Source organism: Aliiroseovarius sp. Z3 (assembly GCF_029105185.1).
Lineage (GTDB): Bacteria > Pseudomonadota > Alphaproteobacteria > Rhodobacterales > Rhodobacteraceae > Aliiroseovarius.
The window spans coordinates 1-114,257 of the sequence record NZ_JAFMZK010000001.1; the positions used below are offsets into that span (position 1 = coordinate 1).

The window sequence follows — 114,257 nt, forward strand, 5'->3', positions numbered from 1 at the left end:
AACCTACGACCAATTGATTAACAGTCAACTGCTCTACCGCTGAGCTACGCCGGAACACGAGGGGCGATATAGCAAGTGCGATTCAGGCCCGCAAGAGGAATTAGTGTTTTTTTCAACCGATCCTGCGAAAATCTGCATGCGCCTCAAGTTGCGGTTCTGCGACGACGATTTTGCGGGTCACGAGGTCGATCAAATGGGCGAACACATTGCGTTCCGCGGCGGGGATCAGGGCCGGGGGCGTGTCGGTGTAAATGGTGCGGGTCAGGGCCGAAACGGTGGTTGGGCGGCCATCGGCCAGCGTGGCCAGCAGGTCGGCTTCACGCGATTGGCGATGGGCGATCAACCACGCCATGCGGGCGGCGGGGTCGGTGATGGCGGCCCCATGGGCCGGGAAATAGATGCGATCCGCGCGCGCAGCGAGTTTTGCACAGGACGCCATGAAAGCCGTCAGATCTCCATCCGGCGGTGAGACCAATGAGCTGGCCCAACCCATCACGTGATCTCCTGTAAAAACAGCGCCCTGCCACGCAAAGCTCAGGTGGTTGGCAAAGTGGCCGGGTGTCCAAATGGCTTCGATGTCCAAGCCGCCAGCCCGGAGGATTTCGCCGTCGGAAATCCTGACGTCAGGGCGAAATCCTGCGTCAACGCCTTCGCCCCCGGATGACAGGCCGCGCGCGACCAAGTCCCGCATGACCTCGCTGCGCCCGGCTTGTGCGTCGCCATAGGCCATGATGGGGGCGCCGGTTGCTTCAGACAGTGGGCGCGCCAGTGGGGAATGGTCCAGGTGAGAATGGGTCACAAGAATCTGTGTGACCCGCTCGCCGCGCTGAAGACCGGAAAGCAGCGCGTCCATATGCACAGGGTCGGCGGGACCGGGATCAATCACCGCCACGTCGCCTTCGCCCAGAACAAATGTGTTCGTGCCCCAATAGGTCATCGGCGACGGGTTGGGCGCGATGATGCGACGAATGCCGGGTTCCAGCGGGGTCATTACCCCGGCGGGTGGGCGGTCTGACGGGTTGTTCCGGTTTGCCACGGGGCCTCCGTATGTCGCGAATCCTCGTCGACAGTAACCCCGCACTGTCGCCGCTTGGCAAGCAGGGCGCTGCGTCATAGGGTCTGGCCATGGTTCAACTGCCCAAGAACAGGTTTCTCGATTTCGGCTGGCTGAAGCAATTCATGCCGCGCGGGCTGTATGGGCGTGCGGCGATGATCCTGATCGTGCCGATCGTGACCTTGCAACTTGTCGTCTCGGTCGTGTTCATCCAGCGGCATTTCAACCGGATCACGGTGCAGATGACCAATGCCGTTGTGCTGGAGCTGGACTATCTGTTGTCCGAGGTGAACACGGCCGCAACACCGCGTGCGGCGCGTCAAAGCGTAGAGAGGGTGATCCAACCACTGGCGATGTGGATCGAACTTCCGGGCGCTCCGGTGGACACGGCGATCCGGCTGACGGACCTGACCGGGCCGAGGGTCGCGCGCACCTTGCATGCGGGGCTGCCAAATCTGACCGGGGTCGATCTGGCATCGGAACGCGCCGGGGTGATTGTTGGCGTCATCACCAATCACGGCCCGATTCGGGTGGGGTTTTCGCGGGATCGGGTGTCAGCGTCGAACCCGCACCAGTTGTTGGTATTGATGTTGGCGACCGGCATTCTGATGACGCTGATCGCCTATCTTTTCCTGCGCAACCAACTGCGACCGATCCGGCAGCTTGCCAAGGCGGCGGAAGCCTTCGGCAAGGGGCAGGTGGTGCCCTACAAACTGGCGGGGGCAACAGAAGTACGGTCGGCTGGCAAGGCATTTCTGGACATGCGATCACGTATCGAGCGGCAGATCGAACAGCGTACGTTGATGCTGTCGGGTGTCAGCCATGACCTTCGCACGCCTTTGACCCGGCTTCGGTTGGGGTTGGCAATGATCGACGATGACAGTCGCGATGATCTGGAGCGTGATGTCGAAGACATGGAACGTCTGGTGGACCGATTCCTGAGTTTCGCACGCTCGGACGCATTGGAGGACGACCCAGAACCGGTCGATCTGGCAAGCCTGACCCGACATCTGGCCGACAACGCCGCGCGGGCCGGTCAGAATGTCGTGCTGGGCGAAGTGGCCGATCCCGGCCCGTATCCCGTGCGCCGTGCCGCATTGGAACGGGCGTTGGAGAATCTGCTGGGCAATGCCACACGCTATGGTTCGCTGGTGCGCTTGTCGCTTGTGACGGGGCGCGGGGACTTGCGCTTCGTGGTCGAAGATGACGGGCCTGGTATCCCACCTGATGCGCGCGAAGAAGCCCTGAAACCCTTTGCCCGCTTGGACAAGGCCCGCAATCAGGACAAGGGATCAGGCGTCGGGTTGGGGTTGGCCATTGCCAGCGATATCGCTCGCGGCCATGGTGGCCACCTGCGGTTGGGCGACAGCGCCGATCTGGGCGGATTGAAGGTCGAGTTCGTATTGCCGCGATAGGCGGAGGATGGCGCTTTGGTGTTGGGCGCGGGGAACAGCCGCCTTTGATCTTGACGGCGGAGGTTTTAGGATCTCATCGGTGATCAGTTGGGGGAGGCCAATGATCAGAACGATCTTCTTTCTGGTGTTCCTTGGGCTGTCAGTCGCGTTTGGATACGTTTACTACGCGCAATATTTCAAATGGCGAGACTGTTTCAATGAACAGGGTCGGTGTTTCGATGCTGACGCGGGTGTCGTGTATCTGGAGCAATCGGGCGCGATCTGGCTGACGCTCGCCCTGCTGGCCTTGGGGGCTGCCCTGTATCAAGCCTGGAGGTTACGTGATGTAACCTGATCGCCGGGGCGGTCGTGGGGTCAACCTGGTCCGCTGGCGAGGTCGCGGGTCGAAACCTCTGCGAGGGTGTCCATTTTCTTTGCCAGCTTAACATCAAGATTGGTCACACCGTTGGCATCATGTGTCGCCAAGGTGACGTCGACAGTTTGATACACGTTGAGCCATTCCGGGTGATGGTTCCACTTTTCGCACCAAATCGCCACGCGGGACATCCAACCCCAAGCCTCTATAAAATTGGGGAAGATGTATATTTTTCGGATCGCATCACGGTCCGGGACCGCTTCCCACCCGGCTTCTGCTAAAGGGATGAGATGCTCCCGACGCTCTTCAGGTGTCAATTTGTCAGCCATTTCAGCTTACCTCCACGACAATGAGTATAACCTGCCGAACGGCCAACGGAAATCAGTGTCCGCCCCCACACTGGCATCACGCATGCGCAGCCGATCAACTTAGAATGCAGAGAAGCCGGATGCCGCCTGAACGTGCCATCAGGTGACGTGGTAGGCCCGGAGGGATTCGAACCCCCAACCAAAGCGTTATGAGCGCTCTGCTCTAACCGTTGAGCTACAGGCCCACTGTATCCTCCGGTGGCGCCCTTGCTAGCAAACTGGCGCGCGGCGTCAAGCGAGGCGTGGACTCTTTGCCCCCCTTAAGCTATCGCAAGCGCAGTTTTTTATGCAGGTCAATCGGGGGACCAGATGAGCGACGCATCAAAGGGCATCACCTATGCCGACGCAGGCGTGGATATTGACGCGGGCAACGCGCTGGTTGAACGGATCAAACCCGCCGCCAAGCGCACCAATCGTCCGGGCGTGATGGCCGGGCTGGGCGGCTTCGGCGCGCTGTTTGACCTGAAAGGCGCGGGGTTCAAAGACCCGGTTCTGGTATCGGCCACCGATGGTGTCGGCACCAAACTGCGCATCGCGATTGACACGGGCAATGTGGACACGATCGGCATCGACCTTGTGGCGATGTGCGTGAATGACTTGGTGTGTCAGGGCGCGGAACCTTTGTTCTTCCTTGATTATTTCGCGACCGGCCGGTTGGAAACCGACAAGGCCGCACGGATCATTGAAGGCATCGCGAAAGGTTGCGAACTGTCAGGCTGTGCCCTGATCGGTGGTGAAACGGCCGAGATGCCGGGCATGTATGATGATGGCGATTTCGATCTTGCCGGATTTTCGGTCGGCGCGATGGAGCGCGGTGAAGACCTGCCCAAGGGCGTCAAAGAGGGTGACGTGCTGCTGGGTCTGGCGTCCGACGGGGTGCATTCCAACGGCTATTCGCTGGTGCGCAAACTGGTTGAGGTTTCGGGGCTTGGTTGGGAGGCTGACTGCCCTTGGGATGCGCGGATCACATTGGGCGAGGCGCTTCTGGCGCCGACCCGTCTTTACGTGCGTCAGGTGCTGGAAGCCGTGCGGGCAGGGGGCGTTCATGCGCTGGCCCATATCACCGGCGGTGGCTTGACCGAAAACCTGCCACGGGTGCTGCCCGATGGGCTGGGCGCATTGGTCGATCTGGACGCGTGGGATCTGCCGCCGGTGTTCAAATGGCTGGCAGAGACCGGCGGGATGGATCAGGCCGAGCTGCTCAAGACGTTCAATTCCGGCCAAGGCATGGTGTTGGTTGTTGATGCGCCGCAAGCCGCGGCTCTGACCGAACGCCTGACAAATGCTGGCGAGCGTGTCACCCAATTGGGGCGCATCCAAGCAGGTCAGGGCGTCAGCTATCTTGGGTCGCTTCTGTGACAGGCGCAGGCGGGGCGCATAAGCGGGTCGCCATCCTGATTTCAGGCAGCGGCTCGAATATGGTGACGCTGGCAGACAGCATGACCGGCGACCACCCGGCGCGGCCTTGTCTTGTCCTGTCCAACGTGCCGACCGCAGGTGGGTTGGACAAAGCCCGCGCGCTTGGTATTCCCACCGCAATCGTGGACCACCACGACTTCAAGGGCGACCGTGCCGGGTTCGAAGCCGCGCTAAATGACGCCTTGGAACGGGCGCACCCGGATATCATCTGTCTGGCCGGGTTCATGCGCATTCTGACCGAAGGGTTCACCGCCAGATGGTCGGGGCGTTGTCTGAACATCCACCCGTCGCTTTTGCCGAAATACAAGGGGCTTCACACCCATCAGCGCGCAATTGATGCCGGTGACGAAGAGGCTGGCTGTTCGGTGCACGAGGTCACAGCGGAACTGGATGGCGGCCCGATCCTTGGGCAGGCGCGTGTTCCCATTGAAGCGGGTGACACCGCCGACAGTCTGGCCGCGCGGGTGTTGGTGCAGGAACACCTGCTTTATCCCGCTGTGCTGCGCCGTTTCGCATGTGAGGATCGCACACCGCTTTTCCTGCCCTGATATGCCTGTTTCGTCCAAGGCTTCCCTTTTTCATGGTTTCCCCTTAAACCCGTCAGAATGCCTGAAGGCCCACGGAAACGAGCAGAAAGACCCTGTATGATCACGATTACCACGACCGAGGCGCTGGCCGAGTTCTGCACCCGCGCCGCAACACATCCTTACGTCACGGTCGATACGGAGTTTTTACGCGAGCGCACCTATTATTCCAAACTCTGCCTTGTGCAACTGGCCGTGCCCGGCGACGCGGATGAAGACGCGGTGCTGGTGGATCCACTGGTCGAGGGGTTGTCGCTGGAGCCGCTCTATGACCTGTTTCGCGATGAGAATGTGGTCAAAGTCTTTCACGCCGCCCGGCAGGATCTGGAGATCTTTTTTGTCGAGGCTGGCGTCTTTCCGAAGCCCTTGTTCGACACGCAGGTGGCCGCGATGGTTTGCGGTTTCGGCGATCAGGCAGGATACGAGACGCTGGTGCGCAAGATTGCCCGCGCGCAGATGGACAAATCCAGCCGCTTTACCGACTGGTCACGCCGTCCGCTGACTGACGCGCAAAAGAAATATGCCATCGGGGACGTCACGCACCTGCGCCAGATTTACGAATTCCTGGCCGCCGAGTTGAAAAAAAGCGGTCGCGGTGCGTGGGTTGAGGAAGAACTTGCGATCCTGACCGATCCCGCGACCTATACAATCCACCCCGAAGACGCATGGATGCGTCTGAAAACACGCACGAACTCATCGCGCTTTCTGGGTGTCGCCAAGGAGCTTGCCCGGTTTCGCGAAGCCTATGCCCAGTCGCGCAACATCCCCCGCAACCGGGTGATGAAGGATGACGCGCTGCTTGAACTGGCGTCGACCAAACCCCGCAACATGCAGGATTTGGGCCGGTCGCGTCTGCTGCTGCGCGAGGCCCGAAAAGGTGAGATTGCCGAGGGTATCCTGCATGCCGTCACCGCCGGCGTTGAGATGGCGCAGGAAGACCTGCCCAAAGCGCCCGACAAATCCCGCGACAAGCTGCAAGTGAACCCGGCGCTGGCCGATCTTTTGCGTGTCTTGTTGAAGGCGCGTTGCGAACAGGAAAAGGTGGCGCAGAAGCTTATTGCGTCTGCATCTGATCTTGACGCCCTGGCGGCAGGAAAACGCGATGTGCAAGCCCTGCGCGGCTGGCGGGCCGAAGTGTTTGGAAATGATGCGCTGCGACTGTGCGAAGGCAAGTTGGCACTGGCCGCCAAAGGGCAACGGGTCGCGGTTTTCGAGGTTTGATAAAGGGCGCGGTCTGAACGGGCCGGGCCTAGCGACTGGACGATCTGCTGTTCCGTTCGCCCACCACGCGGATCGTGCGCACCCCTTGCAGCTTGGTGTTTGACACGAATTGCCCCACCAACACCTCTCGCTGTTTTGGGCGACCGGATATCGTGTGATAGGGCGGTTCACTGATGCGGAACATATAGGTCAGAACGCCGTCGACAGGGCGTTCGAAATTCTCGGGCACAAGTTGCGCATCCCAATAGCCTAGACGTGGCGGCAGGCCCTTGGCACGGATGATCGCACCACCGGTGCTGCGCAGCACTTGCACTTCCACAACCTCTGACACCAATCCGCGAAATTCCTGATCCTCAAGAAACCCGCCTTCCGGGATCACGGCCACCTCTTTGACGCCGTCCGACCGGAACCAGTTGAAAGGGTTCAGGTTCGATGTGCTGCCACACGCGGTCAGCCCCAGTGTCAGGCTGATCATCACGGCGGGCAGGGCAATACGGCGCAGGGTCATGGTCGCTCCTCTTCTTCTGACCAAAGGGTTAGCCCATGTGCAGGGTTTTGAAAAGAGAACACTGCGAACCCTGCGGGGGTCTGGACCTTTGGGGCAGATCGCCCTAACTGATGATCATCGAAGAAGAAGGACCAACCCGATGGCCAGCCCCGCTTTTGAAGAGATTGTCGAGGATTTTGCGTTTCTGGACGAATGGGAAGACCGTTATGCGATGGTCATCGACATGGGCAAGGCGCTGCCGCCGATGGAGGACGCGCTGAAAGTGCCGTCAACCAAGGTGGAAGGCTGTGCCAGCCAGGTTTGGCTGCACCCGGAGATCAATGGCAACACCTATCGCTTTCACGGTGATAGCGATGCGATGATCGTGAAGGGTTTGATCGCGGTTCTGGCGGCGCTTTACAATGATCTGCCGGTGTCCGAGGTCGGCAAGGTCGATGCCCCGGCAGAGTTGGCGCGGTTGGGGCTGAATGAACACCTGTCGTCGCAACGGTCCAACGGGCTGCGCGCGATGGTCAAGCGTATTCGGATGCAAGCCGCCGAGGCAGCCTGATTATCCAAAGGGCTTTAGGGCCGTGGCCAGATCGCCAAACCCGGTGAATTTTCGTTCGTATTTCAGCCCGATCCGATCGGCTGCTGCTTCGGCCATGCGATCAAGCTCTGGGTTGTCGGTCTGCGCCAGATAAATCAGCCGTGTGTAGTGGCCGAAATACATATCCCGTAACTCTGGATGTCGATCCAGCCCCAGCGGTTTGATGACGAAACTGTCAAACCCGCGTGCCAGAAAATCGGTCAGGTAGAAAACATCTATTTCATCTTCGGCGCGGGCGGCAAATGCATCATTGCCCTCGAAGAAGCTGTAACAATGTGGCCCCCGGATCATCTCGATCCCCATGTCGTCACAGATCGCGGCCAGTTCGCCACCCGTGCCGCAATCGGCATAGGCCAGGAAGATCTGGTCGAAATTCGCGCCGTGTTTCTCAACGGCGGCGCGGACGGCCGCCGGGATTTTCTCGGGTGTGTTGTGCAGGATCGCGGGCAAGCAGGTCAGGCTCATGTGGTCCCAACCGTTCAGGCGGATCAGGGCCAGAATTTCGTTTGCCAGCGCCCCACAGGCCAGAATGAGAACCTTGGCCGAGGCATCCGTCGGTGCCAACCCGCTGCGGGTGAGTTCTTCGTCGCTTGGTTTCATGACCCGTTCCGTCCCGATAATGCCCGGATCGCAATCGACGCCAGCATGACCAACGGCAGCAATGCCATGGCCACCTGACCATCCAGCTTGCCGGAAGCGGCGGCAAGGCTGCCGACGAAAATCGTCAGGCCGCCACACAGGATCACCAGCGCGATCAGGGAAAAGAACCGTAGTTTGCTCATGCCTTCCTATCTGGGGTCTGGCGTTGCAAAAGAAAAGGCCCCGCCACCGAGGCAGGGCCTTGTCTCAAATTCATCAGACGACCTCAGCCCGCGGCAAGCTGGTTGTGTTTGCGCAGCATATAGTCTTTTGCGGTTTCAACCGCCACAGCAGCGTCACGGCAATAGCTGTCTGCACCGATGGCCTTGCCGAATTCCTCGTTCAATGGGGCACCACCGACGAGGATCGTGTAGTCATCGCGGATGCCTTTTTCGACGAGGGTGTCGATCACGACTTTCATATAAGGCATTGTGGTGGTCAGCAGGGCAGACATGCCCAGAATGTCAGGCTCCTCGGTCTCCAGCGCTTCAAGATAACTTTCGACCGCGTTGTTGATGCCCAGATCGACAACTTCGAAGCCAGCGCCTTCCATCATCATCGACACAAGGTTCTTGCCGATGTCGTGGATGTCACCCTTCACGGTGCCAATCACCATCTTGCCCATGCGTGGCGCACCCGTGGCGATCAGAAGCGGTTTCAGAATGGCCATACCCGCCTTCATCGCGTTGGCCGCCAGAAGCACCTCGGGCACGAACAGAATGCCATCACGGAAGTCATGCCCCACGATGGTCATCCCTGCAACCAGTGCTTCGGTCAGGACTTTGTAGGGTTCCCAACCGCGCTCAAGCAGGATGTTGACGCCTTCGGTAATTTCTTCTGCAAGACCGTCATAAAGGTCGTCATGCATTTGCTGGACAAGCTCTTCGTCGTTCAGCTCGCTCAGGATGATATCGTCTTCTTGGTCGGACATGGCTGCCGTTCCCTAGCTAAAACTTATGGTCTTCAAATCCCACATGCGACGATTTCGCATGTTTGGTCTGAACCGATTGCGACATGGAGTGCCCTTTGACCGACCTAATGGCAAATGAATATTTCGCTATGAGATGGTGAATCTGCTTCATATGTTCCTGATTTGTTCTTATGGTGTGTCATGGTTTCAGAGGGTGACAACAAGATCAGGGCCGAAGCACGGCGCGGACGTGCAGCGAACAGCAACGACACCGGCAGGTTCGAGCCGTATCAGCGTGTCAGTGTGGATGACGGGTAGCAGCAAGAGCTGCCGCGCACCATCCAGACCCATGTTGCCATCGAAAACCCGCGCAGTGTGATCACGCGCAACAAATCGCCCGACATCAGTTTTGATCGGTCGATCAATCCGTATCGCGGTTGTGAACACGGGTGCATCTATTGTTTTGCCCGGCCAACCCACGCCTATTTGGGCTATTCTGCGGGACTGGATTTTGAAACGCGTCTGATCGCGCGTCCCAATGCACCACGGCGGCTTGAGCAGGAATTGTCGCGCCCGCGCTATGCGGTGGCACCGATTGCGATCGGCACCAATACCGACCCCTATCAACCAATCGAAGCGCAATATCGCGTCATGCACGGGGTGCTTGAGGTGCTGGCGCGGTTTCGCCATCCGGTCGCGATCGTCACCAAGGGCACGCTGATCGAACGGGATCTTGATCTGCTGTCCGAGATGGCGCAGGAGGGGCTGACCCATGTGGGCGTGTCTGTCACGACGTTGGATGCGGGACTGTCACGCAAGATGGAACCGCGCGTGCCCAGTCCGAAAAGGCGATTGCAGATAATCGAACGTCTGTCCGCCGCCGGGATTCCGGTGCGCGTCATGGTCGCGCCCGTCGTGCCCGGTCTGACGGATCACGAACTAGAAGCGATACTGAGCGCGGCGAGGGACGCGGGTGCCGGTGCGGCGAGCTATATTCTGCTGCGCCTTCCGGGCGAAGTCTCAGGACTGTTTCAGGATTGGCTGGCTGAACACGTGCCTGATCGGGCAGCGCGCGTCATGGGCCGGATGTGCGAGATGCGCGGCGGTGATGACTATGATGCGACGTTTGGCGCGCGAATGGTTGGGAAAGGCACGTTTTCCGACCTTCTGCGCCATCGGTTCAACATTGCCCGCAAGCGCCTTGGGCTGTCCAATGACTTGCCGAAATTGCGCTGTGATCTGTTTGCCGTGCCGCCCAAAACCGGGGATCAATTGTCGCTGTTTTGACGATGCAGCCTACCCAGTAAAGAAAAACGAGGGCAGTTTCACCCTCGTTTTCGTGGCGTTTCGGCCAAGTTTCTTAGCTGCGGCGGCGGCGCGAGCGGCGTTCGCGGCTGGGTCCGGCGTCATCCCCTGTGCCATCAGAGGCGGACGAAAACCCGCCAAGTGTCGATGCGATCTGTTCCAGCGTCGGGCGGCTGTCACTTCTTGGACGTGTCTCCAACGCCTCACGCATGGCGCGCAGGTGTTCTGGCGTGGTGCCACAGCACCCGCCAATGATTCTCGCACCGCAATCGCGGGCCAGAACAGCATAATCTGCCATCAGTTCCGGGGTGCCGTCATAGTGGATATGACCATCCACATATTTCGGAATGCCTGCGTTGCCCTTGGCGATAATCGGTCGCTCGCTGCCTTGCGCCGCAAAGCCCAGAACGGTGCGCAGCAGATCGGCGGCACCAACGCCACAGTTTGCCCCAAAGGCGAGGGGTGGTTTGCTGAGTGTCTCGACCATCTTCGCCAAATCAGCCGAGGTGATACCCATCATTGTGCGTCCGGCGGTGTCGAAGCTCATCGTGCCGCACCATGGCATGTCGGCCAGCTCGGCAGCGCGTGCAGCGGCTTTGTATTCTTCGGGCGCCGAGATCGTCTCGACCCAAAGCACATCGGCCCCGCCTTCTTTCAGACCTTCAGCCTGTTCGTGGAACATCTCGACCGCGCTGTCGAAGGTCAGGCTGCCCATCGGTTCCATGATGTCACCTGTCGGGCCAATGGATCCGGCAACGACCACTTTGCGACCCGACGCATCTGCGACCTCGCGCCCCAATTCAGCGGCTGCGCGGTTCAGCTCGCGAACACGATCCTGTGCATCATGCAGCTTCAGCCGCGAGGCGTTGCCGCCAAACGAGTTGGTCAGGAAAATGTCTGATCCGGCATCCACTGCGCCCTTGTAGAGCGCGCGAATATTGTCGGGTTTCTCGATATTCCACAGCTCGGGCGCATCGCCCGAGGTCAGCCCCATATTGAACAGGGTGGTTCCGGTTGCGCCATCGGCCATCAGCCAATCGCGTTCCATCATCAGTTGGGTCAGCAAGTCCGTCATTGGGCGGCTCCGGAGATAGAATATACGGTTGGGCTGCTACCTGCCACGGATTGCGTCCGGGCGCAAACCTATTGCAGTTGCCACGGTACATATGGATGAAGATTTTTGGCCAATCCGTCCTCGGTCGTCGTCGCAACAAGGGCATCCATATTGCCGTCAGGGTCAGAGTTGCTCGACCGCCCGCCGAAAACCTGTGTTTACCATCGGACCGGCGCGATGCAATGATATCCATATTGGGCAATGACAGATCATGCCCGCCCCAATGATCCCATGGGAAGGGGACAAATACACGAAGACGGCCTTAGCAGATCAACTGCGCGCCAATTCCGCACAGCCACCGCCATTCGAACCGGCATAAGAAAGGGCGCGACCTTGAGAGGCGCGCCCGCGATATTGCGACTGTGCTGGAAAGCGACGTTGATCAGGCTTCCGAGACCAACTCGGCTTTGGCAATGGCCAGAAGCTCGGCCCGTTTGGCACGGACTTCATCGGCGCTGACCGTGTTGAGATCGCCGGTGACCTTGCGCACCACATCTTCATACCCGGCTTCTTCAAGATCAGATTTGATCACTTCGCCGGCATAAGCCACTGCATCGTCGCCTGTCTTTCCCAGCTTCTCGGCCGCCCACAGGCCCAGTTTCTTGTTGGCGCGTGCTTCCGCCTTGAACTGCATTTCTTCATCATGGGCGAATTTGGCTTCGAAGGCGTTTTCGCGATCATCAAAGGTGGTCATGGCGTTCCCTTGTTCATGGTCTGGTGCCTTCGGCAGGCCGAATGGCGCTTGTCGCTACTGATATGCCAACGAGAAGCGGTTATCGCAACCCCGCTAGCGCTCTCAAATTCGGGAAATCGTGCCAGATCGGCGATATTCTTGCCCAGCGTCAGGCTTTCACGTATAGGGCGGGCATCACGGGGAGTCGCGCGGGCAGGGGGCCCGCCAAGGGCTGCATCCCGCACTGACCGACGGAGGTCTTATGGCACGGCGCAAGAAACTTTATGAAGGTAAGGCAAAGATCCTGTATGAAGGCACCGAGCCGGGCACAATCGTGCAATATTTCAAGGACGATGCGACCGCGTTTAATGCCGAAAAGAAAGACGTCATCGACGGGAAAGGTGTTCTGAACAACCGCCTGTCTGAATTCTTCATGAAGGGTTTGACGCAGCTGGGCATTCCCAACCACTTCATCAAGCGCCTTAACATGCGTGAACAGCTGGTGCGCGCCGCTGAAATCGTGCCGCTTGAGATCATCGTGCGCAACGTCGCCGCAGGGTCCATGGCCAAACGTCTGGGGATGGAAGAGGGCACGCCGCTGCCGCGCCCGATCGTCGAATTTTCCTATAAGGATGACAGTCTGGGCGATCCGTTGGTGCCCGAAGAATACATCGCTGCCTTTGGCTGGGCCAGCCAGCAGGAGATGGACGAGATCGTGTCGATGGCGCTGCGCGTAAACGACTATTTGTCGGGGGTCATGTATGGCGTCGGCATCAAGCTGGTTGATTTCAAGATCGAGATGGGCCGCGTTTACGAAGGCGATTTCCCGCGTCTGATCGTGGCCGATGAAATCAGCCCGGACAGCTGCCGCCTGTGGGACATCGAGACGGGTCAGAAGCTGGACAAGGACGTGTTCCGCCGCGACCTTGGCAACCTGACCGATGCCTATACCGAAGTGGCGCGTCGTCTGGGCGTCATGCCGTCGAACGTCACCCACACCCCCACCAAACCGACCCTGATCAACTGAGGATTTGCCCCGATGAAAGTACGTGTTGATGTGATGCTGAAAACCGGCGTTCTGGACCCGCAGGGCGAGGCCGTGCGCCACGCGCTTGGCAATCTGGGGTTCTCGGGCGTGGAACGTGTGCGCCAGGGCAAGGTGATCGAGCTTGATCTGGCCGATGGCACCTCGGATGAAGACATCAAGAAGATGTGCGAAAAGCTGTTGGCCAATACGGTCATCGAAAACTACGCCATTCAGGTGCTGTGATGAAGGCGGGCGTCATCGTATTTCCGGGTTCCAACTGCGACCGCGATCTGGCGGTGGCGTTTGAGCGGGCGGGCGCACAGGTCAAGATGATCTGGCACAAGGAAACCGAGCTTCCCACCGATCTGGACATCGTGGGCGTGCCCGGTGGGTTTTCCTTCGGGGATTACCTGCGTTGTGGTGCGATTGCCGCGCAATCACCCATCACCCGGTCGCTGATCAAGCATACCGAGCGGGGCGGTTATGCCATCGGGATCTGCAACGGCTTTCAGGTGCTGACCGAAACCGGCATTCTGCCGGGGGCGCTGATGCGCAACGCAAACCTGAAGTTCATCTGCAAACCCACTGACTTAAAAGTGGAAACTGTGAATTGCGATTTTATGGCCGGCTATGGGCAGGGGCAGGAAATTACCGTTCCGATCGCCCACCATGACGGCAACTATAACGTCACGGATGAAAAGCTGGCGCAGTTGCGCGGCGAGGACCGGATCGCGTTCACCTATGTGAACAATCCCAATGGCTCGACCGGGGATATCGCCGGGGTCATATCCAAGAACCGTCGTGTGCTTGGCATGATGCCCCACCCGGAGCGTTGCGTGGACGAAAACCACGGCGGCACGGACGGCGTGGCGATGTTCCGCTCGTTGGTGGACAGCGTCGTCGCTGCGTGATTGCGAAGCCGGTCTTGCGGTCTTATCTTTAAGCCATGGCCGTTTTTAAGAACCGTCCAGTGTCGCTCCCGCGTCCGGGGGTAAGTCTTCGCGCGCGCCTTGTGCTTGTCGCGTTGATTTCGCTTGCGGTCTTTGTGGTGTTCTTTTCCAATCGCCTGCTGACTGAACGATACACCGAAACCACACGCAACCGGGCCGAGCTTCGGGTGGCGTTGTATTCCGGGAACCTGCTTAGCGAATTGCAGCGAAACTCGGTCGTGCCGTTGTTGTTGTCGCGCGATCCGGCGCTGATCAACGCATTGAATTCCGCTGATTATTCGCAAAGCACCGCCCGGCTGATTTCTTATCGCGATGAAATCGAAGCCGCGTCGCTGATGCTTCTGGACAGTGACGGGCGCGCCGTGGCCGCCACAACGCGCGAGGCGCTTGGCTCGCAACACCGCACCAATCCGTATTTTGTCGAGGCGCTGAGAAGCTCGGAAACGGTGTTCACCACGGTGCAAACCGAAGCCGGATCATACGAGTTCTCGTATTCTCGCAAGATCGAGGACAATGATGGCGTAATTGGTGTGATCGTCGTGAACGTCGACCTGCGCAAGTTCGAAAGCAGCTGGTCCGGGATCTCGGACGCGGTGCTGGTCACTGACAGTGAAGGCAACGTGATTCTGGCCACGGAACCCCGTTGGCGCGGCAAGCCGGAAGGCGAGGCGCTGGCAACGGTATCCGCAACGGACGCGATCCGGCGCAGCGTGCGCGACGCGGCGGATTGGTCGGGCCTGCCCTCGGATGTCTTGTTTCTGGGCGAAGAGGTGATGCGCCATGAAAGCCGGGTGCCGTTTCAGGGGTGGCGGATCGCGTCCTTCACTTCTTACGCATCGGTGCGCGAGAAGGTGAACGCGGTTCTGGCGTTGGAAATCATGGCGTTTGCGATGGTTTTGTCGCTGCTGTTCTACCTGATCAGCCGCCGCGCCCAGTGGCGTTCGGTCCTGTTTGCGCAGGAATCGGCGGACCTGCGGCAGTTGAACCTTGCCCTTCAACGCGAGATCGCAGAACGCAAACGCGCCGAGGAGAACCTGCAAGTGGCCGAACAAACACTTGCGCAAAGCTCGAAATTAGCGGCCTTGGGTGAGATGTCGGCAGCGGTCAGCCATGAGTTGAACCAGCCCTTGGCGGCGATGAAGACCTATCTTGCGGGTGCAAAGCTGCTTTTGCAACGCAAGCGCCCGGATGAAGCCCTGTCCAGTTTCCAGCGGATTGACGATCTGATCGAGCGTATGGGGGCCATCACACGGCAGCTGAAAAGCTATGCGCGCAAGGGGGCCGACGCGTTCGAGCCGATGGATGTGCGCGAAAGTGTCTCGACGGCGTTGTCGATGATGGAACCCCAACTGAAAAGCCGCGAAGTGCGCATCACGCGCAATATTCCGCGCGAACCTGTTATGGTGATGGGAGATCGCTTGCGTCTTGAGCAAGTGTTGATCAATTTGCTGCGCAACGCGTTGGACGCAACAAAAACTGTTGATTTGCCGCAGGTTGATATCATCGTCAGCCAAGGCGATTATGTATTGATCACAGTGCGCGACAACGGAAACGGAGTGGAAGACCTGGATAACCTGTTCGAGCCTTTCTACACCACCAAGGCCCCCGGCGATGGGGTCGGGTTGGGCCTGGCGATTTCGTCGGGCATTGTCACCGATCTGGGCGGACGTCTAACGGCGCGCAACGGTCAGGATGGCGGGGCTGTGTTCGAGGTCGAGTTACCGGTTTTGGACGACAAGGATTTGGACGTGAAAGCCGCCGAGTAGGGGCTTCACGCGACTATGTATCAGGAGGCTGCGATGGCGCAGGCAATGAAAATCGCGATCGTCGATGACGAACAGGACATGCGGCAATCAATCTCGCAATGGTTGTCCTTGTCGGGGTTCGAAACGGAAACCTATCCTTCGGCCGAAGATGCCCTGAAGGTGATCGGTCAGGACTATCCGGGGGTCATCATTTCAGACATCAAGATGCCGGGGATCGACGGCATGGGGTTCTTGAAGAAGCTGATGAGCCTCGACAGCTCGCTGCCGGTCATCATGATCACGGGCCACGGCGACGTGCCCATGGCGGTTGAAGCAATGCGCGTTGGCGCGTTTGATTTCCTTGAAAAGCCGTTCAACCCGGATCAGTTGACCAATCTGGCCAAGAAGGCAACGCACAAACGCCGTCTGGCGATGGATGCGCGCGCCTTGCGTCGCGAGCTGTCGGATGGGTCGACCATCATGAAAAAGCTGATTGGTGCCTCACCGGTCATGTCGCGCCTGCGCGAGGATATTCTGGATATCGGTCAGTCCGAAGGTCATGTGCTGATCGAAGGCGAAACTGGCACGGGTAAGACACTTGTGGCTCATGCATTACATGCGGTCGGGGCCAAGGCGGGTAAGAAATTCGTCGTCGCCACCTGCGCCGGGCAGGAAGAAGACGAACTGACCCGCCGTCTGTTCGGCCCGATGGAGGAAGGCGGTGCCCAGCCACTGGTCGAGGAAGCCCGTGGCGGCACGCTGGTTCTGGAAGATATCGAGGCGCTGCCGATGGGGCTTCAGGCTCGTCTGCTGACGTGGATGAATGATCAGGGCACGCCTGCCGAAACCCGCGTCGTCGCGATCTGCAACCTGCAAGAGCAGGGCAAGACCTGCGAGGATTGCCTGCGCCCGGATCTGTTCTATCGCCTTGCCGCGATGAAGATCACCCTGCCGCCCCTGCGTCAGCGCGGCGAAGATATCCTGATGCTGTTCACCGGCTTTGCCGACCAGTTCGCCGACGAATACGGGTGCGCCGCCCCCACGGTCAGCGCGCAAGAGGCCGCCCAGCTTCTGCAAGCACCATGGCCCGGCAATATCCGTCAGCTGATCAACATCGCCGAACGCGCCGTGTTGCAGTCGCGGCGCGGCACCGGCACGATCTCTTCACTGCTGATGTCCGACCATGACGAGGTTCAGCCGGTCATGACGACCGAAGGCAAACCCTTGAAGGAATATGTGGAAGCGTTCGAACGAATGTTGATCGACAACACGATGCGTCGCCACAAAGGGTCGATCGTCGGGGTGATGGATGAACTGTGTTTGCCGCGCCGGACCCTGAACGAAAAAATGGCGAAATACGGGCTGCAACGGTCTGACTATCTTACCTAAATGATGGGTGCAGCGGTATTCATGCCGTCGCGCCGGACCTATCGCTTGATTGGTCTTGCGCAGTCGAATAGGCTTGGGTTGTTCACATGTTAAGCAACTGGAGTCTTCGATGAAAGCGCCGGAAAACAAGCTGAAACGCGCGCTGGCCGCTGGCGATATGCAGGTCGGTCTATGGCTGAACCTTGCCAGCGCGTCGGCGACAGAACTTGTTGGTGGCACCGGATATGATTGGGCGCTGATCGACGGCGAACATGCGCCCTATGACCCGACGCTTATTCAAACCCAATTGCGGGTGCTTGGGTCGTTCGAGATCTCGGCCATTGTGCGGGTGCCTGTTGGGGAAGACTGGATGATCAAGCAGGTGATGGATTTGGGGGCGCAAAGCCTTCTTGTGCCGATGGTCGACACCGGGAAGCAGGCCGCACGCATCGTGGCCGCTACCCGCTATGCGCCCGACGGGCGGCGCGGGATGGGGGCAGGGGTCGCACGGGCTGCCCGATATGGGCAGGTGGATGAATACCTGACAAACGCCAATGATGAGGTGTGCCTGATCGTGCAGGCCGAGACGCGCCTGGCTGTTGAAAACATTGACGAGATTGCAAACACGGATGGGGTCGATTGCGTCTTTATCGGACCGGCAGACCTGTCGGCTGATATGGGGCATCGCGGCAATCCCGGTCATCCTGAGGTGAAAGACGCGATTGCCCACACGGTTCGGCGCATCCGTGCGGCGGGCAAAGCGGCTGGCATTCTGCATTACGACCACGCCGATTTCGGGTATTACGCCGATCTTGGCGTGACCTTCCTTGGGGTGGGGTCGGAAGCCACGCTGTTGCGGATGGCGTTGGCTGAAAACCTGCGCGCCGCCCGTGCGGCGACCACGCGGTGACATCCGATAGTCTGGGCGGTTTACACCCTACGTAACGACCTGCGGCAATCAGGTACGATTGCAGGGCTTTTTTTGTGACGTCCCTCGGGTTAAATGGACCAAGTTGAGTTCAAGGATTCCCCGATGGCCAAAGCCCCGTATTTCCCGCCACCTCCGCCGCTCCCGCCGAAAACCCGGATGTTTCAACGGATGCCGCCCGCGGTGTTTACGCCGATCATGGGTGTGTTCGGGCTGGGGCTGGCTTGGCGGCGTGCGGCAGACATTCTATCCGCCCCCGCCGCAATCGGGGAGCTTCTGCTTGGCGCTGTCACCTTGCTGTATCTTTTCAGTCTCGCAGCTTATGCGATGAAGTTCATGCAGCGCGCCGAAACCTTTGCTGAAGATTTGCGCGTATTGCCGGGGCGGGCAGGACTGGCGGCCATGGTTTTGACCGGCTATCTGTTTTCCGCCACGGTCGAGCCGTTTTCGCTGGTACTGGCGGGCGCGATCCTTCTGTTGACCTTCGCGGTGCACGTGATGCTGGCCGTTCGGGTCATTCACATGCTGATCACTGGCCCGGCTGAAGCAAGGATTGTAACCCCGGTCTGGCACCTTCTTTTTGCCGGTTTCGTGCTGATCCCGCTGGCGGCCGTGCCGCTTGGCTGGATGGGTTTTGCCACCGCCGCTTTCTGGGGCGGGTTCTTTTCGGCCGCGATTATCTGGGGTGCCAGTGCCGCCCAGTTCCTGCGCACCCGCATTCCCGCACCCCTGCGCCCGCTTCTGGCGGTACATTTGGCGCCGGCCAGCGTGTTGGGAACCGGCGCTTACCTGTTGGGCGAGACACAAATGGCCATGGTGTTCAGCGTCATGGCCATCGTGATCCTGAGCGTGCTGCTTGGGCGCATCCGTTGGCTGTTGAAGGCGGGTTTCAGCCCGCTATGGGGGGCGTTTACCTTCCCCTTGGCCGCATTCTCCAGCCTGATGCAGCTTGGGGCCGTCGTCACGGGCAGTGACATCATGCGCATTGTCGCAGGCGCAAGCCTTGTGGCGGCAACGCTGATCATCCTGCCAATTGTCTATAGGGTCATCCAGATGTGGACCAAGGGCGATCTGGCGGTGAAAACCAACGCCTCTACGGCTTAGCTGTCAGGATCAAAGGGCGCCAGTGCTGCTTGTGCCTTCTTGGTCAGGCTGGCCCGGATCAGCGCATAAGACCGCTGAATGCGGTGGGTCAGCTCGTCCTGCCCGGCATCCAGCGGCAACAGCACCCATGACCGATGGAAATAGGGCGCTTTGGTGCCCACGCCAGCCTCGATCAGCATCGTGGCGGTTTCAATATCGGGCGTCTTGACCGACACGCCGTCGGTCACGGCCCCCATGGCCGCAAAGATCTTTCCGCCCACTTTCCAGATGTCATGCCCCGGCCCAAACGGTTCGGACCATTCCGCACCGGGCAGGGCCTTGCAGATCCCGTTCACATGCTCACGTGTCATGCGAAAACGATAACCCGCTTGGCAGGCGCGGGGAAGAGTGATAGCGTCGCGCACATGAAACGGAAAAGCATCATCATTATCTGCTGCATTCCCCACTGACATCGTCAGGCGGGCCGTTCTTCTATTCCATACATGTCAGGAACTTGGTAAGCCCGCCCGGGATAATTCTGTGGGATTACGTGTGCGCAGACTTGCGAGGGCAACATGACGGAAATCAAACTTTACAACACGATGGCGCGGGAGAAGCAGGTCTTCTCCCCGATCGACCCGAAAAACGTCCGCATGTATGTCTGTGGGCCGACAGTTTATGACCGCGCCCATCTGGGCAACGCGCGCCCTGTGGTGGTGTTTGACGTGCTCTATCGCCTGCTGCGCCATGTCTATGGGCCCGATCATGTGACCTATGTGCGCAACTTCACCGACGTGGATGACAAAATTAATGCCACCGCCTTGGCCCGCAAGGAAGCAGGCGCTGAGGGAACCTTGGAAGAGCTTGTCCACGAACGCTCGAACGAGACGATCGACTGGTATCTGAACGACATGCGCGCGCTGGGGGCGATGGACCCCAACGAAATGCCCCGCGCGACCGAGTTCATTCAGCCGATGATCGACATGATCGAGGATCTGATTGCCAAGGGCCATGCGTACCCGGATGGGGCGGGGCATGTTCTGTTCTCGGTCAAAAGCTATGACGACTACGGCCGGCTGTCGGGCCGCTCGGTCGATGACATGATCGCGGGCGCACGAGTCGAGGTTGCGGACAACAAACGTGACCCGATGGATTTCGTGCTGTGGAAGCCGTCCACCGATGATCTGCCGGGGTGGGACAGCCCTTGGGGGCGCGGTCGTCCGGGCTGGCACATCGAATGCTCGGCAATGAGCCACGACCTTCTGGGCGCGTCGTTCGACATTCACGGAGGCGGCAACGACCTGCAATTCCCGCACCATGAAAACGAGATCGCGCAGTCCTGCTGCGCGCATCCGGAAGGGCAATTCGCGCGCTATTGGCTGCATAACGAGATGTTGCAGGTCGAGGGCAAGAAGATGTCCAAGTCGCTGGGGAACTTTTTCACGGTGCATGATTTGTTGGAGCAGGGCGTGCCGGGCGAGGTGATCCGGTTTGTGTTCTTGGGCACGCATTATCGCAAGCCGATGGATTGGACCGAGAAGAAGCGGGCGGAGGCTGAGGCGACCCTGAGGAAGTGGCGTGTTTTGACTGACGGTGTCGAACCAGCATCCAGCCCGTCACCTGCGGTAGTGGCGGCTGTCGCAGATGACCTGAACACAGCAGGTGCGTTGGCAGAGTTGCATAAGTTGGCAAAGCAAAATGAGGGTTCTCTGTTGCTAGCCTCCGCGAAACTTCTAGGGATCATGTCAGATGAATTGGGGGGCTGGGATTGGAGAACTCAAGTGATTTATGGAACCACTCATTCTAGTGAAAGCAAGTTTGGATCTGGTTCTTTTCATCAGTTCAGCCTCAGCGAATTGGCTGACAAGCTCCACTCTACTCGCATGACCGCCATGGAAACCAAAGACTTCTCCGCCGTGGATGCGCTGAAGGCCGCACTTACCGAGGCAGGTGTTCAAATCCGCATGTCCAAAGAGGGCGTCGAGCTTGAACCCGGTGCGGGTTTCGACGCCTCGAAGCTGGAGGGCCTGTGATGCGCCGTCAGTTGAGTCAAGCAGAGGTTTGCCCTCGACCCGTGGGTGGGGGCGTCTTCGCCCCCGCCCTGGGGGGCGGGTCGGGGGCGAACCGGGCCGCAAGCGCCCCGGTGGGTGAAACGGCAACCGACGTTGGTCATGCCGTATGCGCGATGGCGAAGGGGACAAGCCAATGACCGAACGCCTCTATCTCTACGACACCACGCTCCGTGACGGCCAACAAACACAAGGTGTCCAGTTCTCACTGACAGAAAAGCAGCAAATTGCGACCGCGCTTGACGCGCTTGGCGTGGACTATATCGAAGGCGGTTGGCCCGGTGCGAACCCGACCGACAGCGATTTCTTCGCTGCTGCCCCCAAGACCCGCGCGCGTTTCACCGCCTTTGGGATGACCAAGCGGGCCGGGCGCTCGGCCGAAAACGACGACGTGCTGGCAGGGGTGATGAATGCGGGCACCCCGGCGGTCTGTCTGGTGGGCAAAAGCCATGACTTTCATGTCACCACTGCGCTGGGGATCGAACTGGACGAGAATGTGGAAAATATCCGCGCCTCGGTCGCGCATCTCGTCGCGCAGGGGCGCGAGGCGCTTTATGATGCGGAACATTTCTTTGACGGCTACAAGGCCAATCCCGACTATGCGCTGACCTGTGTAAAGGCAGCGTATGACGCAGGTGCGCGCTGGGTTGTGCTCTGCGACACCAATGGCGGCACGCTGCCGCATGAGGTGCACGAGATCACCAAAGCCGTCATCGCGGCGGGCATCCCCGGCAACCATCTGGGCATCCACACCCATGACGACACCGGAAACGCCGTCGCTTGTTCACTGGCCGCCGTCGATGCTGGCGCGCGTCAGGTGCAGGGCACGCTGAACGGGCTGGGGGAACGCTGTGGCAATGCCAACCTGACAACGCTGATCCCGATCCTTCTTTTGAAGGAGCCCTATGCCAGCCAATTTGAGACCACCATCCCTCGTAAGGCGCTGAAGGGGCTGACCCGGCTGTCACGCCAGTTGGATGACATTCTGAACCGGGTGCCCAACAAGGCGTCGCCGTTCGTCGGCTCATCGGCCTTTGCGCATAAGGCGGGGCTGCACGCGTCTGCGATCCTGAAAGACCCGACGACCTATGAGCATATCCCGCCAGAGACTGTCGGCAACACGCGTATCGTGCCCATGTCCAATCAGGCCGGGCAATCGAACCTGCGTGCGCGACTGGCCGAGGCCGGGATTGATGTGCCCAAGGGCGACCCCCGTCTGGGTGACATCCTGACCCGCGTGAAGGAGCGCGAGGATCAGGGCTATGCCTATGACAGCGCGCAAGCCTCGTTCGAGCTGGTCGCGCGTGACGTGCTGGGGCAGTTGCCACAGTTCTTCGAGGTCAAACGCTACAAGGTCACGGTCGAGCGGCGCAAGAACAAGCGCAATCAGACCGTCAGCCTGTCGGAAGCCATCGTGGTGGTGAAGATCGGAGATGAGAAAAAGCTGTCCGTATCCGAAAGCATGGATGAAACGGGCACGGATCGCGGTCCGGTGAACGCGTTGGCCAAGGCGCTGGCCAAAGACCTTGGCCCCTATCAGGACATCATCGACGACCTGCATCTGGTCGATTTCAAGGTGCGCATCACCCAGGGCGGGACCGAGGCACAGACCCGCGTCATCATCGACAGCGAAGATCGCGACGGCCACCGCTGGTCGACCGTTGGGGTCAGCCCCAACATCGTTGATGCCTCGTTCGAGGCGCTTTTGGACGCGATCACTTGGAAGCTGTTGCGCGACGGGGCCAAGCCGGCATGAGTGATGCCCCGCGCGACCCCATCGCCGCTTGCGCCGAGATGGTGCAGAAGGGCGACCCAGACCGGTTTCTGGCCACCATGACCGGTGAGGTGGACGAGCGTAAACGGCTGTTCCCGCTTTATGCGTTTAATCTGGAAATTGCCCGTGCGCCCTTCATGTCGCAAGAGCCCATGGTCGCGATGATCCGTCTGCAATTCTGGCGCGATGTGATCGAGGCGGCTGTAGACGGGCGCGAGGCCCCGAAACACGATGTCGCGACGCCCTTGTCGCAACTGGTGATCTGGGGCGATCTGCGCGCAGAACCCCTGTTGACGATGGTGGACGCCCGCGAAAGCGACGTGCAGGACGCACAGCGCCGCGCGGTTGATCAGATCCGGGCATACTTGCGGGGTACCTCGGGTGCGCTGATGCTGGCGGCGGGACAGGCGACTGGTCTGACCGACTTCGAAGGTGATCACGCGAAAGATCAGGCCCTGACCGATCTGGGCGAGGCGGCAGGCATCGCCAACTGGCTGATGTCCCAACCCGCCTTGCAGGCGGCGGGTCGGGGGCATGTCATGCCCGACACTGACACGATCCGCGTCTTGGCCCGGGCCGGGTTGAAGCTGTTTGACGATGCCCGTGGGGTGCTGGGCAGGGAGGGCAATGCCGCATTGCGCTGCGCGTGGCGGACCCGACCGATTTTGCGCCAGGTTGAGAAATCCCCAGGCGCGGTCGCCGACGGATCAGTGGGGCAATCGGAATTCGCCCGCCGCGGCACCTTGCTGTGGTGCAGCCTGTCGGGGAAGTGGTAGCGACGCATCCGCCAACCCTTCAAGCCCCAACTGATTGATCATCACAACGCTTGCCAAGAATCACCTCTTTGCGTCAGGTAGATGGGATTGCTTTGACGCGCTTGCCGGAGATGAAACGAATGGTCGAACCGACACTCAATTTCTCGCGCGATGAATATGCGGATCGTCTGGCCAAGACCCGCCGCGAAATGGCGCGGCGAAACGTTGATCTGCTGATTGTCACCGATCCGTCGAACATGAACTGGTTGACCGGCTATGACGGTTGGTCCTTCTATGTCCACCAATGTGTGGTTGTCACGATGGACGATGCGCCGATCTGGTTCGGGCGTGGGCAGGATGCGGCAGGGGCCTTGCGCACTTGTTACATGTCGCCGGAACACATCATCGGATATCCCGATCACTATGTGCAGTCGACCGAGCGCCACCCGATGGATTACCTGTCGGCGCGTCTGGTGGATCGCAAGCTGGACGGGGGTCGGATCGGTGTCGAGATGGACAATTACTGGTTTACGGCCGCTGCCTTTGCCGCGTTGCAAACCCATCTGCCCAACGCCCGGTTCACAGATGCCACCGCATTGGTGAATTGGCAGCGCGCGGTGAAGTCTGACGCCGAAATCGGCTACATGCGGCAAGCCGGTCAGATCGTCGGCAAGATGCACGAACGGATATTCGAGAAGGTCGAGCCGGGCCTGCGTAAATGTGATCTCGTGACCGAGATATATGATGCGGGCCTGCGCTATGACGATACGCTTGGGTATGGTGGCGATTATCCGGCCATTGTGCCTTTGCTTCCGTCAGGTGCCGATGCCGCAGCACCGCATCTGACCTGGGACGACCAGCCCATGAAAACCGGCGAGGGCACGTTTTTCGAGATCGCCGGTGTGGTGCACCGATATCACTGCCCACTGTCGCGCACTGTGTTTCTGGGCAAGCCGACGCAAACCTTTCTGGATGCGGAAAAGGCGGTTCTTGAGGGGATGGAAGCCGGGCTGGACAAGGCCTGCGCTGGCAATACCTGCGAAGATATCGCGCTGGCTTTCTTCGACGTTCTGAAGAGATACGGGATCGAGAAGGACAACCGCACGGGCTATCCTATCGGCCTGTCCTATCCGCCCGATTGGGGCGAGCGCACCATGTCGCTGCGCCCCGGGGACAAGACCGAGCTTCAAGAAAACATGACTTTCCACTTCATGACCGGGCTGTGGATGGAGGATTGGGGTTTCGAGATTACCGAAAGCATACGCATCGGTACGGACGGGCCGGAATGCCTGTCCCACGTGCCGCGAAAAATGTTTGTGAAAGACTGAGCCATGATCAGGAACCCGATTACGCCCACCATCCCGCTGGATCAGGACGGCGAACATCATGGCTTTCTAAGGCTACCCTACAGCCGCGATGACAGCGCCTGGGGGTCGATCATGATCCCGATCACCGTCATTCAGAACGGACCCGGTCCCACGGCCTTGCTGACCGGCGCCAATCATGGTGACGAATACGAAGGGCCGATCGCCCTGCAGGAACTGACCGTGACGCTGAAGGCCGAAGATGTGACTGGCCGGGTGATCATCGTGCCAGCGTTCAACTATCCTGCATTCCGGGCGGGCACCCGCACGTCGCCCATCGACAAGGGCAACATGAACCGGTCATTTCCCGGCCGCCCGGACGGCACGCCAACCCAGAAGATCGCGGATTATTTCCAAACCGTCTTGTTGCCGATGGTCGATATTGCGCTGGACTTCCACTCTGGCGGAAAGACGCTGGATTTCCTGCCCTTCGCCGCGGTTCATATCCTTGAAGACAAGGTGCTGGAAGCGGAATGCATGCGCGCGATGCGGGCTTTCAATGCGCCCTATTCGGTGCAGCTTCTCGAAATCGACAATGTTGGAATGTATGACACAGCGGTCGAAGATATGGGCAAGGTGCTGGTCACGACAGAACTGGGCGGGGGCGGCACATCAACCGCGCGGTCTAACGCCATAGCGAAGAAAGGTCTGCGCAACGTCCTGATCCATTGTGGCATCCTGCGCGGCGAGATGCAGATCGACGAGACCGTGAAGCTGACCATGCCCGACGATGATTGCTATCTGTTCAGCGAGGGCGACGGCATGTGCGAGGCGATGGTCGACTTGGGTGATCCGGTTCGAAAGGGCGATGTTGTGGCGCGCCGTTGGCCGCTGGATCGCACCGGCCAGTTGCCAGAAAGCTTTCACGCCCGCCGTGACGGCATTCTGATCAGTCGACACCATCCGGGTCTGATCAAATCGGGCGATTGCGTCGCCGTGATCGGTGTTACCGACAGCTGACAGGGCTGGATTTCACACTGGTCCTGCGATATCAAAAACCGATCCCAAGCAATAAAGGCATTGCGCGCTGCTGCTGGGGCTGAGCGGAGCTGACCCGCCCGACCCGATGCCGCAAGATGCCAAGGGTCCATGCGCAAAAGCTCCTCTTGTCTGTAAACCCGGCGGCGCGCCGCCTGAACGAACGAGGTGAGCCATGCTTCACAATGACCAACTTGACCAGTGGGATCGCGAAAACTTTTTCCATCCCTCAACCCATCTGGGCCAACATGCACGCGGCGAAAGCCCGAACCGTGTGATCCGCACCGCCTCGGGTGTGCATATCGAGGATCGGGACGGGAACAAGCTTCTGGATGCGTTTGCCGGGCTTTATTGCGTGAATGTTGGATATGGGCGACCAGAGATCGCAGACGCGATTGCAGATCAGGCGCGCGAACTGGCCTATTACCATTCCTATGTCGGGCATGGCACCGAGGCGTCGATCACCCTGTCCAAGATGATTTTGGACCGTGCGCCAGCAAATATGTCCAAGGTCTATTTTGGGTTGGGCGGGTCCGATGCGAACGAAACCAATGTGAAACTGCTATGGTACTACAACAACATTCTTGGGCGCCCTGAGAAGAAAAAGATCATTTCGCGTTGGCGCGGCTATCACGGGTCGGGATTGGTGACCGGGTCGCTGACGGGGTTGGAGTTGTTTCACAAGAAATTCGACCTGCCGTTGGCGCAGGTGATTCACACCGAGGCTCCATATTACTTCCGCCGTGCTGATCCCAACCAAAGCGAGGCCGCGTTCGTCGCCCATTGTGTGGCAGAGCTTGAGGCGTTGATCGAACGTGAAGGGGCCGATACCATCGCGGGTTTCATTGGTGAACCGGTTTTGGGCACAGGCGGCATTGTTCCGCCGCCAGAAGGCTATTGGGCGGCCATTCAGGCTGTTCTTGATAAGCACGACATCCTGTTGATCGCGGATGAGGTTGTCACCGGTTTTGGCCGGTTGGGCACCATGTTCGGATCGGATCACTACGGGTTGAAGCCGGACATCATCACGATTGCCAAGGGGCTGACGTCAGCCTATGCGCCGCTGTCGGGGTCAATCCTGTCTGACAAGGTCTGGAAGGTTCTGGAACAAGGGACGGATGAAAACGGACCAATCGGCCATGGCTGGACGTATTCCGCCCATCCCATCGGGGCGGCGGCGGGGGTTGCGAACCTGAAACTGCTTGATGACCTGGACCTGATCACAAATGCGGGCAAGGTCGGCGCGTATTTGCAGCAAGGGATGAGGGACGCCCTATCAGACCATCCTCATGTGGGCGATATTCGGGGCGAGGGGATGCTGTGCGCGGTTGAGTTTGTGAGTGACAAAGACAGTCGCATTTTCTTCGACGCTACGGACAAGATCGGCCCGCAGATATCGGCCAAACTGCTGGAACAAAGCAGCGTGATAGCCCGCGCGATGCCGCAAGGCGATATTCTGGGCTTTGCACCGCCGTTCTGCCTGACCCGCGACGAGGCCGACACGGTGGTCGCCGCGACCCATCGCGCGGTGACGTCTGTGCTGGGCTGACCGGCGGCCCTGTGGACACGACGCGATTGCTGGACGATCATATCGGCACAGGTCATGTGGCGGCATGGTCTGCCGGACCGACACGTCCCGCGAAACATCGTGGTCCTGATCGAGATGATCGACATCTTTTTAGTGGCAGGCCCCGCCGAGTTCGGGGATGATTGGCGCAGTGGCAAGGACAGTTTCGGACGATATGCATGGCAAAACCCCGCGTTTCAAAACCGCAACAGATCATCGGCTGGCGTGAGCATATCTCGCTGCCCGATTTCGGTATATTTGATCTGCCGGCCAAAGTGGATACGGGCGCGCGCACCACGGCGCTTCATGCCGTGGACCAAAGGGTGTTTGACCGCGACGGTGCCCGATGGGTCGAGTTCAAGGTTCCCTTGAAAAACCGCCGCACCACCCGTCAAATCTGTGCGCCCATTCTGGAAGAGCGTGACATCAAGAACACCGGCGGCGTGCCCGAACGACGTCTGGTCGTGCGCACGACATTGGTGATTGGAAAACGGCACTGGCTGATCGACGTTTCGCTGGCCAATCGCGCGAAGATGGAGTTTGATGTGATCCTTGGGCGCAGTGCCATTCGCAGGCACCGACTGCTTGTGGATCCCCGGCGGTCCTATCTGGCCGGATCGCCGATAGACGTGACTGCGGCCTCTTCCCGAAATCCGATACCTGAACCGATATCCGACCTGCAAAAAGGAGTTAAAGAATGAAAATCGCCATGCTGGCCCGCAATGCAGGTTTGTATTCCCACCAACGTCTGAAAGAGGCGGCCGAGGCACGGGGGCACGATCTGGATATCATCGACACGCTACGCTGTTACATGAACATCGCGTCGCGACGGCCAGAAGTGTATTACAACGGCGAAAAACTGGGCCACTATGATGCAGTCATCCCGCGGATCGGCGCGTCCGTGACCTTCTACGGCCTGGCCGTGCTGCGGCAGTTCGAGATGATGGGCGTTTATCCCCTGAACGAATCCGTGGCGATTGGTCGGTCGCGTGACAAGCTGAGGTCGATGCAGCTTCTGGCGCGCGACGGGATCGGGCTGCCGGTGACGACCTTTGCGCATGATCCCAAGCAGACCAACGAGGTTCTGAAACTGGCGGGCGGCGCGCCGCTGGTCGTGAAACTGCTTGAGGGCACGCAAGGCATCGGCGTGGTTCTGGCGGACACCGACCGTTCGGCCAAATCGGTGATCGAGGCGTTTCGTGGTGCCAAGGTGAACATCCTTGTGCAGGAATTCATCAAGGAAGCAGGCGGCACCGATATTCGCGCTCTGGTGGTTGGCGGTCGCGTGATTGCCGCGATGAAACGCACCGGGGCGTCCGATGATTTCCGGTCGAACCTGCATCGCGGCGGCAGCGCCGAGGCAATCAAGATATCGCCCGAGGAACGATCAACCGCCGTGCGGGCGGCAAAGTCGATGGGCCTGAATGTCTGCGGTGTCGACATGCTGCGCGCCAATCACGGTGCGGTGGTGATGGAGGTGAACTCCACCCCCGGTTTGGAAGGGGTCGAAAAGGCCACCGGCATCGACGTGGCGGGAAAGATCATCGAGTTTCTTGAAAAGGATATCAAACGCGGCTCAACCCGGACCAAGGGCAAAGGCTAGTGGCGCGGCGCGAACCGTTTCGTCTGGGCGGGGTTGATGTGGCAGCGGGCAGCCGCCAGACCATCGACCTTCCGGTCAGCGTTCTGTCCGACCACACGCCGGTTAGCATGTCAGCCCATGTGATCCATGGGCGCAAACCCGGACCCACAATCTTTGTCAGCGCCGGCATTCACGGGGACGAGGTGATCGGTGTCGAAATCGTTCGTCGCCTGCTGACGATCAAAAACCTGCAAACCTTGCGGGGCACGTTGATCTGCATCCCGATTGTCAATGCCCCCGGATTTCTGATCCGATCCCGGTATCTGCCGGATCGACGCGACCTGAATCGCAGCTTTCCGGGGTCAGATGCCGGGTCGCTGGCGTCACGGTTGGCAGATATCTTCCTGCGCAAGATTGTGTCGCGCTGTGACCTTGGCATTGATCTGCATTCGGCGGCGGCGCACCGCACCAATCTGCCACAGATTCGCATATCCCCCGACAAGCCCGAGACACGACGACTGGCCCGCCTGTTTGGCGCCCCGGTGGTGTTGCGCTCGCCTTTGCGCGAAGGGTCATTGCGGGCCGCCGCCGAGGACATTGGCGTCGATGTGTTGCTGTATGAGGCCGGCGAGGCTTTGCGATTTGACGAAATGTCGGTTCGCGCGGGTGTCATGGGCATTCTGCGAGTGCTTCTGGATCAAGGGATGATCAGCCGCCGGGGCGTCTCGAAATCCAAGGCTGATCCGGTGTTCTGCACTTCAAGCCGCTGGATACGGGCCGGGCAGGGCGGCTTGTTGCGCACCTATAAATCCGAAGGGGATACGGTCGATCAAGGAGATGTTCTGGCCGTCGTATCCGATCCTTTTGGCGAGGTGGAGGCCGATGTTGTCGCCACTTTGCCGGGCATCATCGTCGGACGCGCGGTGTTGCCCATCGTGAATGAAGGGGACGCCTTGTTTCACGTGGCCCGGGTCGAGAACAGCAAAGAGGCCGACGACAAGATGGCAACCATATCAACCCAGCTTGAGGATGATCCGCTGTTTGACGAGGATGAGATCATCTGACGCGTCGCGTCTTTCATCCCGTTTGATGCGTGTATCAGGTTGATAGCTGCGCGGCTTCTTTCGCCAGTTTGGTGATCCCCGCCCAATCGCCTGACGTCACAAGATCACCCGGGGCCACCCATGACCCGCCGACGCAAAGCGTGTTGGGCAGGGACAGATAATCCATCGCGTTTTTCAGACTGACGCCCCCTGTGGGGCAGAACCGGATCTGCGGCAGGGGCGAGGCGAGCGATTTCAGAAATGGTGCCCCTCCGGCGGCTTCGGCCGGAAAGAACTTTTGCACGGTATAGCCAAGTTCCAGCAGGCGCATTGCCTCGGACGCCGAAGACGCACCGGGTAGAAGCGGCAGGTCATTGGCTTCGCACGCGTCCAGCAGGCGGTCGGTTGCCCCGGGCGAGACACCAAAGGTCGCGCCAGCCTTCTTTGCGTTTTCCACGTCCTGCGATGTCAAAAGCGTGCCTGCGCCCACCGCACCACCTTCGACGCGCGCCATTTCGGCAATCACCTCCAGCGCGGCATCAGTGCGCAGGGTCACCTCCAGCGCGGGCAGTCCTCCGGCAACCAGAGCTTGTGCCAGCGGGGCGGCATGGGAAACCTGATCGACCACCAGAACCGGGACAACCGGGGCCAGGCGACAGATTTTCTCGGCGGCGGTGCTTGCCTCTTGCGGGGTCATCAATGTCTCCTTCAGGACAGGGTGCTGGCGCCTTCGGTCGCGGGGCGGGCCGCGCGACGGAAGGTTTCGAAAAGTTCACGGCCCATGCCGTCCGTGTTGGCGCTCAGGTCCACCTGAACGGCTGGTCGATCCATGGCGCCGTCGGTCAGAACCTCAAGTGTACCGCGGTCGGCGTCCAGACGGATGATGTCGCCATCGCGAATACGGGCGATCGGTCCACCATCCGCGGCTTCTGGCGCAACATGAATGGCGGCGGGGACTTTACCGGACGCGCCGGACATCCGCCCGTCCGTCACCAGCGCCACCTGTTGGCCGCGCTGCTGCAACACCGACAGGGTCGGGGTCAGCCCGTGCAGTTCGGGCATTCCGTTGGCACGCGGCCCCTGGAAGCGGACGACGACGATCATGTCGCCTTCAAGCTCCCCGGCTTTGAAAGCGGCTTTGACGCTGTCCTGATCGTGGAATACGCGGGCAGGGGCTTCGATGATGTGTCGGCTCGGATCGACCGCCGAGACCTTGATCACGCCTTGCCCCAGATTGCCCGACAATTGCACCAGCCCGCCGGTTTTCTGGAACGGGTCGGTTGCGGGGCGCAGGATTTTGTCGTTCAGGCTTTCGCGTGGGCCGGGTTCCCAGCGCACGCGGCTGCCGTCCAGCTTGGGTTCCTGCGTATAGGCTGTCAGGTCACCCATGATGGTCTTGGCGTCCGGGTGCAAAAGCCCGGCTTCCAACAGCTCTCCTATCATGTAGCCAAGTCCACCTGCGGCATGGAAATGGTTCACATCGGCCAATCCGTTTGGATAGACGCGCGCCATCAAGGGCACGATGGCCGAGATGTCGGCAAAATCTTCAAGCGTCAGGATGATCCCCGCAGCCCGCGCCATGGCGGGCAAGTGCAGCACAAGATTGGTCGAACCGCCAGTGGCCATCAGCCCCACCAGCCCGTTTACAAAGGCTTTCTCGTCCAGAATATGTCCGGCGGGGGTGAAGCCTGCGCTCCCATCCTTGGTGATGGCCAGCGCGCGGCGTGTGCCTTCGGCGGTCAATGCATCCCGCAGATCGGTATGCGGTGTGACAAAGGACGCACCCGGCAGGTGAAGCCCCATAAACTCCATCAACATCTGGTTGGTGTTGGCGGTGCCGTAAAAGGTGCAGGTGCCGGGGCCGTGATAGGCGGCCATCTCGGCGGCCATCAGCTCTTTGCGGCCCACTTCGCCGGTGGCAAACTGTGTGCGCACCTTGGCTTTCTCGTCGTTGGATAGGCCTGACGTCATCGGACCGGCAGGCAGGAACACAGCGGGGATATGCCCGAAACTGGCGGCGGCGATGACCAGACCGGGGACGATCTTGTCGCAGACGCCAAGGAAAAGTGCGGCGTCGAATGTGTTGTGGCTGAGTGCCACGGACGAGGCCAGCGCAATCACGTCGCGCGAAAACAGGCTCAGCTCCATCCCCGTTTCGCCCTGAGTAACGCCATCGCACATAGCGGGTACACCACCTGCCACCTGTGCGGTTGCCCCTTCGTCACGGGCGACCCGCTTGATCAGGTCGGGATAGGTTGCGAAGGGCGCGTGCGCGGACAGCATGTCATTATAGGCGGTGACGATCCCCAGATTGGGCGCGCGTCCCTCGGCCAGACGACCCTGATCGGGGCCGGCTCCGGCATAGGCATGCGCCTGTCCTGAACAGCTTAGATGCGCGCGGCGTGGCCCGTCCTCGGCCGCGCGGTTGATCTTGTCCAGATAAGTTTGGCGCGTGTCCTTGGATCGGGTGATGATCCGCTCGGTGACGTTCAGAAGATCGCTGTTCAGGGTCATGGCTGTGTTCCTGTTGCTCATCTTTGCAGTATGGCACAGATGGGTGGGTTCAGGGGCTTCTAACAGGAAATGATAGCGCTAACAACCTTAATCCCATGCGATTTGAAGCCCTGAGCGGCTTTCAGGCTTTCAAAGCGTTGGCGCAGGGGCTAGTCAGGGCAAAATATTGATGACAGGAAGTCCGATCCATGGCGCAGGCCACAGAAGGCGCAGGCCGCGCCACGATCCGATTGAAACCCAAGGCAAACGCCCGTGCGATCCGCCATGGGGCACCTTGGGTGTTTGACAACGAACTGGTGACGGATCGGCGTACCAAAAAGATCGAAGCAGGGGCGATTGCCCGGTTGGAAGACGCCGCGCGTGACCCGTTGGGCACGGTTGCTGTGAACCCAAATTCACGGATCATTGCCCGGATGCTCGACCGCGACCCGGAAGCCGTGATTGACCGCGCCTGGCTTGCCGCGCGGCTGACCGCGGCGCTGGCCCATCGCGAGACCCTGTTTGATGCCCCCTTCTATCGCCTGATCCATGCCGAAGCTGATGGATTTCCCGGTGTCATCATCGACCGGTTCGGTGACATTGCCGTGATCCAACCCAACGCCGCCTGGGCCGAGGTTCTGTTGGACGATCTGGCTGCCGCGCTGACCCAGGTCACGGGTGTAACAACGATCCTGAAGAATGCCTCGGGCCGGGCGCGGGCGCTGGAAGGGTTGGACGATCAGAACGCCGTTCTGCTGGGCCAGACGCCCGACGCCCCGGTGGCCGTGCCGATGAACGGGGCGACCTATATGGCCGATCTGACCGGCGGACAGAAAACCGGACTTTTCTTCGATCAGCGTCCCAACCACGCCTTTGCAGCAAGCCTGTCCAAGGGTGCGCGCGTGCTGGACGTGTTTTCCCATGTGGGCGGGTTTTCACTGGCCGCGCTTGCTGCCGGGGCGACACAAGCGGTTGCCGTCGATGGTTCGGCCCCCGCGCTGGCACTGGCCGAAGAAGGTGCGCGCCAGATGGGCGCCGAAGATCGGTTCACAACAGCGCATGGCGATGCCTTCGACATGCTGACCGCACTGGCCCAAGAAAACCAGACATTCGATGTCGTGATCTGCGACCCGCCCGCCTTTGCGCCCTCCAAAAAGGCACTGGAACCCGGCCTGCGTGCCTATGAACGGCTCGCACGTCTGGCCGCCCCCCTTGTTGCACCGGGGGGCTATCTGGGCCTCTGTTCATGCTCGCATGCGGCCACGATTGACAAGTTCCGCGCCGCGTCCATCCGGGGCATTGGGCGGGCAGGGCGCGACAGCCAGCTGATCCACACGGGCTTTGCAGGTGCCGACCACCCGATGCACCCGCAACTGGCCGAAAGCGGCTACCTCAAGGCGCTGTTCTTCCGTCTTTTGCCATGAAAGTGCTGATCGACGCCTGCGTTCTTTATCCAACCGTCATGCGCGAAATGGTGCTGGGCGCGGCGGGCGAGGATTGCTTCACCCCCCTTTGGTCGCCACGCATTCTGGAAGAATGGGCGCGCGCGGCTGCAAAGCTCGGCCCGGATCAGGACAGCGTTGCCCGCGCGGAGATTGCGATCTTGCGCGACCGTTGGCCGGAAGCCAGTGTTCTGCCCCGGGACGGGGACCTCAGACGCCTGTGGTTGCCGGATGAAAACGACATCCACGTACTGGCCGCCGCCATTGCGGGAAACGCGGATGTGCTTCTGACCATGAACAATGCCGATTTCCCCCGCCATACGCTGGCTGAAGAAGGTCTGCGGCGGGAAAGCCCCGACCCCTTTCTTTGTGCGTTTCTTGACAAGAACCCCGACGGGATGTGCCGCGTGGCCTCTCGTGTTCTGACCCAGGCGCAAACCCTGTCCGGCGAAGATTGGACGATCCGTCGGCTGATGAAAAAAGCGCGCCTGCCGCGATTGGGCAAGGCGCTCGAAACATATCTCTGATCAGGGTTTCTTCTGGCCTTAAATATCCTGGGGTGAATGCGCAACGCGCAGAGGGGCAACGCCCCTTACCCCCCTTACCGCACCCACTTTGCTTCGTTCTTTTCGATGGCGGCGATCCGCTCGGCAGTTTTTGGATGGCTCATCAACCACGCCGGCATCACCCCGGCGCGATTCTTTGTCAGGGCATCCAACTTGCCGAACAGGGATTTCTGGGGGTCTGCCCCGATCCCGGACTTGATCAACAACGCGGTGGCATAGGCGTCCGCTTCGTATTCATCGCCCCGGCTCAGTCCTGCCGCCACCAGCCGTGTCAGGATATTGGCGATATAGACGCCAATCCCCGGCAACAGGCGCGAGATCATCATCGCCAGCACAGTGCGCATGGCGTTCTGTCCTGCGAAATCAATCATACGTTTGCGAGAATGGCCCAAGGCCACGTGACCCAGTTCATGGGCGATCACGCTGGACAGTTCTTCGGCGCTTACCCGGCCTTGTCGATACTCATTATAGAACCCGCGCGTGATGAAAATGCGCCCGTCAGGGGCGGCCAACCCGTTCACTGGTTCAATTTCATAGATATGCACGGGGATGTCGGCGATATCCAAGGATGCCGCCATGCGATCTGTCAGTGCCTTTAGCGTCGGGTCCGCCAGCCGCGTCGATTGCGCGTCCAGTTCGCGGTGGGTGCGCCAGACCGAGAAATGATAAAGCAGCAGCCCATAGAGAACCGGCAACAGGATGGGGATCAGTTTCAGCATGTTGGAATATATGGGCGCTCGGGCTGCGGCTGGAAAGGGTCTATGGGCCGGTGGGCCCGGTTTTGTCGCGCTCGGCCCGGTCTTTTGCCCGCATGACCGCCCGGATCCAAAGCGCCATGACAACTGCGACAACCAGCGCCACAAGCAGGCCCGCAGCATTGCCCAGCAGGGACGCCAGACTTTCGATGCGCGCGGCGAAGTTGTATCCCAGACCGACGTAAAGCGTGACCCAGACCATTTCGCCAAGAATGTCCCAGATGGCGAAGCGCAGCCAGCCAAGGCCCGTGGCACCCGCCACGAAGTTCACCCAGGGGCCAAGCGGGGCGACCGCCCAAGTGGACAGGAACACCCCGACGCTGCCCCACCGGTCGACGAAAATCCGCGCCCGTGACAGGACGGCCTGTCTGGCTGGGCGCTGCGCAAGGTGATCAAGCACCGTGGCGCCGCCAAACCGTCCGATGGCGTATCCTGTCTGGTCGCCGATCACCGCGCCCAGGAAGGCCGCCAGCACGACGTTGGTCAGCGAAATGTCTCCGGTCACCGCAAAAGCCCCGCCAGCCAGCATCATGATCGATGTGGGAATAGGCAGCGCCAGACAGGACAGGAACGCCGAGGCAAAAACCACGATGGGACCATAAGCCGACAGCAGCGCAAAAACGGTCTCTGTGGTCATCACTGCGGCCCGTGCCTGTCTTTGTTGTCCGGTGCCGCGCGGTGGGCGGCAATGGCGGCCTCGATCTCGGCGATCAGCGCGTCAAGGGTGACACCGCGTGCTTCGGCAAGCCGCGCAAGATTGGGCGGGCCGTCCTCGGGCCTGTCGATCCGCAGTGCGTTCATCATCACATCGCGCGGAACGTCCCATGACATGGCGACATAGCGCGGGGTCATCCAGCCTTCGATCGGCTGGTCGATATGGGCCGGGTCGGTCCAGTAGATCCAACTGGTGGTGGTGCGGACCCCGAAAAAGACGCTCAGCCCCAAGGCGACGGCAAGGATGATTGTCGCGACCGGTGCCGCTGCCCACATACGTTTGAGAAGTGAAAGCACGATGGTTCCTTTTCCGGTTGGGGGTTGAACGTGCCGGATCTGGGCTTTCGTCGCTCAGCGTCCCAGTTCCTTCATCCCGCGCTCGATGCCTTCCAGAGTCATTGGCACCATACGGCCCTCGAAAATCTGGCTGATCATCTGCACTGACTGGGTATAGCGCCAATGATGTTCGGGCAGGGGATTGATCCACAGATTGTCGGGCCATTGTTCACGCGCGCGCTCCAGCCAAACCTGACCGGTTTCGTCGTTCCAATGCTCGTTGGCGCCACCGCGATAGGCGATCTCATAGGGGCTCATGGATGCGTCGCCGACGAAAATGCACTTGTAGTCAGACCCATAGGTGCGCAGCACCTCCCATGTGGGGATCTGATCGGTCCAGCGCCGCGCGTTATCCCGCCAAACACCTTCGTAAAGGCAGTTGTGGAAATAGTAGTACTCAAGATGCTTGAACTCGGTGCGCGCGGCCGAGAACAGCTCCTCGACCACCTTGATATGCGGGTCCATTGATCCGCCCACGTCAAGGAATAAAAGGACTTTCACCGCGTTGTGCCGCTCGGGGCGTGTTTTCACATCAAGATAACCGTGCTCCGCGGTGGCACGGATGGTGCCGTCCAGGTCCAGCTCCTCGTCCGCGCCGGTCCGCGCCCAGTTGCGCAGGCGTTTCAGGGCGACCTTGATGTTACGTGTGCCAAGCTCGACGGAATCGTCCAGATTGCGAAATTCGCGCTTGTCCCAGACCTTGACCGCGCGCTGATGGCGCGATCGATCCTGTCCGATCCGCACGCCTTCGGGATTATAGCCATAGGCCCCGAAGGGCGACGTGCCCGCGGTGCCGATCCACTTGTTGCCGCCCTGATGGCGCCCCTCTTGTTCCTTCAGACGCTCTTTCAGCGTGTCCATCAGCTTGTCGAACCCGCCCAAGGCCTCGATTTCGGCTTTTTCTTCGGGGGTCAGGAACTTTTCGGCCATTTTTTCAAGCCATTCCTGCGGAATATCGACGGCTTCCAGCATCTGCTCGGTGGAAATGGCTTCAAGCCCTTCGAACGTCATGGAAAACGCGCGGTCGAACTTGTCGAGGTTGCGCTCGTCCTTCACCATCGCCACGCGGGCCAGGTAATAGAACCCTTCGATGTCATAGGTCACAAGCCCGGCTTTCATCGCCTCCAGAAACGCCAGAAATTCGCGCAGAGAGACAGGAACTTTGCTGGCACGGAGGTTTTCAAAGAAGGGCAGGAACATCGCGCAGACCTAGCGACTGATGAAGATCGAGGTGAAAAGGGCGATCAGTGCAAACACAAGCGCGTGCACCGCCGCATATTGGGCGATGTCCAACCGGTTGCCACCGCGTTTGCGGGCGCGCAGAACCCCAACCAATGCCCCGAAAACCAGCGCCGCGATGACCAGCATGTGCCTTTACCCCTTGCGAAGGGGCCGTCAGGGCAGCCCCGGTTCGTTTAGCCGGGCGATATGGCAGCAATTTCGCTGAGCCGCGCGCCGACTTGCTCGTTCGAGCCGAAGCCATACCGTGCCCAGCCCAGACTGTCGAGCCTGACAAGCTGTGCTTCGCGTGTGCGTCCTGCAAGGTCAAGCGCCTCAGCCTTGATCATCATCAATGTGGCCAGCAAGGCGGCGTTTTCGGCTCGTTTTACGGGTGCGATATGGGTGTTCACGATGGCAATCGCCTCGTCAGTCTGTCCGGCCGACAGGGCATAGGCGGCCAGTTGCACCCCCATATGGGCAGCGTGCAGCGCGGTTTCCGGATTGGCGCGATAGATCGCCTCGGCCTCGCGGAAGGCGGCGAAGGCGTCCCTGCTGTTTTGGCGCATGTGCAGGCGACCGTAGGCAAACAGACTGAACGCCAGCCGCGTATCGCGCCAGCCCATTTTGCGCGCGATGGCGACGGCTGTGGTCGCGGCGGTACGTCGTCGGGTGGCTGACTGCCCCTTGCCCAGCGCCGTTTCGATCGCATCCTTCCACGCTTCGGGTGACCGACCGCCCATCCGGGGCGTTCCGAACCCGCCAGCCGGGTTCAAGCGTGACAGAATGGTGGGCAGTTGCGCAGCCACGTCGCCGCGGCTCATCCCGGACACCAGTTCAGGCGCGTAATAGGCGCGCAGGATCAACATATCGAACCCGGTCAGGACGGTGTGAAAATTGTCGTCGTTGAACACGCTGTCATGCAGCCGATACAGGTCGTTCACCGGCCCCAGCGCCTGTGCGACTTCCTCGTGCAGGCAGTCACGCAATTCTTGCGGGCTGACATCGCCGGGCAGGAAGACGGCCATCTGGGTGCGGGTGCGCAACTTTGTCCAGTCCAGCCGCGCTGTTCCGCGCGCTGCTTTGTAGTCCTGCCAGCTTGAGACGTTGGGCGCAACGAAACAGGCGGCATGTGGCACAAGGCGCTGCAATTGCCGCTTCGGAATGACCTCAAGCGTGATGGAGGCGGCGGTGTCGGTCGTGACCTGACGGATGTTGATCCCCGCTTCGATCCTGAGCCGGGCCAGCAGACGGGTAAGGTCCGCCATCATGTAGGGCGGCGCATCGCCCGAAACGCGCAGCGTCACCGGGCCTTCGAACCGGGTCAGAACGGGCAGGGGGCGTCCGCTTTCCAACTGGAAAGACAGGTCCAGGAAATCGCCCGCAATGACGCTGTTGGTGCGGGTCGGGCGGGTGATTTGCGAACTGACAAACGCCTTCATCGGGGGCAGGGCGGCGGGCAGGGCTACGCGGCGGGCCGCAACCTCTTCTTGCGGCGCGTTCGAGGTCACGGGGACCGAACATCCGGCGATGGTGAATGCGGCCAGCATCGTGGCCAAGGTGATCTGTCGCATTGTCACGCCCTCCCATACCGTATGAAGGGCGTTTTGACGCCGATCCGGTCATAGAGCCTGCGGGCGGTGTGATTGAAATCCTGCGTCAGCCAATAGACCGAGGGCGCCCCGGCCTGATCGGCGGCGTCATAGACCGCTTCGATCAAGGCACGTCCGACACCGGTGCCGCGCGTGGAGGGGTCGGCATAAAGGTCTTGCAGGTAGCAGACATTCTCGATCTTCCACGCGTGGCGATGGAACAGGTAATGCACCAGCCCCACGGGCCGGTCGTCCACGCAGGCCAGAAGCCCGTGGAATTCGTTCGGATCCTCTGACAGAAGCCGGGCGAAGGTGGTTTCATAAACCTCCGGGGCGACTTCGGTCTCATAATAGCGCAGGTAGCCTTCCCACAGGCGTGCCCACGCATCCTTATCAGACGGCGTCAATGGCCGAACGGTAATGTGCGCATTGCTTCCCATAACAACACCGTCACACCCGCTGTTTGTGCCCCCCCAGGCAAGGGCCAGAGTTTATGGGGTGGCAGCGGTCTGACCAAGGGAAATGACAGGAAAACGGATGCTTTTATTGGAAAGCCGTGAAGAAAAACAATATCTTGTGCGGAATGCTTCATGCAGCACTAGGCAAATTGGACCGAAATGCCTGTGACCACGCGAATCGATGGCTACAGCCCGACCACGTCAAATTCGGGGTTTCCCGACCACGTGATGTCCCACTTTGCACCGGGGCGAACATTCTGCACGGCGGCCGGTTCGAACGCCACCAGACAGGTGCCGCCGGGGTGGCGCACCGAGGGATAGACCAGCCCCCGATGTCCGTCCGCGCGCAGGTGATTGGCCAGTTCCTGCCCCCGTGGATAACCGCGCACCGGGTCTTCATGGAGGGCCGGGTGGCCGGGGTTGCCCGTCAGGTCGGGGAAGTCGCCGATGAAATCGGCCAGCAGTTCGACATAGCGCACCTTGGTGTCGAAGATGCCGACATAGGACAGCTCGCGGGTATAGTGATAGCCAACCTCGGCTAGCGAGGTCATCGCGCTCCAACTGCAATACCATGCACCACGGGTGTCATCGTTGAAGCGGTTGCCACCGGCCCGACGATAGGTGAAGGCGGCGTTCACATGGCTCATCCCGTAAATCCGCAGATCGGCAGCGCGGCGTTCCCAGGCCAGCTCCAGCCGGTTCACGCCCAGATCGCGCCCGCGCTCGGCCATGTGGCGGGCTGATGTCATCGCCTCGACCTCGGCCAGCAGGGCCGCTTCCTCGTCATCATCGACCAGCCCGCGCAGGACGGGCGGCTTGTGATAGGTGGCGGGGATCAGGCGGACCAGCGCACGGTCGCTGACCGATCGCAGCGGCAGCGGGTCACTCACATCCCACCCCTGAGCGCATCGACATAGTTGCGCACGCGCAGGAATTGCGGCAACCCGTCCTCGATCATCGTGTCGATCGGTCGGGCACTGTCAAACAGCGGACCCGTGTTGGCCAGTGTGATCCATTGATCGGCGATCACCTCGTCGAAATAGAGGTGCAGGGATTTATAGATCCCCACCAGCGCCGACAGCCGCAGCATCTGGTCACGGGTCAGGTCGCCTTTGAAACCGGGATTGCGCGCACGTTTCCACGTCGAGGTGGACATATCCGCCAGCGCGGCGGCGTCATCCAGTTTCAGCCCCCAAGCCTCGGCAACGCGTCCATAGGCCTTGAGCGCCACGGCAGCATGGTCCGACGTCGGTCGGGCCGGGGGTGGGGTGAGCGGTTGTGGGGCGGCGTGCATTGGCCTTCTCCTGTGCTATGCCCAGAAGATAGGTTCACATGGCCCGAATGTCAAGATCATATGATCTTATTGGCGTCCGCCGCGCGCCATGAAGGCCAGCCGTTCGAACAGGTGCACGTCCTGCTCGTTCTTCAAAAGCGCCCCGTGCAGGGTCGGCAGCGCCGAAGCCCCGTCGCGTTTCAATGTCTCGGCGTCGATATCCTCGGCCAGAAGCAGTTTCAGCCAGTCCAGCACTTCCGAGGTTGATGGCTTCTTTTTCAGCCCCGGCTGTTCGCGGATTTCATAAAACTGGGTCAACGCTTCGGTCAGCAGGCGCGGCTTGATGCCGGGGTGATGCACCTCGACGATCTTTGCCAGAGTGTCGGCATCCGGGAAGCGGATATAATGAAAGAAGCAGCGGCGCAGGAAGGCGTCCGGCAGCTCTTTTTCGTTGTTCGAGGTGATGATGATGATCGGGCGATGCTTGGCGCGGATGGTTTCGCCGGTCTCGTAGACGTGAAACTCCATCTTATCAAGCTCTTGCAGCAGGTCGTTGGGAAATTCGATATCGGCCTTGTCAATCTCGTCAATCAGCAAAACAACCCGCTCGTCAGCCTCGAAGGCCTCCCACAACTTGCCGCGTTTGATATAGTTTGACACGTCATGCACGCGTTCGTCACCCAACTGGCTGTCACGCAACCGGCTGACCGCGTCGTATTCATAAAGGCCCTGTTGCGCCTTGGTGGTCGACTTGATGTTCCATTCGATCATCCGCGCGCCCAGCGCGTCAGCAACTTGCAATGCCAGCTCGGTCTTTCCGGTGCCCGGTTCGCCTTTGACCAACAGGGGGCGTTGCAACGTGACGGCGGCATTCACGGCGACCTTCAGGTCATCGGTTGCCACATAGCTTTCGGTGCCTTCGAAGCGTTTCGTCATCCCGTCATTCCCTCACTGTCGCGTCTGCGTATTACCGGGCGAAGTAATGGGGCGGGCAGGTTTTGGCAAGGGTGCCGTCGCGCGTTCAAACAGTGATCAATGTCGATCTGACGGACTGTTCGAACCCGTGATGCGCGTATGTGAATGTCGGTTCGAGTGTTTCTATTACATTTCAGGCGTTTGCTCGCTATGGGGGAAAACCTTGCCCAATCGCGTTCATTGGCTAGTGACATCAGACAAAAGCGGGTGTAAACGAGCGCCACAAGAAGCCGGACTCCTGTGGGGCAACAATGTTGTCAGGCAGTTATAGTCCGGTAAGTTGAGGGAATTGGTATGAAAGCAGAGACTTTCCTGCCCGACGATTACAGTCCTGCCGAAGACGAACCGTTTATGAATGAGCGTCAGACGGAGTATTTCCGTCGTAAGCTTCTGGCCTGGAAAGAAGAGTTGTTGGATGAAAGCCGCCATACGCTGGAAGGCTTGCAAGATAACACTCGGAACATTCCGGACATTGCGGATCGTGCATCGGAAGAGACTGATCGGGCATTAGAGCTTCGCACACGTGATCGTTCGCGCAAGCTGGTTGGCAAGATTGATCAGGCCCTGCGCCGGATTGAAGAAGGTGAATATGGCTATTGCTCGGAAACGGGCGATCCGATTTCGCTGAAACGTCTGGATGCACGCCCCATCGCGACCCTGAGCCTTGAGGCGCAGGAACGCCACGAGCGCCGCGAAAAAGTCCACCGCGACGATTAAGCCGCGGACCACTGAAAATAACGGGATGGGCGCACTTGTCGCGTAGCATGTGGCCCTGATCCATGGCAAAAGGCGCTGGTTAACCCGGCGCCTTTTCTTTTGCCTGGACGTCATTTGCCAGGACGCAGGCCGGGCCGGGCCAACAGACGCATGAAAACCGCGAGGGGAGCACACCACATGATCGCAGGACAGGACGTCACCATCCTTGGCGCAGGGATTGGCGGGCTGACCGCGGCGGTGGCGCTGGCAGGGCGTGGGGCGCAAGTCACCGTGTTAGAGCAAGCCCCCGAAATCACCGAAGTCGGGGCCGGGCTGCAAATCAGCCCCAATGGCGTGCGCGTTCTGGATGCGTTAGGTCTGGGCGATGCGGCCCGTAGCCGTGCCATGCAAGGCCGCGGGGTGTGGCTGCGCGACGGGATATCGGGCCGCGAGGTGATCGACTTTAGTTTTGAGAAGGTCGCGCCCAAGGCGACATTCCTTCTGTTTCACCGGGCCGATCTGATCGACCTTCTGGCCAAGGCGGCGCGCGATGCCGGGGTGGTGATCCGCTGCGGGGCGCAGGTCGAACGGGTGACCCCCGGCCTTGGTGCCGCGACGGTAAAGCTTGCCGGTGCCCCGTCATGCGAAATGGGGTTCGTCATCGGTGCGGATGGCTTGCACTCGGTCACGCATAGCGCGATGAACGGTGCCCGTGCGCCGTTTTTCACCGGGCAGGTGGCATGGCGCGCCACGGTGCCCGCCACCGGGCGCGAACCTGCCGAGGCAACGGTGTTCATGGGACCGGGTCGGCATATGGTGACCTATCCTCTTCGTGATGGCACCATGGTGAACATTGTCGCGGTCGAAGAGCGCGGCACATGGGCGGACGAGGGGTGGAACCACCAAGACGACCCGGACAACATGCGCAAGGCGTTCAGCGGTTTCTGTGACGATGCGCAAGCCCTTCTGGAGCGGGCCGAAACGGCACATCTGTGGGGTTTGTTCCGCCATCCCGTGGCTTTGAACTGGCATTATGGCCACTGCGCGATTTTGGGCGACGCAGCTCATCCCACATTGCCATTCATGGCGCAGGGGGCCGTCATGGCGATCGAGGATGCGTGGGTTCTGGCCGCCTGTCTGGATCGCGATGGGCCCCAGAACGGTCCGCAGCGATATCAGTTGCTTCGCCGCGCCCGATGCGAAAAGATCGTGGCCGCTGCCGGCAAGAACGCCCGCAATTATCACTATGCCAACCCGCTTGCGCGGCATCTGGGGCATGGGGCGTTGCGGCTGGCAGGACGGCTGGCCCCGCAGCAGGTGTTTAATCGGTTCAGTTGGATCTATGACGCAGATGTGACCAAGGCCTAGCCTGGATCACGGTTTCAACAATATGTCGACTTCGCTGCCCGGCATCCCGGTGCCCAGCATCGAGAAATCTCCGCTGTCAAACATCGCCTGTGCTGCATCGCGGATCACCCGGTGGGTCACCCGGGCCAGCGCCGACCCAAGCGAGATACGCGCCACACCCGCCTGTGCCAGATCGGCACGGCTGACCTGCGACAAGGGACCTGCCGCCAAAGCGTTGACGGGTAGATCGGTGGCAGCACAAACCCGCGCCTGATCGGCCAGAGTGCCCGGCAGGGGAACATAGACGCAGTCCGCGCCGGCGGCCTCGTATCCTGCGATCCGGGCCAGCGCCTCGTCCAGATCGTATTCGCCGTTCATCACCCCGTCGGCGCGTGCCACAAGCACGAAATCACCGGGCAGGGCGCGGGCGGCGGCGGATGCAGCCTTGATCCGTTCGATTGCCAGCGCGCGATCATAGGGCGTGGCCGTTGGCAGTGCCGTATCTTCGATCGAAATACCGGCCAGCCCGGCCTCGTACGACAGCCGCACGGTGTCGGCGCAGGTGTCGGGATCGTCGCCAAAACCGTTTTCGAAGTCACCCGACACCGGGACAGTCACGGCGGCGACCAGATCCTGTGCATGGGCCAGCGCCTCGTCCCGTGTCACATGGCCCATATCGGGGCGTCCCAACGTGAAGGCGTGGGCTGCGGACGATGTGCCGATGGCTTGTGCCCCCAAGGCCGCGAGCATCTTCGCGCTGCCGATGTCCCAGGCGTTGGCCAGAATGAAAGGATTGCCCTTTTGGTGAAGGGCACGAAAGGCCGCACCTCGGTTCAGGTCATTCATTGGGGTGTCTCCGATCCATCCGCTGCCTGTATCGGTCTGACCTTTCCTTGCGGGTATCGGTTTGTCAAACGCGGTCTGCCCTGACGATGAGGCGTGATTTTTCGACCAAAGCGCAGAAATCTCCGGCATTGCTCTTTCCAAACCGCCCGCTCCATGAGATAGGGACGTGCCAAACGAACACTCCCGAGGAGAAAGCCCATGGAGATTCGCGAGGCGCTCACTTTCGACGACGTCCTTCTGGTTCCGGCTGCCAGCAATGTGCTTCCGTCAACCGCAGATACGACCACATTTGTGACCCGGTCGATTGCCCTGAACATCCCGCTGCTCAGCTCGGCGATGGACACCGTGACCGAGGGACGCATGGCCATCGCCATGGCACAGGCCGGTGGCATGGGGGTCATTCACAAGAACCTTGATGTTGAAGAACAGGCCCGTCAGGTCCGTCGGGTGAAACGCTTTGAAAGCGGTATCGTCTACAACCCGATCACCCTGACCGCCGATCAAACGCTTGCGGACGCCAAGGCGCTGCAGGAACGCTATCGCGTAACGGGGTTTCCGGTGGTGGACGAACAGGGCCGCGTCGTCGGTATCGTCACCAACCGCGACATGCGCTTTGCAACTGACGACAACACGCCAGTCAAGGTGATGATGACCTCGAAAGACCTTGCCATGTTGCAGGAACCGGCCGAGCTGGAAGAGGCGAAAAGCCTGATGAAGGCCCGCCGGATCGAAAAGCTGCTGGTCACGAATGGCGAGGGCAAGCTGACCGGGCTTTTGACCCTGAAAGACACCGAACAGGCCGTCCTGAACCCGACCGCCTGCAAGGACGATCTGGGGCGTTTGCGGGTGGCGGCGGCCAGCTCGGTCGGTGATAGCGGTTTTGCCCGCTCCGAAGCCCTGATTGACGCTGGCGTGGATATCGTTGTCGTGGACACCGCACATGGTCATTCCGAAGGGGTGATCGAGGCTGTGAAGCGGATCAAGGCACAGTCCAACAGCGTTCAGGTCATTGCGGGCAACGTCGCAACCGGGGACGCCACGCGCGCCCTGATCGACGCAGGCGCCGATGCGGTGAAAGTGGGGATCGGGCCGGGCTCGATCTGCACCACGCGGATGGTGGCGGGCGTCGGTGTGCCCCAGTTGACCGCAATCGGCGATTGCGCTGCTGCGGCGGGTGACGTGCCGGTGATTGCCGATGGTGGCATCAAGTTCTCGGGCGATTTCGCCAAGGCGATTGCGGCGGGCGCAAGCTGTGCGATGGTCGGCTCGATGATCGCAGGCACCGATGAAAGCCCCGGCGAGGTGATCTTGTATCAAGGCCGGTCGTTCAAAGCCTATCGCGGGATGGGCTCACTGGGGGCCATGGCGCGCGGGTCGGCAGACCGCTATTTCCAGAAGGATGCGGCATCAGACAAGCTGGTGCCCGAGGGGATCGAGGGGCAGGTGCCTTACAAGGGCAGTGCCGGCGCGGTGATCCACCAATTGGTCGGCGGTCTGCGTGCCGCGATGGGCTATACCGGTTGTGCCACCGTGGCCGAGATGCGCAAGAACTGTAAGTTTGTGAAAATCACCGGCGCGGGGTTGAAGGAAAGCCATGTGCATGATGTGCAAATCACACGCGAAAGCCCAAACTACCGTATTGGGTAATGGTATCATGCGGTTGCGGCGTAAAGTTGATGTATTCAGGGCCGGGCAATGACGCCCGGTGCCCGCGTCGCAGCGGCCATCGACATCCTGGATGATCATCTTTCGGGAACGCCAGCGGAACAGGCGCTGACCGGGTGGGCGCGCAAGCATCGGTTTGCGGGTTCCAGAGACCGGGCCGCCATTCGTGACCACGTGTTTGACGCGCTTCGGCGGTTGCAATCGTCTGCCGGATTGGGCGGTGGAAAAAACGGTCGGGCAATTATGATCGGGCTGCTGCGCGGTTTTGGCATTGACCCGAGCACTTTGTTCACTGGTGAAGGCCATGCACCCGCGGTGCTGACTGATTGGGAACAGGTGTCCGGCGATGGTCTTTCGCGCGCCAGCCGTCTTGATTGCCCAGCCTGGTTGCTGCCGCAGTTCGATGAAAGCCTTGGCGATCAGTCCGATGATGTGTTGGAGGCGCTGCGCCACCGCGCGCCCGTGTTTCTGCGGGTTAACATCGCGCGTATATCCCGGCAGCAGGCGCAGAAGCTACTTACAGAGGATGGGATAGATACGCGCCCTCATTCGCTTGCTCCAACGGCGTTAGAAGTTCTGAAAAACCCTCGTAAGATCAATGGCTCACGTGCATTTCTTGATGGGTTGGTCGAGCTGCAGGATGCCGCCTCTCAAGCGGTGGTCGAGGCGCTGCAGATCGCACCGGGCATGCGTGTTCTGGACTACTGTGCGGGTGGCGGAGGCAAAGCCTTGGCTCTGGCCGCTCTGGGGGCCGAGGTCGTCGCGCATGACATTTCTCCTGCGCGGATGAAGGATATTCCGACCCGCGCCGAGCGGGCCGGTTGCAAAATTCAGATCGCTACGCCTGATAGGTTGGCCCGCTTCGGGACGTTCGATCTTGTGTTCGCCGATGCCCCCTGTTCGGGCAGCGGTTCCTGGCGCCGCGCGCCACAAGGAAAATGGCTGATGACGCCAGAAAGGCTCTCGGATCTTCTGGACGTCCAGCAATCGGTTCTATCCCAGCTTCCGGCCAGAACGACCGCTGACGGGGCAATCGCCTATGCGACGTGTTCGGTGCTGAGGGTTGAAAACCGTGTGCAGGTGGATCGGTTTATCGAAAACCATTCAGAATACGGCATCGAGGTTGAACATAGTTTTTCGCCCCTTGATGGGGGTGATGGGTTCTATGTCGCGCAGCTAAGGCGAATGTAGGTCTTGGCAATAACAATCTAAGGTTGTTATCCTAGATCCCATTAATCGGCGATTAACTGACCACGGGCAATAACCGTGAGGCCGATTCTGCAAAAGGGGATCTTTGTGTCGCACGCTGACTTGCCATCCTATCCTTTGACCGAAATTGCGCTGCGCATGTCGCGGCGGGTCGGATACCTGTTATTGCTTTCGGTTCTGTTTGTCGGTGCCGCCTGGTTCGTTGGCATCCCCGCAGCGGGGCTGGCCCTGTTGCTGATCGGATTGACCTTCCTGTCATTGGCCCTGACCGTGACAGCACTCACCGCACTTCACCAACGTCGGCAAAAGTCGCTGTTTCGCACGGTTCAAGGGTTTGCCGATCACGATGGTGCGGCCACGTTTGCAACGGATGCCGATGGGATGATCCACTATCAGAATATCGCGGCAATATCGGCGTTCGGGGAACAAGCGGGATCGACCTTGGCGGGTGCGGTGAAAGACATGTTTGCAGCGCCTGCTTCGGTTTTGTACCGGCTTCAAAACAAGGCCCAGGCCAAGGGTGCCGCCAGTGAGGATATCGTTTTGCGCCGCGGGCATGTGCGGCTGTCCGTGCGTACCATTGCCGGCGGTTTCCTGTGGCGGTTGGACGAATTTGGCGAACGTGGTCACGGGGGGCGGACGGGTGAACACATCAGCCTGCCGATGATGATCGTGTCGAAGTCCGGCACCATCCTGTTTATGAACGAAGCAGCCCGGCGCTTGCTGGGCGGGCGTGAAACCACTCTGGATCGCGTGTTTACCGACTTGCCCGTTCAGTCGGGCACAGTGGCACAGATTTCGGCCAAGAATGGACCGGTTCCCGCCTTCGTCTGCGAGTTGGAGATCAGTGCCGGGCGGCGGGAAATCTATCTTCTTCCGCCCGCAACCGGTCCGGCGATTACCGATGAAGAATGGGTCTTCATAGAACGTTTGCCGGTGCCACTGATCAAGTTGGACACCTCAGGCGCAATCATCATGGCCAATCGTCGCGCGCGGGGGCTTCTGGGTGACGAAAACGCCATAGGAACGCGACTTTCTGATCAGGTGGAAGGTTTGGGACGCCCGGTGTCCGAGTGGTTGCGCGAAGCCCATGCCGGACGGCATCTGGGGAGGGCCGAAGTTGTGCGCGCGGTGAATCCTGACGAAGACGTGTTTCTGCAGATCTCTCTGGGGCAGGTCTCAGGTGAGGCTGGTCGCGCACTGGTCGCCGTTTTGCAGGATGCGACCGAATTGAAGACGCTTGAGGCGCAGTTCGTTCAAAGCCAGAAAATGGAGGCGATTGGACAACTGGCCGGAGGTGTCGCGCATGATTTCAATAACTTGCTGACAGCCATTTCCGGCCATTGCGATCTGCTGTTGCTGGGGCGCGATGAAAACGACACCGAGTATTCGGACCTGTCGCAAATCCACCAGAACGCCAATCGCGCCGCCGCATTGGTGCGCCAGTTGCTCGCTTTTTCGCGCAAACAAACACTGTGTCCCGAAAAACTTGCCCTGACAGACTCGCTCGCGGATCTGATGCATCTGCTTAACCGTTTGGTCGGCGAGAAAGTATCGCTGGAGCTGAATCACGACCACGACCTGATGCCGATCCGCGCCGATCGCCGCCAGTTGGATCAGGTTGTCATGAACCTTGTGGTCAATGCACGCGATGCCATGCCGGACGGGGGTGAAATCCGTGTCGAAACCCGAAACGTCACCGTCGAGCAGGCCTTGCATCGTGACCGGGCAACCGTTCCAGCCGGGGATTACGTCGCGATCCGCGTGATTGATCAGGGCACTGGCATTCCCGCGGACAAGCTCAGCAAGATATTCGAGCCGTTTTTCACCACCAAGGGCGCAGGAAAGGGAACTGGTCTTGGCTTGTCGATGGCCTATGGTATCGTGAAACAGATGGGCGGGTTTATCTTCGTCGACTCGATCCCCGGCGCTGGATCGACCTTCACGCTCTATTTCCCTGTCTGTCAGGACATTGATGCGCAAGACGTGCAGGCAGAAGAAATGCCGGTCGATCACAAGGAGCCAATCGATGTCCAAACCGGCGATCCGATTCAGGACACTCTGGATGCCTTGACAGTGAATGATCAGATTGTTCTGGACGGTGCGACCGTTAGCGTGCAGGGGCCAGATCATCCGGCGTCTGTTCGCGATACAGCCTCGGACCGTGTTGGAAAGGAATGCGCGGCCATTCCTTCGCCCCTTCCCAAACCCACCCATGATCTTGACGATGGCAAGAACAATATTGTCCTGCTGGTCGAGGACGAAGCGCCCGTGCGAGCTTTCGCGTCGCGCGCTTTGCGGATGCGTGGATTTACGGTGCTTGAGGCTGAAAATGCCGAGGAAGCATTGAAAACGCTGGAAGATACATCCTTGTCGGTCGATGTGTTTGTCACCGATGTCATTATGCCTGGCATGGATGGCCCGACCTGGGTTGCAAAGGCGCTCGAGGATCGACCGGGTGTCAAGGTTGTTTTCGTGTCGGGTTACGCCGAAGATTCGGTGTCAGAACATCAGTCCCGTATTCCCAATTCCGTGTTTCTGCCCAAGCCGTTCTCGCTGACCGATTTGACGGCGACAGTGCAGAGACAGTTGCACTAAGGATTGTATAATTTCTAAGCATTCCAATGAATTATGTTCATATGATGCCGTTGTTAACCCTTTGCTTACCATTCACGGTCAATCTCACTAATGAAAACATAACTTGAAATGTTCTTACTTTGTGCTCATAACGAAATACGAGAACAAGAGCAGAACATCAGCAAGATTGCTGCCCGCACGCGGGTGTGAAATAAGGGATGATAACAAATGGCAACGGCGGATATCTTTGATATGAAACGTGACGGTGACAAGCAGAAGGCGCTGGACAGCGCGTTGGCGCAGATCGAACGACAGTTTGGCAAAGGCTCGATCATGAAACTGGGCGCCGACAACCCGGTCGCCGAGATCGAAGCGACCTCAACCGGTTCGCTGGGTCTGGACATCGCGCTTGGCATTGGCGGCCTGCCAAAGGGCCGCATCATCGAGATTTATGGACCGGAAAGCTCGGGCAAGACGACCCTGACGCTTCATTGCGTGGCCGAAGAACAGAAAAAGGGTGGTGTCTGTGCGTTTGTGGATGCCGAACATGCGCTGGACCCACAATATGCCAAGAAACTTGGTGTGGATCTGGACGAGCTTCTGATCAGCCAGCCGGATACCGGCGAACAGGCGCTGGAAATCGTCGATACGCTGGTGCGTTCTGGCGCCGTCAACATGGTGGTGGTCGATTCGGTGGCCGCGCTTACGCCCCGGTCCGAGCTGGAAGGCGACATGGGCGACAGCAATGTCGGCGTACAGGCCCGATTGATGAGCCAGGCCATGCGCAAGCTGACCGGCTCGATCTCGCGCTCCAAATGCACCGTGGTTTTCATCAACCAGATTCGCATGAAGATCGGCGTCATGTTCGGCAGCCCGGAAACGACCACGGGTGGCAACGCGTTGAAATTCTACAGCTCGGTCCGATTGGACATTCGCCGGATCGGCGCGATCAAGGACCGCGACGAGGTTGTCGGCAACGCCACCCGCGTGAAAGTCGTGAAGAACAAAGTGGCGCCACCATTCAAACAGGTTGAATTCGACATCATGTATGGCGAAGGCATCTCGAAAATGGGTGAGATTCTTGACCTTGGCGTGAAGGCCGGCGTGGTCGAGAAGTCCGGCGCCTGGTTCAGCTATGGTGACGAGCGGATCGGCCAAGGGCGCGAAAATGCCAAGTCCTATCTGCGCGAAAACACCCGCACCGCGCTTGAGATCGAAGACAAGATCCGTGCTGCCCACGGGCTGGATTTCGACATGCCGGACGCCGAGAAAGATGATGACGATGATGGGCTTCTGGAAGCCTAACTGCATCGGAAGAATGTCGCGAAGGCCGGGTCGTCCCCGGCCTTTTCCTTTTGGGGGCCAGTGGCTGTGGACAGGGGGGGCTGGCAAAGGTAAACGAATATGAACGCCCATTCAGAGATTTGATAACATGGCCAGCCTTAACGACATCCGCTCCACCTTTCTGAAATATTTCGAAGATAACGGGCACACCGTCGTGGACAGTTCGCCCTTGGTGCCGCGCAATGATCCGACCCTGATGTTCGTCAATTCGGGCATGGTGCAGTTCAAGAACCTGTTTACCGGCATCGAGACGCGCGACTATAGCCGCGCGACCACCGCGCAGAAATGTGTACGCGCAGGCGGCAAGCACAACGATCTGGATAATGTGGGATACACCGCTCGCCACCACACGTTTTTCGAGATGTTGGGGAATTTCAGCTTTGGGGATTACTTCAAAGATGATGCGATCCCGTTCGCCTGGAACCTGATCACCAAGGAATTTGGTATCAATCCAGAACGGTTGCTGACGACCATTTACCATACCGATGACGAAGCGTTCGAAATCTGGAAAAAAGTTGGCGTGCCAGAGGACCGGATCATTCGCATCGATACGGCTGACAATTTCTGGCAGATGGGCCCGACCGGTCCCTGTGGGCCGTGCACCGAAATTTTCTATGACCACGGCGATCACATTTGGGGTGGCCCTCCGGGCAGTGCCGAGGAAGATGGCGACCGGTTCATCGAAATCTGGAACGTTGTTTTCATGCAGAACGAACAGTTCGAAGACGGTTCGATGAAGGCCCTGGACATGCAGTCCATCGACACCGGCATGGGGCTGGAGCGGATCGGTGCGCTGTTGCAGGGCAGCCATGACAATTATGACACCGACCTGTTCAAGGCGCTGATCGAAGCCTCGGCCCATGTGACGGGTGTTGATCCCTATGGCGATCAGAACGTGCATCACCGGGTGATCGCGGATCACCTGCGCTCGACCTCGTTCCTGATGGCGGACGGGGTGCTGCCGTCAAATGAAGGGCGCGGTTATGTGTTGCGGCGGATCATGCGTCGCGCGATGCGTCATGCCCATCTTCTGGGTGCGAAAGATCCGGTCATGCACCGTCTGGTGCCGGAACTGGTGGCGCAGATGGGGCAGGCCTATCCCGAACTTGGTCGCGCCCAGACGATGATTGAAGAGACGTTGCTGAATGAAGAAACCCGTTTCAAGAAAACGCTCGATCGCGGCCTGAAACTGCTGGACGACGAAGTGTCGGGCCTGTCGGAAGGCGCCGATTTGCCAGGCGAGACGGCGTTTAAGCTCTATGACACCTATGGCTTCCCACTGGATTTGACGCAGGATGCGTTGCGTGAAAAGGGACGCGAGGTTGATCAGGCCGGGTTTGACGCGGCGATGGAAGAACAAAAGGCGCGCGCACGCGCCGCTTGGTCGGGATCGGGCGAAGCCGCGGATGCGACCATCTGGTTCGATCTGGCCGAGCAACATGGCGTGACCGAGTTCCTGGGCTATGACACCGAACATGCTGAAGGGCAGGTTCTTGCGATTGTTGCCGATGGCGCTTCAACGGACCGGGCCAAGGCCGGGGACGAGGTGCAGATCGTTGTGAACCAGACACCGTTCTATGCCGAGGCTGGGGGGCAGGTTGGCGATACTGGCTTGATCCGCACCGATACCGGGTCGGCCCACATCACCGATACCAAGAAGGTGGCGGATGTGTTCATCCACTTCGCCAAGGTCGATGAGGGCGAGATTGCCAAGGGGCAGGGGGCCGAACTGGCCGTCGATCATCTGCGCCGCACGGCGATCCGCGCCAACCACTCGGCCACCCACCTGTTGCACGAGGCATTGCGCAATGAGCTTGGCGACCACGTCGCACAACGCGGCTCGCTGAACGCGCCGGATCGTTTGCGGTTCGATTTCAGCCACAACAAGGCGGTGTCGCCGCAGGAGCTGGGCAATATCGCCCGCGAGGTGAACACCTATATCCGCCAGAACGCGCCGGTTGAAACCCGGATCATGACACCGGATGACGCGCGCGAGATCGGCGCGCAGGCGCTGTTCGGAGAAAAGTATGGCGACGAGGTGCGTGTCGTGTCGATGGGCCATGCCGCGACCGGCAAGGGCACGGACGGGCAGACCTATTCGATCGAACTGTGCGGCGGCACGCATGTGAAACAGACCGGTGACATCGGCGTCTGCGTCATCCTGTCGGAAGGGGCCAGTGCGGCAGGCATCCGCCGGATCGAGGCGCTGACCGGCAAAGCCGCTGTCGCCTATATCGAGGAGGAAGCCGCGCGCGCCTCGGAACTGCAAGGCATGTTGAAAGCCAAGCCGGGCGAGGTTGTGGGCCGTGTCAAGGGACTGTTGGACGAACGCAAGGCGTTGCAGGGCGAGATTTCGAACCTGAAGCGTGAGTTGGCGAAAGCCGCAGGCGCGGGCGCGGAGGCCAAGGACATCAATGGCGTGAAATTCCTTGCGATGACAATCGCGGGTGTCGCTGGGAAAGACCTGCAAACCCTTGTCACAGAACAGAAAGACTCGCTTGGATCGGGCGCGGTTCTGATCATCTCGGACAATGACGGAAAGGTGGCTGTTGCCGCTGGCGTCACGTCAGACGTGACCGACCGCGTGTCGGCGGTGGATCTTGTGAAAGCGGCTGTGCCGGCGCTTGGCGGTAAGGGGGGCGGTGGCCGCCCCGAACTGGCGCAGGGCGGCGGGCAGGACTTCTCGGGCGCCGAAGCCGCCGTGGCCGCGGCCGAGGCTGTCATCGCGGCCTGACACACCCCATTGCAAATCCTGAAGGGCCGCGTATCGTCTGCTGACTTACGCGGCCTTTTTATTTGCAGGAGAGACACGATGCCCGCCCTTTGGATTGCCCATGTGACCGTGACCGACGACGAGGCTTACGGCAAATACGCCGCCCTTGCTGGCCCTGCGATTGCCAAACACGGCGGGCATTTCATCGCACGCGGTGGGCGGTATGTGCAGTTGGAGGGCAAGGACCGCCCGCGCAACGTGGTGGCGAAATTCCCAAGCCTTGAAGCGGCCGAGCAATGCTATCACTCGCCCGAATATCAAGAGGCGTTGAGTCACGCGCGGAATGCGTCCGAACGTGAATTGCTGGTTGTTGAAACGGATGAATGAAAACACCAAGGACAAACCCGACAAGATCTGACGACCTAAGGGACGCATAGACCCGCGGGGTGGCGCAATCGCGCCGCCCCATGGGGGCGGGTCGGCGCGGCCCGGCGGGTTCGCCGGGCGGCTTCAGGATGGGACGTTGGTCGTTACTGATCTGACGACCGTGCCTGCCGTTTCCGCTCATGCGGGTCAAGATAGCGTTTGCGCAGACGGATGTTGTTCGGTGTGACCTCGACCAGCTCGTCATTGTCGATATAGGCGATGGCCTCTTCCAGCGACAGGGTGATCGGGGTGGTCAGGCGCACCGCTTCGTCGGTGCCCGAGGCGCGCACGTTGGTCAGTTTCTTGCCTTTCAGCGGGTTCACCTCAAGGTCGTTCTCGCGCGAATGCTCGCCGATGATCATACCCTGATACACGTCTTCCTGCGCGCCGATGAACATACGACCACGATCTTCGAGGTTCCACAGTGCATAAGCGACCGAAGTGCCGTTCTCCATCGAGATCAAAACGCCTGCGCGACGGCCCGGAATATTGCCCTTGTGCGGTGCCCAGCCGTGGAATACGCGGTTCAGAACACCGGTGCCGCGCGTGTCGGTCAGAAATTCACCGTGATAGCCGATCAGCCCGCGCGATGGCACATGGGCGATGATCCGGGTCTTACCCGCACCTGCGGGCTTCATCTCGGTCATTTCGCCCTTGCGCGATCCGGTCAATTTCTCGATCACCGCGCCGGAATATTCGTCATCCACGTCGATGGTGACTTCTTCGATCGGTTCGACGGTCTGGTCGTCTTCTTCGCGCATGATCACCTGCGGGCGCGAGATCGACAATTCGAACCCTTCGCGGCGCATGTTTTCGATCAGAACACCCATCTGCAATTCGCCACGACCCGATACTTCGAAGGCTTCGCCGCCGGGTGTGTCGGCGACCTTGATGGCGACGTTGCTTTCCGCTTCTTTCAGCAGACGTTCGCGGATGACGCGCGACTGCACCTTCTTGCCATCACGACCTGCCAATGGGCTGTCATTGATGCCGAAGGTCACGGTGATTGTGGGCGGGTCGATGGGCTGGGCGTCCAGCGGTTCATCAACGGCGAGCGCACAGATCGTATCGGCCACGGTCGCCTTGGACATACCGGCCAGCGAGACGATGTCGCCCGCCACAGCCTCATCAATGTCCTGCTGGGCCAGACCACGGAAGGCCTGAATGCGGGTGACGCGGAATTGTTCGATCTTCTGCCCGACGCGCGACAGGGCCTGCACGGTTGCGCCCACTTTAAGACGCCCGGTCTCAACCCGTCCGGTCAGCAGACGGCCAACGAAGGGGTCTGCGCCCAGCGTGGTCGCCAGCATCGAGAAATCTTCATCCTGATGGGCGATCTGCTTGGGCTTCGGCACATGGTTCACGATCAGGTTGAACAAGGCATGCAGGTCTTTGCGCGGCCCGTCCAGTTCGGCATCCGCCCAGCCGTTGCGGCCCGAGGCATACATGTGCGGGAAATCAAGTTGATCATCGTCTGCGCCAAGGTTGGCAAACAGGTCAAAGCATTCGTCCAGCGCGCGGTCGGGTTCGGCGTCGGGCTTGTCGACCTTGTTCAGAACGACAATGGGGCGCAGGCCAAGCGCCAGCGCCTTCGAGGTCACGAATTTGGTCTGTGGCATCGGGCCTTCGGCGGCGTCCACCAGCAGGACAACCCCATCGACCATCGACAGGATGCGCTCAACCTCGCCCCCGAAATCGGCGTGGCCGGGGGTGTCGACGATGTTGATCCGCGTGCCTTTCCATTCGACCGATGTCGGCTTTGCGAAGATCGTGATTCCGCGTTCACGCTCCAGATCGTTCGAATCCATGGCGCGTTCGGCCACGGCCTGGTTTTCCCGGAACGCGCCGGATTGTTTCAGAAGCTCGTCGACAAGGGTCGTTTTGCCGTGGTCAACGTGTGCGATGATCGCGATATTGCGCAGGTCCATAGGGCCACCTTAAGGGGAGAACGTGTTAAACGTGTTAGAAGTTAGGGCGCGCATAGCCCGGTTGGGACGCGAAAGCCACCCTAAAAACCAATCTGGCAGAATTTCGTGCGGCTTGGCGCGCAAGCCATCAATGCTGGGCGGATTGCGAAAACAGGTGGATGATCAGGATACCGCCAAGGATCATCGCCAAACCGATCAGCGCGGGCAGATCAAGCCGCTGCCCGAACAGCCCATAGCCGATGGCGGCAATCAGCACGATCCCCAGCCCGGACCAGATCGCATAGGCGACGCCGACCGCCATGTATTTCAGCGCCCATCCCAACAGGGCAAAACTGATGCCATAGGCGACGACCACCGTGACCGATGGCCAGAGCCGGCTGAATTGCTGGCTGGCCTGCAGGGCGGTGGTGCCGATGGTTTCCGCGACCACGGCGAAGAACAGGATCAGGTAAGGCATGATGACCTCGTGACAAGGGGTTATTGGGACTGGTCCCAATCCGGTTTACGTTTTTCGATAAAGGCGGCGATCCCTTCTTCGGTGTCGCGCAGCATCATGTTCTCGACCATCGCGGCCCCGGCGAAGGCATAGGCGCCCTGCAGCGACATTCCGGCCTGATCGTAAAAGCCCGCCTTGCCAATCCTGACCGCAGCCCCAAGCTTCGAGGCCACGGTCTGCGCCAGTTCATCGGTTGCCGTGCGCAATTGGTCATGCGGCACGACCCGGTTGACCAGCCCGACCTCGCGCGCCCGGTCGGTGCCGATAAATTCACCCGTGGTCAGCATTTCGAACGCGACCTTGCGCGGCACGTTGCGGGTCAGGGCCACCATCGGGGTCGAGCAGAACAGCCCGATATTCACACCGTTCACACCAAACCGTGTGCCTTCGGCAGCAACGGCCATGTCGCAGGTCGCAAGCAACTGGCAACCGGCAGCGGTTACAATACCATGGGCTTCGGCAATGACCGGTTGCGGCAGGCGGGGGATCATGCACATGACCTCGGCGCAGCGATCGAACAGGTCTTTGAAATATGCCGCGCCACCATCTTCGGCCTGACGCCCGGCGGTCATTTCCTTCAGGTCATGGCCCGCGCAGAATACCTTGCCAGCCCCGGCAATCACGACCGCACGGATACTGTCATCCTGTGCCAATGCCTGAAATTCATCCTTCAGCGCGGCCAGCATCGCATCCGACAGCGCGTTCAGCGCGCCGGGGTTGTTCAGGGTCAAACGCGCAACTGACGCAGCGTCCTCTCGGATCAATAGTGGGTCTGCCATCTTGTCCTCGCTCAATATTCTGGCCCACGATAGGCGGGAAAATCACGGGGGGAAACCATGCAATTGAAAATGTCACGCGAAGACCTTCAAGCCTTCATGGAGACAGCGTTTCCACAAGTCGCCCCGGATTTCGAGGTGGCAGATGTCGCGCCCATGGAGATTACCGTGCGCACGCGCATCGGTGACAAGCATCTGCGGCCCGGCGGTACAGTGTCGGGGCCGACGATGTTTGCGCTGGCAGATGTGTCGATCTATCTGGCGATCCTTGCGATGATCGGGCCGAAGGCGCTGGCTGTGACCACGAATTGTTCGATTGATTTCATGCGTAAACCGGCGGCGAACACGGACCTTGTGGCGCATGCACGGCTGCACAAGCTGGGCCGCGTCCTTGCGGTGGGGGATGTGCTGATCCATTCCGAAGGCAACGATGCGCCGGTTGCCCGCGCCAGTTTGACCTACTCGATTCCACCCGAACGGGCTTGACCACCGCCGGGGATTGACGCACCAAAAAGCAACCCCAAGCGACGAGGCCCCAATGTCCGAGCACTCACCCGACATCCCCGATCCCATCACCCCCCCGGCAGACCAAAGCCGCCTAGCGCATTTTCCGGTGACCTTCTTTGCCATTGTCATGGGCTTGATGGGGTTGGCGCTGGCCTTGCACGCGGGGGCTCCGGCGGCCCTTTGGCTGGCACAGGCATCATCCCTTGTGCTGTTGATTGGCATCGCGGTTTTCCTGGTCATCCTGGCGTTCTATCTGGCCAAGGCCCTGCGCTATCCGGCGATGGTGGCCGAGGAATGGCATCACCCTGTGAAACTTGCCTTTTTCCCGACGGTCACGGTGTCGCTGCTGTTGATGGCCACGGCTGTGTTTCCTTACAATGAAATGTGGGCCACGTGGATCTGGCTGGCTGGCGTCGCGGGGCAGGGTGTTCTGACCATAGCGGTTGTAACGGGTTGGATCAGTCATCGCAGCTTTCAGGTGGGACATCTGACCCCCGCATGGTTCATCCCCGCAGTCGGCAACGTCATCGTTCCGATCCTTGGGGCCCGCATTGGGTATATCGAGATTTCGTGGCTGTTCTTCTCCGGCGGTATCATCTTCTGGATCGTGCTTCTGACATTGGTGATGAACCGGCTGATTTTCCATGATCCGATTGTCGCCCGGTTGTTTCCGACGATGGTGATCCTGATCGCCCCGCCCGCTGTCGCCTTTCTGGCCTATGTCAGTATGATTGGCTCAGTCGACGGTTTTGCCCGTATTTTGTTGAACGCGGGTTATATTTTTGCGGCCCTTGTCGCGGCGCAGGTGCCGAAACTCGTCAGACTGCCGTTCGCCCTCAGCTGGTGGGCGCTGAGTTTTCCGCTGGCTGCGTTAACGATCGCCTCGTTGCGTTTTGCACAGTTGGAGGGGTCGCGCGGGCATCAGACCATCGGTCTTCTGATCCTGACACTGCTGTCACTGGTGATTGCCGGACTGATCTGGCGTACATTGCTAGCCGTCATACGCGGTGAAATCTGCCGCCCGGAGTAGGACGACAAGCTGGTCGTCACGGGATCAGACGGGATACATAAAGGGCAGGGCGGATGTGCCGTTCTGGACAGCGGTAACGCCTGTCTCCAGACCGACCTCCGGTTGGAAAAAGCCCGCTTCACGTCGACGTTGGGTATTTGCACTCATAATAGGCGGCGTTTGACGGGATGACCGACTCGCACAAGACCCTATCCCGCGCCTCGTTAAGTGAAGGAATTGGCCAGATGAGCGGTTAAATGTATGGGGTATAATAATACCATAATTTTAAGTGTAAGAATTATATAGATAAATTGCATTTGATGGTGCTTGACCTGTCGCTGGAAATCACTAAAACCACCGCATCCGAAACCCAATCAGGGCTGAATCAATGAAAACCTTCTCTGCAACGCCTGCAGATATCGACAAAAAGTGGATCCTGATCGACGCTGAAGGCGTTGTTCTGGGCCGTCTTGCATCGATCATCGCAATGCGTCTTCGTGGCAAACACAAAGCCTCGTTCACACCGCACATGGACATGGGTGACAACGTCATCGTGATCAACGCGGACAAAGTTCAAATGACCGGCAAGAAGCGCACCGACAAGGTGCACTACTGGCACACCGGTTATCCGGGCGGTATCAAATCCCGCACCGCTGGCCAGATCCTTGAGGGTGAGCACCCCGAGCGTCTGCTGACCAAAGCCGTGCAGCGCATGCTGCCCGGCGGTCCGCTGAGCCGCAAGCAGATGACCAATCTGCGCGTCTATGCCGGCGCCGAGCATCCGCACGAGGCGCAAAGCCCCGAAGTGCTGGATGTCAAATCCATGAACGCCAAAAACACGCGTGAGGGCTGATCATGACTGAAGAGATCAAAACACTCGAAGACCTGAACGCCGTTGCCGAAGGCACCGAAGCCGCCGGAACCGTGGTCGAAACCGCCGCCCCCCGCGAGCCCGTCCGTGACGAGCTGGGCCGTTCCTATGCCACCGGCAAGCGGAAAGACGCCGTTGCCCGCGTGTGGATCAAGCCGGGTTCCGGCAAGGTCACCGTGAACGGCAAGGATATGGACAAGTATTTCGCGCGTCCCGTTCTGCAGCTGATCGTGCGCCAACCCGAGCAGATTGCCGGTGTTGAAGGCGAATTCGACGTGGTTGCCACCGTCAAGGGCGGCGGTCTGTCCGGCCAAGCCGGTGCCGTGAAACACGGGATTTCCAAAGCCTTGCAGCTTTACGAACCCAGCCTGCGTGGCGCCCTGAAAGCCGCTGGCTTCCTGACCCGCGACTCGCGCGTTGTGGAACGTAAGAAATACGGTAAAGCCAAAGCCCGTAAGAGCTTCCAGTTCTCGAAGCGTTAATCGCTGCGAGCATATTTTGCGAAAGGGCTGCCCGCGGGCGGCCCTTTTCATTTCTGCCTGATCGTTCGGTGGCTTTTCGTGTTGCGAGCGTTGGGGCGATGGCCTATATCCCGCCCAGACCTTGTGTCACTGGCACCCGTAGCTCAGCTGGATAGAGCGCTGCCCTCCGAAGGCAGAGGCCAGAGGTTCGAATCCTCTCGGGTGCGCCATTTCTCAATATGAAAATCAGATGTTTGCGGTTGGGTTAGACCCGATACCGGGTCACGAAGTTTCGCAGGATCTTCGCTGGCGCATGCACGTTCGCCGCGTGCACCATATCAATCAGGGCTTCGGCCTCTTCGGGGGGGAAATAGCCGTGGTGTTTGTAGATGCCGATACGTGTTTCAAAGGTGTTGGCGTCGGCTTCGGGGTGAAACTGCGTGGCGTAGACATTCTGCCCGTACCGGATCATTTGAAACGGACAGCGCGGTGATGAGACCAGATGCTGGCAGCCTTCGGGCAGGTGCTGCATCGCTTCTTTGTGACCTACAAATGCCTCGAACGTTTTTGGAATCCCGTCAAGCAAGGGGTCGGCACGCCCGTCATCCGTGATCTCACACGCGCTGGCGCTGACCGGTTCGCCGTAGTTTTCCTTGGATACAGATCCCGGCTCCAGATGATGGCCAAGAATGCCGATCCCATAGCAGCATCCCAGAAAGGGAATGTCTTGCGTGGTGATTTTCGGCATCAGGGCCAGGCATTGGGCCTCGATCCGCGCTTCGATTGGGGCTTTCTTTTCGGGGGCATCCGATACGCAACCCGGTCCGCCCCCGACAATCACGCCTGCATAGTTGTTCAGGTTCAGATCGGCGGGGATGTTCTGCTGATCCAGTCGGATACGGTGAACGTGGTCTTTGTCCAACCCGCCCTTTGACAGGAAGGCTTGAAACTCATCATCGGACGCATCGGTTTCCGGGCGAAGTTGCAGGATCAGAAAGGGGTTCATGGGTGCCTCGTGTCACGTCGCCAGACGATGGCAAAGCGTGGGGCCGGGGTCAATCGCCGGGTGCCCTGGGTGTAGCCCCGTGCGGCATTTTGGCATTAGGTGGCCGCGGCCGACCCTGATACATATTAGAATAGCAGAATGTATTCCTCCGCCGCGCGAACCGGAGCAGAGGAGGGCAGAGCCATGAATAGAGTTTTCGCAACGATCCTGTCGCTTGGTTTGATCGCCGGTGGAGCAGGGTTCGCCATTGCCGAAAGCAATCCCGCGACGCCTGTGCCGCCGCCTGCACCCGCGCGGTCGATTTCCAGCGCCACAGCGGATCACACGAAGTTCGATATCCTGAAAAAGCCCTTCGCGTCTGGCCCAGAGGTCACAGAAGCCTGTGTCAGCTGCCACACCGAGGCGGATGACCAGATCATGCACTCGATCCATTTTGAATGGAAATACGCCAGCGATAGTGGGCAAATGCTGGGGAAATCACAGGTTATCAATGCGTTCTGCGGCAACGTGGCCGGTAATGAACCGCGGTGCACGTCCTGTCATGCGGGCTATGGCTGGGACGATATGTCGAAGACGGCTGAACAGGCGGGCGCAGTGCCGGACTGTCTGGTGTGCCATGATCGGTCGGGCCAATACACCAAGACGGCCACGGGCGCAGGACACCCGCCGCTTGCGCCGGTAAAGCCCGGCACCAAAACCATCACGGGGGCGGCGGCCTGGCCGGTTGATCTGTCCAAGGCAGCGCAGTCGGTCGGGATGCCGGGGCGCGACAATTGCGGCAACTGCCATTTCTATGGTGGTGGCGGAGACAATGTGAAACACGGCGACCTTAGCTCGGCGCTGTATGCTCCACCGAAAGAGGTGGACGTGCACATGTCGCCCGACGGTCTGAACTTCACCTGCTCGACCTGTCACGTTGAGGACAAGCACAATTGGGCCGGGTCACGCTATGACACGGTCGCCAAGGACATGGTCGGGCGTGGCAAGCCGGGCGCCATACGCACGGCGGCGACCTGCGAAAGCTGCCATGACACCAACCCGCATCCCTTGAACATCAAGGGTGTGAAATTGAATGACCACACCGATAAGCTGGCCTGTCAAACCTGCCATATCCCTGAATTCGCGCGGGGCGGGGTGGCCACCAAGACCTATTGGGACTGGTCGACAGCGGGCCGCATGGGGGCGGATGGCAAGCCGATGCACGAGGCAAACTATGTGCAATCCGATGGGAAAGAGCTGCACACCTATCTGTCCACCAAGGGCGATTTCAAATGGGGTGAAGATGTCGTTCCGCATTACGCGTGGTTCAATGGTCATGTGGAATATGCCACGGGGGAAGAGATAGATCCCACCGCGCCGGTCGAGGTGAACCGGGTCAACGGAACACCCGGTGGTGTGGACAGTCGGATCTGGCCTTTCAAACGGATGGAGGGGCGGCAAGCCTATGACACAGACAGCAATAAGCTGGCCTATTCGCATGTCTGGGGTCCGACCACGGACACGGCGTTCTGGACCAATTTCGATTGGCCCAAAGCGATCGAGGCGGGGATGAAGGCGGCCGGGCAGCCGTATTCCGGCAACTTCGATTTTGTTGAGACCGAGATGTATTGGCCGATCACCCATATGGTTGCACCGGCCAGTGACGCGCTGGATTGCGCGGCCTGTCATGCGCAGGACGGTCGTTTGGACGGAATGGCCGCAGTCTACATGCCCGGAACCAATCCACGGTCCCCCGCAGGCTTGTTGGGTCTGGCACTAGTGGTGCTGACCCTTTTGGGCGTCGGGTTGCATATTGCACTTCGTATAATTGGTGGTCGCAAAGGAGGCACGGATCATGGCTAGACGCGTTGTAAAAGTTTACCCCCGGTTCGAGCGTTTGTGGCACTGGACGCAGATGGTTATGATCATGGTCCTGATGTTTACCGGCTTTGGTCTAAACGGGTTGCATTCGCTCTTGCCCTTCGGCCCGGCGGTGATGCTGCATACGATTGCGGCGCTGGTCCTGCTGGCGATCTGGATATTTGCCACCTTCTGGTTGTTCACCACCGGCACGTGGCGGCAATTCGTGCCGCAGCTTGAAGGCCTGTTCAAGATGGCGCGCTTCTATGCCTATGGGGTTTTTCGCGGCGAAGAACCACCTTACCGCAAGGTATTCTGGCGCAAGCATAATCCGCTTCAGGCGCTGACCTATTTCGGGCTGAAAGTGGTGGTGTTCCCGGCGATCTGGGGATCAGGTCTTTTGTATCTGACGTATAATTTCTGGGCGGCGGACGAAGGGTCCACCTTCGCCCTTTACGTCGTCGCGAATATCCATCTTCTGGCCGCCTATGTGATCGCCGCCTTCGTCATCACCCACGTCTATCTTCTGACCATCGGGCATGGGTTCCGGTCACATGTGCGCCCGATGGTGACGGGCTATGATTGTATTGACCTGACGCCCGAGCAGGAGGCTTACCTGGAAACCAACGAGCCGGGACGGCTGATGCCCAAGGAAGGATAGTCGGTCAGCTCGGAACACAAAAAAGGCCCTCGGATCGGGGGCCTTTCGCGTTGGTCGGGTTTGTCGGAGCGGGGCTGTGTTACCGGCCCCAGCTGCGTACCACGCCGCAATCCATGTGAACGAAATTCGACCCGGAATATTTGCCGACGCCACCGCCGTTGCAGGCAACGGCTGCTTTGAACATCTGGTTGACCGAGCGGGATTTCAAACGAAGGTCAGCCGCCTGACCTTTCATATGAAGCGAATTCTTTGCCACGCCGCGCGACCGCGCGCGCAGCATCGCATTGGTCTTGGGCGAGCGATAGCCCGACAGCATCATGTAAGGTTCGCGCACATCCAGCAGCCCGTGCGCGGCGGCCATGATGTCAACGGTGCGGGTGTCGATCTTGATCGACGTATCGGTGCGCCAGTCGCGCATGAAATGGTTGATCTCTTTCAAGGCATCTTTGATGTAGTTGCCTTCGATCCAGTAGATCATGTTGATGGTTTCGCCGGTGCGCCCGGAATACATGGCAAGCCGACGAACGTCGCCCCCGCCGCGCAGGAAACCTGCGGCATTTGCGTACATTGGCGCAGCGGTCACTGCTGTGGCGGCAAAGGCGCCCAGTAATCCACGGCGTGTTATAATGGATTTCGATCCGACCGAATTGTCGATAGTCATGTTCCAGCGTGTCCCGTCGCTTGCCTGTGTCTGTGCCTGAGCTGGATCGTTGTCCAATCAGGTTAACAAGTGTTTTAGCCTCTTCCCCAGGCTTGCCGATCTTATGACACAACTCGAATCGTGGGCCAAGCAAAGAATCCCGCTGCTTAACGTGTTCAAGTGAAATCGGCAAAATTTTGCTGAAATCAGTGAAATAGTGGTAAACCGTGGCCGAAAGACGTCAACCCATGGGGTGGGGGACATGCCCGCCGTGAACACGCTTTTTTATCGCGTTTATGAATGGACTTGAGGTGATCAATCGTGGATTATCTGAATTTAAACACAGGTATATTACTATTGGGCGAATTATGAATACGAACGCGCTGCCACGACGTCGTACCACACCCCGTACGGCCTTCATTTCGACGCTTCTGGGGTTCTTGTTTCTGACATTTCACACCGCGCCTTCGACCGCGCAAACCAAGGTGTCTGCCTTTGCGCAGGCGGTGGCGGAAGCGGCGGCGCGGGATGCGGAAGTTGCAGAGTTTTATCGTGGTAATGGCTATCAACCGATCTGGACCGGATCGCAGGCACAGGACCGGTCGCGCCGTGCGGCCTTGTTGAAGGCGTTATCGGCGGCGGGCGATCACGGCTTGCCAAACTACAACACCGCAGAGCTGAAAGCCCGTTTGACCAATGTTGCCAGCCTGCGCGATCTGGGCCGGGCCGAGGTCGAGCTGTCCAAACTGTTCCTCAGCTATGCACAGGGTGTCAGCAGTGGTGTGCTGACGCCTTCAAAGGTTGACAGCGGTATTGTTCGCAAGGTGCCGCGCAAAAACGGCGCAGAACTGTTGGCCGAGCTGGTGCAGGCCGATCCTGCGACCTACCTCAAGCGTTTGTCGCCGACATCGCCGGAATATGCCCGTTTGATGAAAGAAAAACTGCGTTTGGATCAGCAAATCGCGGCGGGAGGATGGGGCGCCCCTGTTCCCACCAGCTCGTTGAAGCCGGGGCAGGCGGGATCGAACGTTGTCGCCCTTCGCAACCGGTTGATCCGCATGGGGTATCTAAGCCGTTCCGCCAGTCAATCCTATGACGCGACCATCCAGAAGGCCGTGCAGCAGTTTCAGCAGGATCACGGATTGACCGCCGATGGTGTTGCCGGACCCGGCACGATGGATGAAATCAACACGGCACCGGAAAAACGTCTGGCGTCAATCATTGTCGCGCTTGAGCGGGAACGCTGGACCAATATCGAACGCGGCAAGCGTCATATATGGGTCAATCTTGCTGATTTCACCGCCAAGATCGTGGATGGCGGGCGTGTGACATTCTCTACCCGGTCGGTGATCGGCAAGAACCAGCACGATCAGCGCAGTCCCGAATTTTCGGACGTGATGGAATTCATGGTGATCAACCCGACCTGGAATGTCCCGCGTTCGATCGCGACGAAAGAATATCTGCCGATGCTCAAGCGTAACCCGAATGCGGTCAGCCATTTGAAGCTGATTGACAGCCGGGGGCGCGTGGTCAATCGCTCGGCCGTCAACTTCAATGCGTTCTCGGCCAAATCGTTCCCGTTTGCGATCAAGCAACCGCCCTCAAGCCGGAACGCGCTGGGTCTGGTGAAGTTCATGTTCCCGAACAAATACAACATCTATTTGCATGATACGCCATCAAAGAGCCTGTTCGGGCGCGAGGTGCGCGCGTTCAGCCATGGGTGCATCCGTCTGGGCGACCCGTTCGACTTTGCCTATGCCCTTTTGGCCAAGCAGACGGCCGACCCGAAGGGCACGTTCCACAAGGTCTTGAGCACAGGGCGCGAGACACGGGTCGAACTGGAAAACCCGGTTCCGGTGCATCTGGTGTACCGCACCGCCGTGGCACCTGCGAAAGGTCGGATGAACTATCGCCGCGATGTTTACGGACGTGACGCCAAGATCTGGCAGGCTTTGCAAAATGCCGGGGTGGCGCTTGGACGCGTAGAGGGGTAAATCCTTGGGCAAAGATGGTGGGCTGGATTGTCCACCATCGACACAAGGAGGTCAGATGCAGTTCACTCTTTCAGAAATCGCCGCGTCGCTGGGGGCCGAGGTTCTGGGCAACGGCGATATCGTTCTGGTCGGTGCCGCCGAACCTGTGGATGCGGGGCCAGACCAGCTCGCGCTGGCGATGGACCCGAAATATGCAGATGGAATCGTCAAGGGAAAAGCGCGTGCGGCGTTGCTGTGGGACGGGGCCGACTGGCAGGCGCTGGGGCTGGATGGCGCGATCTGTCTGAACCGCGGGAAAGCGGCGATGCCGCTTCTGACACGGGCTCTGGACCCCGGCCTTGGCATTGCCGAAGGCATTCACCCAACCGCTGTCGTCGATGACACCGCAAAAATTGGTCCCGGTGCCCGTATCGGTCCTCTGGCCGTGATCGGTGCGAACGTCACCATCGGCGCGCGGGCCACCATCGCGCCCCATACCTCGATCGGGTATGGCACGGTGATCGGTGACGATCTGGTGCTGCATCCCGGTGCCCGCATCGCGCATCTGTGCACCATCGGGGACCGCTATTTCGGTCAGTCCAATTCGGTCGTGGGCGGCGACGGGTTTTCCTATGTCACGCTGGACAAGGAAAGTGCCGTGGAAAGCCTGCGTGGTGGTATGGCCGACGGGGAGAAACCCGTCGCCGTTGTGGGCAGCCACCACTGGGCCAGGGTCCATTCGCTGGGCGGGGTTGAGATCGGAGACGATGTCGAACTGGGCGCGAGTTCCACCATCGACCGCGGCACGATCCGCGCCACCCGGATCGGGCGCGGCACCAAAATCGACTGCCAGGTGCAGGTCGGCCACAACGCGGATGTCGGCGAGGATGTGATGATGTGCGGTAATGTCGGCGTGTCCGGATCGGCCAAGATCGGCAACCGCGTCGTTTTGGGCGGCAAGGTCGGGGTCAGCGACAACATCTTCATTGGCGATGACGTGATCGCGGGCGGTGGCACCAACATCTATACCAATGTGCCCGCAGGCCGGGCCGTGCTGGGCAGCCCCGCAGTGAAAATCGAAACCGAGATGGCCATTCGCCGCGAAATGCGCCGTCTGCCACGTTTGGCCGAGACGTTACGTGAGCTTCAAAAAACTGTTTCAAAACTCGTGGACAAGGACTAGATATCCGCTGAACGCGAAAGGGACCGTCATGTCTGACAGCATCAAAGACCGCGTAATCGCCATTCTGGCAGAACAAGCCATGTTGGAACCCGGTGACATCTCTCTGGATCAGTCACTGGAAGATCTTGGCATCGACAGTCTGGGTCTTGTTGAAAGCATCTTCGCCATCGAGGAAGCCTTCGATGTCTCGGTGCCGTTCAACGCCAACGCCCCGACTGAAAACCGGGATTTCGATATTTCCTCGGTCGACGCAATCATCCGTGCCGTGCAGGGGTTGGTTGCCACGCAGGCCGCCTGAACATGACACGTCACATGCGCCGGGTCGTCATCACCGGGCAGGGAACGATCAACGCCTTAGGGCGCAATGTGCCCGAAACGCTTCGGGCGATGCGCGAAGGGCGTTGCGGCATCGGCGATCTTGAGTTTCAGGACGTGGAACGCCTGTCGATCCGTATCGGTGCGCAGATCAAGGGGTACGAAGCCGAGGCGAGCTTCAACCGCCAGCAAATCGCGCTTTATGACCGGTTTACCCAGTTCACCCTTCTGGCCGCGCGCGAAGCGATCGGGCAGTCCGGGCTGAGCTTTTCCGGCGAGCTTGCAACCCGATCCGGCGTGGTGTTGGGCACATCGGGCGGTGGGATGAATACGCTGGATGAGAATTACCGCACCGTTTACGAGGACGGCAAGAACCGGGTGCATCCCTTCGTCGTGCCCAAGCTGATGAACAACGCCGCCGCCAGCCATGTGTCGATGGAATGGAACCTGAAGGGGCCAAGTTTCACCGTGGCGACAGCCTGTGCCAGCTCGAACCACGCGATGGGGCAGGCGATGCAGATGATCCGGGGCGGCATGGCCGACGTGATGATCACTGGCGGGTCTGAGGCGATGCTGTGTTTTGGCGGGATCAAGGCGTGGGAAGGCTTGCGGGTCATGTCGAGGGATGGCTGCCGCCCGTTCTCGGCCAATCGCAATGGCATGGTGCAGGGCGAAGGGGCGGCGGTGTTTGTTTTTGAAGAATACGAGCATGCGCGCGCGCGCGGGGCCGAGATTTTGGCGGAAGTCGTTGGGTTCTCGATGACATCTGACGCGGCCGATATTGTCATGCCGTCGAAACAAGGTGCATCGCGGGCGATTGTCGGGGCGATGCGCGACGCTGCTCTGAACCCCGAGGATGTCGCCTATGTCAACGCCCATGGCACCGGAACCACCGCCAACGACAAGACCGAATGCGCCGCCGTGGCCGACGCGTTTGGGCATCACGCCGATGACCTGATGATTTCCTCGACCAAGTCGATGCACGGGCACCTGATCGGTGGCACCGGCGCGGTCGAGCTTCTGGCGTGCATCATGGCCCTGCGTGAGGGTGTGATTGCACCGACCATCGGATACGAGGAACCTGACCCGGAATGTGCCCTGGACGTCGTGCCCAACGTGGCGCGCGATGTGCGGGTGGACGCCGTGCTGTCTAACGCCTTCGCCTTTGGTGGATTGAATGCGGTTCTGGCCCTGCGCGCGGCCTGATCCAAAGCTGTCCGGAAACGAAAAACGCCGCCCGGTCGGGGCGGCGTTCTGTGTTCTCGCTGGCCCGGCTTATTGCTGCGTGGGAACCGGAACGATCAACTCGTTATAGGAATCGGTGAAGCCTTTCAGCGACATGGTCAGGTTGACCTTCTGATCGGGGGCAAGCGCTGGAACGATGGTGACGGTGGCTGCCGCCCCGCGCTTGAACCCATCAACTTCAGCCTGCGTGAAACCGATATTCGCGACACAGCCGGGTTGCGCGCAGAACCGGAACGGATAGCGTTTGCCTTGACCGCCATCGACCGCAACGGTCAGTTGCTGGGTCAACAGGGTTTCCAGCGGCACGACCACGGTCGCACCAGCAACTGCTTGGCCACCATCCGGCAGACGACCAAGCGAGATCTCGGCAACCGAGTTGCCTTTGTCGTCTTTCAGAAGTTGATACATCTGGCAAGGATCGTCACCCTGACCTTCGGGCAGCGTGATGCACTTGCGTTCCCAGTCACCAACCACCTTTTCGATATAGGTTTGGCCGGGTTGACGTTCACCGTCGACCGGCTCGCCCAGATCGACCTGCGGTTGGTCCGCAGTGGTTTCGGATGTGGTTTCTGGTGCGGCTTCTGTCGCCTCGGCAGCCGGGGCGTCTTCGGCGGGGGGCTCGGTGGTGTCCTGTGCAAATGCCGGGGTTGCCAGCGCCAAAAGGGCTGCCAGGGGCAGCGTTTTCATCAGCTCAGCCTTCATATCGGATCCTTACAAATATTTCGGGTCTCATTGGGTGCGTGGATAACACGACCAAAATCGGGTGTCAGGTGCAAAACCTTGCATTTGGATGACCGAGCGGCGCATGCCCGCGAATTTGGGCAAAGGACCGCCGAACCGGATCACGAATCCGAACGATAAGTCACTGCGTTTTACCGTCATTTGGTGGCGTCGGCAGACCAGAAAAAGAAAAGGGCCCGACTGGCGGACCCTTCTCAATTGTTCTCTCCCTGCCGGACTGACCGGCTTATGGGGCAGACGCTATGTCACTTGGTCGCAGGGGTCAAGGATTATTGCGACGTGTTTTCCAAGCAAAATGTCGGTTTTGAATGATGGGCGTTGCGCATACGCTTCTGAGCGTAATTAATTCACCTTGTTAAGAAAAATGCCCCGCCCGGAGGCGAGGCCAGTCTGACAGGGAGGATGTCAACCCCAACAAACAACATTTGCCGGTGTGAATCCACTATGGCGCAAATCGGTTAATTTTGTATTGTTCGGGCAAGTGTTTTCAGGCCCTTGGGGAGGCGAGTATATGGACGGTTCGATTTTTGTTGGTGGCGGGGGGGAAGACTATGCCACCAAGCAAGGGCTTTTGCTGAAATATGCCAACCGTCACGGGTTGATTGCCGGGGCCACCGGCACCGGGAAAACCGTCACCCTGCAAATTCTTGCGGAAAGTTTTGCAGCCCAGGGTGTGCCGGTGTTCCTGTCGGATGTGAAGGGCGACCTGTCTGGGCTGGCCAAGGCCGGGTCGGCGGGGTTCAAGCTGCACGAGGCGTTCACCAGCCGGGCCCAGAAGATCGGATTTGAGGAGTATGCCTATGGTGCCTTCCCGGTCACGTTCTGGGATCTCTATGGCGAACAGGGCCATCCCATCCGGACCACTGTAACAGAAATGGGTCCGCTTCTTCTGTCCCGACTGCTGGAGCTGACGGCCGCGCAAGAGGGTGTTCTGAACATTGCATTCCGCGTGTCGGATGAGCAAGGTCTACCGCTTCTGGACCTGAAAGACCTGCAAGCCCTGCTGGTCTGGGTGGGCGAGAACGCGAAAGAGCTGTCGCTGCGTTATGGCAATGTGTCGACCAGCTCGGTCGGCGCGATCCAGCGTGCGCTGCTGGTTCTGGAAAACCAGGGCGGATACAAGCTGTTCGGCGAACCGGCACTGGAGCTGGCGGATATCATCCGCACCGATATCGACGGACGTGGACGTATCTCGATCCTTGCCGCCGACAAGCTGATGGGCGCCCCGCGCCTTTATGCGACCTTCCTTCTGTGGCTCTTGTCCGAATTGTTCGAGGAATTGCCCGAGGTCGGCGACCCTGACAAACCCAAGCTGGTGTTTTTCTTTGACGAGGCGCACCTGCTGTTTGACGACGCGCCCAAAGCGCTGGTCGACAAGGTCGAACAGGTCGCGCGGCTGATCCGGTCAAAAGGGGTGGGGGTCTATTTCATCACCCAGAACCCGGCGGATGTGCCCGAGGATATTCTGGGCCAGTTGGGCAACCGGGTGCAGCACGCGCTGCGCGCCTTCACCGCCAAGGATCGCAAAGAGCTGCGGCAGGCCGCCGAAACCTATCGCGACAATCCCCGGTTTTCGACCGAGGATGCGATCCGCGAGGTCGGCGTGGGCGAGGCCGTGACGTCGTTTCTGGAAGCGAAAGGCGCACCGGGCATTGTTGAACGCACCTTGATCCGACCACCCAGTTCGCAACTCGGGCCGATTGATGCGGGTGAGCGCAAGGCGCTGATCGACGCGTCGCCCATCGCCGGGAAATACGAAACCCTGCAAGATCGCGAAAGCGCCTATGAGGTGCTGACCAAACGCGCTGCCGACGCGGCCAAAGAAGCAGAAGAGGCGGAGCGACGTGAAGCCGAGGCCGGTGAGACATTGACCTTGCGCGAATTCAACACAGGACGCCGATATACCGGCACCGAAGACGACAGGCCTGCTTCCCGCCGTCGATCACGCAAATCATCCGACGAAGGCTTCGGCGAAGCCGTTTTGAATGTGGTGGTCAAAGAGCTGAAAGGCACCACCGGCAAACGCATCGTGCGCGGCATCTTCGGGTCATTGTTCAAGGGGCGCTAGGCGCACCGCGACAGGGCTTATTGCAACGTATAGGTCCGGCTGGTGCCGTCGTCGCTGGTCAGCGTCACCTGATCGCCGTTGATCTGCACCTCCAGACAACCGCTTGACCGCATGGGCTCAGGTGTGGGTTCGGTCAGGGTGCGGCAGTATTTGCCATCGTCGACCGACCATGTGCCGCCAAACTGCATCGCATCATTGCCGCCGCTGATCGTGCCATCCTGTTCCAGTTTGATGGCCAGCCCGGTCTTGCCGACGAAGGACTTCCCGGCCAGTGCTTGAAAAAGCGGATCTTGCGAGGCGTTGTCGGCCATAGCGGCGGGGGCTTGGGCGATGGATACGCAGATTGCCGTTACAACGGCGAGCGGCGAGAGGGGGCGCTTGGTCATGGTTGGCTCCACTAGGCAGTCTTGTGCCTCAGCTAGCCACCACGGGTGGCGCGATGCAAGGGGCAGTCCAGCGACAAACCCGCGCATCGCGCGACGATTACAGAGGGCGTATCTTCAGCATCGCCACGCGGTTGCCTTCGCGTTTCATAACCTCGAACCGGAAGCCGTGGAACGAAAAGACCTGGCCTTCATTGGGGATCATCTGGGCTTCGTGTATCACCAGGCCGGCGATGGTGTTTGCTTCGTCATCGGGCAGGTTCCAGTCAATGGCCCGGTTGATGTCCCGGATCGTCACGGCCCCGTCGACAAGATAGCTTCCATCGGAGATGCGCTTGATTTCCGGTTCGGTCTGAACATCGAACTCGTCCGTGATTTCACCCACGATCTCTTCCAGAATATCCTCGAGTGTGATCAGGCCTTCCAGCGATCCGTATTCATCGACCACAAGCGCAAAATGGGTATGACGCCGCAGGAATTGGCGCATCTGGTCGTCCAGCGTCGTGGTCTCAGGGATAAAGTAAGGTTTCATCGCCACTTGCAGAACGTCAAATTCCTCGATCGGTTTGCCCTCTGCCTGCGCCATATACATCGCGCGGCTCAGATCCTTGGCGTGGATTACGCCAATGATGTTTTCCGGCTCGTCGCGGAAAACGGGCAGGCGGGTGTGGCGCGAGGCCAGGATTTGTTCCAACACCTCGATGGCGGGCGCCGATGCGTCGATCATCTCGATCTGACTGCGATGAAGCATGATTTCCTCGACCACGCGGTCGCCCAGATCAAGCGCGCCCAGAAGACGGTCGCGATCCTCTTTTTCCACCGCACCTTCCGAGTGACCCAGTGCAATAGCGCCCATGATCTCTTCCCGCACCGCCAGAATATGACTGTCGGGGTCCGTTTTTACACCGAATACGCTTAGAAGGGCGCGCGTAATGACGCGAACAGCGGCCACAATGGGTGAAAACAACAAGATGACGATCGAAATCGGGCCAGAGGCTTTCGCCGCTGCGTCCTCGGGCATCGTGATCGCATAGGTTTTCGGCAGCACTTCGGCGAAAATCAGAACCAGCAGGGTCATGACCAGCGTCGCCATCGCCACGCCGCTGTCGCCAAACAACCGGGTGAACAGGGCCGTCGCAAGCGAGGTTGCAAGGATGTTCACAAGGTTGTTGCCCAACAGGACCGAGCCAATCAGACGTTCGTTGTCTTCGGTGATCGTCAGGGCGCGTTGCGACCCTCGGTCCCCCCGGTCCGCGCGTGATCGAAGTTTGCCACGTGATGCTGCCGTCAGCGCCGTTTCCGATCCAGAGAAGAAGGCAGACAATACAAGCAAAGCCGCAATCGCGGCGCTGCTGATCCAAAACCCGGTGTCCATGATGTTCCTGATTGCCTTTCAAATTTCCTGTTAGTGTTATGTAGGTCAACGCCTATGCTTTCAAGGGACGGGCATGGGATAGGCTGGAAAGGGGTGCAGATGGGCACGGTCACAGAAGAACTCACCCGCTTTGGCATTGGGTCGGTCAAGGGCCAGGCGGGGCATGATGCGCGCGAGGTGATGGCTTTGTCGCTGCTGGACTGGGCCAGCGTCACCATGGCCGGTGTTGGCGAGCCCGTCGCACGGATCATGCGCGAAATGGCCGTGGATGATGGCGGTGGTGCGCAGGCCAGTGTGGCCGGGCTGACCCGCAAGCTGCCGGTGCGGGCCGCGGCGATGGTCAATGGCACCACGTCGCATGCGTTGGATTACGATGACACCCATTTCGCCCATATCGGCCATCCCTCGGTCGCGGTGGTGCCTGCAGCACTGGCAATCGCTGAATGGATCGAGGCGCCGGGCGCCGATTTGCTGGATGCTGCATTGGTTGGTGTCGAAGGTTCCATCCGTTTGGGTCGCTGGCTGGGGCGCAGCCATTATCAGACGGGGTTTCACCAAACCGCCACAGCAGGTGCGTTCGGGGCGACACTGGCCGCAGGGCGGTTGCTGGCGCTGAGCGCACGACAGATGACACACGCATTGGGTTTGTGTGCCACGCGCGCATCGGGGTTGAAAAGCCAGTTCGGCACGATGGGCAAACCATATCACGCCGGTCTTGCTGCCCAAACGGGGGTCGAGGTGGCACGGGCCGCCAAGGCCGGGTTCGTCTCGACGCTTGACGGGATCGAGGGACCACAGGGGTTTGGTCCCACCCATGCGGCACAAGCCGATGAAACCGCGTTTGATGGGCTTGGTCAGACTTGGGATATCCTGTCGATCAGTCACAAGTTCCATGCCTGTTGCCATGGCATTCACGCCATGCTGGAAGCCTTGGCCCAGATTGATTGCGCCGCGCCCGATGTGGCCGAGGTTCAGGTCTGGACCCATCCCCGCTGGATGAGTGTGTGCAACATTCCGCATCCCAAGACGGGGCTGGAGGTCAAGTTCTCGCTCGCGCATTGTGCCGCAATGGCGTTGTCAGGTGTAGAAACATCTGCCTTAGACAGTTTCACGGATGAGATCGCGGGCGATACTTTTCTGTCCGCACTGGCGTCGCGGGTTCACGTGGTGGCCGATGACAACATCGCCGAAACCGCATCGCGTGTGGAAGTGACCTTGCGGTCCGGCGCGGCGTTTTCGGCCGAGCACAATCTGAACCACGCCACGACGATCGGGGACCGGCGTGAGAGAATCGAGGCCAAATGTGAGGCGATTTTGGGGGTGCGGGCCGCGTCGTTGATCGACGCTGTCGGATCACTTCCGGATGTGCCAACGCTGTGTGGGCTGCTGCGATCAGCGTAAGGGAAAACGGCGGGATATGCCCCGCCGATCTCTGTTCGTGGTCATAGGTCGATCTTACGACATGATGTCATAGGCACGTTCGCCATGGGCTGCCAGATCAAGCCCGTTTGTCTCGGTTTCAAGATCAACGCGCAGGGGCAGGATCAAACCCACCAGCTTGACCAGCACCACGGTTATGACTGCTGTGAACACACCGACGATGGCCAAAGCGCCCAGTTGTGCAAGCCAACTGCCCTGACCGAAAACGGCGATCATGATCGTGCCGAAAATCCCGCCCACGCCATGCACCGCGAACACATCCAGCGTGTCGTCGATCTTCAGCTTGTTGCGGATGAAATTAACTGCTTCCTGGCACAGGATGCCCGCAACGGCGCCGATGATCAGTGCGGCGATGGGGCCGACGAAACCCGACGCGGGCGTGATCGAAGCGAGGCCGGCAATGGTGCCCGTGACGATGCCCACAAGGCTGGCTTTGCCGTATTTGATCCGCTCCCACAACGCCCAGCTTAGTGAAGCGGTTGCGGCGGAAATATGGGTGACCGTGATCGCCATCGCAGCGCCACCGTCGGCGGCCAGTTGCGACCCGCCATTGAACCCGAACCAACCAACCCACAACATCGCTGCGCCCATGAAGACCATCCAGGGGGCGTGGGGCGGGGTGGTGCGGTGTTTGCGTGGTCCAAGCATGACCGCAATGATCAACGCAGCGATGCCAGCGGTTTCGTGCACAACGATCCCACCAGCGAAGTCGCGCGTGCCGATCTCGCCAAAGATGCCGCCGTCCGCCAGCGCCCCGCCGCCCCAGATCCAATGGACCACCGGCGCATAACACAGAAGCATCCACAAGCCTGAAAAGCCCATGACAAAGCCAAAGCCGATCCGTTCCACATAAGCGCCGACGATCAGCGCAGGGGTGATGACCGCAAAGGTCATTTGAAAGGCGAAGAACAGAACCTCGGGCAGGGTGCCTGACAGGCTGTCTGTTGTGACGCCAGACAAGAATACCTTGTCCAGACTGCCGAACCATCCATGCGTCGCATCCCCGAACGCGATGGTATAGCCAAGGGCCAGCCAAAGAATGCTCATCAAACAGGCGATGGCATAGACATGCATGAAGACGCTCAGCACGTTGCGCGCGCGCACGAGCCCGCCATAAAAAAGCGCCAGCCCCGGCAATGACATGAACAGCACAAGTGCTGTCGCCACGATAATCCAAGCGGTATCTGCCCCGTTCATATTCCCCTCCTTGGGTGGGTTTGCTGTTGCTGCGTTTTGTGGCGCAGCAAGAACCAAGGCGGGATAGTGTTCGGTAAATCCGACGGAAAAAGCGGCGCAAAAACACGATGCGCTTAAATTTTGGGCGCAGTTGCAGTGCGTTTGATTGAAAAGCGGGCGCTGCGTAGACGGATGTTCAGCGGGTGCCCATTGTCATGGCAGCCTGCGACAGCAAAGCAATCGCATGTCGGGTGGCATCGGCGCGCACGTTGGCGCGGCCAACTGCGCCGAATTCAACCGTCTCGGTTTGACATGTCTCCGGGGTGGCGATCCCGAAGCATACGCGCCCCTCGGGTTTGTGTTCGGATCCACCGGGGCCGGCAATGCCGGTGATCGACACTGCAAGATCAGCTTGCGATCTGGCCAGCGCCCCTTGTGCCATTTCTTCCGCGACCTGTTCCGACACCGCGCCATAGGTATCAAGAGTGGCGTGCTGAACGCCGAGCATCTGGTTCTTGGCGGCGTTGGAATAGGTGATAAAGCCGCGATCAAACACATCTGAACTGCCCGCCACGTCGGTCAGCCACGCGCCAACCATTCCGCCCGTGCAGCTTTCTGCCGTCGCGATGGTCAATCCTCTGGCGCGGCACAGGTCAAGAAGGTCAGCGGCGGAGGTTTGGTCGGACATGGTTCACATCATAAACGCATGGGCAGCATAGGCTGCAAGGATCACGGTGATCGCCGCCGCCACACCGGCATAGACATCATCCATCATGACACCGGTCGCGTCGCCGCGCCGATCGGCCGTGCCGATAGGGCCGAGCTTGGTTATGTCGAAGAAGCGGAAGGCGAAGAAGCCGACGATCCAGCCGGGATAAAGTGCAAGAATGTCCGCGCCCATCAACATTGCACCGAAAGATACGGGAAAAAGCGTGATCCACATGCCGACCACCTCGTCTATCACGACCTCACCGGGGTCATGGTCCGAGGAACCGGCGGTATATGCCTCGGTTGCTTTCAGGCCAACAAAATAGGCAACGATGGTGGCCCCGGTCAGCAGGACAGGGCCGCCGATCAGGTGCAACAGCCACGCGACAGGCAGGGCGGCCAGTGTGCCCCAAGTGCCGGGGGCGGGTTTCATAAGACCGGCATAGAAGAAGGTCGCGATCATTTTGGCGGTCGATTTCTGCATGGCTCAATCCTTGATCAACGTGGCCGAAGCTAGGGCGGCAATGCCTTCGGATCGTCCGGTGAAGCCCAGACGTTCCGACGTGGTGGCTTTTACCGAGACGCGGTCAACCTCCAACCCCATGATCTTGGCAAGCGCGGCACGCATGGCCCCGGCATGGGGACCAATCTTTGGCTGCTCGCAGATCAGGGTCACATCAGCGTTCGACAGGCGATAACCGCGCGATGCCGCCAATTCGACCGCGTGGCGCAGAAAGATGTGGCTTTCCGCCCCTTTCCATTGCGGGTCGGAGGGGGGGAAATGTTGCCCTATGTCGCCCTCGGCCAGCGCGCCATAGATCGCATCGGTCAGCGCATGCATGCCCACATCCGCGTCCGAGTGACCTTTGAGCGCGCGATCATGCGGGATGTTCACGCCGCACAGAATGACGTGGTCGCCATCTTCAAAGGCATGCACATCAAACCCGTTGCCCAAGCGAATATCCATGGTCGGTTCCTTTGCCCGTTCTTTTGCCAGTTCGCGGATCAGCCGTTCGGCGCGGGCAAAATCGTCCGGCGTGGTGATCTTCAGGTTGTTTTCATCGCCCATCGTGATGGCAACGTCCAGCCCCGCACGGCGCGCCACTTCGACATCGTCAGCGGCCTCGCCTGTGTGGGCACGGTGTGCGGCCAGGATCGGCGCGAAGTGAAACCCCTGTGGGGTTTGCGCGCGAAACAGACCTTCTCGCGATTGGGTGCCGGTGACCATGCCGCCTGCGCCCAACCACAATGCGTCAGTGACGGGCAGGGCAGGGGCGGCGCCCGGCGATGCTGCAAGTGCATCAATCACGCCGTTGATCACATCGGCGCTGACCAAGGGCCGGGCCACATCGTGGATCAGCACCAGATCGGGCGCGCGGTCGGCCAAAGCCTCGAAACCGGCGCGCACGCTTGCGTCGCGCGTTGCCCCGCCATGCACAAGTTCGACCCCGTCGATGTCACGGGCCAGTCCCTCGTCGTCCGGATGAATGACCAACAGGCAGCGGGTAACGCGCGGATGGCCACGGAACGCAGCCACGCTGTGCTGCGCCACGGACGCGCCTGCGATCTGGCGCCACTGTTTGGGCAGACCAGCGCCTGCGCGGGTGCCGCGCCCGGCGGCAACAATGAGGGCAGTAATTTCCATGGCTCTTGTTTAGGCTGTGCCGAAATGAAGGACAATGGGGCCATTCAGAGCGATAAAACTGCACAAAAAATAGGCAGAACGAGAATCTAATCCTCGCGCGCGGGGTCAGAAGTTGCTATTTCGCAAGGCATCTTTCAGCGTCAAACGTGTTGCACAAGGATTAGGCATGTCAATCCGCGTCAGGGATATCACCATTGACCCTCCGGTTTTGCTGGCCCCTATGGCCGGCATTTCGGACCTGCCGTTTCGTAACCTCGTTGCCAGTTTTGGTGCGGGGCTGGTGGTTTCGGAGATGGTGGCCAGTCAAGAGATGGTGCAGGCAAAACCCGGCGTGCGTGAACGCGCTGAGCTGGGGTTCGGGAACGCAAATACGGCGGTTCAACTGGCCGCGCGCGATGTTTACTGGGCCGGGGAAGCCGCCCGCATGGTCGAACAAAACGGCGCGCAGGTCATCGACATCAACATGGGATGCCCCGCGCGAAAGGTGGTCGGTGGCATGTCCGGCTCGGCCTTGATGCGCGATCTGGACCATGCGCTCAGGCTGATCGAGGCCATCGTCGGCGCGGTGTCGATTCCCGTGACGCTGAAAACACGCCTCGGCTGGGATGACGAAAGCCTGAACGCCGCGACATTGGCACAGATGGGCGAAGCGGCTGGCATTCAGATGATCACCATCCATGGCCGCACCCGCTGTCAGTTCTACAAAGGACGTGCCAACTGGGCCGCGATCCGTCCGGTAAAACAGGCTGTCACGATACCGGTGATTGCCAATGGCGACATTGTGGACACCACAACCGCCCGGCAAGCGCTGTCCGACAGCGGGGCAGATGGTGTGATGATTGGGCGGGGCAGCGGCGGACAGCCCTGGCTGCTGGCGCAGGTCGCGCACGAGATTTGGGGAACCCCCGCGCCGAATATCCCGCAAGATATGGCGTTGGCCAATCTGGTGACAGACCACTACCGCGCAAGCCTGGACTTCTACGGTCCCGATCTGGGCGCGCGGGTCATTCGCAAGCATCTGGGATGGTACATGGATTTGGTTGACACGGACGCCGGATTGCGCCGTCGCATCTTATCAAGCCGAGAAACAGCCGATGTTCTGGCCATGTTGCCTGACGCAATGCTGACGGAACGGCGGGCCGCATGAGCGGGGACATGCATCTCTGGTCGGCCCTGCCGGTGCCCGCGATCGAACTGAACAGCGACGGTCGCGTTCAGCGGTTGAATGGGGCGGGCGAGATGTTTCTGAATATCTCGGAGCGCAGTCTGATCGGCGCACGACTTGGTGCCAAACTTGAACTGTCAGTCGATATCGACGACGCGCTTACGCGGATAAGCCGTTCGGGCGGGCCGCTTTACGTGGATGGGATCAAGCTGACCCTTCCTGGGGGTGAACTGCGCGAGGTCAACCTGCAATTTTCACCTCTGATGACGCCAAAGGGCGACAAGACACATATCCTGATCCTGCTTCAGCCGCGCAGTGGTGCCGAGCATCTGGGCTGGGTGCAAGGCTCGAAGGTGGCGGCGCGTCAGGCGATCGGCATGGCAGAGATGCTGGCCCACGAGATCAAGAATCCACTGGCCGGGATCACCGGTGCCGCACAGCTGCTGTCGATGTCTCTGCCGTCCGAGGATCAGGAGCTGACAGATCTGATCGTTGCGGAAAGCCGCCGGATCGTGGCCTTGCTGGAGCAGGTCGAACAATTCGGCGATCTGCGTCCACCCGCCTGCACACCGGTCAATATCCACGATATACTGGATCGCGCACGCGCCACCGCGCAGGTCGGATTTGCGCCGGGCATGGTGATTTCTGAAAACTATGACCCCTCGCTGCCCGACGTGTGGGTGGATGGCGACCAGATGCAGCAGGTTTTCTTAAACCTGTTGAAGAACGCCTCGCAAGCCTGTGAAGGTGAAGGGAAAATAGAAATCCGAACCTTTTACGAGGCGGGATTGCGGTTGCACCTTCCAAACGGCGGCCAAGCCAGTTTGCCATTGCAGGTCGAGGTGATCGACAACGGTCCCGGTTTGCCGGCCGATATCGCCGATCACGTCTTTGACCCGTTCGTCTCGGGCCGTGAAAACGGAACCGGGCTGGGTCTGGCGTTGGTGTCCAAGATCATAACCGATCATGGGGCACTGATTTCGGTCGACAGCCGCCCGGGACGCACCGCGTTCCGCATATCTTTGCCGGTCGCCCCGGCACCCAATCGGAAAGGAGGCTGACCATGGACGGAACCGTTCTTGTCGCCGATGATGATCGCACGATCCGCACCGTTCTGACACAGGCACTGACCCGCGCAGGCTGCCGGGTTCACGCCACCGGGTCGATGGCAACGCTGATGCGCTGGGTGGAAGATGGGCGTGGGGATGCCGTGATCTCGGACGTTGTTATGCCGGACGGCAATGGGTTAGAGGCTTTGCCGCGCATCGCGAAGCTGCGGCCGAACCTGCCCGTGATCGTCATCTCAGCCCAAAACACCATCATGACCGCCATTCAGGCCGCCGAGGCCGAGGCGTTTGATTATTTGCCAAAACCCTTTGATCTGCCGGACCTGATGAAGCGCACGGCACAAGCGCTGGAACGCAAGCGGGTCCGCGCGCCCGCTGATGTAAATCCAACGAGCGAGGCGCCATCAGCCGCGACCGATCTGCCACTGGTTGGCCGGACACCTGCGATGCAAGAACTGTATCGCCTTGTGGCACGTGTGCTGAATGTCGATCTGCCCGTGCTGATCACTGGTGAAAGCGGCACCGGCAAGTCATTGATTGCGCGCGCATTGCATGATTTCTCGGATCGGCACGAAGGGCCGTTTATCATTGCCACGCCCGACGATCTTGCGCCATCCGATGGGGTCAATGACGTGGTGCGGCGCGCGCGGGGGGGCACGATACTTTTTGATGGTGTCGGTGATCTTGATATGGATGCGCAGGCGCGTTTGTCACGTCTGCTGGACGGTATGGGCCAAAGCGGCCCACGTGTTCTGGCGATATCTCAGGGGGATTTGGCCAAGGCCGCCGCGCAAGGCGCGTTTCGCGAAGATCTGTATTACCGTCTTGCCGGTGTCGTGATCCCGGTGCCCAGCTTGCGTGAACGGCTGGAAGATATTCCCGCACTGTCCGAACATTTCCTGTCCCGGGCGGCGCGCGACGGTCTGCCAGAGCGACGGTTCTCATCCGAAGCGGCGCAGACCCTGCGCGCGTTTCCGTGGCCGGGAAATGTGCGCGAGTTGGAAAATCTGGTCAATCGGCTTGTCGTGACCAGCGCCGAGGATGAAATCTCGAAGGCCGAGGTCGATCTGGCATTGGGAGGAGGGGTCTCGGCCTCTTACGTCGCCGCCGATATCAGCGATGAACGTTTGTCAGATTCGGTCGCCCGTCACCTGCAGCGCTATTTTGATTTGCACGGTGGAACCCTGCCACCAAGCGGGCTTTATCAGCGAATTTTGCGCGAAGTCGAGCTTCCGATGATCGAAATTGCGTTGGATGCGACCGGCGGCAATCAAGCTAAATGTGCCGATTTATTGGGAATCAACCGCAATACCTTGCGTAAAAAGATCACCGAGCTCGAAATCGAGGTGACACGCCGCCGCAAGTTGATGTAAAAGGGCAACAGAGCGTGGCAATTGGGCACAAGACCCGGGCCACACAGGCGGTCGCCGCGGAAACGCGGCCATGACGAGTAGGGGCAAGCACAGTGGCGCGACGCGCGGTGCGGAAGTCGAGGCTGGATCAGTATCTGTCCATGCGCCGGTGGCGCAGGTTCAGATCGGCAGGAGCCTTTGGCATGGTGGTTCTTGGTCCGGTGCTGGCCATCGTGACCTTCCTGACGCTTGGACCATTTGCCCAGCGCGCAGACAGCAACACGTTACGATTGATACTTCTGGCTGACGCGATCTATGTGATCATGGTGGCTGGCCTTGTTCTTGCGGGTCTTGGCCGGATGATCGTGGCCCGCCGTCAGGAAAGTGCCGGGTCGCGGCTGCACCTGCGTCTGACCATGGTGTTTGCAGTCATCGCGCTCAGCCCCACCATCCTTGTGGCGATCTTTGCGATGCTGACCCTGAACATGGGGCTTGAGGGCTGGTTTTCGGACCGGGTGCGCACCGTGGTCGGCAATTCCCTGTCCGCGGCTCAGGCCTATAAACAGGAAAGCCGCGATGGGCTTGTGCAGGACGGAGAGGCCATAGCGGTTTTTCTTGAACGTCAGCGCCAGTCTCAATTGTTGCTAACGGACGCTGAACTGGGGGCGTTGCTGGCGCAGGGGCAAGTGCGGATCCAGCGTGGGTTGCGCGAAGCCTATGTCATAGATTCCCATGGCGTTATCCGCGTGCGTGGCGGCAGTTCTTATCTGTTTGACTATGAGCAGCCCAGTCAGGCTGATCTTGACCGGGCGCTGGCCGGGGAAACCGTGGTGATCGAGGATTGGCAGAACAACGAGTTTCGGGTTCTGATCAAGCTGGACAATTTCTCGGACCACCTGATTCAACTGACCCGTGATGTGAACGGAGAGATTCTGGACCTTGTCGATGAAACGCAGGAAGCCGCGCGTGTCTACAACCAGTTGGAAAGCCAGCGCGGCCAGCGACTGTTCCAGTTTGGCCTGATCTATCTGGGCTTTGCGGTGATCCTGATCCTTGCTGCGATCTGGATGGGCATGTCCTTTGCCGAACGGCTTGCCCGCCCCGTCGGGCGGTTGGCAGGTGCCGCCCAACGGGTGGGGGCCGGCGATCTGGATGTGCGCGTGATCGAAGAAGAAGGCGACGACGAGATCGCCATGCTGGGCCGGTATTTCAACCAGATGACCACGCAACTGAAGGGCCAACGCCAGCGGCTTTTGGAGAATACCGAACAGATCGAACGTCGCCGTCGATTGTTCGACAGCGTGTTGGGGTCCGTCACCGGGGGCGTGATCGGGTTGAATGCCGATGGACAAGTGACCTTCGTCAATCGCGCTGCCGAAGAGCTTTTGGATGTGCGCGACGAAACCGGGGTTGAACAGGAACTGGCGCTGGTGGTGCCAGAATTCCAATCCCTTTTGGACGAAGTGGCCAATGGCACCCGCGAAACCGCGCAGACCGAACTGCGCCTGACGCGCAGCGGCAAGCAGGAAAACCTGCTGGTGCGCATCGCGACACGCCGATCGAACGAGGGCGGGCTGGAAGGCTATGTGGTCGCCTTTGACGACGTGACCGACCTCGTGTCGGCCCAGCGCATGGCGGCATGGGGTGATGTGGCCCGCCGTATCGCACATGAGATCAAGAACCCGCTGACCCCGATCCAACTTTCTGCCGAGCGTATCAAACGCAAATTCAGCAAGGTGGACGGCATCGACGTAGAAGCGTTGGAGCAATACACCGATGTCATCGTGCGCCAGACGAATGATTTGCGTCGCATTGTTGATGAGTTCTCGAAATTCGCCCGGATGCCCGAGCCTGAACGACGTGCCACGGATATCGTGACGCTCGTGCGTGACGCCGTGCTGCTTCAGCAAGCAGGACAGGAGGGCGTAACGATCAACGCAGATTTGTTGGATGGTCCGATTAACGTCGAGATTGACGCAACCATGATCGGCCAAGCCCTGACGAACCTGATCAAGAATGCTGGTGAAGCCATTGAAACATTACAGGAAAATGGCGCGCCACAAGGCCATTTTCCCGAAATCCGGGTGGGAATGCACGATGTCGCGGGTGGCGTCGAAGTCACCATCGCAGACAATGGCATAGGATTGCCAGAAGACCGATCCAGACTGTTTGAGCCTTATGTCACCACGCGTGAAAAAGGCACCGGACTGGGTCTTCCGATTGTGAAGAAGATTATTGAGGAGCATGGCGGGCGTCTGACCCTTGAGGACGCGCCTGCCTTTCACCGTGAAAGCGCCCATTTTGGCGCGCTGGCACGAATTTACCTGCCCCATGATGACGGGCAGACCGAGCAGCAGAAAGCGGGGGCAACATGAGCGATATTCTGATTGTCGATGACGAACGGGACATTCGGGAACTGATCTCGGATATTCTGGAAGACGAGGGGTTTACGACCCGATTGGCGGGCACCTCGGACGAGGCCGTGGCGGCGGTAAAGGCCGAGCTGCCGTCACTCATGATTCTGGACATCTGGCTGAAGGATTCAGCGATGGATGGGATCGACATCCTGAAGATGGTCAAACGCGAGCATCCCGAGGTGCCGGTGGTGATTATCTCGGGCCATGGCAATATCGAAATTGCCGTCGCTGCAATCAAGCAGGGGGCGTATGATTTCATCGAAAAGCCCTTCAACATAGACCAGTTGATGGTGGTGATTACCCGGGCGATGGAAACCAGCCGCCTTCGGCGCGAAAACACCGAGCTGAAACGCCGCGACACCCACCCGACCGAGATGATTGGTTCAAGTGCGGCGTTCAAGTCATTGAAATCGCATCTTGATAAGGTGACAAAATCCAACGGTCGCGTGCTTTTGTCGGGGGCTGCGGGCGCGGGCAAGGAAATGGCTGCACGCTATATCCACGCCAATTCCGATCGGGCTTCGGCACCATTTGTGGTGGTCAATTCGGCGTCCATCGAAGCGGACCGGATGGAAGAGGTTCTGTTTGGCCGAGAAAGCGCCGAACGCGGCGTCGAGCCGGGATTGCTGGAAGAAGCGAATGGTGGTGTGCTCTATTTCGACGAGGTGGCAGATATGCCTCTGGGCACGCAATCCAAGATCCTGCGCGTTCTGGTCGATCAGCGGTTCCAGCGGGTCGGCGGCAACGACAAGGTTTCGGTCGATCTGCGGGTTATCTCATCGACCAACCGCGATCTGCAGGCCGAAATCGAGAACGGGCAGTTCCGCGAAGAGCTGTATCATCGCCTGAACGTGGTGCCGATTGCGGTGCCGCCTCTGGGCGAACGGCGCGAGGATATACCCGAGCTTGCGCGTTATTTCCTTCAGGCCTTCAACAGCGATCAGGGGCTGCCCCTGCGCGATCTGGCCGAAGATGCCGAGGCGATGCTTCAAACCATGCAATGGCCCGGAAACGTGCGGCAATTGAAGAACATGATCGAACGGGTGCTGATCCTGGGCGAAGGCACGGGACCGATTCAGGCCTCGGACCTGCCGGGGCAGGATGGTGCTGGCGATGACGGCGGCGAACAGGGGGTTGTGGTCTCGGGGGCGCTGGCGATGATGCCCCTGCGCGAAGCCCGCGAGGCGTTCGAGCGGGAATACCTGCTGACTCAGATCAATCGCTTCGGTGGCAATATTTCACGCACGGCAAACTTCGTTGGCATGGAGCGATCCGCCTTGCACCGCAAGCTGAAATCCCTTGGCGTTGTGACCGGGTCGAAGGCTGGTGCGCGTGTTGCCTATGTCGCGGACGAGAACGAAGAAGCCCAGGTCGAGGCGGACGCCTGATCGGTGTGAGCCTGCGCTGCCACGTGGCACGGGGGTGTCGATCTGCGGGCATTGACCCTGATCGGACCTTCTGCCATGGGTTTTCTTGATGTGACATCAGGGAGAACCGGATGAAGGTCATCATTTGCGGTGCCGGCCAGGTGGGCTGGCAAATTGCGCGTCACCTGTCCAGCGAGAAAAACGACGTGACGGTTGTGGACAACAACGCCGAACTCGTGGCGCGGGCAACCGACACGCTGGACGTGCAGGGTGTTACGGGGCATGCCTCGTATCCCGATGTGCTGGAACGGGCCGGGGCCAGGGACGCCGACATGATCATCGCGGCGACCCATTCGGACGAGGTGAACATGGTCACCTGCCAGATTGCCCATTCGGTGTTTGCCATCCCGCGCAAGATCGCAAGGCTGCGGGCACAAAGCTATCTGGACGCGATTTATGCCGACATGTATCGGCGCGATCATCTTCCCATTGACGTCGTGATCAGTCCGGAACGCGAGGTTGCACAGGCTGTGTTGAAGCGGCTGCAAGCGCCATCGGCCTTTGATATCGAAAGCTTCATGGACGCGCGCGTTCAATTGCTGGGCATTCAGATCACAGAAGACTGCCCGGTGCTGAACACGCCACTGCGACAGTTGACCGACCTGTTTTCGACGCTTAGCGCGGTTGTGGTTGGTATCCGCCGTGACGGGTCGCTGTTTGCGCCCGAGGCCGGGGATCAACTGTTCGGCGGGGATCAGATCTATGTGTTTACCCGCACCGAGGACGTGAACCGCACCCTCGAAGTGTTTGGTAAATCGGTCAAACGTCAGGAACGGGTGGTGATCCTGGGCGGCGGCAATGTGGGCCTTGCCGTGGCGCGCGAGTTGGAAAACCGGACCGATCGCATCCGCGCCAAAGTTGTGGAGTTAAACCGCACGGTCGCTGAACATGCTGCGGATGCGCTGGAGCGCACCGTGGTTCTGCATGGCGACGCGATGAATATCGAACTGATGAAAGAAGCCGGGGTGCCCCGTGCCGACGCGATCCTGTCGGTGACGGATGATGATCGGGTGAACCTGTTGGCGGCTGTCAGGGCCAAGACAGCGGGCTGTGCGATGTCGATCTGCCTGATCAATGACCCGTCTCTGGTCAACCTGATGGAGCCGCTAAAGATCGACGCCTATATCAACCCGCGCACACAGACCGTCAGCTCGATCCTGCGCCACATCCGGCGCGGGAAGGTGCGCGAGGTCTATTCGCTTGGTGATGCCGAGGCGGAAGTTATCGAGGCACAGGTGCTGTCAACATCCCCCATCGCAGGCAAATCGGTGCGCGACATCGACTTCCCCGAAGGGGTGCTTGTCGGTGCGATCCTGAAGGGTGACGAGGTTGTGAAACCCACGGCCAAGACGCGGGTCGATGAAGGGGACGTGGTGGCCTTGTTCTCGATGGCTGCAGACGTGCCCGAAGTCGAGCGGCTGCTTCAAGTCACGATCGACTTTTTCTGATACAGTCGCACCGATAAGGCCAACATCATGCTTGCCAATATCGCCAAACTGCCGCTGCTCGTGATCCTGATGGGGATCGGCGCGTTTGCGATGCTGCTGCCTGCTGGCTTTGGCTGGATGATTGGCGAGTTTTACGAGGCCCGGGTCTTCCTGTATGGGGCCTTGTTGTTCGGGTTCCTGACCTCGTTTCTGGCCATCGCGATGGCTGATCGGGATCGTTCGACCCGACATCGTCGTCACCTGTTGGCCCTTCTGGGCTTGTTCGTCTTGCTGCCGGTCATGCTGGCCGTGCCGTTTCATCAGGCCGTGCGCACAACAACATTCTTGAATTCTTATGTCGAGATGGTGTCAGCCCTGACCACCACCGGTGCGACCCTGTTTGACGATGCCAGCCGCATTGCGCGGTCGGTCCATCTTTGGCGTGCCTTGGTGGGGTGGATGGGCGGTCTGTTCATCTGGGTCGGCGCGATTGCCATTCTGGCGCCCATGTCGCTGGGCGGGTTCGAGGTGCGGGCAAGATACGGCAAGCGCCGAGCGGACGCATCGGGCGACACCCGATTTGGTGCGGGGATCAGCCAGATCACGCGCGTGGCCGATTTCTCGGAACGTATCCGAACCTATGGCGTGCGGTTGTTGCCGGTCTATGTTGGTTTGACGGCGGCCTTGTGGCTGGGTTTGATCATTGCCGGTGACAACGCCTTCGTGGCTTTGTGCCACGCCATGTCGACCATCGCGACAAGCGGCATTTCTCCGGTCGGTGGTCCGACGGGCAGCAATTCGGGCTATGTCGGCGAGATCGTGATGGCATTGTTCTTCATTTTCGCCATCTCGCGCGTGACCTTTGCATCCGACATGCAGGGCAGCGAGCGGCGGCGACGATTGCCCGAGGATCCCGAAATCCGCATGGCGCTGGTGATCGTGATCGTGTTGCCTCTGTTTTTGTTCCTGCGGCACTGGTTGGGGGCCTATGAGGTGGATGAGGAGCAAAACTGGATCGCGGGCCTGGCATCGCTTTGGGGCAGTTTCTTCACCGTGCTGTCATTTCTGACCACCACCGGGTTTGAAAGCGCCGCCTGGGCGGTCAGTCGAAACTGGTCGGGTCTTCAGACGCCGGGACTGATCCTGATGGCTTTGGCTTTGATCGGCGGCGGGGTCGCCACAACAGCCGGTGGCGCGAAACTGATGCGCGTCTATGCGCTTTACCTGCACGGATTGCGCGAGATGGAAAAGCTCGTCCACCCATCCTCGGTCGGCGGGTCGGGCACCGAGGCGCGACATATCCGGGGCCGTGGGGCTTACATGGCGTGGATCTTCTTCATGCTGATGTCGATGACCGTCGCGCTGGTGATGGGGCTGTTTTCACTGCTCGGGCAGGATTTTGAAAGCGCAATGACCCTGACCATTGCCGCCCTGACAACAACCGGCCCGATCGCGCAGGTCGCGGCGGCGGACCCCATTTCTTACAGCACGCTGTCGGATCCGGCCAAGGCGGTTCTGGCCGGTGCGATGGTTCTTGGGCGTCTGGAGATGCTGGCGATCATTGCACTGCTCAGCCCCGAGGTCTGGCGGCGTTAAAGAGCATGCCAGCGTGTATGCACGCAACAGGCGTGATGCTGCGCTGCGGCTCATCATGATGTATTGACCAGGTTGCGGTTCTTCCGATGATGCAAAAAGGGGGTGGAAAAGGTTAAATCTCCACGCCATAGTGTCGTTCAGGAATTATTCTGCCGGTCTTCGGCAGCACGAGAGAAAAAAGGAAAAAAGCGATGGCTGCCGATAAACAGAACCTGCAGGATGCCTTTCTGAACCATGTTCGAAAATCAAAAGTTCCGGTGACGATCTTTCTGATCAACGGTGTGAAACTTCAGGGCGTCATTTCATGGTTTGATAACTTCTGTGTCTTGTTGCGCCGCGATGGTCAGTCGCAGCTGGTGTACAAGCACGCGATTTCAACCATCATGCCGGGCCAACCGATCAACCTTTATGATGGCGAAGAAAGCTGAGCGATCTAATTGACCGGGAAGAACAGCCCACGCGGGCCTGGGTCTTCCATCCCGAACTGACATCCGACCGCAACCGCCGCGATGCGGCCCCCGCGCTGGACGAGGCCGTGGCCCTTGCCTTGGCGCTGCCCGATCTTGACGTGGTCGGGTCCGAGGTCGTGCGCTTGCCGGCACCACATCCCGGCAAGCTGTTTGGGAAGGGCAAGTTGCAGGAGCTGGGTGCCAAACTGCACGCCGCCGAGGTGGAGCTGGTCCTGATTGATGGGCCGGTCAGCCCGGTGCAGCAGCGCAATCTTGAGAAGGAATGGAAGGTTAAGATCCTTGATCGAACCGGCCTGATCCTTGAGATTTTTTCGGACCGCGCACGCACGCGCGAAGGCGTGCTGCAAGTGGAGATGGCGGCGCTGAGCTATCAACGCACACGGCTGGTGCGCGCCTGGACCCACCTTGAACGCCAGCGTGGTGGGTTGGGCTTCGTGGGGGGCCCCGGCGAAACGCAGATCGAGGCAGACCGCCGCGCCATTGACGATCAGTTGAACCGGTTGCGCAAACAGCTTGAGAAGGTGGTGAAGACCCGCGAGCTGCACCGCGCCGCGCGCGCCAAGGTGCCGTATCCGATTGTCGCGCTGGTCGGCTATACCAATGCTGGCAAATCGACCTTGTTCAACCGCATGACCGGGGCAGAGGTTCTGGCCAAGGACATGCTGTTTGCCACGCTTGACCCAACGATGCGCCAGATCGAGCTGCCTGCCCTGGGCAAACAACCGGCACAGGGCGGGGGCCGCAAGGTGATCCTGTCCGATACGGTGGGTTTCATCTCGGACCTGCCGACGCAGCTTGTGGCGGCCTTTCGCGCCACGCTGGAAGAGGTGTTGGCTGCAGACCTGATCCTGCATGTCCGCGACATCAGCCATGAAAACACCGACGAGCAGGCCCATGATGTCGAACAGATCATGGCCGAGCTTGGGGTGAACGAAGATACTCCGCAGATTGAGGTCTGGAACAAGGTCGACCTTCTCGACGCAGATGATCAAGACGCTCGCCGTCGCGAAGCGGAACGCAGTGACAGCATTCTGGCGATTTCGGCCCTGACCGGTGAAGGGTTCGACGATCTGGTGTTGGCCATCGATGCTGCCCTTGATACGCCGCGCAAGACCGAGACGCTTACACTGGTGTTCTCGGACGGGCGCAAACGGGCTTGGCTGTTCGACAAGGGCATCGTTGAAGCCGAAGAGCCGGGCGAAGATGGCTGGGCGATCACGGTGACGTGGACCGAACGGCAAGCGGCGGAATACGCCGCGCTCTGACCATCCTCGCGATCAGTTTTTCGGGATCAACTGGGTCACGCCAACTGACGCTGCCCGTGCCAACGCCGGGTCCAAGGACATCGGGGTATATTCTCCTCGCCGCCACAACTCGCCCAGATCATCATAGTGGCGCGACAATGGATGACCCGACTGTCCGGTCGAGATGACGAACAGAGAGCTGTTGGGATCGGCAAAGTCATACACCCCCCGAAACCCCGCCCCATGCACATTGCGATAGGGGTTTTTGCCGGTGCCAGCCGTGCGACCGCGCAAAAGGGTGTTGTCGCCGCCGGATGTCGATTGCCGGATGTTCACGAACCATTTCAGGAACGGTACATCCCCCAGAACCGGGTGTTTATGCGTAACCTCGTGGTAATCCCCCCAGCGCAGGCTTTCCTGTTCGCCACCGGCGTTCTCATCCAGCCACAACAGCGCGTCGTCCAACGCGATGCGGGCAATGTCGGTGCAGGTTTCCTCGGGCGCCGATTGGATCACATCGCACCAGACGCCAGCGCCTTCGACATCGCGAAAGACCCGTTCGATAAAGATCGGTTCGACATGCGGGAACTCGTTCGCCAGCGGCCCAAGCTCGTCCCGGATCAGGCGGTTCTGCAGGGCGCGCAGCCATGTCGAGTAAATCAAAGGCTCGGGCATATGCTCGTTCATCTCGCCGTTCCAGTTGGCCAGAAGCTCCAGGGCCCGTTGGCGGGCGCGTTCGGGCGTTCCATCAGGGGCGGCTTCGCCGGTGAACCACAGATCGGCCCCCACAAGCGGCAACAGGGTGCGCGCGGTGACCGAGACCGAGTCAAGCTGCGCTTCGATGAAGCTGTCGCGGGTGTGCACCTCGCGTGCTTGCATCAGTCGACTCCAGCGTTGCACGCGCTGGCTGTCGCCCCATTCGTAACTCATGTGGTTGGGGAAGGGCCGGTCCACCAGCTTGTTGTTGGTATTGCCGACAATCCCGCCCGTGGGCTGTACGAATTCCGGATTGGCACTGTAGCTCAGCACGCCCTGCCACCGGTTTTCCGCCACCCAGCCGGGGCTGGGAATTCGGCCACGGGTCTGGTGCTGTGCGTCACGTCTGGGCATCGCGCCAATCACCTTCATCGCGACATTCTCGCGATCCGCCAGGGTCAGGGTCAGACTGGGCGCCACATAGTCCGCACCTGCCGCGATCCCCTCCATCACGGTTTTTGCGCGCATCAGGCGGATCGCCGCGCTCATCGAGCGGTCTTCGCGGGTCAGAAGTGTCCAGTTCAGCGACATGGCGTGACCGGGGGGGGTGATGATCCCCAGATCGAACAGATGGCCGGGCAGGACAGGGCCGTTCTCGGACCATTGCAGATCGAAGGTCACAGGCGCTTCGTCCTTGATCTGCACGATCGAACCGCGATGGGTCAGGGGTTTGAACCCGTCGGGCGTTTGCACCTCGGTCGGGTTGTCGGGGTTCAGCTTTTCGACATGCAGATCCTGATCGTCCAGATAAGACGACGTGACACCCCACCCGAATGTGTCTGATCTTCCGACCATCATTGCAGGCATACCGGGAATGGTGCCGCCGATCACGCCGCCGGTCGACAGCTCCAACCGTGCCAGATACCAGATCGCGGGCGCCGTGAAGCCCAGATGGGGGTCATTGGCCAGAAGTGTTCCGCCCGCAGCCGAACGTTTGGGGGCAGCGGCCCAGGCATTCGAGGCGCCAGCGAGTCCACGCCGCGGCGCGGGCCAAAGATCAGGGCGATCTTGACGGGCGGGAAGGTTGGCAAGCTGGGTCTTCGACACCCCCAAAAGTGCTGCATAGTCGGGAAGGGCGGCCACTCCGGTGCCGGGGATGTCCGGCAGGATGTCTTTGACACGATCCTCGGGCAGGGCAAGGGTCACGCGCGCGCGCAACAGCTCTTCTTCCAGATGCCCGGCCAGTTGCACCCCCATCAACTTCAGAATGGCAATGCTGTCGGCAGGCTGCCACGGGGACACATCGTTGGAAAACAGGAAAAACTCCGGCGCGCCCCGGCCCAGCGCCTCGGAATTCACGCGGCTGAGATAGGCGTTGACGCCCGAGCTATAGGCCTTCAGTGCGGATTTGGCCTCTTCGTCCTGCACCTCGACCGCTGCTTTCGCCAACGTATAAAGGTCCAGCCGCCGCATCAGTTCGTCCACCTGCAAGGTGCGGCGTCCGAACATCTCGGACAAACGGCCCTGCGCGGTGCGGCGCATCACCATCATCTGCCACAGCCGATCCTGAGCATGGGCATAGCCCAGCCCGAAGAAAACATCGGCATCGTTTTGGCCGAATATATGGGGAATATTGGCGTTGTTGCGCACGATCTCGACCGGGGCGGTGATGCCTGCGGTTTTTCGCGTGACGCTATAATCGGGCAGGGATTGCGCGGCCAGATAATAGACCAACGTCATCGCGACACCTGCCAGAACCAGCAGCCCCGCCACGATCCGGATCATCCAAAGAACGACCTTGCCCATTACACCCTATCCACCATTTCGCCCCTGTCGTTGCGAGGTCGCCGTTGACCTTGCCCGTTCACGCGGTAACTACTGTGCATCACACGGGATTTCAACGGAAGGCGACGGTTATGGCAAAATGTGCATTTTTGGGCTTGGGCGTGATGGGATACCCCATGGCAGGGCATCTTGTCGCGCAGGGGCACGAGGTTACTGTTTTCAACAGAACGGCCGAGAAGGCAAAGCGCTGGACCAAGGAACATGGTGGTGCATGGGCGGCCACCCCGCGCGAGGCAGCGAAGGGCGCGGATTTTGTCATGGCCTGTGTGGGAAATGACGACGATTTGCGTGCCGTTGTTCAGGGCGACGATGGTGCGTTGCTGGGAATGCAAGAAGGCGCGATCTTTGTCGATCACACCACCGTTTCTGCCGCCGTCACGCGCGAGCTTTACGCTGCGGCTTCGGATCGAGGTATTGCCTTTGTCGACGCGCCGGTGTCCGGCGGACAGGCGGGGGCAGAAAACGGGGTGCTGTCGATCATGTGTGGCGGGGATCAGGCGGCTTTCGACGCAGCAGAACCGATTATGCAGGCCTATGGTCGCACTGTGAAACGACTGGGCGACAGTGGCGCGGGGCAATTGACCAAGATGGTGAACCAGATCTGCATCGCAGGGTTGGTTCAAGGCCTGTCCGAAGGTCTGCATTTTGCCGAGAAAGCCGGTCTGGACATTCGCGAAGTGGTCGATGTGATCCAGGGCGGGGCCGCGGGCAGTTGGCAGATGGTCAACCGGCACGAAACCATGGCGGATGATCACTTTGAACACGGGTTTGCCGTGGACTGGATGCGAAAGGATCTGGGCATCTGCCTGTCGACCGCCGATGAAAATGGGGCGTCGCTTCCTGTGACCGCATTGGTCGATCAGTTTTATAAGGATGTGCAAAAGATGGGGGGCGGTCGCTGGGATACATCCAGCCTGTTCAAGCGGTTGAAGTCTGCCGGGTAAGCGTTTGAAAAAAGGGCGGATTGGTTCCGCCCTTTTTCGTGCAATTGTCCAGTTGGATCAGGGAATGATCCGGGTGTATTTCGCCCCTTCGATCGACGCACCGGCAATCAGCCCGGCCTGACCGAACACCACTGCAACCACCGGCGACGAGGCCGTGATCGTATCCGCGGTCAGGCGGTCGCCGTCGGTCTGGAAGGCGTATTTGATGTCGGCCGATGCCACCCAACCTGCGGCACTGCGGAAATCCTGCAGGGCTTGATCGGTCATGAAGAATAGCACATGCGCGAATTGCTGCGCGCCAATCTGCAGACCGGCGCTGGCCTGTGTCAGCAAATAATAATCGACGGTGGCGTCATTGATACGCAGCGCGCCGCGCCCGTATGCGCCGCCCAAACCAAAGCCGGCTTCGGTGACCAAGGGCATGACCAGCTGGCCGGTCGATTTCGCGGCAAGCTCGCGCGTGCCGGGATAGCGGTTGTAAAGATAATCCAGCGTGCTGTCGACGCGGGCGTCGATGCGATCTCCGCTGCGCGACCCGACGCCGTTTGCACAAGCGGCCAACGATACGCTTGCACCGCCTGCTGCTATCATGAATCCTCTGCGGGAAAGCCTGTTCTTTTGCATAATTTCGCCTCGTTGAATGCGCCGCCGGCGCGATATGTGCTCGTTTGTGGGTCTGGGCCCACTTGCCACAAAATATAGCGGCAAGTGATGCGACTGTCACCCGTTAAGCGCAAAAGGTGCGAAAAACGGCCTATGAAGCGCCTTGGATTACAAGCCTTTAAGCAAACGCGCCACACGAGGGGCAAAATAGGTCAGAATGCCGTCACACCCGGCGCGTTTGAAGGCCATCAGGCTTTCGGCCATCACTTTGTCGCCGTCCAGCCAGCCATTGTCAGCCGCAGCCATCAGCATCGCGTATTCACCGGACACCTGATAGGCGAAGGTGGGCACGCCGAATGTGTCTTTGACCCGTTGGCAAATGTCCAGATAAGGCATTCCGGGTTTGACCATGATCATGTCGGCGCCTTCGGCCAGATCGCGTTCGACCAGCCGCATGGCTTCATCCGAGTTTGCCGGGTCCATCTGATAGGTCTTCTTGTCCCCTTTCAGGGCACCGGACGCCCCCACGGCATCGCGAAACGGGCCGTAGAAGGCCGACGCATATTTCGCGGTGTAGCTCATGATCGTTACATTGCGATGGTCTGCGGCCTCAAGCGCGTGGCGTATCGCCCCGACCCGCCCGTCCATCATGTCCGATGGGCCAAGAATATCTGCCCCGGCCTCGGCCTGCGCCATAGCCATTTTCACCAATGCCTCGACCGTCTCGTCATTCAGAATCTCACCGTCAACGACAATCCCGTCATGACCGTTCGAGTTATATGGGTCCAGAGCAACATCCGTCATCACGGCTATCTCGGGCACCGCAGACTTGACGGCGCGTATGGCCCGGTTTGACAGGTTGTCGGGGTTCCACGCTTCCTCGCACGCCTCGGTTTTCAAGGACGGGTCGGTGTTGGGGAAGATGCAGATTGCGGGAATGCCCAGATCGGCGGCCTCGCGGGCGGCCAGAACCAGCCGGTCGATGGATTTGCGGGTGACCCCGGGCATCGAGGGGATGGCTTCCTCGTGATCGTCACCGTCCACGACGAAAAGCGGCCAGATCAGATCATCCACACTTAGCGTGTTTTCCCGCACCAGATTGCGCAACGGGGCGCTGGAGCGGGTGCGCCGCAGACGTGTCATGGGAAACGGGGCGACCGTTGTTGCATGTGGGGCGCGGCTCATATTCGTCTCCTCAGACTGGGGCAGGGCGTGGCAATCCCTATCCGCATTGGCTTCAAACTTCCTGCCATGGGATTGCGCCCATCACAAGTGTGCAATCTGCCGCCATTTGCCGCAAAAGCGGGCTGGCATTGCTGCGTCGCCGCGGCTAGTCTAGCAGAATACAGGACAGGCCCGAGCAGGCATTCGATCCAGATAAGGATCGGACCGCCCGGAATACGGCCCATAAGCAAGGTGAAGTGCACGTGGATTGGTATTCCACCGTATTCGAAATCATAGACATGCGATCGTTCTCGAACCTGTGGTATTGGATCGCGCTTGCCGTGGCCTGGTCGACGGTCAGCCACTGGGTGGTCGGCGTGCCCTTCGATCTGATTCAGAAGGCGGCCCGGCTGGAAGGCGAGGCGCAACAGGATCTTGAGGATCTGGTGCGCATCAACTGCAACCGCGTGTTGTATGTGGCCGGTGTGTCGGGGCTTTGGATTCTTGGCTTTGCCGCAGCCCTGTTTACGTCGATGGCAATTCTGGGTTTCTGGTACAAGGTCGAGTTCGCGCAGGCCGTTTTCCTGCTGCTGTTCCCGATTGCATTGGCTGGCCTTATGTCGCTGAACACCGCAGCGGTGATCCGTGAGCGTGCACTTGAGGGTGAAGGCCTGCGCAAACGGTTGAGCCGTCACCGCGTGCAGACCCAGTTTCTTGGCATGGGCGCGATCTTCGTCACCTCGCTTTGGGGGATGTATCAAAACCTGTCATTGGGTGTTCTGCGCTGACCCTGCGCCCTTGACTCCAGACCTCAGGCCGTTACCTCCCCGTCATGGAAAAATTGCTGCTCTCAGGTGCCCCGGAAGGGTATGACGCCACGTTGATGGTCAGGGAACTGGCGCGCGGGTCTGGCCCGGTTGTGCATGTGGCGCGTGACGACAAACGACTGGCTGCGATGGAGGCGGCATTGGCGTTCTTCGCGCCGGATGTCGCCGTTATTCGGTTTCCGGGCTGGGATTGTCTGCCATTTGATCGCATGTCGCCCAATGCCGCCGTATCTGCCGCGCGCATGGCGACGCTGGCGGGGCTGGCGAACGGTCGGATTTCGGGCAAATTTGTTCTGCTGACCACATTGAACGCTGCCGCTCAGCGGGTGCCGGAACGGGCGTTGTTGAAAGAAACCTCGTTCACCGCGCGGGTGGATCATCAAATCGACGTTGATGCGCTGCGCGCATTTCTGGTGCGCATGGGCTTTTCGCAGGCGCCCACGGTGATGGAGCCGGGGGATTTCGCGATACGCGGTGGCATCATTGACATCTATGCCCCCGGCCACGAAGGCCCGGTGCGGCTGGACCTGTTCGGTGATGTGCTGGACGGTATCCGGCGCTTCGACCCGGTGACGCAGCGCACCACCGACACGCTTAAGTCCATCGAGCTTGCCCCGGTGTCCGAGGTCATTCTGGATGAGGCCGCGATCACCCGGTTCCGCCAGAACTACCGCATCGAGTTTGGCACCGCAGGCTCGGACGACCCACTCTACGAAGCGATCTCGGCGGGGCGCAAGCATCAGGGGAACGAGCATTGGCTGCCGTTCTTCCATGAACGGCTGGAAACGATTTTCGACTATGTGCCCGGCGCATCGGTCATGCTGGACGATCAACTGACCCCCGCGCGGCTGAGCCGTTGGGATGCGATCACCGACCAGTATGAGACCCGTAAGATTGCCATGACCGCCAAAAACCGGATGGACACGGTCTATAAACCCTGTCCGCCGGGTTTGTTGTATCTGGATGACGACGCCTGGGACGTTGCGCTGGCCGATACGCGGGTTATCCAACTGGCCGCTCTTCCTCAGTCAACGGGCGCAGGGGTGCTGGATGGCGGCGGGCGTATTGGGCGCAACTTCTCTCCCGAGCGGCAGCAGGAAAACATAAACCTTTTCAAGTCACTGACGGATCACATCGCGGCGAAAGACGACCATCCCGTGATTGTTGCGTCCTACTCGGAAGGTGCGCGTGAACGGCTTCAGGGGCTGTTATCTGACGAAGGTCTGGTCGCCACAACGCGGATCAACGACTTTCGTGATGTGCCCGACGGCAAGGGCGGCGTTTATCTGACGGTCTGGCCGCTGGAACACGGGTTTGAAGGTCCAGACCTGACCGTGATTTCCGAACAGGACGTTTTGGGCGACCGCCTGATCCGCGCACCCAAGCGCAAACGTCGGGCTGAAAACTTTCTGACCGAGGCACAGGGCCTGTCAGCGGGCGATCTGATTGTCCATGTTGATCACGGCGTGGGCAAATTCACGGGTCTTGAAACCGTGACCGCCATGGGCGCGCCGCATGAATGTCTGGCGTTGGAATATGCGGGTGGGGACCGGCTGTTCCTGCCCGTTGAAAACATTGAACTTCTGTCGAAATTCGGTCAGGACACCGGGCTTCTGGACAAGCTGGGCGGTGGTGCGTGGCAGGCCAAGAAAGCCAAGCTGAAAGAGCGTATTCGCGAGATTGCCGACAAGCTGATCCGTCTGGCCGCCGAACGCGAGCTGCGCAAAGCGCCCGTTCTGGACGCACCCCATCACGCGTGGGAGGAATTTTCGGCCCGTTTTCCGTATCAGGAAACTGACGATCAGCTCAGCGCGATCGAGGATGTGTTGAACGACCTGTCATCGGGGCGGCCCATGGACCGGCTGGTCTGCGGCGATGTGGGTTTCGGCAAGACAGAAGTCGCCATGCGCGCCGCTTTCGTGGCGGCGTTGTCAGGCCAACAGGTGGCCGTCATTGCACCCACCACACTTTTGGCGCGCCAGCATTTCAAAAGCTTTTCAGAGCGGTTCCGGGGCTTCCCGATACAGGTTGGGCAGCTCAGCCGGTTTGTGGGGCAGCGCGAGGCGAAGCTGACGCGCGAAGGTCTGGCGCGCGGCACCGTGGATATTGTCGTCGGCACCCATGCACTTTTGGCAAAAGACGTGCGGTTTCAGAACCTTGGTCTGTTGGTGGTTGACGAAGAACAACGTTTTGGGGTCGGGCACAAAGAGCGGCTGAAAGAAATGCGTTCGGATGTGCATGTGCTGACGCTCAGCGCCACACCCATTCCGCGCACCTTGCAGATGTCTCTGTCCGGTGTGCGCGATCTGTCGATCATCGGGACACCTCCGGTGGACCGCCTGTCGATCCGCACCTATGTGTCCGAGTTCGACAGCGTCACCATTCGCGAGGCTTTGTTGCGCGAACATTATCGCGGCGGGCAAAGTTTCTTTGTCGTGCCGCGTATCAAGGACCTGCCCGAAATCGAGGCATTCCTTGCCGACCACGTTCCAGAAGTCACTTTCGTTGTGGCGCATGGGCAGATGGCGGCGGGCGAGTTGGACCGCCGTATGAACGCCTTTTACGACGGGAAGTATGACGTTCTGCTGGCGACCACGATTGTCGAAAGTGGCATCGATATCCCGACGGCAAACACCATGGTGATCCACCGCGCGGACATGTTCGGTCTGGCGCAGCTTTACCAGATCAGGGGCCGGGTCGGGCGGTCGAAAACCCGCGCCTATGCCTATCTGACGACGAAACCCCGCGTGCCGTTGACGCCGACCGCCGAAAAGCGCCTTCGCGTGCTGGGGTCGCTGGACGCGCTGGGGGCGGGGTTCACGTTGGCCAGTCAGGATCTGGATATTCGCGGCGCGGGTAATCTGGTGGGCGAAGAGCAGTCCGGTCAGATGCGCGAAGTGGGATACGAGCTTTACCAGCAGATGCTGGAAGAGGCGATTGCCAAGATCAAGGCGGGCGAGCTTGAAGGGTTGTCGGATGCTGACAGCACCTGGGCGCCGCAGATCAATCTTGGCGTTCCGGTCTTGATCCCGGACAGTTACGTCCCCGATCTGGATGTGCGCCTTGGGCTATACCGTCGCCTGTCCTCGCTGGCCACCAAGGTCGAGCTTGAGGGGTTTGCCGCCGAACTGATCGACCGCTTCGGCCCACTGCCGAAAGAGGTCAACACCCTGCTTTTGGTCGTGCGCATCAAAGGCATGTGCAAACGGGCTGGCATTGCCAAGCTGGACGGTGGGCCGAAAGGGGCGACGATCCAGTTCCACAATGACAAGTTCGCTTCGCCCGAAGGGTTGGTCGAGTTCATCCACGCCCAGAACGGGCTGGCCAAGGTGCGCGACAACAAGATCGTGGTGCGCCGCGACTGGCGCAAGACCTCGGACAAGATCAAGGGCGCGTTTGCCATTGCGCAGGATCTGGCGATGAAGGTGAAGGACGCAAAACAGAGCAGTAAATCCACGACAAAAGCATAAAATCCGCAATTTGGTGACATTTTCTTGGCGAATGATGATCAGCCAGGGGGCAGGATCGAGGAAGCTATGCGCTTAAAAGGGGTGATTGCAGGTTTGTTTCTTGCCGTCTCGGGCCACGCCGCCTGGGCCAATAGAGTCGTTTATGGAAAGGGTGTAACCTTGGCCGATCAGGTGTTTCAGACCCTGAGGGTCAGTGAAACCTACGATTGCCGCAATGTCAGCTGTAAGCGGCTGCGCAGCTGTGCAGAGGCGTGCTATAAGCTGACCGTATGTGGGCAAACCAAGCGTGACGGGGATGGCGATGGGATCCCGTGCGAGAACCTGTGTTCACGCAAATGCCCACGGCCATAGCAGACCATTTTTGGCGGTCAGCTCATGTTCCCCCGGTCAAGCTGCATCAGCGCCCAGGCCAACGCCGAACAGACCGAGACCCCGATCAACAGAGGGAAGGGCGTGTGGTTGAAGGCCAGCCCGACGGGGGCGGCAATGGCGATGGCGGCCACGGTTGGCACAGCCCCGATGACGGCGGCGGCGGTGCCCGCGACATGGCCCAAGGGCTGAATGGCCAGCGCGTTCAGGTTGCCGAAGCTCAACCCGTTCAGGAAAAACAGCGTCGTCGCCCAGCCACAAAAGAGCCACAGGGCAAACGCGCCTTCAGGCGCGAACCACCACCATGCCAGCAGGGTCAGGGATGCCAGAATGGTTTGCGTGGCAAACCCTGCCAGGGCCAGTCGGCGCATCCCAAGCCGCATCACCAGCTGGGCATTCAGGAAACCCGAGGCTGCGGAAAACACGGTGACCATCGCGAAGTAATAGGGGAAATTGGTTCCGGCCCCCAACACATCGACAAAGATCTGCTGGGCCGAGCTGATGAAGGACATGAGCTGACCGAAGGCCAGAGTTATGATTGCCATGTAAAGCAGCGTCACCCGCGTGCGCAGCACCACCTTGAACGCGGCCAGGGTCGGGCGCGGGGACAGGGGGCGCCGACGCTCTGGCGGCAGGGTTTCGGGTTGGCGCAGGAGAAACCAGGTCAGGATGACTGCGGCCAGCAGGATATATGCCGTAAACATGTGCCGCCAGCCAAAGCCCAGCACGATCCATTGCCCGATCATCGGGGCCACGGCGGGCACGAAGACGAAAAACCCGAAGGCCATCGAATTGACCCGCGCCATTTGCCGCCCTTCATAAAGGTCGCGGGTCATCGCCATGCCGCATGTGCGCGGGCCAGCGGCCCCCAACCCTTGCACGAAGCGCCAGAACAATATGGCCTCTAGCGTTTGCGACCAGAACGCCGCAACGGCCGCCACCATGTAAAGCAGCATCCCCATCGACAGGGAAAACCGTCGCCCCATACTGTCGGACAGGGGGCCAAAGATCAGCTGTCCCGCCCCGGCGCCAATCACGAAGGCGCTGATCAGAAGCTGCGCCTTGTTCACATCGTCGGGCACCAGAAGGCCGCCGATCTCGGGCAGGGCGGGCAGGATCGAGTCGATGGAAAACGCCACCATGGAAAACAGGGCAGCGATCAGAAGGACATATTCGCGAAGCCGCAGCGGCCTTTGCGGCGAAAAAACCGGTGGGGACGCGCGCCGTGTGATCACTGCACAGGGCTTTCAGGGGCGCTGGCTGCCAGTTGCGTGCTCAGGTCGTCGATCACCTGCGTCCACAGATCGGTCGGTTGCGCGCCGGGCACCACATGCTGGTTGGCAAGCACGAAGGTCGGCACCGACTGCACCCCTTTGCGGCGTGCATCCATATCGCGCGCCTGAATGTCATCTGCATCGGCGTCCGAGGCCAGAAGGCGGGCAATAACATCGCCATCCATACCGACGGCCGAGGCGATATTGACCAGCTTCGCCGGGTCGCCAATGTCGATCCCGTCGATAAAATAGGCGCGGAACAGGCGATCGACGACCGCGTTCTGTTTCATCTCGATCCCCGCCCAGTGGATCAGGCGGTGCGCATCCAGCGTATTCGGTGTGCGTTTGATGGCGTCCAGATTGATCTCGACCCCAGACGCTTCGGCTTCGGTCGCCACCGGAAGATAGGCTTTCACCGCCCCTTCCTGTCCGCCGAACTTTCCCTCCAGATAGGCGCGCCGATCCATGCCCTGTTTCGGCATGTCAGGGTTCAATTGGAACGGATGCCACTGCACTTGAAGCGGATGATCGGGCCGTGCTTCAAGCGCACGATCCAGGCGGGACTTGCCGATATAGCACCAAGGGCAGATCGGGTCGGAAAAGATGTCGAGGCGGATCATTGGGGTCTCCCTTGGGCAAAGCTCTACCGGGGATTGTCAGGAATGGGAAGTGTTGCGGATCACAGTTGGGTGAGCTCTCCGGCTTCAAATCGTTCACGAAGTGTGGCGCGCAGCAGCTTGTTGTTGGCACCGCGCGGCAGGGTGTCGAGTGGAATGAACAGCCGGGGGCACTTGTAATGCGCCAGATGCGCGTGGGCGTGGGCCGAAAGCAGGTCTTCCGGGGTCGGCTCGTTCTCAGGCGTATAGAAACAGGCGATGGTGGTCGCGTCGTCTTTCACGGCCACTTCGGCGCAGGCAGCTTCGTGAATGCCGGGATGCAGGGCCATCGCGGCCTCGACCTCGATCGGAGAGACCCGAAAACCGCCGGCGTTCATAATGTCGTCGGACCGGCCTTCGAAGGTGATGGCACTGTCGGCGGCCATGCTGACAGTGTCGCCGGTCAGGAACCAATCAGCCGAAAAGCGATTCTTTGTGTCCTGTTCGGCACCAAGATATCCCAGCATCAGACCCGGATCGCTGCGATGCACTGCCATGATACCGGGTGTGCCGCGTGGCGTGATCTGACCATCGGCGTCCAGCACTGCGATATGGCGTCCGGGTTGTGGATAACCCAGCGTTCCGGTCGGGGCGGGGTGGCTTGGCGCGCCCGAGATGAAGGTCGAGCATTCCGACATGCCATAGGCTTCGTGGATTGGTTTCTGCGTGGCGTCGATCCATCGCGCGCGCGTGACCGCGGGCAGTTTCTCGCCTGCTGACAATCCATGACGCAAGGCGGGCAGGGCGGGCAGGGTCGTGCGCAACATCTGGCGATAAACTCCGGGAGCGGCGGCAAAGATCGTCGCGCCCTCGCGTGCCAGCAAGGGTCCAAGCTGATCGGAGGTGGTGCCTGCCGCTGGAATCAGCGCGGTTGCCCCCACGGACCACGGGTCCATCAACCCGGTGCCCAGCGTATAGGTCCAGTTGAACGCGCCTGCGTGCATCAGCCGATCGTCACGCGTCAGCCCATACCAGCCGTCCCACATCATCCGTCGCGCCCAAATCGCGCGATGGGCATGCACCACGGCCCGCGCCTTCCCCGATGTGCCGGACGTGAAAACGATGTAGCCCGGTCGTTCGGGGTCGCCCATATGAAACGGTGCGGGAGTGTGTTCGGACAGCATGTGCAACGCCCTCACATCCAGAACCGGTGCATCGGTGCCGGACGGCAAGGCAATCTCATTGCCCGCAATGATCATCCTGGGGCTGATCATCGCGGCCATCTTGGTGATCTCGGCCTCGGTCAGTTGAGACGAGGTTGGCACCGGCACCAGCCCGGCTGCAATCGCCCCCAGAAAGGCCAACGGAAAATCAACCGTGTTGCCAAGCCGCAAAAGCACCCGGTCGCCCGGTGTCAGCCCTTGCGCCAGCAGGCCACCGGCCACCCCGCGCACGGCACGATCCAACTGGCCATAGGTCCAATGGGTTTCGCCCGTGCCAACCGGTGTCACAACAGACAAGGCCGTCTTGTCGCCCAGATCCGCCGCATGGGTCAGCACATAGCGCGCCATGTTAAAGGCCTTTGGCGGGGCGGGCAGTGGGGCGGTGGGGCGAAACTCTGACAACATGCGTGAGATGTGCCAATCCCGGCCGGCACTTGCAAGGGCGTGCAGTTGCATCATTCGGGTTTCCGTGTATTGAAAGCGCATGACAACGCCCGAACAACCCAGCCTGATCCGTCTGGCCCGTGAAAACGGGGACGAGTGTCCCGACCCCAGCCCGCTGGACCTCGGCGCGCGGGTGCGCGACCTGCGCAAGTCACGCGGCTGGACGCTGGAGCAGGCGGCGCGGCAGGCCGGGTTGGCCCGCTCGACCCTGTCCAAGATCGAGAACGGTCAGATGTCGCCGACCTATGAGGCGCTGAAAAAGCTGGCGGTCGGGCTTGAAATCTCGGTCCCGCAACTGTTTACCGCCCCCAAAGCGGCGCAAGTATCAGGCCGTATGGCGGTGACCAAAACGGGCGAGGGCGCGGCCTACGCCACCACCACCTATGAGCATGAGTTGCTGGCCGGTGCCCTGACTAAGAAGACCATGCTGCCCTATCGCGCGCGGGTGCGGGCGCGGTCGTTTGACGAGTTCGACGGTTGGGTGCGCCATGATGGCGAGGAATTCCTTTATGTCCTGACCGGCGCCATCCGCCTGATCACCGAGTTCTATGAACCGGTCGAAATGAAGCGCGGCGACAGCGCCTATTACGACGCCTCGATGGGCCACAACGTGATTTCAACCAGTGCCGAGGATGCGACCATCCTGTGGGTGACGTCGCTGGTGTGAGGTTTGGCAAGAGTAGAAGGTCTGCGTTGCGGACAGAGCGCCGTTTCGCTGCGCCTGCGCCAATGACCGCTTTGACCTGTGTAACATTGCTCCCAGCGGCTTATGCTGCCAGAAGTGGCGTCATGTACAAGCTACCAACGCAGATCAGGGTCATTGTAAACGGGATATTTTTCGCATTGTGCCTGCCCATCGGTGCATGCGCGGAACCGATTATCGATGCGGTTCGCAGTATAGAAAGTGATTTGGGGGCTCGCGTTGGTTTCTATATGCACGATACGCAAACTGGGGAGGTGATCGCCTATGCGGCAGAAGATAGATTCCCATTGAACAGTACGTTCAAGCTTCTGGCATGCGGCGCACTTCTTCACCGAGTTGAGATCGGCGAGGCCAGTTTGACAGATACAGTACGATTGCAAGATGTTGAGTTCGTCGAGTACTCGCCAGCGTTAGAAGCCCATAAACAAGCAGGCAATTTGGAAGTCTCTCTAGGCAATGCTTGCGGAATGATGCTGTCCGTGAGCGATAATACCGCTGCAAATATCGTCTTATCGGCACTTGGCGGGCCAGACGCACTGACTGCCTATCTCAGATTAATTGGTGATCAAACAACACGGCTTGACCGACGGGAGACCGAGCTAAACGCGGCTGTTCCGGGCGATCCGCGTGATACGACCAGTCCGCGCGCCATGGCACAATCTGCTGAACACTTGATTTTGGGGAATGCTCTTGCACCGGCTTCACGGGCAACACTGCGTGCTTGGCTTGCGGATCATCGCGTTGCGGATGCGCTGTTTCGTGCTGCGCTTCCCTCCGACTGGACGATAGATGACCGGACTGGTGCCGGCGGTTACGGGTCAAGATCGATTGTAGCCGTGATCTACCCACCAGGAAGACTGCCCGTCGTTGCTTCGCTATTCATAACAGAAACCAAGGCAAGTTTCGCCAGAAGAAACGCTGCGGCGGCCAGAGTTGGCGCAGCAATCGTTGAGCACGTCACACAACAGTAGTCTAATGGACTGCTGACATTCGCGCATATTGCAGCATCCGTCTTTATGGGCTCAAAGCGGACTAACACCTGCATGAGTGGCGCATTTACTTTGAAGCACCTCGAACCGTACCCTCACCCCGGAAACCAATGTCGTGTCCTGTTGGCGAAGGCCACAAGCGACAGCATGACGGGCACCTCGACCAGCACCCCGACCACGGTGGCCAAGGCCGCGCCAGAATTCAGGCCGAAGAGAGAAATGGCGACGGCAACGGCCAGTTCGAAGAAGTTCGATGTGCCAATCATACACGCCGGGGCGGCGATGTTGTGGGGCAGTTTCAAAGCGCGCGCGGTGCCATAGGCGATGGCGAAGATGCCGTAGGTCTGGATCAAGAGCGGAATGGCGATCAGCACGATGGCCAGCGGTTGGGCCAGAATGGTTTGGGCCTGAAAGCCGAACAGAAGCACCACGGTCGCCAGCAGGCCGATCACCGACCACGGTTTCAACCGGGCAAGGAACGCATTCACGCGCGCCTCGCCGGATTGCAACAGGCGATGGCGGGTCCAGACACCGGCAGCAAGAGGCAAGACCACATAAAGCACCACGGACAAAAGCAGCGTTTGCCATGGCACGGTGACCTCACTGATACCCAGCAGAAAGGCTGCAATCGGCGCAAAGGCAAAGATCATGATCACGTCATTCACGCTGACCTGCACCAGCGTATAGGCAGGATCGCCCTTGGTCAGTTGGCTCCAGACAAAGACCATCGCGGTGCAGGGGGCGACGCCCAGCAGGATCATGCCCGCGATGTATTCACTTGCGGTTTCCGGGTCGACAAAATCTGCGAAGATCACGCGAAAGAACAGCCAGCCCAAAGCGGCCATGGTGAAGGGCTTGATCAGCCAGTTGATGACCAGTGTCAGGACCAGGCCCTTCGGCCGTTTGCCGATATCCTTGATCGAGGCGAAATCGACCTGCACCATCATCGGATAGATCATGATCCAGATCAGCACCGCGACCACCAGGTTGACCTTCGCGAACTCGATCCCGGCGATCACCGAAAACAGGTCTGGCGCGACGTTCCCCAACAGCACGCCTGCCAAAATGCACAGCGCCACCCAAAGCGACAGATACCGCTCAAAAAGTCCCATACGGTGATTCCCCGCCCGTTTTGCGTCTGGATTAACCCGGAAGTCTTACAGGGCCGTAACGCGGGGGCGGGGGTTGGGCAAGCCTATTCCTCGTACCACCAGATTTCGGGCTGAAAACCGAGATAGTCGCCATACATCGGCACACGTTCCGGGAATTTCAGCTCTTTCACATGGGCAATATGCGACAGGTCGGTGTAACCCAGAGGGATCACATAGCGACCAGCTGTCAACACGCGATCCAAAGCCTTGGTCGCCGCACGAAACTCGTCCTGGCCCTTGGCGTTCAGCATCGTATTGATCAACCCGTCAATGGCGGCACTTTTCACGCCCATCCAGTTGCGAGTGCCCTCCTTGTCTGCGCTCTCCGATCCCCAATAGAGCTTCTGTTCGTTGCCGGGGCTGAGCGACAAACCGCGCCAGTAATAGGCCATGTCGAAATCGAATGCGTTGGTCCGCTCTTTATATTGCGCACTGTCGATCGAGGTGATCGTGGGCGTGATGCCAAGGCGTTCCAGCGCACTGGCAAAGATGTCGATTTCCTGCCGGTTTTCAGATGATCCGGTGTTCAACAATATCTCGAACGTGAACGGCTGACCTTCCGCGTTTTTCATAACGCCATCCTGAACGGTCCAGCCAGCGTCTTCCATCAACTCCATTGCGCGGCGCAGACCATCACGGTTGCGCGCCGATCCGTCCGAGACGGGCAGGGCGTATCCTTCGACCGCACCTTCGGGCAGATCGTCATATTCCATAAGCATGTCACGCACGAGGCCCTCGGCCGGTTGGCCCGGCTCCATACCCAGAACCGAGTTATGGAAATAAGACAGGATGCGTTTCTTGGCACCTGCATTGATGCTTTGGTTGATGAACTCGAAATTGAACGCGTGGATCATCGCATCCCGCACCCGGATATCGGTAAAGGCCGGGCGGCGCGTGTTCATCACATAGCCCATGATGCCCGTGGGGCGCTGATGGGGAATATCCGACAAGACGATGTCGCCCGACTGAACCGCAGGGAAGTCGAACTGGGTGGCCCATTTCTGCAGGTTGGTTTCACGGTGGGTGGTGGCTTCGCCTGCCTTGAAAGCTTCGAATGTCACATCGCCATCGCCATAGTAATCGAAGCGGATTTCATCCAGATTGGCTTGCCCCCGCATGAAGGGCACATCCTTGCCCCAGTAATCGGGATTGCGCTTCAGGGTCAGATAGCGGCCGGGTTCAAAGTCTCCGATCATGTAAGGGGATGACCCGATGGGGATTACATCAATGCCCGAGGCTTCGAAATCCTTCCCCTCCCACTGTGCCTTTTTCAGGATGGGGCGCATCCCAAGAATAAGCGGCAATTCGCGATCTTCGGTATTGAAGGTGAATTTGACCGAGCGGGGCCCGGTCTGCTCCATCGTTTTGACACTGTTCCAGGCGCCGTGATAGCGGGGATGGCCAAGGGTTCCGAGCACCTCGTAAGACCACATCACGTCTTCGATGGTCAGGGGGCTTCCATCGGAAAATTTCGTGCCTTCGCGCAGGGTATATTCGACCCATGTGCGCTCGTCATTCGTTTCGACCGATTCGGCCAGAAGGCCATAAAGCGAGAACGGCTCGTCATAACTGCGGCCCATGAGGCTTTCAAACAGCATGAAACGCAGCTGCCACGGCGCGCCGCCCTTACGGATCACAGGATGCAGCGAATCATAGCTGCCGGCTTCGGCAAAGATGATTTTGCCGCCCTTGGGCGCATCGGCGTTCACATGGGGCAGGGACACAAAATCCGGTGGAAGGACAGGGTCACCATACATAGCTATGCCATGTTTGGGCTCTGCATACCCTATATGTGCGGCGAAGATCGACAGAGAAACCGCCCCGATCAGCCTGCGAAATGTCTTTGTGGGTGCTGCTCTCATCAACGTCATCTTCCTTCACATCCCTGATTTGGTTTGGGGAAACATTAGAGGTGTAAAATAGTCTTTTCAAACTTTTAGCTTGGAACGCGGCGCGTGACCGCTTATAAAGGTGTCACTGCTCGATAGGTTTCTTGCCTGTATGAAACCTGCCTCAATAACTTAACGCCCGCTTCGTGCGGGCGTTTTTTTTATGGTCGAAATCCAAATGACCTTATCGCCGGCCGAGACAAGAGAATCGTTGTGATGGTCACTGTCACAAAACCAACCTTCGAAAGACGCCGGAACGCGGATGGGAAACCGCTGGCGTGCAATGATCTTTGGGCTATGCTGCATCGCAACAAAAGTTTTCTGAGAAGGGATCACCATGGCCATCACGACATCGCTGGACGGCAAGACCGCGGTCATCACAGGATCAAATTCGGGTATCGGGCTTGGAATCGCGCGCGAAATGGCGCGGGCGGGTGCGGATGTTGTTCTGAATTCGTTCACCGACAACGACGAAGACCATGCGCTGGCCGGCGATATCGCCAAGGAATTCGGTGTTACGGCACGGTATATTCAGGCGGATATGTCAAAAGCCGATCAATGCCGCGCCCTGATCGAGAAAAGCGGGCAGTGCGATATCCTGATCAACAACGCCGGCATTCAGCACGTGGCCCCCGTCGATGAGTTCCCGACGGAAAAATGGGATGCCATCATCGCGATTAACCTGACTTCGGCCTTTCATACGATTGCAACGGCGCTGCCGATGATGCGAAAAGCCGGGTGGGGACGGGTGATCAACATCGCCTCGGCCCACGGGTTGACTGCGTCACCTTACAAATCCGCCTATATCGCGGCCAAGCACGGGATTGTCGGCCTGACCAAGACGGTTGGTCTGGAAACCGCCGAAGACCCGATCACCAGCAATGCGATCTGCCCGGGCTATGTGTTGACCCCGTTGGTCGAGGCGCAGATCCCCGACCAGATGAAGACCCACAATATGGGCCGGGACGAGGTGGTGCGCGATGTCATGCTGGCCCGCCAACCATCGAAAGAGTTCGCCACGGTGGAACAGATGGGCGGTACAGCGGTCTTCCTGTGTTCAGATGCGGCAGCGCAGATCACCGGCACGACCATTTCCGTCGATGGCGGCTGGACGGCCCTGTAACCCGCGATGGTAAAACCAAAGCGTATCAATCTGGCCCTTCAGGGCGGGGGTGCCCATGGCGCCTTTACCTGGGGCGTTCTTGATCGTCTGCTGGAAGACGAAGGGATCGAGATCGCGGGGATCTCGGGTACCTCGGCGGGTGCGCTGAATGGCGCGGCCCTGAAGGCCGGGTTGGTGGCGGATGGCAAAGGGCAGGATCGTGACGCCGCCCGCGCCAATCTGGATGCGCTGTGGCACAAGGTGGCCGGGGTGCACGATCTGCGCCTGACCTCGTGGTTTGCGCAGTTTGCCCCGCAGAACGAGCTGATCAGCCAAGCGTTTCAAGCCTCGCCCATGTTCATCTGGGCCGATATGGCCAGCCGCGTCGTCAGCCCTTATGCCTATGGGCCGTTCTATAAAAATCCCCTGCGCGATATTGTTGCGAGTTTCGACTATGACAAGGTTTGTGCCGATATTGGTCCGCGCCTGAATGTCTCGGCCACAAATGTGCGCACGGGTAAAATCCGGGTCTTTGGTGGCGACGAGATCAGCACGGATGCGATCCTTGCTTCGGCCTGTCTGCCGACGGTGTTTCAGGCGGTCGAAATGGTCGATCCGAAGACCGGCACAGACGAGGCGTTCTGGGATGGCGGCTATACCGGCAATCCGGCGCTGTTTCCGCTGTTCGATCCCGCGCTGCCCGCCGATATCGTGGTGGTGAACATCAACCCATTGTATCGACACGATATTCCACACAGTGGGGCAGACATTCAGAACCGGATCAACGAAATCAGCTTCAATTCATCGCTGCTGCGCGAGCTTCGGGCGATCAATTTTGTCAAACGCCTGATCGCGGCAGGGCAGCTGTCGTCAGGTCAGATGCGTGATGTTCTGGTGCACATGATTTCGGACGATGAACTGATGCGCGACCTCAGCACAGCGACCAAACTGGTGCCGTCGTCGGTGACGTTGCATCGGTTGAAAGATGCAGGCCGGGCGGCGGCAGATGCATTTCTTGTGGCGCATAGCAATGATCTGAACACACGCGGCACCGTCGATCTGGAAGAGATGTTCGGCTAACCGATCGACCCCGACACCACGCCCCGGATCAGCCCTGCTGCGATGGCCCACATGGTCAGTCCGATCACGACATCCAGCACCCGCCATGCGCTGGGTCTTTGCATGATGGGGGCCAGCAACCGTGCACCATATCCGAGCGAGAAGAAGAACACGAAGCTGGAGGTCACAGCTCCAGCGCCGAACGCCATTCGCTGCGCCCAATCGGCAAACGAGGTCGAGATTGCGCCAATCAGCCCAAGCGTATCCAGATAGACATGCGGATTGGCCCATGTGAAGGCAGCGGCAATGGCAATGACAGCGGCAAGAGACCGGGACTTCCCTGCAATCTCCATCGCGTAACTTCCTTTGATGGCGGCAAGAAACCGCATCGCCCCATAGACGATCAGAAATCCCGCCCCCGCCAGCGCCATGATCAGGGGCAGTTTGGGCCAGGCTTCGACCAAGGCGCCAAAGCCCAGCACACCGGCGGCGATCAACAGCGCATCCGAGGCCGCACAGAACAGGCACAGCCAAAACACATGCTGACGCAACAGACCCTGACGCAGAACAAAAGCGTTCTGCGCGCCAATCGCCAGGATCAGGGAAAAACCAGTTGCGAAGCCTGTGACTGCAGGCGTGACCAGATAAGTCATTTATCGGTGATTTCCGGGGGTGTCGTGGGGTCTTTCCCGTTTGGGTAAACAAGACCGGCAGAGATGACCAGCTTCGCCGCATCCTCGACCGTCATCTTAAGTTCGATGACGGAATGACGGGGCACAAACAACAGAAAACCCGAAGTGGGATTGGGTGTTGTCGGAAGAAACACCGATATGATGTCTTCGTCCACCGGGATACGCGTGTCAATCTCACCCTTGGCCTTTGTCGATATGAAGGCGATGGCCCAGATCCCCTTGCGGGGGTACTCGACCAGACAGGCCTTGTCGAACTTGGTTTCGGTCGATTGGCTGAAAATGGTCTCGGCAATCTGTTTGATGCCATTGTAAAGCGATCGCACGACCGGCATCCGGTCGACAAGGCTTTCCCCCCAGGCCAGAAACGACCGCCCGATCAGACCCTTGGCGATCCAGCCGACAAACACGGTGAAGAGCAGAAAGACCACGACGCCCAGTCCGCGGACGTTGATGCGCACATCCTCGCCAAACAGCATCTTGAACCATTCGCTGTCACCGAAAAACGTGTCGATCAGGCTGTCGGGATGATACCGCGCGGGCACAAAGGGCAGAACCCAGCTGTCGATCCAGCCCACGAAGGTCCAGATCATCCACATGGTCACAGCAATCGGCACCACAACAACAAGCCCCGCAAGGAAGTTGTTGCGCAGCCCGGCAAAAGGGCGCCGCTTGCGCTTCGCGTGGTCGTCGTGGTCGTTCATGAAAACCCGTTCCCCGGTGTTACCCAGCGAAACTTAGGCACTGCGCGGGGCGTCGGCAATAGGGGACAAGCGGTCATCACGCTGAATCACGCGGTTTTCAGGGCCTTGAAGCGGTTTCGTCATGCGGATGCTCTGCATCGGGGCTGGACGGGGCACGAGACGGGGCCTATCACATTGAAAACAGGTGTGGGGGAGCCATGCGCGCGACAGCCGAAACAGACGTAAAAGACCTGACCGAGGCGGCAGCCCGTGAAGAATTGATGCGGTTGGCCGAGCTGTTGTCTGCCGCAAACCGGGCCTATCACACCGACGACGCGCCAACGATTTCCGATGCTGAGTATGACGCGGCCAAACGGCGGAATGCGGCGATCGAGGATCGGTTTCCCCATCTGAAGCTCGCGGACAGTCCCACGGATCAGGTGGGGGCCACGCCATCCGAAGGGTTCGGCAAGATCACGCATGAGGTGCGGATGTTGTCGCTGGGCAATGCGTTTTCAGACGATGACGTGCCCGAGTTCGATGCCCGCATCCGATCATTTCTGGGGCTGGGTTCCGAGGCCGAACTTGCCTATACGGCGGAGCCGAAAATTGACGGGCTGTCGCTGTCCATCCGTTATGAAAAGGGCCGCCTGATCCATGCCGCAACGCGTGGCGATGGTGCGGTCGGCGAAAACGTAACCGAGAACGCACGGACGGTCGCGGACATTCCTGAAATGTTGGACGGCGCACCCGACGTGCTGGAGGTGCGGGGTGAAGTTTACATGTCGCATGAGGACTTCGCCGCCCTGAATGCGCGGCAAGCCGAACGGGGCGGAAAGACTTTTGCCAACCCGCGCAACGCCGCCGCCGGATCGCTGCGTCAGCTGGATGCAA

The 114,257-nt window shown here is 59.8% G+C and carries 106 protein-coding genes, 2 tRNA genes and 1 pseudogene (1 of these 109 running past the window's edge); 64 read left to right on the top strand and 45 right to left on the bottom strand.

The window, feature by feature from the left end:
* Positions 1-112 precede the first annotated feature (112 nt).
* Positions 113-991 (bottom strand): MBL fold metallo-hydrolase, encoded by an 879-nt coding sequence (locus J3R80_RS00005; RefSeq protein ID WP_275392238.1) that lies wholly within the window; start codon positions 989-991, stop codon positions 113-115.
* Between the two features lie 134 nt (positions 992-1,125).
* Here J3R80_RS00005 and J3R80_RS00010 point away from each other — a divergent pair, with 134 nt between their 5' ends.
* Positions 1,126-2,469, top strand: coding sequence for an ATP-binding protein (locus J3R80_RS00010; RefSeq protein WP_275391707.1), 1,344 nt, complete (start codon positions 1,126-1,128; stop codon positions 2,467-2,469).
* Between the two features lie 100 nt (positions 2,470-2,569).
* Positions 2,570-2,803: a hypothetical protein gene (locus J3R80_RS00015; protein ID WP_275391708.1), complete on the top strand. Its 234-nt coding sequence runs from the start codon at positions 2,570-2,572 to the stop codon at positions 2,801-2,803.
* A 20-nt stretch (positions 2,804-2,823) separates the two neighbouring features.
* Here J3R80_RS00015 and J3R80_RS00020 read toward each other — a convergent pair whose 3' ends face one another.
* Positions 2,824-3,153 carry a 4a-hydroxytetrahydrobiopterin dehydratase gene (locus J3R80_RS00020; protein WP_275391709.1) on the bottom strand — a complete coding sequence of 110 codons (330 nt, stop codon included), beginning with the start codon at positions 3,151-3,153 and terminating at the stop codon, positions 2,824-2,826.
* A gap of 148 nt (positions 3,154-3,301) precedes the next feature.
* Positions 3,302-3,377: transfer RNA gene (locus J3R80_RS00025), tRNA-Ile, on the bottom strand.
* Positions 3,378-3,501: 124 nt separating this feature from the next.
* On the opposite strand from J3R80_RS00025, the gene purM reads away from it, so the two are divergent.
* The 3 genes from purM (at position 3,502) to rnd (ending at position 6,416) form a co-directional block, all read left to right on the top strand.
* Positions 3,502-4,551, top strand: a complete 1,050-nt coding sequence (gene purM / locus J3R80_RS00030) for a phosphoribosylformylglycinamidine cyclo-ligase (protein ID WP_275391710.1) — start codon at positions 3,502-3,504, stop codon at positions 4,549-4,551.
* Entirely contained in the window at positions 4,548-5,159 is a 612-nt protein-coding gene (purN, locus tag J3R80_RS00035) for a phosphoribosylglycinamide formyltransferase (protein WP_275391711.1), read from the top strand. The genes purM and purN overlap by 4 nt, the downstream gene beginning before the upstream one ends.
* 96 nt (positions 5,160-5,255) lie before the next feature.
* Positions 5,256-6,416, top strand: coding sequence for a ribonuclease D (rnd, locus tag J3R80_RS00040; RefSeq protein WP_275391712.1), 1,161 nt, complete (start codon positions 5,256-5,258; stop codon positions 6,414-6,416).
* A gap of 28 nt (positions 6,417-6,444) precedes the next feature.
* On the opposite strand, the gene J3R80_RS00045 is transcribed toward rnd, so the two are convergent.
* Complete coding sequence (locus J3R80_RS00045) at positions 6,445-6,924, bottom strand: hypothetical protein (protein WP_275391713.1); 480 nt, start codon at positions 6,922-6,924, stop codon at positions 6,445-6,447.
* Between the two features lie 139 nt (positions 6,925-7,063).
* Here J3R80_RS00045 and J3R80_RS00050 point away from each other — a divergent pair, with 139 nt between their 5' ends.
* Positions 7,064-7,474, top strand: coding sequence for a SufE family protein (locus J3R80_RS00050; protein WP_275391714.1), 411 nt, complete (start codon positions 7,064-7,066; stop codon positions 7,472-7,474).
* On the opposite strand, the gene J3R80_RS00055 is transcribed toward J3R80_RS00050, so the two are convergent.
* From J3R80_RS00055 to J3R80_RS00065, 3 genes are all read right to left on the bottom strand, one after another.
* Complete coding sequence (locus tag J3R80_RS00055) at positions 7,475-8,113, bottom strand: DUF1638 domain-containing protein (protein WP_275391715.1); 639 nt, start codon at positions 8,111-8,113, stop codon at positions 7,475-7,477.
* Positions 8,110-8,295: a hypothetical protein gene (locus J3R80_RS00060; RefSeq protein WP_275391716.1), complete on the bottom strand. Its 186-nt coding sequence runs from the start codon at positions 8,293-8,295 to the stop codon at positions 8,110-8,112. Before J3R80_RS00060 ends, J3R80_RS00055 begins: the two co-directional genes overlap by 4 nt.
* Positions 8,296-8,378: 83 nt before the next feature.
* Complete coding sequence (locus tag J3R80_RS00065; RefSeq protein WP_275391717.1) at positions 8,379-9,083, bottom strand: B12-binding domain-containing protein; 705 nt, start codon at positions 9,081-9,083, stop codon at positions 8,379-8,381.
* Between the two features lie 180 nt (positions 9,084-9,263).
* Between J3R80_RS00065 and J3R80_RS00070 the strand changes: the two are divergent.
* Positions 9,264-10,349, top strand: a pseudogene (locus J3R80_RS00070) (PA0069 family radical SAM protein).
* 73 nt (positions 10,350-10,422) lie between these two features.
* Here the strand turns inward: J3R80_RS00070 and bmt are convergent.
* Together bmt and J3R80_RS00080 are read right to left on the bottom strand one after the other, a co-directional pair.
* The gene (bmt, locus tag J3R80_RS00075) at positions 10,423-11,442 is read right to left on the bottom strand and encodes a betaine--homocysteine S-methyltransferase (protein WP_275391718.1); all 1,020 of its coding nucleotides are present in this window, start codon (positions 11,440-11,442) and stop codon (positions 10,423-10,425) included.
* Between the two features lie 421 nt (positions 11,443-11,863).
* Positions 11,864-12,175: a DUF1476 domain-containing protein gene (locus J3R80_RS00080; protein ID WP_275391719.1), complete on the bottom strand. Its 312-nt coding sequence runs from the start codon at positions 12,173-12,175 to the stop codon at positions 11,864-11,866.
* Positions 12,176-12,416: 241 nt separating this feature from the next.
* Between J3R80_RS00080 and purC the strand changes: the two genes are divergently transcribed.
* The 7 genes from purC (at position 12,417) to J3R80_RS00115 (ending at position 19,276) form a co-directional block, all read left to right on the top strand.
* Positions 12,417-13,181 (top strand): phosphoribosylaminoimidazolesuccinocarboxamide synthase, encoded by a 765-nt coding sequence (gene purC / locus J3R80_RS00085; RefSeq protein WP_275391720.1) that lies wholly within the window; start codon positions 12,417-12,419, stop codon positions 13,179-13,181.
* 12 nt (positions 13,182-13,193) lie between these two features.
* On the top strand, positions 13,194-13,424 hold the full coding sequence (gene purS / locus J3R80_RS00090; protein ID WP_275391721.1) for a phosphoribosylformylglycinamidine synthase subunit PurS: 231 nt from the start codon (positions 13,194-13,196) through the stop codon (positions 13,422-13,424).
* Entirely contained in the window at positions 13,424-14,092 is a 669-nt protein-coding gene (purQ, locus tag J3R80_RS00095) for a phosphoribosylformylglycinamidine synthase subunit PurQ (RefSeq protein ID WP_275391722.1), read from the top strand. The genes purS and purQ overlap by 1 nt, the downstream gene beginning before the upstream one ends.
* A 35-nt stretch (positions 14,093-14,127) precedes the next feature.
* A complete protein-coding gene (locus tag J3R80_RS00100) occupies positions 14,128-15,897 on the top strand; it encodes an ATP-binding protein (protein ID WP_275391723.1) in 1,770 nt (589 codons plus the stop codon).
* Positions 15,898-15,930: 33 nt separating this feature from the next.
* The gene (locus J3R80_RS00105) at positions 15,931-17,265 is read left to right on the top strand and encodes a sigma-54 dependent transcriptional regulator (protein WP_275391724.1); all 1,335 of its coding nucleotides are present in this window, start codon (positions 15,931-15,933) and stop codon (positions 17,263-17,265) included.
* A gap of 109 nt (positions 17,266-17,374) precedes the next feature.
* The gene (locus J3R80_RS00110) at positions 17,375-18,154 is read left to right on the top strand and encodes an HpcH/HpaI aldolase/citrate lyase family protein (protein ID WP_275391725.1); all 780 of its coding nucleotides are present in this window, start codon (positions 17,375-17,377) and stop codon (positions 18,152-18,154) included.
* A 123-nt stretch (positions 18,155-18,277) separates the two neighbouring features.
* Entirely contained in the window at positions 18,278-19,276 is a 999-nt protein-coding gene (locus J3R80_RS00115) for a tellurium resistance protein (protein ID WP_275391726.1), read from the top strand.
* Here the strand turns inward: J3R80_RS00115 and J3R80_RS00120 are convergent.
* The gene (locus J3R80_RS00120; RefSeq protein ID WP_275391727.1) at positions 19,273-19,626 is read right to left on the bottom strand and encodes an MmcQ/YjbR family DNA-binding protein; all 354 of its coding nucleotides are present in this window, start codon (positions 19,624-19,626) and stop codon (positions 19,273-19,275) included. The two genes, J3R80_RS00115 and J3R80_RS00120, sit on opposite strands and share 4 nt — an antisense overlap.
* Before the next feature lie 204 nt (positions 19,627-19,830).
* On the opposite strand from J3R80_RS00120, the gene cysS reads away from it, so the two are divergent.
* The 9 genes from cysS (at position 19,831) to J3R80_RS00165 (ending at position 30,408) form a co-directional block, all read left to right on the top strand.
* Positions 19,831-21,288: a cysteine--tRNA ligase gene (gene cysS / locus J3R80_RS00125; RefSeq protein ID WP_275391728.1), complete on the top strand. Its 1,458-nt coding sequence runs from the start codon at positions 19,831-19,833 to the stop codon at positions 21,286-21,288.
* 172 nt (positions 21,289-21,460) lie between these two features.
* The gene (gene cimA / locus J3R80_RS00130) at positions 21,461-23,080 is read left to right on the top strand and encodes a citramalate synthase (protein ID WP_275391729.1); all 1,620 of its coding nucleotides are present in this window, start codon (positions 21,461-21,463) and stop codon (positions 23,078-23,080) included.
* The gene (locus tag J3R80_RS00135) at positions 23,077-23,874 is read left to right on the top strand and encodes a squalene/phytoene synthase family protein (protein WP_275391730.1); all 798 of its coding nucleotides are present in this window, start codon (positions 23,077-23,079) and stop codon (positions 23,872-23,874) included. Before cimA ends, J3R80_RS00135 begins: the two co-directional genes overlap by 4 nt.
* 119 nt (positions 23,875-23,993) lie before the next feature.
* Complete coding sequence (doeA, locus tag J3R80_RS00140; protein ID WP_275391731.1) at positions 23,994-25,181, top strand: ectoine hydrolase DoeA; 1,188 nt, start codon at positions 23,994-23,996, stop codon at positions 25,179-25,181.
* Positions 25,182-25,184: 3 nt separating this feature from the next.
* A complete protein-coding gene (doeB, locus tag J3R80_RS00145; protein WP_275391732.1) occupies positions 25,185-26,177 on the top strand; it encodes a N(2)-acetyl-L-2,4-diaminobutanoate deacetylase DoeB in 993 nt (330 codons plus the stop codon).
* 193 nt (positions 26,178-26,370) lie between these two features.
* Entirely contained in the window at positions 26,371-27,744 is a 1,374-nt protein-coding gene (locus tag J3R80_RS00150; RefSeq protein WP_275391733.1) for an aspartate aminotransferase family protein, read from the top strand.
* Positions 27,745-27,941: 197 nt separating this feature from the next.
* Positions 27,942-28,463 carry a RimK/LysX family protein gene (locus J3R80_RS00155; RefSeq protein ID WP_275391734.1) on the top strand — a complete coding sequence of 174 codons (522 nt, stop codon included), beginning with the start codon at positions 27,942-27,944 and terminating at the stop codon, positions 28,461-28,463.
* Positions 28,460-29,365 carry a 30S ribosomal protein S6--L-glutamate ligase gene (rimK, locus tag J3R80_RS00160; protein ID WP_275391735.1) on the top strand — a complete coding sequence of 302 codons (906 nt, stop codon included), beginning with the start codon at positions 28,460-28,462 and terminating at the stop codon, positions 29,363-29,365. Before J3R80_RS00155 ends, rimK begins: the two co-directional genes overlap by 4 nt.
* Positions 29,365-30,408, top strand: coding sequence for a succinylglutamate desuccinylase/aspartoacylase family protein (locus J3R80_RS00165; protein WP_275391736.1), 1,044 nt, complete (start codon positions 29,365-29,367; stop codon positions 30,406-30,408). Before rimK ends, J3R80_RS00165 begins: the two co-directional genes overlap by 1 nt.
* A gap of 34 nt (positions 30,409-30,442) precedes the next feature.
* Here the strand turns inward: J3R80_RS00165 and eda are convergent, their stop codons facing one another.
* Entirely contained in the window at positions 30,443-31,084 is a 642-nt protein-coding gene (gene eda / locus J3R80_RS00170) for a bifunctional 4-hydroxy-2-oxoglutarate aldolase/2-dehydro-3-deoxy-phosphogluconate aldolase (protein WP_275391737.1), read from the bottom strand.
* An 11-nt stretch (positions 31,085-31,095) separates the two neighbouring features.
* A complete protein-coding gene (gene edd, locus J3R80_RS00175; RefSeq protein ID WP_275391738.1) occupies positions 31,096-32,901 on the bottom strand; it encodes a phosphogluconate dehydratase in 1,806 nt (601 codons plus the stop codon).
* Between the two features lie 188 nt (positions 32,902-33,089).
* On the opposite strand from edd, the gene J3R80_RS00180 reads away from it, so the two are divergent.
* Positions 33,090-34,304, top strand: a complete 1,215-nt coding sequence (locus J3R80_RS00180) for a class I SAM-dependent rRNA methyltransferase (RefSeq protein ID WP_275391739.1) — start codon at positions 33,090-33,092, stop codon at positions 34,302-34,304.
* Positions 34,301-34,849: a PIN domain-containing protein gene (locus J3R80_RS00185; RefSeq protein WP_275391740.1), complete on the top strand. Its 549-nt coding sequence runs from the start codon at positions 34,301-34,303 to the stop codon at positions 34,847-34,849. The genes J3R80_RS00180 and J3R80_RS00185 overlap by 4 nt, the downstream gene beginning before the upstream one ends.
* Before the next feature lie 74 nt (positions 34,850-34,923).
* Here the strand turns inward: J3R80_RS00185 and J3R80_RS00190 are convergent, their stop codons facing one another.
* The 10 genes from J3R80_RS00190 to J3R80_RS00235 form a co-directional block, all read right to left on the bottom strand.
* Positions 34,924-35,607, bottom strand: coding sequence for a M48 family metallopeptidase (locus J3R80_RS00190; protein ID WP_275391741.1), 684 nt, complete (start codon positions 35,605-35,607; stop codon positions 34,924-34,926).
* Between the two features lie 40 nt (positions 35,608-35,647).
* Entirely contained in the window at positions 35,648-36,280 is a 633-nt protein-coding gene (locus J3R80_RS00195; protein ID WP_275391742.1) for a DedA family protein, read from the bottom strand.
* Positions 36,280-36,654 carry a hypothetical protein gene (locus J3R80_RS00200; protein ID WP_275391743.1) on the bottom strand — a complete coding sequence of 125 codons (375 nt, stop codon included), beginning with the start codon at positions 36,652-36,654 and terminating at the stop codon, positions 36,280-36,282. The genes J3R80_RS00195 and J3R80_RS00200 overlap by 1 nt, the downstream gene beginning before the upstream one ends.
* Before the next feature lie 54 nt (positions 36,655-36,708).
* Positions 36,709-37,893, bottom strand: coding sequence for a VWA domain-containing protein (locus tag J3R80_RS00205; RefSeq protein ID WP_275391744.1), 1,185 nt, complete (start codon positions 37,891-37,893; stop codon positions 36,709-36,711).
* A 9-nt stretch (positions 37,894-37,902) separates the two neighbouring features.
* On the bottom strand, positions 37,903-38,061 hold the full coding sequence (locus tag J3R80_RS00210) for a hypothetical protein (RefSeq protein ID WP_275391745.1): 159 nt from the start codon (positions 38,059-38,061) through the stop codon (positions 37,903-37,905).
* A 47-nt stretch (positions 38,062-38,108) separates the two neighbouring features.
* Positions 38,109-39,485 carry a DUF2927 domain-containing protein gene (locus tag J3R80_RS00215; RefSeq protein ID WP_275391746.1) on the bottom strand — a complete coding sequence of 459 codons (1,377 nt, stop codon included), beginning with the start codon at positions 39,483-39,485 and terminating at the stop codon, positions 38,109-38,111.
* 2 nt (positions 39,486-39,487) lie between these two features.
* Entirely contained in the window at positions 39,488-39,943 is a 456-nt protein-coding gene (locus tag J3R80_RS00220; protein WP_275391747.1) for a GNAT family N-acetyltransferase, read from the bottom strand.
* Positions 39,944-40,146: 203 nt separating this feature from the next.
* Complete coding sequence (locus tag J3R80_RS00225) at positions 40,147-40,851, bottom strand: RES family NAD+ phosphorylase (protein WP_275391748.1); 705 nt, start codon at positions 40,849-40,851, stop codon at positions 40,147-40,149.
* Positions 40,848-41,255, bottom strand: coding sequence for an antitoxin Xre-like helix-turn-helix domain-containing protein (locus J3R80_RS00230; protein ID WP_275391749.1), 408 nt, complete (start codon positions 41,253-41,255; stop codon positions 40,848-40,850). Before J3R80_RS00230 ends, J3R80_RS00225 begins: the two co-directional genes overlap by 4 nt.
* Positions 41,256-41,321: 66 nt before the next feature.
* Positions 41,322-42,170 carry a MoxR family ATPase gene (locus J3R80_RS00235; protein WP_275391750.1) on the bottom strand — a complete coding sequence of 283 codons (849 nt, stop codon included), beginning with the start codon at positions 42,168-42,170 and terminating at the stop codon, positions 41,322-41,324.
* Positions 42,171-42,503: 333 nt separating this feature from the next.
* Between J3R80_RS00235 and dksA the strand changes: the two genes are divergently transcribed.
* Together dksA and J3R80_RS00245 are read left to right on the top strand one after the other, a co-directional pair.
* Entirely contained in the window at positions 42,504-42,926 is a 423-nt protein-coding gene (gene dksA / locus J3R80_RS00240) for an RNA polymerase-binding protein DksA (protein WP_247035910.1), read from the top strand.
* Between the two features lie 177 nt (positions 42,927-43,103).
* Positions 43,104-44,273, top strand: coding sequence for an FAD-dependent monooxygenase (locus J3R80_RS00245; RefSeq protein ID WP_275391751.1), 1,170 nt, complete (start codon positions 43,104-43,106; stop codon positions 44,271-44,273).
* Positions 44,274-44,279: 6 nt separating this feature from the next.
* Here the strand turns inward: J3R80_RS00245 and J3R80_RS00250 are convergent, their stop codons facing one another.
* Complete coding sequence (locus J3R80_RS00250; RefSeq protein WP_275391752.1) at positions 44,280-45,098, bottom strand: isocitrate lyase/phosphoenolpyruvate mutase family protein; 819 nt, start codon at positions 45,096-45,098, stop codon at positions 44,280-44,282.
* Between the two features lie 198 nt (positions 45,099-45,296).
* On the opposite strand from J3R80_RS00250, the gene guaB reads away from it, so the two are divergent.
* The 6 genes from guaB to J3R80_RS00280 all read left to right on the top strand — a co-directional run bounded on the left by guaB (position 45,297) and on the right by J3R80_RS00280 (position 54,993).
* Complete coding sequence (guaB, locus tag J3R80_RS00255) at positions 45,297-46,745, top strand: IMP dehydrogenase (protein ID WP_275391753.1); 1,449 nt, start codon at positions 45,297-45,299, stop codon at positions 46,743-46,745.
* Positions 46,746-46,793: 48 nt separating this feature from the next.
* Positions 46,794-47,954 (top strand): RsmB/NOP family class I SAM-dependent RNA methyltransferase, encoded by a 1,161-nt coding sequence (locus J3R80_RS00260; RefSeq protein ID WP_275391754.1) that lies wholly within the window; start codon positions 46,794-46,796, stop codon positions 47,952-47,954.
* 105 nt (positions 47,955-48,059) lie between these two features.
* Positions 48,060-50,570 (top strand): ATP-binding protein, encoded by a 2,511-nt coding sequence (locus J3R80_RS00265; protein ID WP_275391755.1) that lies wholly within the window; start codon positions 48,060-48,062, stop codon positions 50,568-50,570.
* A 207-nt stretch (positions 50,571-50,777) separates the two neighbouring features.
* Complete coding sequence (gene recA, locus J3R80_RS00270) at positions 50,778-51,854, top strand: recombinase RecA (protein WP_275391756.1); 1,077 nt, start codon at positions 50,778-50,780, stop codon at positions 51,852-51,854.
* A 127-nt stretch (positions 51,855-51,981) separates the two neighbouring features.
* Positions 51,982-54,627, top strand: a complete 2,646-nt coding sequence (gene alaS / locus J3R80_RS00275; protein WP_275391757.1) for an alanine--tRNA ligase — start codon at positions 51,982-51,984, stop codon at positions 54,625-54,627.
* 78 nt (positions 54,628-54,705) lie between these two features.
* Entirely contained in the window at positions 54,706-54,993 is a 288-nt protein-coding gene (locus J3R80_RS00280) for a DUF1330 domain-containing protein (RefSeq protein ID WP_275391758.1), read from the top strand.
* Positions 54,994-55,136: 143 nt separating this feature from the next.
* On the opposite strand, the gene typA is transcribed toward J3R80_RS00280, so the two are convergent.
* The 3 genes from typA to J3R80_RS00295 all read right to left on the bottom strand — a co-directional run bounded on the left by typA (position 55,137) and on the right by J3R80_RS00295 (position 58,235).
* Positions 55,137-56,960 carry a translational GTPase TypA gene (gene typA, locus J3R80_RS00285; protein WP_275391759.1) on the bottom strand — a complete coding sequence of 608 codons (1,824 nt, stop codon included), beginning with the start codon at positions 56,958-56,960 and terminating at the stop codon, positions 55,137-55,139.
* 127 nt (positions 56,961-57,087) lie between these two features.
* Positions 57,088-57,417 carry an SMR family transporter gene (locus tag J3R80_RS00290; protein WP_275391760.1) on the bottom strand — a complete coding sequence of 110 codons (330 nt, stop codon included), beginning with the start codon at positions 57,415-57,417 and terminating at the stop codon, positions 57,088-57,090.
* A gap of 20 nt (positions 57,418-57,437) precedes the next feature.
* A complete protein-coding gene (locus J3R80_RS00295) occupies positions 57,438-58,235 on the bottom strand; it encodes an enoyl-CoA hydratase (RefSeq protein WP_275391761.1) in 798 nt (265 codons plus the stop codon).
* 57 nt (positions 58,236-58,292) lie between these two features.
* Between J3R80_RS00295 and J3R80_RS00300 the strand changes: the two genes are divergently transcribed.
* The 5 genes from J3R80_RS00300 to J3R80_RS00320 all read left to right on the top strand — a co-directional run bounded on the left by J3R80_RS00300 (position 58,293) and on the right by J3R80_RS00320 (position 61,310).
* Entirely contained in the window at positions 58,293-58,718 is a 426-nt protein-coding gene (locus J3R80_RS00300; RefSeq protein WP_275391762.1) for a PaaI family thioesterase, read from the top strand.
* A 52-nt stretch (positions 58,719-58,770) separates the two neighbouring features.
* Entirely contained in the window at positions 58,771-59,769 is a 999-nt protein-coding gene (locus J3R80_RS00305) for an SLAC1 anion channel family protein (RefSeq protein WP_275391763.1), read from the top strand.
* 367 nt (positions 59,770-60,136) lie between these two features.
* The gene (gene rplM, locus J3R80_RS00310) at positions 60,137-60,601 is read left to right on the top strand and encodes a 50S ribosomal protein L13 (protein WP_191284513.1); all 465 of its coding nucleotides are present in this window, start codon (positions 60,137-60,139) and stop codon (positions 60,599-60,601) included.
* A 2-nt stretch (positions 60,602-60,603) separates the two neighbouring features.
* Complete coding sequence (rpsI, locus tag J3R80_RS00315) at positions 60,604-61,101, top strand: 30S ribosomal protein S9 (protein WP_275391764.1); 498 nt, start codon at positions 60,604-60,606, stop codon at positions 61,099-61,101.
* Between the two features lie 132 nt (positions 61,102-61,233).
* A tRNA-Arg gene (locus J3R80_RS00320) sits at positions 61,234-61,310 on the top strand.
* Positions 61,311-61,345: 35 nt separating this feature from the next.
* Here the strand turns inward: J3R80_RS00320 and J3R80_RS00325 are convergent.
* Positions 61,346-62,086, bottom strand: coding sequence for a glutamine amidotransferase (locus J3R80_RS00325; RefSeq protein ID WP_275391765.1), 741 nt, complete (start codon positions 62,084-62,086; stop codon positions 61,346-61,348).
* 183 nt (positions 62,087-62,269) lie between these two features.
* Between J3R80_RS00325 and J3R80_RS00330 the strand changes: the two genes are divergently transcribed.
* Complete coding sequence (locus J3R80_RS00330) at positions 62,270-63,928, top strand: tetrathionate reductase family octaheme c-type cytochrome (protein WP_275391766.1); 1,659 nt, start codon at positions 62,270-62,272, stop codon at positions 63,926-63,928.
* Complete coding sequence (locus J3R80_RS00335) at positions 63,921-64,586, top strand: cytochrome b/b6 domain-containing protein (RefSeq protein ID WP_275391767.1); 666 nt, start codon at positions 63,921-63,923, stop codon at positions 64,584-64,586. The genes J3R80_RS00330 and J3R80_RS00335 overlap by 8 nt, the downstream gene beginning before the upstream one ends.
* Positions 64,587-64,665: 79 nt before the next feature.
* Here J3R80_RS00335 and J3R80_RS00340 read toward each other — a convergent pair whose 3' ends face one another.
* Positions 64,666-65,247: a DUF882 domain-containing protein gene (locus tag J3R80_RS00340; protein WP_275391768.1), complete on the bottom strand. Its 582-nt coding sequence runs from the start codon at positions 65,245-65,247 to the stop codon at positions 64,666-64,668.
* 347 nt (positions 65,248-65,594) lie between these two features.
* Here J3R80_RS00340 and J3R80_RS00345 point away from each other — a divergent pair, with 347 nt between their 5' ends.
* From J3R80_RS00345 to J3R80_RS00360, 4 genes are read left to right on the top strand one after another with little or no spacing between them, the layout of a single operon-like run.
* A complete protein-coding gene (locus tag J3R80_RS00345; protein ID WP_275391769.1) occupies positions 65,595-67,220 on the top strand; it encodes a L,D-transpeptidase family protein in 1,626 nt (541 codons plus the stop codon).
* 55 nt (positions 67,221-67,275) lie between these two features.
* A complete protein-coding gene (locus J3R80_RS00350) occupies positions 67,276-68,382 on the top strand; it encodes a UDP-3-O-(3-hydroxymyristoyl)glucosamine N-acyltransferase (protein ID WP_275391770.1) in 1,107 nt (368 codons plus the stop codon).
* Positions 68,383-68,410: 28 nt separating this feature from the next.
* Complete coding sequence (locus J3R80_RS00355) at positions 68,411-68,680, top strand: acyl carrier protein (protein ID WP_275391771.1); 270 nt, start codon at positions 68,411-68,413, stop codon at positions 68,678-68,680.
* 14 nt (positions 68,681-68,694) lie between these two features.
* Complete coding sequence (locus tag J3R80_RS00360) at positions 68,695-69,903, top strand: beta-ketoacyl-[acyl-carrier-protein] synthase family protein (protein WP_275392239.1); 1,209 nt, start codon at positions 68,695-68,697, stop codon at positions 69,901-69,903.
* A gap of 69 nt (positions 69,904-69,972) precedes the next feature.
* On the opposite strand, the gene J3R80_RS00365 is transcribed toward J3R80_RS00360, so the two are convergent.
* Complete coding sequence (locus tag J3R80_RS00365; RefSeq protein ID WP_275391772.1) at positions 69,973-70,644, bottom strand: invasion associated locus B family protein; 672 nt, start codon at positions 70,642-70,644, stop codon at positions 69,973-69,975.
* 550 nt (positions 70,645-71,194) lie between these two features.
* On the opposite strand from J3R80_RS00365, the gene J3R80_RS00370 reads away from it, so the two are divergent.
* On the top strand, positions 71,195-72,751 hold the full coding sequence (locus tag J3R80_RS00370) for a helicase HerA-like domain-containing protein (RefSeq protein WP_275391773.1): 1,557 nt from the start codon (positions 71,195-71,197) through the stop codon (positions 72,749-72,751).
* A 17-nt stretch (positions 72,752-72,768) separates the two neighbouring features.
* Here J3R80_RS00370 and J3R80_RS00375 read toward each other — a convergent pair whose 3' ends face one another.
* Together J3R80_RS00375 and J3R80_RS00380 are read right to left on the bottom strand one after the other, a co-directional pair.
* A complete protein-coding gene (locus J3R80_RS00375) occupies positions 72,769-73,137 on the bottom strand; it encodes a hypothetical protein (protein ID WP_275391774.1) in 369 nt (122 codons plus the stop codon).
* Positions 73,138-73,234: 97 nt separating this feature from the next.
* On the bottom strand, positions 73,235-74,509 hold the full coding sequence (locus tag J3R80_RS00380; RefSeq protein WP_275391775.1) for an HlyC/CorC family transporter: 1,275 nt from the start codon (positions 74,507-74,509) through the stop codon (positions 73,235-73,237).
* Positions 74,510-74,608: 99 nt separating this feature from the next.
* Here J3R80_RS00380 and J3R80_RS00385 point away from each other — a divergent pair, with 99 nt between their 5' ends.
* The gene (locus J3R80_RS00385) at positions 74,609-75,910 is read left to right on the top strand and encodes an MmgE/PrpD family protein (protein ID WP_275391776.1); all 1,302 of its coding nucleotides are present in this window, start codon (positions 74,609-74,611) and stop codon (positions 75,908-75,910) included.
* A 54-nt stretch (positions 75,911-75,964) separates the two neighbouring features.
* On the opposite strand, the gene J3R80_RS00390 is transcribed toward J3R80_RS00385, so the two are convergent.
* The 4 genes from J3R80_RS00390 to J3R80_RS00405 form a co-directional block, all read right to left on the bottom strand.
* The gene (locus J3R80_RS00390) at positions 75,965-77,146 is read right to left on the bottom strand and encodes an ammonium transporter (protein ID WP_275391777.1); all 1,182 of its coding nucleotides are present in this window, start codon (positions 77,144-77,146) and stop codon (positions 75,965-75,967) included.
* A 175-nt stretch (positions 77,147-77,321) separates the two neighbouring features.
* Entirely contained in the window at positions 77,322-77,813 is a 492-nt protein-coding gene (locus J3R80_RS00395) for a CinA family protein (RefSeq protein ID WP_275391778.1), read from the bottom strand.
* 3 nt (positions 77,814-77,816) lie between these two features.
* A complete protein-coding gene (locus tag J3R80_RS00400; RefSeq protein WP_275391779.1) occupies positions 77,817-78,317 on the bottom strand; it encodes a phosphatidylglycerophosphatase A in 501 nt (166 codons plus the stop codon).
* A 3-nt stretch (positions 78,318-78,320) separates the two neighbouring features.
* Complete coding sequence (locus tag J3R80_RS00405; RefSeq protein ID WP_275391780.1) at positions 78,321-79,478, bottom strand: bifunctional 2-C-methyl-D-erythritol 4-phosphate cytidylyltransferase/2-C-methyl-D-erythritol 2,4-cyclodiphosphate synthase; 1,158 nt, start codon at positions 79,476-79,478, stop codon at positions 78,321-78,323.
* Positions 79,479-79,644: 166 nt separating this feature from the next.
* Here J3R80_RS00405 and dusB point away from each other — a divergent pair, with 166 nt between their 5' ends.
* The 9 genes from dusB (at position 79,645) to hflX (ending at position 91,664) form a co-directional block, all read left to right on the top strand.
* Positions 79,645-80,625 (top strand): tRNA dihydrouridine synthase DusB, encoded by a 981-nt coding sequence (gene dusB / locus J3R80_RS00410; protein ID WP_275391781.1) that lies wholly within the window; start codon positions 79,645-79,647, stop codon positions 80,623-80,625.
* The gene (locus J3R80_RS00415; RefSeq protein WP_275391782.1) at positions 80,622-81,704 is read left to right on the top strand and encodes an ATP-binding protein; all 1,083 of its coding nucleotides are present in this window, start codon (positions 80,622-80,624) and stop codon (positions 81,702-81,704) included. The genes dusB and J3R80_RS00415 overlap by 4 nt, the downstream gene beginning before the upstream one ends.
* A gap of 2 nt (positions 81,705-81,706) precedes the next feature.
* Complete coding sequence (locus J3R80_RS00420; RefSeq protein ID WP_275391783.1) at positions 81,707-83,083, top strand: response regulator; 1,377 nt, start codon at positions 81,707-81,709, stop codon at positions 83,081-83,083.
* A gap of 182 nt (positions 83,084-83,265) precedes the next feature.
* A complete protein-coding gene (locus tag J3R80_RS00425) occupies positions 83,266-85,437 on the top strand; it encodes a PAS domain-containing sensor histidine kinase (RefSeq protein WP_275391784.1) in 2,172 nt (723 codons plus the stop codon).
* Entirely contained in the window at positions 85,434-86,867 is a 1,434-nt protein-coding gene (locus tag J3R80_RS00430; RefSeq protein ID WP_275391785.1) for a sigma-54 dependent transcriptional regulator, read from the top strand. The genes J3R80_RS00425 and J3R80_RS00430 overlap by 4 nt, the downstream gene beginning before the upstream one ends.
* Positions 86,868-86,977: 110 nt before the next feature.
* The gene (gene trkA / locus J3R80_RS00435) at positions 86,978-88,354 is read left to right on the top strand and encodes a Trk system potassium transporter TrkA (protein WP_275391786.1); all 1,377 of its coding nucleotides are present in this window, start codon (positions 86,978-86,980) and stop codon (positions 88,352-88,354) included.
* 27 nt (positions 88,355-88,381) lie between these two features.
* The gene (locus J3R80_RS00440) at positions 88,382-89,929 is read left to right on the top strand and encodes a potassium transporter TrkG (RefSeq protein WP_275391787.1); all 1,548 of its coding nucleotides are present in this window, start codon (positions 88,382-88,384) and stop codon (positions 89,927-89,929) included.
* Between the two features lie 191 nt (positions 89,930-90,120).
* Positions 90,121-90,357 (top strand): RNA chaperone Hfq, encoded by a 237-nt coding sequence (gene hfq, locus J3R80_RS00445; protein ID WP_133488330.1) that lies wholly within the window; start codon positions 90,121-90,123, stop codon positions 90,355-90,357.
* A gap of 8 nt (positions 90,358-90,365) precedes the next feature.
* Positions 90,366-91,664 carry a GTPase HflX gene (hflX, locus tag J3R80_RS00450; protein ID WP_275392240.1) on the top strand — a complete coding sequence of 433 codons (1,299 nt, stop codon included), beginning with the start codon at positions 90,366-90,368 and terminating at the stop codon, positions 91,662-91,664.
* Positions 91,665-91,676: 12 nt separating this feature from the next.
* Here hflX and J3R80_RS00455 read toward each other — a convergent pair whose 3' ends face one another.
* Complete coding sequence (locus tag J3R80_RS00455; protein WP_275391788.1) at positions 91,677-94,145, bottom strand: penicillin acylase family protein; 2,469 nt, start codon at positions 94,143-94,145, stop codon at positions 91,677-91,679.
* Positions 94,146-94,255: 110 nt separating this feature from the next.
* Here J3R80_RS00455 and J3R80_RS00460 point away from each other — a divergent pair, with 110 nt between their 5' ends.
* Positions 94,256-95,128, top strand: coding sequence for an NAD(P)-dependent oxidoreductase (locus J3R80_RS00460; RefSeq protein WP_275391789.1), 873 nt, complete (start codon positions 94,256-94,258; stop codon positions 95,126-95,128).
* A 57-nt stretch (positions 95,129-95,185) separates the two neighbouring features.
* On the opposite strand, the gene J3R80_RS00465 is transcribed toward J3R80_RS00460, so the two are convergent.
* The gene (locus J3R80_RS00465; RefSeq protein ID WP_275391790.1) at positions 95,186-95,719 is read right to left on the bottom strand and encodes a YSC84-related protein; all 534 of its coding nucleotides are present in this window, start codon (positions 95,717-95,719) and stop codon (positions 95,186-95,188) included.
* A 180-nt stretch (positions 95,720-95,899) separates the two neighbouring features.
* Positions 95,900-96,916, bottom strand: a complete 1,017-nt coding sequence (gene hemB / locus J3R80_RS00470; RefSeq protein ID WP_275391791.1) for a porphobilinogen synthase — start codon at positions 96,914-96,916, stop codon at positions 95,900-95,902.
* Between the two features lie 242 nt (positions 96,917-97,158).
* Here hemB and J3R80_RS00475 point away from each other — a divergent pair, with 242 nt between their 5' ends.
* The 3 genes from J3R80_RS00475 (at position 97,159) to J3R80_RS00485 (ending at position 101,543) form a co-directional block, all read left to right on the top strand.
* Entirely contained in the window at positions 97,159-97,683 is a 525-nt protein-coding gene (locus J3R80_RS00475; RefSeq protein ID WP_275391792.1) for a component of SufBCD complex, read from the top strand.
* A gap of 44 nt (positions 97,684-97,727) precedes the next feature.
* Positions 97,728-101,192: a transcription-repair coupling factor gene (gene mfd / locus J3R80_RS00480; RefSeq protein ID WP_275391793.1), complete on the top strand. Its 3,465-nt coding sequence runs from the start codon at positions 97,728-97,730 to the stop codon at positions 101,190-101,192.
* 66 nt (positions 101,193-101,258) lie between these two features.
* Positions 101,259-101,543 (top strand): excalibur calcium-binding domain-containing protein, encoded by a 285-nt coding sequence (locus J3R80_RS00485; protein WP_275391794.1) that lies wholly within the window; start codon positions 101,259-101,261, stop codon positions 101,541-101,543.
* 17 nt (positions 101,544-101,560) lie between these two features.
* On the opposite strand, the gene J3R80_RS00490 is transcribed toward J3R80_RS00485, so the two are convergent.
* The 3 genes from J3R80_RS00490 to J3R80_RS00500 are packed head-to-tail and all read right to left on the bottom strand — an operon-like array spanning position 101,561 to position 105,059.
* Positions 101,561-102,796: a multidrug effflux MFS transporter gene (locus tag J3R80_RS00490; RefSeq protein ID WP_275391795.1), complete on the bottom strand. Its 1,236-nt coding sequence runs from the start codon at positions 102,794-102,796 to the stop codon at positions 101,561-101,563.
* The gene (locus J3R80_RS00495) at positions 102,793-103,455 is read right to left on the bottom strand and encodes a DsbA family oxidoreductase (RefSeq protein WP_275391796.1); all 663 of its coding nucleotides are present in this window, start codon (positions 103,453-103,455) and stop codon (positions 102,793-102,795) included. Before J3R80_RS00495 ends, J3R80_RS00490 begins: the two co-directional genes overlap by 4 nt.
* A 59-nt stretch (positions 103,456-103,514) precedes the next feature.
* Positions 103,515-105,059 (bottom strand): class I adenylate-forming enzyme family protein, encoded by a 1,545-nt coding sequence (locus J3R80_RS00500; protein ID WP_275392241.1) that lies wholly within the window; start codon positions 105,057-105,059, stop codon positions 103,515-103,517.
* Between the two features lie 79 nt (positions 105,060-105,138).
* On the opposite strand from J3R80_RS00500, the gene J3R80_RS00505 reads away from it, so the two are divergent.
* Together J3R80_RS00505 and bla are read left to right on the top strand one after the other, a co-directional pair.
* On the top strand, positions 105,139-105,765 hold the full coding sequence (locus J3R80_RS00505; RefSeq protein WP_275391797.1) for an XRE family transcriptional regulator: 627 nt from the start codon (positions 105,139-105,141) through the stop codon (positions 105,763-105,765).
* A gap of 122 nt (positions 105,766-105,887) precedes the next feature.
* Positions 105,888-106,772 carry a class A beta-lactamase gene (gene bla, locus J3R80_RS00510; protein ID WP_275392242.1) on the top strand — a complete coding sequence of 295 codons (885 nt, stop codon included), beginning with the start codon at positions 105,888-105,890 and terminating at the stop codon, positions 106,770-106,772.
* A gap of 113 nt (positions 106,773-106,885) precedes the next feature.
* Here the strand turns inward: bla and arsB are convergent, their stop codons facing one another.
* Together arsB and J3R80_RS00520 are read right to left on the bottom strand one after the other, a co-directional pair.
* Positions 106,886-107,902 (bottom strand): ACR3 family arsenite efflux transporter, encoded by a 1,017-nt coding sequence (arsB, locus tag J3R80_RS00515; RefSeq protein WP_275391798.1) that lies wholly within the window; start codon positions 107,900-107,902, stop codon positions 106,886-106,888.
* A gap of 83 nt (positions 107,903-107,985) precedes the next feature.
* Positions 107,986-109,698 (bottom strand): extracellular solute-binding protein, encoded by a 1,713-nt coding sequence (locus tag J3R80_RS00520; protein WP_275392243.1) that lies wholly within the window; start codon positions 109,696-109,698, stop codon positions 107,986-107,988.
* Between the two features lie 469 nt (positions 109,699-110,167).
* Between J3R80_RS00520 and J3R80_RS00525 the strand changes: the two genes are divergently transcribed.
* Positions 110,168-110,953, top strand: coding sequence for a 3-hydroxybutyrate dehydrogenase (locus J3R80_RS00525; RefSeq protein WP_275391799.1), 786 nt, complete (start codon positions 110,168-110,170; stop codon positions 110,951-110,953).
* A gap of 6 nt (positions 110,954-110,959) precedes the next feature.
* Entirely contained in the window at positions 110,960-112,012 is a 1,053-nt protein-coding gene (locus J3R80_RS00530) for a patatin-like phospholipase family protein (RefSeq protein WP_275391800.1), read from the top strand.
* On the opposite strand, the gene J3R80_RS00535 is transcribed toward J3R80_RS00530, so the two are convergent.
* Together J3R80_RS00535 and J3R80_RS00540 are read right to left on the bottom strand one after the other, a co-directional pair.
* Complete coding sequence (locus J3R80_RS00535) at positions 112,009-112,644, bottom strand: LysE/ArgO family amino acid transporter (RefSeq protein ID WP_275391801.1); 636 nt, start codon at positions 112,642-112,644, stop codon at positions 112,009-112,011. The genes J3R80_RS00530 and J3R80_RS00535 overlap by 4 nt on opposite strands.
* Entirely contained in the window at positions 112,641-113,384 is a 744-nt protein-coding gene (locus J3R80_RS00540; RefSeq protein WP_275391802.1) for a DUF502 domain-containing protein, read from the bottom strand. The genes J3R80_RS00535 and J3R80_RS00540 overlap by 4 nt, the downstream gene beginning before the upstream one ends.
* 197 nt (positions 113,385-113,581) lie before the next feature.
* On the opposite strand from J3R80_RS00540, the gene ligA reads away from it, so the two are divergent.
* Positions 113,582-114,257, top strand: the start of a protein-coding gene (gene ligA, locus J3R80_RS00545) for an NAD-dependent DNA ligase LigA (RefSeq protein ID WP_275391803.1). It continues 1,454 nt past the right edge of the window; the window shows 676 of its 2,130 coding nt (coding positions 1-676); its start codon is at positions 113,582-113,584; its stop codon lies beyond the right edge, outside the window.

Excerpts from the sequence above, each read along its gene's own strand:
- J3R80_RS00005 (WP_275392238.1), bottom strand. The coding sequence starts at position 991 with ATGACCCCGCTGGAACCCGGCATTCGTCGCATCATCGCGCCCAACCCG.
- J3R80_RS00010 (WP_275391707.1), top strand. The coding sequence starts at position 1,126 with ATGGTTCAACTGCCCAAGAACAGGTTTCTCGATTTCGGCTGGCTGAAG.
- J3R80_RS00015 (WP_275391708.1), top strand. The coding sequence starts at position 2,570 with ATGATCAGAACGATCTTCTTTCTGGTGTTCCTTGGGCTGTCAGTCGCG.
- J3R80_RS00020 (WP_275391709.1), bottom strand. The coding sequence starts at position 3,153 with ATGGCTGACAAATTGACACCTGAAGAGCGTCGGGAGCATCTCATCCCT.
- purM (WP_275391710.1), top strand. The coding sequence starts at position 3,502 with ATGAGCGACGCATCAAAGGGCATCACCTATGCCGACGCAGGCGTGGAT.
- rnd (WP_275391712.1), top strand. The coding sequence starts at position 5,256 with ATGATCACGATTACCACGACCGAGGCGCTGGCCGAGTTCTGCACCCGC.
- J3R80_RS00045 (WP_275391713.1), bottom strand. The coding sequence starts at position 6,924 with ATGACCCTGCGCCGTATTGCCCTGCCCGCCGTGATGATCAGCCTGACA.
- J3R80_RS00050 (WP_275391714.1), top strand. The coding sequence starts at position 7,064 with ATGGCCAGCCCCGCTTTTGAAGAGATTGTCGAGGATTTTGCGTTTCTG.
- J3R80_RS00055 (WP_275391715.1), bottom strand. The coding sequence starts at position 8,113 with ATGAAACCAAGCGACGAAGAACTCACCCGCAGCGGGTTGGCACCGACG.
- J3R80_RS00060 (WP_275391716.1), bottom strand. The coding sequence starts at position 8,295 with ATGAGCAAACTACGGTTCTTTTCCCTGATCGCGCTGGTGATCCTGTGT.
- J3R80_RS00065 (WP_275391717.1), bottom strand. The coding sequence starts at position 9,083 with ATGTCCGACCAAGAAGACGATATCATCCTGAGCGAGCTGAACGACGAA.
- bmt (WP_275391718.1), bottom strand. The coding sequence starts at position 11,442 with ATGACGGACTTGCTGACCCAACTGATGATGGAACGCGATTGGCTGATG.
- J3R80_RS00080 (WP_275391719.1), bottom strand. The coding sequence starts at position 12,175 with ATGACCACCTTTGATGATCGCGAAAACGCCTTCGAAGCCAAATTCGCC.
- purC (WP_275391720.1), top strand. The coding sequence starts at position 12,417 with ATGGCACGGCGCAAGAAACTTTATGAAGGTAAGGCAAAGATCCTGTAT.
- purS (WP_275391721.1), top strand. The coding sequence starts at position 13,194 with ATGAAAGTACGTGTTGATGTGATGCTGAAAACCGGCGTTCTGGACCCG.
- purQ (WP_275391722.1), top strand. The coding sequence starts at position 13,424 with ATGAAGGCGGGCGTCATCGTATTTCCGGGTTCCAACTGCGACCGCGAT.
- J3R80_RS00100 (WP_275391723.1), top strand. The coding sequence starts at position 14,128 with ATGGCCGTTTTTAAGAACCGTCCAGTGTCGCTCCCGCGTCCGGGGGTA.
- J3R80_RS00105 (WP_275391724.1), top strand. The coding sequence starts at position 15,931 with ATGGCGCAGGCAATGAAAATCGCGATCGTCGATGACGAACAGGACATG.
- J3R80_RS00110 (WP_275391725.1), top strand. The coding sequence starts at position 17,375 with ATGAAAGCGCCGGAAAACAAGCTGAAACGCGCGCTGGCCGCTGGCGAT.
- J3R80_RS00115 (WP_275391726.1), top strand. The coding sequence starts at position 18,278 with ATGGCCAAAGCCCCGTATTTCCCGCCACCTCCGCCGCTCCCGCCGAAA.
- J3R80_RS00120 (WP_275391727.1), bottom strand. The coding sequence starts at position 19,626 with ATGACACGTGAGCATGTGAACGGGATCTGCAAGGCCCTGCCCGGTGCG.
- cysS (WP_275391728.1), top strand. The coding sequence starts at position 19,831 with ATGACGGAAATCAAACTTTACAACACGATGGCGCGGGAGAAGCAGGTC.
- cimA (WP_275391729.1), top strand. The coding sequence starts at position 21,461 with ATGACCGAACGCCTCTATCTCTACGACACCACGCTCCGTGACGGCCAA.
- J3R80_RS00135 (WP_275391730.1), top strand. The coding sequence starts at position 23,077 with ATGAGTGATGCCCCGCGCGACCCCATCGCCGCTTGCGCCGAGATGGTG.
- doeA (WP_275391731.1), top strand. The coding sequence starts at position 23,994 with ATGGTCGAACCGACACTCAATTTCTCGCGCGATGAATATGCGGATCGT.
- doeB (WP_275391732.1), top strand. The coding sequence starts at position 25,185 with ATGATCAGGAACCCGATTACGCCCACCATCCCGCTGGATCAGGACGGC.
- J3R80_RS00150 (WP_275391733.1), top strand. The coding sequence starts at position 26,371 with ATGCTTCACAATGACCAACTTGACCAGTGGGATCGCGAAAACTTTTTC.
- J3R80_RS00155 (WP_275391734.1), top strand. The coding sequence starts at position 27,942 with ATGGCAAAACCCCGCGTTTCAAAACCGCAACAGATCATCGGCTGGCGT.
- rimK (WP_275391735.1), top strand. The coding sequence starts at position 28,460 with ATGAAAATCGCCATGCTGGCCCGCAATGCAGGTTTGTATTCCCACCAA.
- eda (WP_275391737.1), bottom strand. The coding sequence starts at position 31,084 with ATGACCCCGCAAGAGGCAAGCACCGCCGCCGAGAAAATCTGTCGCCTG.
- edd (WP_275391738.1), bottom strand. The coding sequence starts at position 32,901 with ATGACCCTGAACAGCGATCTTCTGAACGTCACCGAGCGGATCATCACC.
- J3R80_RS00180 (WP_275391739.1), top strand. The coding sequence starts at position 33,090 with ATGGCGCAGGCCACAGAAGGCGCAGGCCGCGCCACGATCCGATTGAAA.
- J3R80_RS00185 (WP_275391740.1), top strand. The coding sequence starts at position 34,301 with ATGAAAGTGCTGATCGACGCCTGCGTTCTTTATCCAACCGTCATGCGC.
- J3R80_RS00190 (WP_275391741.1), bottom strand. The coding sequence starts at position 35,607 with ATGCTGAAACTGATCCCCATCCTGTTGCCGGTTCTCTATGGGCTGCTG.
- J3R80_RS00195 (WP_275391742.1), bottom strand. The coding sequence starts at position 36,280 with ATGACCACAGAGACCGTTTTTGCGCTGCTGTCGGCTTATGGTCCCATC.
- J3R80_RS00205 (WP_275391744.1), bottom strand. The coding sequence starts at position 37,893 with ATGTTCCTGCCCTTCTTTGAAAACCTCCGTGCCAGCAAAGTTCCTGTC.
- J3R80_RS00210 (WP_275391745.1), bottom strand. The coding sequence starts at position 38,061 with ATGCTGGTCATCGCGGCGCTGGTTTTCGGGGCATTGGTTGGGGTTCTG.
- J3R80_RS00215 (WP_275391746.1), bottom strand. The coding sequence starts at position 39,485 with ATGCGACAGATCACCTTGGCCACGATGCTGGCCGCATTCACCATCGCC.
- J3R80_RS00220 (WP_275391747.1), bottom strand. The coding sequence starts at position 39,943 with ATGGGAAGCAATGCGCACATTACCGTTCGGCCATTGACGCCGTCTGAT.
- J3R80_RS00230 (WP_275391749.1), bottom strand. The coding sequence starts at position 41,255 with ATGCACGCCGCCCCACAACCGCTCACCCCACCCCCGGCCCGACCGACG.
- J3R80_RS00235 (WP_275391750.1), bottom strand. The coding sequence starts at position 42,170 with ATGACGAAACGCTTCGAAGGCACCGAAAGCTATGTGGCAACCGATGAC.
- dksA (WP_247035910.1), top strand. The coding sequence starts at position 42,504 with ATGAAAGCAGAGACTTTCCTGCCCGACGATTACAGTCCTGCCGAAGAC.
- J3R80_RS00245 (WP_275391751.1), top strand. The coding sequence starts at position 43,104 with ATGATCGCAGGACAGGACGTCACCATCCTTGGCGCAGGGATTGGCGGG.
- J3R80_RS00250 (WP_275391752.1), bottom strand. The coding sequence starts at position 45,098 with ATGAATGACCTGAACCGAGGTGCGGCCTTTCGTGCCCTTCACCAAAAG.
- guaB (WP_275391753.1), top strand. The coding sequence starts at position 45,297 with ATGGAGATTCGCGAGGCGCTCACTTTCGACGACGTCCTTCTGGTTCCG.
- J3R80_RS00260 (WP_275391754.1), top strand. The coding sequence starts at position 46,794 with ATGACGCCCGGTGCCCGCGTCGCAGCGGCCATCGACATCCTGGATGAT.
- recA (WP_275391756.1), top strand. The coding sequence starts at position 50,778 with ATGGCAACGGCGGATATCTTTGATATGAAACGTGACGGTGACAAGCAG.
- alaS (WP_275391757.1), top strand. The coding sequence starts at position 51,982 with ATGGCCAGCCTTAACGACATCCGCTCCACCTTTCTGAAATATTTCGAA.
- J3R80_RS00280 (WP_275391758.1), top strand. The coding sequence starts at position 54,706 with ATGCCCGCCCTTTGGATTGCCCATGTGACCGTGACCGACGACGAGGCT.
- typA (WP_275391759.1), bottom strand. The coding sequence starts at position 56,960 with ATGGACCTGCGCAATATCGCGATCATCGCACACGTTGACCACGGCAAA.
- J3R80_RS00290 (WP_275391760.1), bottom strand. The coding sequence starts at position 57,417 with ATGCCTTACCTGATCCTGTTCTTCGCCGTGGTCGCGGAAACCATCGGC.
- J3R80_RS00295 (WP_275391761.1), bottom strand. The coding sequence starts at position 58,235 with ATGGCAGACCCACTATTGATCCGAGAGGACGCTGCGTCAGTTGCGCGT.
- J3R80_RS00300 (WP_275391762.1), top strand. The coding sequence starts at position 58,293 with ATGCAATTGAAAATGTCACGCGAAGACCTTCAAGCCTTCATGGAGACA.
- J3R80_RS00305 (WP_275391763.1), top strand. The coding sequence starts at position 58,771 with ATGTCCGAGCACTCACCCGACATCCCCGATCCCATCACCCCCCCGGCA.
- rplM (WP_191284513.1), top strand. The coding sequence starts at position 60,137 with ATGAAAACCTTCTCTGCAACGCCTGCAGATATCGACAAAAAGTGGATC.
- rpsI (WP_275391764.1), top strand. The coding sequence starts at position 60,604 with ATGACTGAAGAGATCAAAACACTCGAAGACCTGAACGCCGTTGCCGAA.
- J3R80_RS00325 (WP_275391765.1), bottom strand. The coding sequence starts at position 62,086 with ATGAACCCCTTTCTGATCCTGCAACTTCGCCCGGAAACCGATGCGTCC.
- J3R80_RS00330 (WP_275391766.1), top strand. The coding sequence starts at position 62,270 with ATGAATAGAGTTTTCGCAACGATCCTGTCGCTTGGTTTGATCGCCGGT.
- J3R80_RS00335 (WP_275391767.1), top strand. The coding sequence starts at position 63,921 with ATGGCTAGACGCGTTGTAAAAGTTTACCCCCGGTTCGAGCGTTTGTGG.
- J3R80_RS00340 (WP_275391768.1), bottom strand. The coding sequence starts at position 65,247 with ATGACTATCGACAATTCGGTCGGATCGAAATCCATTATAACACGCCGT.
- J3R80_RS00345 (WP_275391769.1), top strand. The coding sequence starts at position 65,595 with ATGAATACGAACGCGCTGCCACGACGTCGTACCACACCCCGTACGGCC.
- J3R80_RS00350 (WP_275391770.1), top strand. The coding sequence starts at position 67,276 with ATGCAGTTCACTCTTTCAGAAATCGCCGCGTCGCTGGGGGCCGAGGTT.
- J3R80_RS00355 (WP_275391771.1), top strand. The coding sequence starts at position 68,411 with ATGTCTGACAGCATCAAAGACCGCGTAATCGCCATTCTGGCAGAACAA.
- J3R80_RS00360 (WP_275392239.1), top strand. The coding sequence starts at position 68,695 with ATGCGCCGGGTCGTCATCACCGGGCAGGGAACGATCAACGCCTTAGGG.
- J3R80_RS00365 (WP_275391772.1), bottom strand. The coding sequence starts at position 70,644 with ATGAAGGCTGAGCTGATGAAAACGCTGCCCCTGGCAGCCCTTTTGGCG.
- J3R80_RS00370 (WP_275391773.1), top strand. The coding sequence starts at position 71,195 with ATGGACGGTTCGATTTTTGTTGGTGGCGGGGGGGAAGACTATGCCACC.
- J3R80_RS00375 (WP_275391774.1), bottom strand. The coding sequence starts at position 73,137 with ATGACCAAGCGCCCCCTCTCGCCGCTCGCCGTTGTAACGGCAATCTGC.
- J3R80_RS00380 (WP_275391775.1), bottom strand. The coding sequence starts at position 74,509 with ATGGACACCGGGTTTTGGATCAGCAGCGCCGCGATTGCGGCTTTGCTT.
- J3R80_RS00385 (WP_275391776.1), top strand. The coding sequence starts at position 74,609 with ATGGGCACGGTCACAGAAGAACTCACCCGCTTTGGCATTGGGTCGGTC.
- J3R80_RS00390 (WP_275391777.1), bottom strand. The coding sequence starts at position 77,146 with ATGAACGGGGCAGATACCGCTTGGATTATCGTGGCGACAGCACTTGTG.
- J3R80_RS00395 (WP_275391778.1), bottom strand. The coding sequence starts at position 77,813 with ATGTCCGACCAAACCTCCGCCGCTGACCTTCTTGACCTGTGCCGCGCC.
- J3R80_RS00400 (WP_275391779.1), bottom strand. The coding sequence starts at position 78,317 with ATGCAGAAATCGACCGCCAAAATGATCGCGACCTTCTTCTATGCCGGT.
- J3R80_RS00405 (WP_275391780.1), bottom strand. The coding sequence starts at position 79,478 with ATGGAAATTACTGCCCTCATTGTTGCCGCCGGGCGCGGCACCCGCGCA.
- dusB (WP_275391781.1), top strand. The coding sequence starts at position 79,645 with ATGTCAATCCGCGTCAGGGATATCACCATTGACCCTCCGGTTTTGCTG.
- J3R80_RS00415 (WP_275391782.1), top strand. The coding sequence starts at position 80,622 with ATGAGCGGGGACATGCATCTCTGGTCGGCCCTGCCGGTGCCCGCGATC.
- J3R80_RS00420 (WP_275391783.1), top strand. The coding sequence starts at position 81,707 with ATGGACGGAACCGTTCTTGTCGCCGATGATGATCGCACGATCCGCACC.
- J3R80_RS00425 (WP_275391784.1), top strand. The coding sequence starts at position 83,266 with ATGGTGGTTCTTGGTCCGGTGCTGGCCATCGTGACCTTCCTGACGCTT.
- J3R80_RS00430 (WP_275391785.1), top strand. The coding sequence starts at position 85,434 with ATGAGCGATATTCTGATTGTCGATGACGAACGGGACATTCGGGAACTG.
- trkA (WP_275391786.1), top strand. The coding sequence starts at position 86,978 with ATGAAGGTCATCATTTGCGGTGCCGGCCAGGTGGGCTGGCAAATTGCG.
- J3R80_RS00440 (WP_275391787.1), top strand. The coding sequence starts at position 88,382 with ATGCTTGCCAATATCGCCAAACTGCCGCTGCTCGTGATCCTGATGGGG.
- hfq (WP_133488330.1), top strand. The coding sequence starts at position 90,121 with ATGGCTGCCGATAAACAGAACCTGCAGGATGCCTTTCTGAACCATGTT.
- J3R80_RS00455 (WP_275391788.1), bottom strand. The coding sequence starts at position 94,145 with ATGGGCAAGGTCGTTCTTTGGATGATCCGGATCGTGGCGGGGCTGCTG.
- J3R80_RS00460 (WP_275391789.1), top strand. The coding sequence starts at position 94,256 with ATGGCAAAATGTGCATTTTTGGGCTTGGGCGTGATGGGATACCCCATG.
- J3R80_RS00465 (WP_275391790.1), bottom strand. The coding sequence starts at position 95,719 with ATGATAGCAGCAGGCGGTGCAAGCGTATCGTTGGCCGCTTGTGCAAAC.
- hemB (WP_275391791.1), bottom strand. The coding sequence starts at position 96,916 with ATGAGCCGCGCCCCACATGCAACAACGGTCGCCCCGTTTCCCATGACA.
- mfd (WP_275391793.1), top strand. The coding sequence starts at position 97,728 with ATGGAAAAATTGCTGCTCTCAGGTGCCCCGGAAGGGTATGACGCCACG.
- J3R80_RS00485 (WP_275391794.1), top strand. The coding sequence starts at position 101,259 with ATGCGCTTAAAAGGGGTGATTGCAGGTTTGTTTCTTGCCGTCTCGGGC.
- J3R80_RS00495 (WP_275391796.1), bottom strand. The coding sequence starts at position 103,455 with ATGATCCGCCTCGACATCTTTTCCGACCCGATCTGCCCTTGGTGCTAT.
- J3R80_RS00500 (WP_275392241.1), bottom strand. The coding sequence starts at position 105,059 with ATGTTGTCAGAGTTTCGCCCCACCGCCCCACTGCCCGCCCCGCCAAAG.
- J3R80_RS00505 (WP_275391797.1), top strand. The coding sequence starts at position 105,139 with ATGACAACGCCCGAACAACCCAGCCTGATCCGTCTGGCCCGTGAAAAC.
- bla (WP_275392242.1), top strand. The coding sequence starts at position 105,888 with ATGTACAAGCTACCAACGCAGATCAGGGTCATTGTAAACGGGATATTT.
- arsB (WP_275391798.1), bottom strand. The coding sequence starts at position 107,902 with ATGGGACTTTTTGAGCGGTATCTGTCGCTTTGGGTGGCGCTGTGCATT.
- J3R80_RS00520 (WP_275392243.1), bottom strand. The coding sequence starts at position 109,698 with ATGTATGGTGACCCTGTCCTTCCACCGGATTTTGTGTCCCTGCCCCAT.
- J3R80_RS00525 (WP_275391799.1), top strand. The coding sequence starts at position 110,168 with ATGGCCATCACGACATCGCTGGACGGCAAGACCGCGGTCATCACAGGA.
- J3R80_RS00530 (WP_275391800.1), top strand. The coding sequence starts at position 110,960 with ATGGTAAAACCAAAGCGTATCAATCTGGCCCTTCAGGGCGGGGGTGCC.
- J3R80_RS00535 (WP_275391801.1), bottom strand. The coding sequence starts at position 112,644 with ATGACTTATCTGGTCACGCCTGCAGTCACAGGCTTCGCAACTGGTTTT.
- J3R80_RS00540 (WP_275391802.1), bottom strand. The coding sequence starts at position 113,384 with ATGAACGACCACGACGACCACGCGAAGCGCAAGCGGCGCCCTTTTGCC.